The organism is Photobacterium leiognathi (assembly GCF_030685535.1).
Lineage (GTDB): Bacteria > Pseudomonadota > Gammaproteobacteria > Enterobacterales > Vibrionaceae > Photobacterium > Photobacterium leiognathi.
The window spans coordinates 1,211,100-1,326,442 of record NZ_CP131599.1; the positions used below are offsets into that span (position 1 = coordinate 1,211,100).

Annotated in this window: 105 protein-coding genes and 5 pseudogenes (2 of these 110 cut by a window edge); 45 read left to right on the plus strand and 65 right to left on the minus strand. The window is 40.7% G+C overall.

The genetic code is table 11. From position 1 onward, the window contains the following. The 14 genes from hypF to Q7674_RS05665 all read right to left on the minus strand — a co-directional run. Positions 1 to 1,251, minus strand: the 5' portion of a protein-coding gene (gene hypF, locus Q7674_RS05600) for a carbamoyltransferase HypF (RefSeq protein WP_080892245.1). 1,125 nt of this gene lie to the left of the window's left edge; only the first 1,251 of its 2,376 coding nucleotides appear in the window; its start codon is at positions 1,249 to 1,251; the stop codon falls past the left edge of the window. 16 nt (positions 1,252 to 1,267) lie between these two features. Beyond that, positions 1,268 to 1,855, minus strand: a complete 588-nt coding sequence (locus Q7674_RS05605; RefSeq protein WP_045065335.1) for a HupE/UreJ family protein — start codon at positions 1,853 to 1,855, stop codon at positions 1,268 to 1,270. Between the two features lie 94 nt (positions 1,856 to 1,949). Then, entirely contained in the window at positions 1,950 to 2,780 is an 831-nt protein-coding gene (fdhD, locus tag Q7674_RS05610; protein ID WP_045065334.1) for a formate dehydrogenase accessory sulfurtransferase FdhD, read from the minus strand. A 32-nt stretch (positions 2,781 to 2,812) separates the two neighbouring features. After that, positions 2,813 to 5,002 carry a sigma 54-interacting transcriptional regulator gene (locus tag Q7674_RS05615; RefSeq protein WP_052679898.1) on the minus strand — a complete coding sequence of 730 codons (2,190 nt, stop codon included), beginning with the start codon at positions 5,000 to 5,002 and terminating at the stop codon, positions 2,813 to 2,815. 259 nt (positions 5,003 to 5,261) lie between these two features. Then, positions 5,262 to 7,406, minus strand: a complete 2,145-nt coding sequence (fdhF, locus tag Q7674_RS05620) for a formate dehydrogenase subunit alpha (RefSeq protein ID WP_080892244.1) — start codon at positions 7,404 to 7,406, stop codon at positions 5,262 to 5,264. A gap of 54 nt (positions 7,407 to 7,460) precedes the next feature. Further along, the gene (locus Q7674_RS05625) at positions 7,461 to 8,009 is read right to left on the minus strand and encodes a 4Fe-4S binding protein (RefSeq protein WP_008989669.1); all 549 of its coding nucleotides are present in this window, start codon (positions 8,007 to 8,009) and stop codon (positions 7,461 to 7,463) included. A 277-nt stretch (positions 8,010 to 8,286) separates the two neighbouring features. Next, positions 8,287 to 8,781 carry a hydrogenase maturation peptidase HycI gene (gene hycI, locus Q7674_RS05630; protein ID WP_045065354.1) on the minus strand — a complete coding sequence of 165 codons (495 nt, stop codon included), beginning with the start codon at positions 8,779 to 8,781 and terminating at the stop codon, positions 8,287 to 8,289. 32 nt (positions 8,782 to 8,813) lie between these two features. After that, complete coding sequence (locus Q7674_RS05635; RefSeq protein WP_045065328.1) at positions 8,814 to 9,254, minus strand: formate hydrogenlyase maturation HycH family protein; 441 nt, start codon at positions 9,252 to 9,254, stop codon at positions 8,814 to 8,816. Continuing rightward, entirely contained in the window at positions 9,247 to 10,080 is an 834-nt protein-coding gene (locus Q7674_RS05640; protein ID WP_045065327.1) for an NADH-quinone oxidoreductase subunit B family protein, read from the minus strand. The genes Q7674_RS05635 and Q7674_RS05640 overlap by 8 nt, the downstream gene beginning before the upstream one ends. After that, on the minus strand, positions 10,077 to 10,625 hold the full coding sequence (locus Q7674_RS05645; protein WP_305422020.1) for a formate hydrogenlyase complex iron-sulfur subunit: 549 nt from the start codon (positions 10,623 to 10,625) through the stop codon (positions 10,077 to 10,079). The genes Q7674_RS05640 and Q7674_RS05645 overlap by 4 nt, the downstream gene beginning before the upstream one ends. Positions 10,626 to 10,633: 8 nt before the next feature. Then, a complete protein-coding gene (locus Q7674_RS05650; protein WP_305422022.1) occupies positions 10,634 to 12,388 on the minus strand; it encodes a hydrogenase large subunit in 1,755 nt (584 codons plus the stop codon). A 9-nt stretch (positions 12,389 to 12,397) separates the two neighbouring features. Further along, positions 12,398 to 13,351, minus strand: coding sequence for a respiratory chain complex I subunit 1 family protein (locus Q7674_RS05655; RefSeq protein WP_045065321.1), 954 nt, complete (start codon positions 13,349 to 13,351; stop codon positions 12,398 to 12,400). Further along, positions 13,351 to 15,285 carry a proton-conducting transporter transmembrane domain-containing protein gene (locus Q7674_RS05660; RefSeq protein ID WP_045065319.1) on the minus strand — a complete coding sequence of 645 codons (1,935 nt, stop codon included), beginning with the start codon at positions 15,283 to 15,285 and terminating at the stop codon, positions 13,351 to 13,353. Before Q7674_RS05660 ends, Q7674_RS05655 begins: the two co-directional genes overlap by 1 nt. Then, complete coding sequence (locus Q7674_RS05665; protein ID WP_045065317.1) at positions 15,282 to 15,896, minus strand: 4Fe-4S dicluster domain-containing protein; 615 nt, start codon at positions 15,894 to 15,896, stop codon at positions 15,282 to 15,284. Before Q7674_RS05665 ends, Q7674_RS05660 begins: the two co-directional genes overlap by 4 nt. Before the next feature lie 281 nt (positions 15,897 to 16,177). Here Q7674_RS05665 and Q7674_RS05670 point away from each other — a divergent pair, with 281 nt between their 5' ends. Then, positions 16,178 to 16,831 carry a YoaK family protein gene (locus tag Q7674_RS05670; protein WP_045065316.1) on the plus strand — a complete coding sequence of 218 codons (654 nt, stop codon included), beginning with the start codon at positions 16,178 to 16,180 and terminating at the stop codon, positions 16,829 to 16,831. A gap of 51 nt (positions 16,832 to 16,882) precedes the next feature. On the opposite strand, the gene Q7674_RS05675 is transcribed toward Q7674_RS05670, so the two are convergent. Beyond that, on the minus strand, positions 16,883 to 17,452 hold the full coding sequence (locus Q7674_RS05675; RefSeq protein ID WP_045065314.1) for a hypothetical protein: 570 nt from the start codon (positions 17,450 to 17,452) through the stop codon (positions 16,883 to 16,885). 221 nt (positions 17,453 to 17,673) lie between these two features. On the opposite strand from Q7674_RS05675, the gene Q7674_RS05680 reads away from it, so the two are divergent. Continuing rightward, on the plus strand, positions 17,674 to 18,846 hold the full coding sequence (locus Q7674_RS05680; RefSeq protein ID WP_045065312.1) for a MerR family transcriptional regulator: 1,173 nt from the start codon (positions 17,674 to 17,676) through the stop codon (positions 18,844 to 18,846). Positions 18,847 to 18,848: 2 nt separating this feature from the next. After that, the gene (locus tag Q7674_RS05685; RefSeq protein WP_045065311.1) at positions 18,849 to 19,355 is read left to right on the plus strand and encodes a GNAT family N-acetyltransferase; all 507 of its coding nucleotides are present in this window, start codon (positions 18,849 to 18,851) and stop codon (positions 19,353 to 19,355) included. 83 nt (positions 19,356 to 19,438) lie between these two features. On the opposite strand, the gene Q7674_RS05690 is transcribed toward Q7674_RS05685, so the two are convergent. Further along, a complete protein-coding gene (locus Q7674_RS05690; protein ID WP_305422028.1) occupies positions 19,439 to 21,181 on the minus strand; it encodes a leukocidin family pore-forming toxin in 1,743 nt (580 codons plus the stop codon). A gap of 375 nt (positions 21,182 to 21,556) precedes the next feature. Here Q7674_RS05690 and Q7674_RS05695 point away from each other — a divergent pair, with 375 nt between their 5' ends. Further along, positions 21,557 to 21,802, plus strand: coding sequence for a GNAT family N-acetyltransferase (locus Q7674_RS05695; RefSeq protein WP_305422030.1), 246 nt, complete (start codon positions 21,557 to 21,559; stop codon positions 21,800 to 21,802). Positions 21,803 to 21,943: 141 nt separating this feature from the next. Here Q7674_RS05695 and Q7674_RS05700 read toward each other — a convergent pair whose 3' ends face one another. The 4 genes from Q7674_RS05700 to Q7674_RS05715 form a co-directional block, all read right to left on the minus strand. Further along, positions 21,944 to 22,990, minus strand: coding sequence for an oxidoreductase (locus Q7674_RS05700; protein ID WP_045065309.1), 1,047 nt, complete (start codon positions 22,988 to 22,990; stop codon positions 21,944 to 21,946). Positions 22,991 to 23,204: 214 nt separating this feature from the next. Next, the gene (locus Q7674_RS05705) at positions 23,205 to 24,152 is read right to left on the minus strand and encodes an FAD:protein FMN transferase (protein ID WP_045065307.1); all 948 of its coding nucleotides are present in this window, start codon (positions 24,150 to 24,152) and stop codon (positions 23,205 to 23,207) included. Between the two features lie 57 nt (positions 24,153 to 24,209). Beyond that, positions 24,210 to 27,227 (minus strand): flavocytochrome c, encoded by a 3,018-nt coding sequence (locus Q7674_RS05710; protein ID WP_045065306.1) that lies wholly within the window; start codon positions 27,225 to 27,227, stop codon positions 24,210 to 24,212. A gap of 563 nt (positions 27,228 to 27,790) precedes the next feature. Further along, complete coding sequence (locus Q7674_RS05715; RefSeq protein ID WP_052679897.1) at positions 27,791 to 28,693, minus strand: SDR family oxidoreductase; 903 nt, start codon at positions 28,691 to 28,693, stop codon at positions 27,791 to 27,793. A gap of 104 nt (positions 28,694 to 28,797) precedes the next feature. Between Q7674_RS05715 and Q7674_RS05720 the strand changes: the two genes are divergently transcribed. After that, entirely contained in the window at positions 28,798 to 29,676 is an 879-nt protein-coding gene (locus Q7674_RS05720; protein WP_045065302.1) for a LysR family transcriptional regulator, read from the plus strand. A 10-nt stretch (positions 29,677 to 29,686) separates the two neighbouring features. Here the strand turns inward: Q7674_RS05720 and Q7674_RS05725 are convergent, their stop codons facing one another. The 3 genes from Q7674_RS05725 to Q7674_RS05735 all read right to left on the minus strand — a co-directional run bounded on the left by Q7674_RS05725 (position 29,687) and on the right by Q7674_RS05735 (position 31,093). Further along, positions 29,687 to 30,061: an AAA family ATPase gene (locus Q7674_RS05725; protein ID WP_305422036.1), complete on the minus strand. Its 375-nt coding sequence runs from the start codon at positions 30,059 to 30,061 to the stop codon at positions 29,687 to 29,689. Between the two features lie 145 nt (positions 30,062 to 30,206). After that, complete coding sequence (locus Q7674_RS05730) at positions 30,207 to 30,428, minus strand: AAA family ATPase (RefSeq protein WP_305422038.1); 222 nt, start codon at positions 30,426 to 30,428, stop codon at positions 30,207 to 30,209. Between the two features lie 137 nt (positions 30,429 to 30,565). Beyond that, entirely contained in the window at positions 30,566 to 31,093 is a 528-nt protein-coding gene (locus Q7674_RS05735; protein WP_045065299.1) for a hypothetical protein, read from the minus strand. A gap of 271 nt (positions 31,094 to 31,364) precedes the next feature. Between Q7674_RS05735 and Q7674_RS05740 the strand changes: the two genes are divergently transcribed. Then, the gene (locus Q7674_RS05740; RefSeq protein WP_305422566.1) at positions 31,365 to 32,753 is read left to right on the plus strand and encodes an IS4 family transposase; all 1,389 of its coding nucleotides are present in this window, start codon (positions 31,365 to 31,367) and stop codon (positions 32,751 to 32,753) included. Positions 32,754 to 32,812: 59 nt separating this feature from the next. On the opposite strand, the gene msrA is transcribed toward Q7674_RS05740, so the two are convergent. Beyond that, positions 32,813 to 33,310: a peptide-methionine (S)-S-oxide reductase MsrA gene (msrA, locus tag Q7674_RS05745; RefSeq protein ID WP_305422040.1), complete on the minus strand. Its 498-nt coding sequence runs from the start codon at positions 33,308 to 33,310 to the stop codon at positions 32,813 to 32,815. A 190-nt stretch (positions 33,311 to 33,500) separates the two neighbouring features. Between msrA and Q7674_RS05750 the strand changes: the two genes are divergently transcribed. Continuing rightward, on the plus strand, positions 33,501 to 35,174 hold the full coding sequence (locus Q7674_RS05750; RefSeq protein ID WP_045065138.1) for an RluA family pseudouridine synthase: 1,674 nt from the start codon (positions 33,501 to 33,503) through the stop codon (positions 35,172 to 35,174). A 54-nt stretch (positions 35,175 to 35,228) separates the two neighbouring features. Here the strand turns inward: Q7674_RS05750 and Q7674_RS05755 are convergent, their stop codons facing one another. Both Q7674_RS05755 and gcvA read right to left on the minus strand, forming a co-directional pair. Further along, on the minus strand, positions 35,229 to 35,399 hold the full coding sequence (locus tag Q7674_RS05755) for a DUF2256 domain-containing protein (RefSeq protein ID WP_107229696.1): 171 nt from the start codon (positions 35,397 to 35,399) through the stop codon (positions 35,229 to 35,231). Positions 35,400 to 35,467: 68 nt separating this feature from the next. Further along, positions 35,468 to 36,379 carry a transcriptional regulator GcvA gene (gene gcvA / locus Q7674_RS05760; RefSeq protein ID WP_107229697.1) on the minus strand — a complete coding sequence of 304 codons (912 nt, stop codon included), beginning with the start codon at positions 36,377 to 36,379 and terminating at the stop codon, positions 35,468 to 35,470. A gap of 208 nt (positions 36,380 to 36,587) precedes the next feature. Between gcvA and Q7674_RS05765 the strand changes: the two genes are divergently transcribed. From Q7674_RS05765 to Q7674_RS05775, 3 genes are all read left to right on the plus strand, one after another. After that, positions 36,588 to 37,361: an SDR family NAD(P)-dependent oxidoreductase gene (locus Q7674_RS05765; RefSeq protein ID WP_045065137.1), complete on the plus strand. Its 774-nt coding sequence runs from the start codon at positions 36,588 to 36,590 to the stop codon at positions 37,359 to 37,361. Positions 37,362 to 37,442: 81 nt separating this feature from the next. Beyond that, positions 37,443 to 38,117, plus strand: a complete 675-nt coding sequence (locus Q7674_RS05770; protein ID WP_045065135.1) for a cupin domain-containing protein — start codon at positions 37,443 to 37,445, stop codon at positions 38,115 to 38,117. Then, a complete protein-coding gene (locus tag Q7674_RS05775; RefSeq protein ID WP_045065133.1) occupies positions 38,114 to 39,229 on the plus strand; it encodes a flavin monoamine oxidase family protein in 1,116 nt (371 codons plus the stop codon). The genes Q7674_RS05770 and Q7674_RS05775 overlap by 4 nt, the downstream gene beginning before the upstream one ends. Before the next feature lie 83 nt (positions 39,230 to 39,312). Here the strand turns inward: Q7674_RS05775 and Q7674_RS05780 are convergent, their stop codons facing one another. The 4 genes from Q7674_RS05780 to Q7674_RS05795 form a co-directional block, all read right to left on the minus strand. After that, a complete protein-coding gene (locus tag Q7674_RS05780) occupies positions 39,313 to 39,648 on the minus strand; it encodes a zinc ribbon domain-containing protein YjdM (protein ID WP_008989696.1) in 336 nt (111 codons plus the stop codon). Between the two features lie 52 nt (positions 39,649 to 39,700). Next, a complete protein-coding gene (locus tag Q7674_RS05785; protein WP_045065131.1) occupies positions 39,701 to 40,534 on the minus strand; it encodes a leucine-rich repeat domain-containing protein in 834 nt (277 codons plus the stop codon). Positions 40,535 to 40,778: 244 nt separating this feature from the next. Continuing rightward, positions 40,779 to 42,623: a selenocysteine-specific translation elongation factor gene (gene selB, locus Q7674_RS05790; protein WP_045065130.1), complete on the minus strand. Its 1,845-nt coding sequence runs from the start codon at positions 42,621 to 42,623 to the stop codon at positions 40,779 to 40,781. Between the two features lie 797 nt (positions 42,624 to 43,420). Then, the gene (locus Q7674_RS05795; RefSeq protein ID WP_045065128.1) at positions 43,421 to 43,927 is read right to left on the minus strand and encodes a lactoylglutathione lyase family protein; all 507 of its coding nucleotides are present in this window, start codon (positions 43,925 to 43,927) and stop codon (positions 43,421 to 43,423) included. 102 nt (positions 43,928 to 44,029) lie between these two features. Between Q7674_RS05795 and Q7674_RS05800 the strand changes: the two genes are divergently transcribed. Next, on the plus strand, positions 44,030 to 44,908 hold the full coding sequence (locus Q7674_RS05800) for a LysR family transcriptional regulator (RefSeq protein ID WP_045065127.1): 879 nt from the start codon (positions 44,030 to 44,032) through the stop codon (positions 44,906 to 44,908). A gap of 61 nt (positions 44,909 to 44,969) precedes the next feature. Here Q7674_RS05800 and Q7674_RS05805 read toward each other — a convergent pair. Next, positions 44,970 to 46,118: pseudogene (locus tag Q7674_RS05805) on the minus strand (DUF1501 domain-containing protein). Between the two features lie 9 nt (positions 46,119 to 46,127). Beyond that, entirely contained in the window at positions 46,128 to 47,495 is a 1,368-nt protein-coding gene (locus Q7674_RS05810) for a DUF1800 domain-containing protein (protein ID WP_045065124.1), read from the minus strand. A 207-nt stretch (positions 47,496 to 47,702) separates the two neighbouring features. On the opposite strand from Q7674_RS05810, the gene Q7674_RS05815 reads away from it, so the two are divergent. Both Q7674_RS05815 and Q7674_RS05820 read left to right on the plus strand, forming a co-directional pair. Continuing rightward, positions 47,703 to 48,335 (plus strand): HAD-IA family hydrolase, encoded by a 633-nt coding sequence (locus tag Q7674_RS05815; RefSeq protein WP_305422568.1) that lies wholly within the window; start codon positions 47,703 to 47,705, stop codon positions 48,333 to 48,335. 132 nt (positions 48,336 to 48,467) lie between these two features. Beyond that, the gene (locus tag Q7674_RS05820; protein WP_008988919.1) at positions 48,468 to 48,761 is read left to right on the plus strand and encodes a SemiSWEET transporter; all 294 of its coding nucleotides are present in this window, start codon (positions 48,468 to 48,470) and stop codon (positions 48,759 to 48,761) included. Between the two features lie 156 nt (positions 48,762 to 48,917). On the opposite strand, the gene Q7674_RS05825 is transcribed toward Q7674_RS05820, so the two are convergent. Further along, on the minus strand, positions 48,918 to 50,174 hold the full coding sequence (locus Q7674_RS05825; protein ID WP_045065120.1) for an adenylosuccinate synthase: 1,257 nt from the start codon (positions 50,172 to 50,174) through the stop codon (positions 48,918 to 48,920). A gap of 179 nt (positions 50,175 to 50,353) precedes the next feature. On the opposite strand from Q7674_RS05825, the gene Q7674_RS05830 reads away from it, so the two are divergent. Continuing rightward, entirely contained in the window at positions 50,354 to 51,259 is a 906-nt protein-coding gene (locus Q7674_RS05830) for a LysR family transcriptional regulator (protein ID WP_008988917.1), read from the plus strand. 97 nt (positions 51,260 to 51,356) lie between these two features. On the opposite strand, the gene Q7674_RS05835 is transcribed toward Q7674_RS05830, so the two are convergent. The 7 genes from Q7674_RS05835 to Q7674_RS05865 form a co-directional block, all read right to left on the minus strand. Then, entirely contained in the window at positions 51,357 to 51,821 is a 465-nt protein-coding gene (locus Q7674_RS05835) for a copper resistance protein NlpE (RefSeq protein ID WP_045065119.1), read from the minus strand. Positions 51,822 to 51,896: 75 nt separating this feature from the next. Beyond that, positions 51,897 to 52,211: a hypothetical protein gene (locus Q7674_RS05840; RefSeq protein WP_045065117.1), complete on the minus strand. Its 315-nt coding sequence runs from the start codon at positions 52,209 to 52,211 to the stop codon at positions 51,897 to 51,899. 95 nt (positions 52,212 to 52,306) lie between these two features. Continuing rightward, the gene (locus Q7674_RS05845) at positions 52,307 to 53,137 is read right to left on the minus strand and encodes a hypothetical protein (protein ID WP_045065115.1); all 831 of its coding nucleotides are present in this window, start codon (positions 53,135 to 53,137) and stop codon (positions 52,307 to 52,309) included. Positions 53,138 to 53,367: 230 nt separating this feature from the next. Next, a complete protein-coding gene (locus Q7674_RS05850; protein WP_045065113.1) occupies positions 53,368 to 54,027 on the minus strand; it encodes a hypothetical protein in 660 nt (219 codons plus the stop codon). A gap of 175 nt (positions 54,028 to 54,202) precedes the next feature. Next, positions 54,203 to 54,502 (minus strand): hypothetical protein, encoded by a 300-nt coding sequence (locus Q7674_RS05855; RefSeq protein ID WP_045065148.1) that lies wholly within the window; start codon positions 54,500 to 54,502, stop codon positions 54,203 to 54,205. Positions 54,503 to 54,755: 253 nt separating this feature from the next. Next, positions 54,756 to 56,663, minus strand: coding sequence for an alkaline phosphatase D family protein (locus Q7674_RS05860; RefSeq protein ID WP_045065111.1), 1,908 nt, complete (start codon positions 56,661 to 56,663; stop codon positions 54,756 to 54,758). 72 nt (positions 56,664 to 56,735) lie between these two features. After that, on the minus strand, positions 56,736 to 57,614 hold the full coding sequence (locus Q7674_RS05865; protein WP_008988910.1) for a LysR family transcriptional regulator: 879 nt from the start codon (positions 57,612 to 57,614) through the stop codon (positions 56,736 to 56,738). A gap of 121 nt (positions 57,615 to 57,735) precedes the next feature. On the opposite strand from Q7674_RS05865, the gene Q7674_RS05870 reads away from it, so the two are divergent. Further along, positions 57,736 to 59,118 carry an MATE family efflux transporter gene (locus Q7674_RS05870; protein WP_305422051.1) on the plus strand — a complete coding sequence of 461 codons (1,383 nt, stop codon included), beginning with the start codon at positions 57,736 to 57,738 and terminating at the stop codon, positions 59,116 to 59,118. Between the two features lie 77 nt (positions 59,119 to 59,195). On the opposite strand, the gene Q7674_RS05875 is transcribed toward Q7674_RS05870, so the two are convergent. The 7 genes and pseudogenes from Q7674_RS05875 to Q7674_RS05905 form a co-directional block, all read right to left on the minus strand. Beyond that, positions 59,196 to 59,855 carry an alpha/beta hydrolase gene (locus Q7674_RS05875; protein WP_045065107.1) on the minus strand — a complete coding sequence of 220 codons (660 nt, stop codon included), beginning with the start codon at positions 59,853 to 59,855 and terminating at the stop codon, positions 59,196 to 59,198. 50 nt (positions 59,856 to 59,905) lie between these two features. Next, positions 59,906 to 61,177, minus strand: coding sequence for an ABC transporter substrate-binding protein (locus tag Q7674_RS05880; protein WP_305422054.1), 1,272 nt, complete (start codon positions 61,175 to 61,177; stop codon positions 59,906 to 59,908). Positions 61,178 to 61,198: 21 nt separating this feature from the next. Then, the gene (locus tag Q7674_RS05885; protein WP_305422056.1) at positions 61,199 to 62,644 is read right to left on the minus strand and encodes an ATP-binding protein; all 1,446 of its coding nucleotides are present in this window, start codon (positions 62,642 to 62,644) and stop codon (positions 61,199 to 61,201) included. 83 nt (positions 62,645 to 62,727) lie between these two features. Continuing rightward, positions 62,728 to 63,459, minus strand: coding sequence for a response regulator (locus tag Q7674_RS05890; RefSeq protein WP_045065103.1), 732 nt, complete (start codon positions 63,457 to 63,459; stop codon positions 62,728 to 62,730). 632 nt (positions 63,460 to 64,091) lie between these two features. Next, positions 64,092 to 65,351: a quaternary amine ABC transporter ATP-binding protein gene (locus Q7674_RS05895; RefSeq protein ID WP_023935225.1), complete on the minus strand. Its 1,260-nt coding sequence runs from the start codon at positions 65,349 to 65,351 to the stop codon at positions 64,092 to 64,094. After that, positions 65,348 to 66,242: pseudogene (locus Q7674_RS05900) on the minus strand (ABC transporter permease). The gene Q7674_RS05895 and the pseudogene Q7674_RS05900 overlap by 4 nt, the downstream one beginning before the upstream one ends. Before the next feature lie 98 nt (positions 66,243 to 66,340). Further along, complete coding sequence (locus tag Q7674_RS05905) at positions 66,341 to 67,342, minus strand: ABC transporter substrate-binding protein (RefSeq protein ID WP_045065101.1); 1,002 nt, start codon at positions 67,340 to 67,342, stop codon at positions 66,341 to 66,343. A gap of 331 nt (positions 67,343 to 67,673) precedes the next feature. Between Q7674_RS05905 and yidA the strand changes: the two genes are divergently transcribed. Then, positions 67,674 to 68,495, plus strand: a complete 822-nt coding sequence (gene yidA / locus Q7674_RS05910) for a sugar-phosphatase (RefSeq protein ID WP_305422060.1) — start codon at positions 67,674 to 67,676, stop codon at positions 68,493 to 68,495. A 73-nt stretch (positions 68,496 to 68,568) separates the two neighbouring features. Here yidA and Q7674_RS05915 read toward each other — a convergent pair whose 3' ends face one another. Next, positions 68,569 to 68,988, minus strand: coding sequence for a YgiW/YdeI family stress tolerance OB fold protein (locus Q7674_RS05915; protein ID WP_045065098.1), 420 nt, complete (start codon positions 68,986 to 68,988; stop codon positions 68,569 to 68,571). Positions 68,989 to 69,199: 211 nt separating this feature from the next. Further along, positions 69,200 to 69,799: a TetR/AcrR family transcriptional regulator gene (locus Q7674_RS05920; protein WP_305422062.1), complete on the minus strand. Its 600-nt coding sequence runs from the start codon at positions 69,797 to 69,799 to the stop codon at positions 69,200 to 69,202. Positions 69,800 to 69,985: 186 nt separating this feature from the next. On the opposite strand from Q7674_RS05920, the gene Q7674_RS05925 reads away from it, so the two are divergent. The 7 genes and pseudogenes from Q7674_RS05925 to Q7674_RS05955 all read left to right on the plus strand — a co-directional run bounded on the left by Q7674_RS05925 (position 69,986) and on the right by Q7674_RS05955 (position 79,686). Then, positions 69,986 to 71,098: an efflux RND transporter periplasmic adaptor subunit gene (locus Q7674_RS05925; protein WP_107229700.1), complete on the plus strand. Its 1,113-nt coding sequence runs from the start codon at positions 69,986 to 69,988 to the stop codon at positions 71,096 to 71,098. A gap of 4 nt (positions 71,099 to 71,102) precedes the next feature. Then, positions 71,103 to 74,150 (plus strand): annotated as a pseudogene (locus tag Q7674_RS05930) (efflux RND transporter permease subunit). A gap of 184 nt (positions 74,151 to 74,334) precedes the next feature. Next, the gene (locus Q7674_RS05935) at positions 74,335 to 75,198 is read left to right on the plus strand and encodes a phospholipase A (RefSeq protein WP_045065095.1); all 864 of its coding nucleotides are present in this window, start codon (positions 74,335 to 74,337) and stop codon (positions 75,196 to 75,198) included. A gap of 198 nt (positions 75,199 to 75,396) precedes the next feature. Next, entirely contained in the window at positions 75,397 to 76,122 is a 726-nt protein-coding gene (locus Q7674_RS05940; protein ID WP_237156792.1) for a LuxR family transcriptional regulator, read from the plus strand. A 148-nt stretch (positions 76,123 to 76,270) separates the two neighbouring features. Next, positions 76,271 to 76,759 (plus strand): TIGR00645 family protein, encoded by a 489-nt coding sequence (locus Q7674_RS05945; protein ID WP_045065093.1) that lies wholly within the window; start codon positions 76,271 to 76,273, stop codon positions 76,757 to 76,759. A 595-nt stretch (positions 76,760 to 77,354) separates the two neighbouring features. Continuing rightward, entirely contained in the window at positions 77,355 to 79,271 is a 1,917-nt protein-coding gene (locus Q7674_RS05950) for a RecQ family ATP-dependent DNA helicase (RefSeq protein WP_305422068.1), read from the plus strand. Between the two features lie 115 nt (positions 79,272 to 79,386). Then, entirely contained in the window at positions 79,387 to 79,686 is a 300-nt protein-coding gene (locus Q7674_RS05955) for a DUF406 family protein (protein WP_005364200.1), read from the plus strand. A 69-nt stretch (positions 79,687 to 79,755) separates the two neighbouring features. Here the strand turns inward: Q7674_RS05955 and Q7674_RS05960 are convergent, their stop codons facing one another. The 8 genes from Q7674_RS05960 to Q7674_RS05995 all read right to left on the minus strand — a co-directional run bounded on the left by Q7674_RS05960 (position 79,756) and on the right by Q7674_RS05995 (position 87,937). Further along, on the minus strand, positions 79,756 to 80,076 hold the full coding sequence (locus tag Q7674_RS05960; protein ID WP_230625522.1) for a DUF1496 domain-containing protein: 321 nt from the start codon (positions 80,074 to 80,076) through the stop codon (positions 79,756 to 79,758). A 272-nt stretch (positions 80,077 to 80,348) separates the two neighbouring features. Continuing rightward, positions 80,349 to 81,374, minus strand: coding sequence for an IS110 family RNA-guided transposase (locus tag Q7674_RS05965; protein WP_305422071.1), 1,026 nt, complete (start codon positions 81,372 to 81,374; stop codon positions 80,349 to 80,351). A 103-nt stretch (positions 81,375 to 81,477) separates the two neighbouring features. Further along, positions 81,478 to 81,885, minus strand: a complete 408-nt coding sequence (locus Q7674_RS05970; RefSeq protein WP_244149379.1) for a DUF4332 domain-containing protein — start codon at positions 81,883 to 81,885, stop codon at positions 81,478 to 81,480. 107 nt (positions 81,886 to 81,992) lie between these two features. Continuing rightward, the gene (locus Q7674_RS05975) at positions 81,993 to 83,402 is read right to left on the minus strand and encodes an undecaprenyl-phosphate glucose phosphotransferase (protein ID WP_045066291.1); all 1,410 of its coding nucleotides are present in this window, start codon (positions 83,400 to 83,402) and stop codon (positions 81,993 to 81,995) included. Positions 83,403 to 83,624: 222 nt separating this feature from the next. Next, positions 83,625 to 85,400 (minus strand): class I poly(R)-hydroxyalkanoic acid synthase, encoded by a 1,776-nt coding sequence (gene phaC / locus Q7674_RS05980; RefSeq protein ID WP_023935239.1) that lies wholly within the window; start codon positions 85,398 to 85,400, stop codon positions 83,625 to 83,627. A gap of 119 nt (positions 85,401 to 85,519) precedes the next feature. After that, complete coding sequence (locus tag Q7674_RS05985) at positions 85,520 to 85,870, minus strand: phasin family protein (protein ID WP_005364186.1); 351 nt, start codon at positions 85,868 to 85,870, stop codon at positions 85,520 to 85,522. Between the two features lie 66 nt (positions 85,871 to 85,936). Next, the gene (locus Q7674_RS05990) at positions 85,937 to 87,142 is read right to left on the minus strand and encodes an acetyl-CoA C-acetyltransferase (RefSeq protein ID WP_045066290.1); all 1,206 of its coding nucleotides are present in this window, start codon (positions 87,140 to 87,142) and stop codon (positions 85,937 to 85,939) included. A gap of 54 nt (positions 87,143 to 87,196) precedes the next feature. Then, positions 87,197 to 87,937: an SDR family oxidoreductase gene (locus tag Q7674_RS05995; RefSeq protein WP_045066288.1), complete on the minus strand. Its 741-nt coding sequence runs from the start codon at positions 87,935 to 87,937 to the stop codon at positions 87,197 to 87,199. 711 nt (positions 87,938 to 88,648) lie between these two features. Here Q7674_RS05995 and Q7674_RS06000 point away from each other — a divergent pair. The 7 genes from Q7674_RS06000 (at position 88,649) to sstT (ending at position 97,484) form a co-directional block, all read left to right on the plus strand. Further along, complete coding sequence (locus tag Q7674_RS06000; RefSeq protein WP_045066286.1) at positions 88,649 to 89,605, plus strand: AAA family ATPase; 957 nt, start codon at positions 88,649 to 88,651, stop codon at positions 89,603 to 89,605. Beyond that, entirely contained in the window at positions 89,602 to 90,546 is a 945-nt protein-coding gene (locus tag Q7674_RS06005; protein ID WP_045066284.1) for a DUF58 domain-containing protein, read from the plus strand. Before Q7674_RS06000 ends, Q7674_RS06005 begins: the two co-directional genes overlap by 4 nt. Next, positions 90,546 to 91,055 carry a DUF4381 domain-containing protein gene (locus tag Q7674_RS06010; RefSeq protein ID WP_305422076.1) on the plus strand — a complete coding sequence of 170 codons (510 nt, stop codon included), beginning with the start codon at positions 90,546 to 90,548 and terminating at the stop codon, positions 91,053 to 91,055. The genes Q7674_RS06005 and Q7674_RS06010 overlap by 1 nt, the downstream gene beginning before the upstream one ends. After that, positions 91,048 to 92,013 (plus strand): vWA domain-containing protein, encoded by a 966-nt coding sequence (locus Q7674_RS06015; RefSeq protein ID WP_008988882.1) that lies wholly within the window; start codon positions 91,048 to 91,050, stop codon positions 92,011 to 92,013. Before Q7674_RS06010 ends, Q7674_RS06015 begins: the two co-directional genes overlap by 8 nt. Continuing rightward, positions 92,006 to 94,147, plus strand: coding sequence for a VWA domain-containing protein (locus Q7674_RS06020; RefSeq protein WP_305422078.1), 2,142 nt, complete (start codon positions 92,006 to 92,008; stop codon positions 94,145 to 94,147). The genes Q7674_RS06015 and Q7674_RS06020 overlap by 8 nt, the downstream gene beginning before the upstream one ends. A 20-nt stretch (positions 94,148 to 94,167) precedes the next feature. Further along, a complete protein-coding gene (locus Q7674_RS06025; RefSeq protein WP_107229618.1) occupies positions 94,168 to 95,868 on the plus strand; it encodes a BatD family protein in 1,701 nt (566 codons plus the stop codon). A gap of 374 nt (positions 95,869 to 96,242) precedes the next feature. Beyond that, a complete protein-coding gene (sstT, locus tag Q7674_RS06030) occupies positions 96,243 to 97,484 on the plus strand; it encodes a serine/threonine transporter SstT (protein WP_045066474.1) in 1,242 nt (413 codons plus the stop codon). A gap of 144 nt (positions 97,485 to 97,628) precedes the next feature. On the opposite strand, the gene Q7674_RS06035 is transcribed toward sstT, so the two are convergent. Continuing rightward, complete coding sequence (locus Q7674_RS06035; protein ID WP_305422081.1) at positions 97,629 to 97,952, minus strand: hypothetical protein; 324 nt, start codon at positions 97,950 to 97,952, stop codon at positions 97,629 to 97,631. 132 nt (positions 97,953 to 98,084) lie between these two features. On the opposite strand from Q7674_RS06035, the pseudogene Q7674_RS06040 reads away from it, so the two are divergent. From Q7674_RS06040 to Q7674_RS06090, 11 genes and pseudogenes are all read left to right on the plus strand, one after another. Further along, positions 98,085 to 99,032 (plus strand): annotated as a pseudogene (locus Q7674_RS06040) (IS30 family transposase). 398 nt (positions 99,033 to 99,430) lie between these two features. After that, positions 99,431 to 100,300, plus strand: a complete 870-nt coding sequence (lafA, locus tag Q7674_RS06045; protein WP_045065665.1) for a lateral flagellin LafA — start codon at positions 99,431 to 99,433, stop codon at positions 100,298 to 100,300. Between the two features lie 268 nt (positions 100,301 to 100,568). Next, positions 100,569 to 101,904: pseudogene (gene fliD, locus Q7674_RS06050) on the plus strand (flagellar filament capping protein FliD). 13 nt (positions 101,905 to 101,917) lie between these two features. Further along, the gene (gene fliS, locus Q7674_RS06055) at positions 101,918 to 102,313 is read left to right on the plus strand and encodes a flagellar export chaperone FliS (protein ID WP_045065668.1); all 396 of its coding nucleotides are present in this window, start codon (positions 101,918 to 101,920) and stop codon (positions 102,311 to 102,313) included. Then, positions 102,300 to 102,602, plus strand: a complete 303-nt coding sequence (locus Q7674_RS06060) for a hypothetical protein (RefSeq protein ID WP_045065669.1) — start codon at positions 102,300 to 102,302, stop codon at positions 102,600 to 102,602. The genes fliS and Q7674_RS06060 overlap by 14 nt, the downstream gene beginning before the upstream one ends. Positions 102,603 to 102,605: 3 nt before the next feature. Then, positions 102,606 to 103,700: a flagellar hook-length control protein FliK gene (locus Q7674_RS06065; protein WP_045065671.1), complete on the plus strand. Its 1,095-nt coding sequence runs from the start codon at positions 102,606 to 102,608 to the stop codon at positions 103,698 to 103,700. 25 nt (positions 103,701 to 103,725) lie between these two features. Then, on the plus strand, positions 103,726 to 104,211 hold the full coding sequence (locus Q7674_RS06070) for a flagellar basal body-associated FliL family protein (protein WP_045065673.1): 486 nt from the start codon (positions 103,726 to 103,728) through the stop codon (positions 104,209 to 104,211). A gap of 10 nt (positions 104,212 to 104,221) precedes the next feature. Next, entirely contained in the window at positions 104,222 to 104,950 is a 729-nt protein-coding gene (locus Q7674_RS06075) for a FliA/WhiG family RNA polymerase sigma factor (protein ID WP_045065674.1), read from the plus strand. Between the two features lie 9 nt (positions 104,951 to 104,959). Then, complete coding sequence (gene motA, locus Q7674_RS06080; protein WP_045065676.1) at positions 104,960 to 105,817, plus strand: flagellar motor stator protein MotA; 858 nt, start codon at positions 104,960 to 104,962, stop codon at positions 105,815 to 105,817. Further along, positions 105,817 to 106,815 (plus strand): flagellar motor protein MotB, encoded by a 999-nt coding sequence (locus tag Q7674_RS06085; protein WP_045065678.1) that lies wholly within the window; start codon positions 105,817 to 105,819, stop codon positions 106,813 to 106,815. Before motA ends, Q7674_RS06085 begins: the two co-directional genes overlap by 1 nt. A 55-nt stretch (positions 106,816 to 106,870) precedes the next feature. After that, positions 106,871 to 107,164, plus strand: coding sequence for a hypothetical protein (locus Q7674_RS06090; RefSeq protein WP_045065679.1), 294 nt, complete (start codon positions 106,871 to 106,873; stop codon positions 107,162 to 107,164). Here Q7674_RS06090 and Q7674_RS06095 read toward each other — a convergent pair. Beyond that, the gene (locus Q7674_RS06095; RefSeq protein ID WP_305422086.1) at positions 107,161 to 107,427 is read right to left on the minus strand and encodes a hypothetical protein; all 267 of its coding nucleotides are present in this window, start codon (positions 107,425 to 107,427) and stop codon (positions 107,161 to 107,163) included. The genes Q7674_RS06090 and Q7674_RS06095 overlap by 4 nt on opposite strands. 219 nt (positions 107,428 to 107,646) lie before the next feature. Here Q7674_RS06095 and Q7674_RS06100 point away from each other — a divergent pair, with 219 nt between their 5' ends. Continuing rightward, positions 107,647 to 108,195: a hypothetical protein gene (locus Q7674_RS06100; protein WP_045065682.1), complete on the plus strand. Its 549-nt coding sequence runs from the start codon at positions 107,647 to 107,649 to the stop codon at positions 108,193 to 108,195. Positions 108,196 to 108,244: 49 nt separating this feature from the next. Here Q7674_RS06100 and Q7674_RS06105 read toward each other — a convergent pair whose 3' ends face one another. After that, the gene (locus Q7674_RS06105; RefSeq protein WP_201798095.1) at positions 108,245 to 108,940 is read right to left on the minus strand and encodes a class I SAM-dependent DNA methyltransferase; all 696 of its coding nucleotides are present in this window, start codon (positions 108,938 to 108,940) and stop codon (positions 108,245 to 108,247) included. A gap of 453 nt (positions 108,941 to 109,393) precedes the next feature. On the opposite strand from Q7674_RS06105, the gene Q7674_RS06110 reads away from it, so the two are divergent. Together Q7674_RS06110 and Q7674_RS06115 are read left to right on the plus strand one after the other, a co-directional pair. Then, complete coding sequence (locus Q7674_RS06110) at positions 109,394 to 109,675, plus strand: hypothetical protein (RefSeq protein WP_045065686.1); 282 nt, start codon at positions 109,394 to 109,396, stop codon at positions 109,673 to 109,675. Between the two features lie 69 nt (positions 109,676 to 109,744). Next, positions 109,745 to 110,452: an SDR family NAD(P)-dependent oxidoreductase gene (locus Q7674_RS06115; protein ID WP_045065688.1), complete on the plus strand. Its 708-nt coding sequence runs from the start codon at positions 109,745 to 109,747 to the stop codon at positions 110,450 to 110,452. Positions 110,453 to 110,455: 3 nt separating this feature from the next. Here the strand turns inward: Q7674_RS06115 and Q7674_RS06120 are convergent, their stop codons facing one another. After that, a complete protein-coding gene (locus Q7674_RS06120; protein WP_045065689.1) occupies positions 110,456 to 111,352 on the minus strand; it encodes a permease in 897 nt (298 codons plus the stop codon). Positions 111,353 to 111,463: 111 nt separating this feature from the next. Between Q7674_RS06120 and Q7674_RS06125 the strand changes: the two genes are divergently transcribed. Then, positions 111,464 to 111,760, plus strand: a complete 297-nt coding sequence (locus Q7674_RS06125; protein ID WP_008988946.1) for an ArsR/SmtB family transcription factor — start codon at positions 111,464 to 111,466, stop codon at positions 111,758 to 111,760. 12 nt (positions 111,761 to 111,772) lie between these two features. On the opposite strand, the gene Q7674_RS06130 is transcribed toward Q7674_RS06125, so the two are convergent. The 4 genes in view from Q7674_RS06130 to Q7674_RS06145 are tightly spaced (at most 14 nt apart) and all read right to left on the minus strand, a layout consistent with a single transcriptional unit that may run on beyond the window. Beyond that, positions 111,773 to 112,822, minus strand: a complete 1,050-nt coding sequence (locus Q7674_RS06130; protein ID WP_045065690.1) for a flagellin — start codon at positions 112,820 to 112,822, stop codon at positions 111,773 to 111,775. A gap of 14 nt (positions 112,823 to 112,836) precedes the next feature. Then, a complete protein-coding gene (gene flgL / locus Q7674_RS06135) occupies positions 112,837 to 113,736 on the minus strand; it encodes a flagellar hook-associated protein FlgL (protein ID WP_045065692.1) in 900 nt (299 codons plus the stop codon). Positions 113,737 to 113,746: 10 nt separating this feature from the next. Continuing rightward, complete coding sequence (flgK, locus tag Q7674_RS06140; protein ID WP_045065693.1) at positions 113,747 to 115,114, minus strand: flagellar hook-associated protein FlgK; 1,368 nt, start codon at positions 115,112 to 115,114, stop codon at positions 113,747 to 113,749. 5 nt (positions 115,115 to 115,119) lie between these two features. After that, positions 115,120 to 115,343: the 3' end of a rod-binding protein gene (locus Q7674_RS06145; RefSeq protein WP_045065695.1), read on the minus strand. It continues 259 nt past the right edge of the window; the window shows 224 of its 483 coding nt (coding positions 260-483); the start codon falls outside the window, past its right edge — the gene reads right to left on this strand; the stop codon is at positions 115,120 to 115,122.

A 115,343-nucleotide genomic window follows, 5' to 3' on the forward strand; every position in this document is an offset into this window, starting at 1 on the left:
ATGGCTCACTGGCGCATAACCTCTTGCCATGCGCAGCACACGAATTTTTCCGCCAGCATAATGAACAAGGCTATCATCGCACGCACTTACAATCGGGCGATTATGATCCAAAATAGCGCTAATGCAGCCAGAGAACTGAGCACTCACTTGCGCTAATTCTGTCGCAATTGGCATGCCTGATAAGTTAGCACTGGTCATTACCAATGCGCTGGTTGCCCCTAGTTTCTCAAGCTCTGCAAACAACAAATAATGCAATGGCGTATAAGGCAGCATGACGCCTAGATATGGCACGTTAGGAGCAAGATCGTCAGTAAGTTTTACATCTTGACCACATTGGGCATCTCGCTTGCGCATGAGCACAATCGGTCTTGCTTGTAATTCCAATGCTTGCCATTCAACATCACAACCTTCAACCACTTCTTTAGCAATATCAAAGTCAGATACCATGATCGCTAACGGCTTCGATGGGCGATGTTTCAATAAACGTAAATTGGCGACGGCTTGAGGATTCGTCGCATCGCAAGCTAAGTGAAAACCACCGATACCTTTAATTGCAACGATGTCACCGTTTTTAATCTTTTGCGCAAGCTGCTCAATCGCCGTGTGTTTAGTAGCAATAAGTGGTAATTCAGCACAAGATTTCACTCTCAGCTTGGCATCATAAAGCGTGACCCAAGGACCACAGCAATCACAGCTGATCGGCTGGGCATGATAGCGACGATCTAAGGGATTTTTATACGCCTTAGCACAATCAGGACACAGCGCAAAGTCTTGCATACTAGTGGCTGTGCGATCATAAGGCAGCGCTTTAATAATGCTATAACGAGGGCCACAGTGGGTGCAGTTGGTAAAGGGGTACTGGAAATATCGAGAATCTGCATTGGAAATATCCCGCTTACAGGCATCGCAAAGCCCTTGATCCGGTGATATACACACTGTTGTGCTATCACGTAGCTGGCTTTGTTCAATACCAAAACTAATCGGCTTTTCCAATTCAGACCATAATGGTCGTTCGGTGATCGTCACATCATCAATGCGACTTAATGTCGGTGCTTGTTCAACTAATTGAGCAGAGAAAGACGCTAACGTTGAAAGCGAACCTTGAACGTCAATCTTTACCCCTTCCGAATCATTGATCACCGAACCAACTAGCGCATGTTGTATCGCTAGTTGGTAGACAAAGGGGCGGAAACCGACCCCCTGTACAATGCCGGTAATATGAATATATTGTCGTGCAATGTTGTCTGTCACTATCACTGCCCTGCAATTAAGACAGCATTAACATGCCACCAAATGCCGCCATTACGACACCTAGTACGCCTGTTACGCGACGGTTTGCTGCAGAATTTGCAATGAACTTACCTAGTACCACACCACAAGCGTGTAGCGTCGCTGTTGCTAGTACGAAACCAATGAAGTATTCAGCCGTACGAGCGCCAAGTGGCATTTCCATACCGTGAGCCATACCGTGGAATAGTGCGAATGCCATTACAGCACCTGTTGCCACTTTCGCAGAAAGACGACCACCAGCAAGTAACATTGCGCCCATAGCAATAACAGAAACAGCGATACCTAGTTCAACACCTGGGATCACCACACCAGAAACACCCAACGCAGCACCAACAATCATGATAGAGATGAATGCAAGAGGTAGACGAGAAATGGCTTTACCACCCATGATTGCCGCTAATAGACCCACACCTAGCATTACGCTTAAATGATCCATACCTGTGAATGGGTGAACAAAACCACTCATGAAAGCTGATGCGTGAGGACCAATGTGACCAGGGTGTGCTAAAGCAAGAGGAGAAAAAGAGGTAGCTAGCAAACCCACCATTAGATGTTTCATTTTCATATCAGTATCTTCTTAAAAATTAACCAGCATATCCGGTAATGTTGTTAAACACTTCACGCCATGACTCAGCGTTAAGTACGATAAAAGCACGACACTAAATCATGCCAAAAACACGTTCTGGGTGAGCATAAGCATCAGCTCGACCACGACGACAATGCCCAAGCAAGGTGATATTCAAGCGATCCGCAAGATCCACTGCCATCTTGGTTGCTGACGATACGGCTAATAACACTTCAACCCCTGCTGATGCCGCCTTTTGCACCATTTCAAAACTGGCTCGGCTAGTCACTAATACTGCCCCGCCCGATAAGCGTTTTTGGTGGATATAACCAACCAGCTTATCTAACGCAATATGACGACCCACATCTTCAAACACCGCTAATAGTTGCCCATCTTTATCCAGATAAGCCGCAGCATGTGCCGCCCCTGTTAACTGATTAAGTGCTTGATGATCGAGTAACTGACGCAAGGCTTGCTCTAAATGGCTCAAATCAAATTCAGTACTGGTTGGCAGTGGCATTAGCATCCGACACACGGTTTCTAACTTTTCTTCACCACAGATCCCACAGCCTGTTAATCCTGCTAATGAGCGACGTTTTTGCTTAAGCCTTTCAGCACAACGGTTAGCGATCTCAATGTCTAAATTAATCCCGTTATCATGGTGACTAATGGTCATATCGTGAATATCACGGTGATGATCAATGATCCCTTCCGATAGCGAAAAACCAATCGCAAATTGCTCTAAATCATGGGGCGTACACATCATTACGGTGTAAGCCACACCATTAAATGCCAAAGCAACAGGCGTTTCTTCAATAATGAAATCCATCTCGCTAAAATCGCTTTCTCCTTTGCGATAGCGAACAATTGGACGCTGACAAGCATCACTAATGTCATCGGTTGATGTCACATCAAAGGTGGTCAAAATAGTGATCCTATAATCAATAAAATCTGAAATTAAACGCTCGGGCTTTCACGAAAATCTTGGCAATTAATGCCCATTTTCTGCATACGAGATAACAAGGTAGTACGCTTTAAACCCAACTGATTCGCCGCACCATTAGGCCCAGCCACTACACCATGGCAGGCTTTTAATGCCGCGATCACCGCTGCTTTATCTATGATGGGTTTTGCTGGCTTGCTAACCGCTGATTCCGTTTTCTCGTTGCTATCTGATAATGGTGTTGCATCCGCTACTGACGTGGCCTTAGTTAGTGATAAGGTTTCATCGTTAACAACAGTAGGCTCTGAACAAAACGTGTGGCTTGTTTTCAACTCTTGAACAGGCACGTTAAGCACGTTTCCTCGCGTTAAGATCACCGAACGTTCAACAAAATTGCGTAATTCACGGACATTACCCGGCCACGGAAAAGCGCGCATAATATCGAGATCTTCTGCTGCTACCGCAGTGATGGTTTTACCCATTTTTTTAGCGAGTTCACGGGTGAAATGCTTCACTAATAGTGGAATATCTTCCGAACGTTCACGTAATGGCGGGATCTCGATTGGGAATACATTCAAACGGTAGTAAAGATCGTTACGAAACTTCTTTTTCTCTACCATTTCGAGCAAGTTGACGTTAGTAGCCACCACAATGCGTACATCAACGCTGATCAGCTCGTTTTTACCCACACGCTCGATTTCATTTTCTTGCAGTGCACGTAACAATTTAGGTTGTAGCTCTAATGGCATATCGCCAATTTCATCTAAAAACAGTGTGCCTTTATGAGCTTGTTCGAAACGACCAACACGTTGACTTATTGCACCAGTAAATGCGCCACGTTCATGACCGAACAATTCACTTTCAAATAAGCCTGCTGGGATCGCAGCACAGTTCATTTTCACCATGCGGGTTTTACTGCGCATACTTAGCTTATGAATAGCGCGGGCGATAAGCTCTTTACCTGTGCCTGATTCACCTAAGATCAATACCGTACTATCGCAACTTGCCACTAAAGCCACTTGCTCTAACACCTTATTCATCACTTCACTTTGGCTAATGATGTCGTCAAAAATAACGTGATCGCCCATATCATCAGCAATATTGACGAACTTGGTCGTTGGGCGACTAGGAATACTTGCTTGATGGGTTTTAATACTGTGCATTGCCAAGGCAACACGAGCTGCGATCTGTTGAAATAGCTCAACGTCTGCCGCTTGATAGTTCTTTTCAAGCAAGGTCATGAAACTGATATAGCCAACGGTGACACCACGGAAAATAAGTGGCATCACACATGCGCTTTTTACACGTTCAGGGAAGTACGGGCTATTATTGTCCGCTTGCATCTTGGCAATATCATTGGCTGTTAAAAATACATGTTTATTATTTCTAATTGCATTTTTAATCATGCGATCATTGGTAAAGAAATGACACTGATAATGCATTTCACCATCAATAAAGCTGGCAGAGTGTTGGTTATAATGCCCATCACTTAATTGAATTATCGATAAATCGCTCATACCAAAATGTTGATATAAAAATCGTAATAATGAGCCGATGAGTTCTTTCTTGGTACTTTGACTGATCACGGTATTAGTAACATCAACTAACACTTGGAAGTTATTTTTTTCAGTAGTTAGTTTTTCGGTTACCGTTGAAGCAGTTTGATGCTCAATAATATGTTCAATCATCGCTGAAATCATATTATTGAATAATTTGAACTGTTTTTCGCTTTCACTATCACTCGGCATCGATAAATTAATATATTCGATCGCACCTAACGGCTGATTACAAATAGAAAGTGGAATTTTGCAGTAACTAGCAACACCCTCATAGGCGGGATGATTCGCTAATTGGGGAAATGTTTGATAAAGCGTTTCACCATCTAAATGATGGCAGTAATCACACATTGCCGCACCATGTAAGGCAAGGCTTGATTCAGTGTAATCAAATTGCTGACATTGCTTGTCTTGATCTAAATAGTAAAGACTTGGTTGGCTATCCAAATCCTGCTTTAAAATTAGATTCACACGTTCAACATTGATAAATAATAGATCTTCGTTATTAAGAAAATCCATCACGCCTGAAATATCATTGATTGATAGTAAGGCTTTAGAAAAAGTCATCAAATCACTTTCAAAGCGTTCCATGTTGGCATTAACTCTTGCTGATAATGTCGCTCGAATGGAGAGTAATAATTCAAGCATTTGTAATACAATTCTCAACCATTTTAATAACCAAGTATTGATATTAATCAATAAATAATAAATATAAGTGCGAACTAATAATGCAAAAAGCACGAACGCTAATTATTTGAACAATTTAATCAAGTAGCAGCAATATAGTGTTATTTAATAAATAATAAGGTTTCCAGGTTTTAAATATGCAATATTTCATCTTGGAAACCTTATTTTCATTAATGGTTTATTCGCTTATTGAAATAAACAAATAAACCTATTTTTGTCATTAAGCATTAACAACATGGTTCTTCAAGCGTGCTTTTAATTTCGTGTACTCCGTTTGTACATGATTTTCAGCCCATGCCTGATCATCAATATTTTCTACCTTAACGGCACAATATTTAAATTCAGGTGTACTTGAAATTGGATCCACATATTCAATGGTTAATTCATTACATGCACCAATCCACCATTGGTAAGTCATGTACACAACGCCTTTATTTACACGTTCATTGTAGTTCGCACGTGAAATAATTTTACCGCGGCGTGATGACACCCAAACCAACTGTTGATCGTCAATACCTAATTGACGCGCATCGTCAGGGTGTATTTGCACATAACCCGGTTCATCTGCCAGTGTTTGTAATGCAGAGCAGTTACCTGTCATTGAACGACAAGAGTAGTGACCTACTTCACGCACGGTAGATAATACCAATGGGTATTCAGCATCCGGTTGCTCTAATGGCGCACGCCATTCTGCACCGATAAACTGACCTTTGCCTGATGGTGTACTGAATGTATTGCCTTCAAACAAGAACGGTGTACCCGGATGATCTTCTGTTGGGCAAGGCCACTGTACAGATTTCAATCCTTCCATCTTTTCATACGTTACACCTGTATATAGTGGTGCAAGATGACGCATCTCATCCCAAATTTCTTGGGTATTTTGATAAGACATTGGGTAACCCATACGGGTTGCTAACAGGCTGAAGATTTCCCAGTCAGGTTTCACGTCTCCCGGTGGCGTTATCGCCTTGTAGAAACGTTGGAAACCACGGTCGGCACTACTGTACACACCTTCATGCTCGCCCCAGCTTGTTGCAGGGAAGATCACATCAGCAAATTCTGCTGTTTGTGTCATGAAGATATCTTGAACAATCACCAACTCCATCTTGCGCATGGTTTCACGCATTGCAGCAAGATCGGCTTCAGTTTGTGCAGGATCTTCACCGAAAACATAGAATGCTTTACAGATCCCTTCGTCTACTTTGTGACCAATTTCAGTTAAGCGGTAACCCGGTTTATCTGATAATGGAACACCCCAAGCAGCTTCAAATTTAGCACGTACATCAGCATCTTCTACTGACTGATAACCTGGGTATTGGTGTGGCAACATACCCATATCACAGGTACCTTGCACGTTGTTTTGACCACGAACAGGGCCACAACCTACACCTTCACGACCAAAGTTACCGGTTAGCAATGCAAGTGCTGCCAAACCACGTACTACATCTACCGCTTGACCATACTGTGTAACACCCATGCCCCAAAGGATCATTGCTTCTGGTGCTGCGGCGTAGGTACGTGCAGCTAAGCGAATATCTTCTGCTTTTAGGCCTGTGGTTTGTTCAACACTTTCAGGTGTGTAGCGAGAAACAAGCTCGCGGAATGCCTCAAACCCTTCAGTATTGTTGGTTACATAGTCTTTGTCGTATAAGTTTTCTTCAATAATGACATTTGCTAATGCGTTAACAAGCGCCATGTTTGAACCGTTCTTCAACGCTAACCATTGATCAGCGACACGTGCAGATTCGATCTTACGTGGGTCGCAAACAATGATCTTCGCACCATTAGCGCGAGCCTTAAGAATGTGCCTTGCTACAACTGGATGAGAATCCGCTGCGTTGTAACCGAATATGAGTAAACATTTTGTTTTTTGAATTTCGGGAATAGCGTTACTCATTGCGCCATTACCTACTGTTGTCTCCAGACCGGAGACTGATGGAGCGTGTCACACCCTGGCGCAGTGATCGACGTTATTCGTCCCTATCACCGCACGTGCGAGCTTCTGCATCACATAGTTAGCTTCGTTACCTGGACCACGAGCAGAGCCTGTTGTCATGATCGCATCAGGACCATACTTCTGCTTGATAGCCATTAGCTTTTCACTAGCGAAATCTAGCGCTTCATCCCATGACACAGCTTCTAATGCTGCATCACGTGAGCGGCGGATCATCGGCTGCTTCAAGCGTGGTGTTAATAAATTGGTGTCGTTAAGAAAATCCCAGCCATAGTAACCTTTTAAACACAGTTGACCTTCGTTGGTACGGCCATCTGCAGGCTCTGCTGCTATTACCTTGTTATTTTCGACAACCAATTTTAGTTTGCACCCAGTACCACAGTAGGGACAAACAACAATTGATTTCTTCATACTAACCTTGGGTTGTAATAATAAACGTCAATATCGTTGTGATTAAACAATCACCTAGCAACCTGTTGCTACCACAGCGCTCATTGCCGCTGCTTCACGTTTCTGTTGGCTGGTTTCAGTCAACGTCTCAGGCTCAATGATTCGAATCGCACCAGTAGGACAAACTTGAACACAAGAAGGACCAGACTCTTGGTGATGACATAAATCACATTTTAATGCTTGAGTTTGCGGCACTTTACGTGCAAATAACGCAGCGCCTTTTGTCTCTTCAACCATCGTTGTTACTACATTCATTGCACCGTAAGGACATGCAATAACGCAGGTTTTACAACCAATACAACGTGACTGAATCACTTTGACAAAACCATCTTCTAAAACGATGGCATTATTGGGACAAACCTGAGCACACGGCGCATCATCACATTGACGACACATTACAGGCGTAGTTACATGGGCATTTTTCACGACAGTTAAACGTGGTGAAAAATCCGATGGTTCCATTCCAGCAGCCGTATTTTCAGCTTGATGCGATAACGCACAAGCGATTTCACAAGTTCGGCATCCAATACACAAGTTGGGATCTGCAAATACAAATCGGTTCATGGTGTATCCCTTGTTGATGTCGATACATCGCAATACACTTTCGCATTGCGATACTTTATAAGCATTAGCTGTGCCAGTTTTTACACCCAGAACAACAAAAACTCAACTCATTAATATTTAAGACAAAAAAATAAAGCCTGATCGTGATCAGGCTTTATTTACAGGGATGAACATGCTTGATACGTATCGATAACCCTTATCGACACGCTTCGTCACATCTCATCGACACTTTATCGACAGGTAAACGATTGGGCATCGTCATCCATGCCATATAATGCTAACAATGTTCAAAACCGCCAGAGCCTTGCCATGTCGGTAATTGTCGATAAATTTGTTCGACACCTTGTTGCACCATCTCCGTCAGTGGGAATGAAAAAGCAACAATCGCAGGTTGAATACCGATAAAGATCACTTCTGGCACAAACGTCTTGAGCTCGTCGATTAAGAAGTTGAGCGGCAAGCTGTGCGTCGATACCACATACATATCAACGATGGTTTCAGGATCAATGACACGCACTTCTCCTGCTTCTTCACCAATATCAGCCGCATCCACCAAAATCACCCGTTTCGGCATTGCTTTGCGGATCAGATGTAGGCAATCTTCAGGCATTGAGCCGCCTTCCAGCACGCTCCAATCGGCAATAGGATTATCCTTCATCATCTTAGCAAGCAAAGGACCTGCGCCGTCATCTGCCATCATGCTATTGCCAACTGTCAGCACAATATTGCTGACCGACAGATCGACATCGTCATTCGACACACTCTCGCCCATCACAGAAGAAAGGCTAATTTCTTCTATCATGTTTAGCGTCCTCCACGGATCATCATGTACATGGTTGGCTCACGATGAATCGCCCCCAGCGCATCAATAAAACCACTTGTTAGTTGCTGTGACTTTTCGTTTTGAGTACGACTGTCGATACGATCAAACGCCAGTGCCAACATGTTTAAATGCTCTGGGTAAATCGTGATTTCACCAAACACCAGAAAGCCTTTCATTTTACGAAATGCTTCACCGCTTTGGTCTAATCCACTGATCCATTCAAAGTACTCATGGCCTGAGCATTTCAATACTGCATCTAAGCAATCGACTACACCAAGATGGTGACCAATCGCCAAGCTGTAGTACATGATTTGCTTGGCTTCTTCTGGCACATCGTAGCTTTCATCAACAAACTTGCGACCTAAGCTGTAGAAATACACATTCTGCTCAAGGTGACGAGATTGCGTTAATGCTTCAGGCATGATCGCCTCCACGGCAAGGTTTGTTTTCAGAATGACACGCAGCTTGTCCCGTTAATGCAGCCATGGTTTTACTTAGCAGAATGTTGACGATTTCGGTTAAACGAGGATCGTCTTTTTCTGCTAGGTAATCCGCAATTTTGCTATCAACGTTATCGGCACTACAAGTTGCTAGCACATCCATCACTTCATCAGCAATACGTTGACCTTGAACGTAACCTGCTAATAAGCGAGCTTGACGCTCAATCATCACTTTAATGTCTAGTGGAATTTCGGTGTGCTTAAGGCTCGCTTTTTGCTCATCAGGGTTATGCGTTTTCGCTTTAAGTTTCTGATCAAGCAGACCTAATGCGACAGCAAAACCGTAAATTGTTGCCGCTGGGGTTGGTGGACAGCCCGGAATGTAGACATCGACAGGTACAATCTTGTCAGTACCACCCCACACACAATATAAGTCGTGGAAGATACCGCCATCACAACCACAAGCGCCGTATGAAATCACGATCTTTGGATCAGGGGCTGCTTCATAAGCACGAAGTGCAGGAGCACGCATGGCACGGGTCACAGCACCGGTAAATAACAAAATATCAGCATGGCGAGGTGATGCGACGACCTTGATACCAAAACGCTCAGCATCAAAGACAGGTGTTGTTGCTGCAAAAATTTCGATTTCACAGGCGTTACAACCACCACAGTCAACACGGTAAACATAAGCCGAACGACGAATTTGCTTAATCAGCGCATCTTTTAATTTCTGACTATTAGGCGGTAATGGAACAGGAACAGTTTGGGTATGAGCTGTACCATTTAGCTGTTTAATACCTTTCACATTTCCTCCTCAAGGTAACGTAGATGACTGACGTTTTCGCTATCAAGCATGTTGTTACAACGACGACATTCAGGGCAGGTTTCGAGTTGTTGACGACGCAAGTGCAATTGATCTTGTGACACACCGCTTTGCGCTAAGGTATCGAGCACATATTCCAATAGTTTTTTCGCCACAAACGGACGCTCACACTGACGACAATTCGCCAGTTGGAATACCGCATGTTCATATAGATCTTCTTTACGTGTTACCGCTAATTCAAAATTCTGCGACAGCTTAATCGCTTTAGTTGGACACACTTCTTCACAGCGACCACAGTAAATACAACGAGCCATCGACAATTCCCAACGGCGAGTCCCTGCTTTTTCATCGGTTTCCATCACCAAGGCATTGGCAGGACAAGCACGCATACATGCACCACAAGACAGACACTGATCTGCATCTAGCTCAGGCTTACCACGGAAATCTTCACTGACTTCCAATGGTGCGAATGGGTATTTGGTTGTCACTTCACCGGCTTTTAAGACGGTCTTTAATAACTTAAACACAACGCCTCCTACAGTTTGAACGGTGAGTTTTTACGGTCGATGCTGTATTGCTCAATCGCTTTATATGGAATGGTTTTACTGCGTTTCTTCTTGGTATCAACAATGGTGACACGGTCAGTACATGAGTAACATGGATCCAAACTACCGATGATTAGCGGTGCATCTGCCACGGTGTTACCACGTAACATATAACGAAGGGTTGGCCAGTTTGCATAAGTTGCGGCACGACAACGCCAGCGGAAGAGTTTTTGGTTATCTCCTGTCATGCTCCAGTGCACGTTTTCACCACGAGGCGCTTCGGTAAAGCCTAATGCGAACTTGTTCGGTACGTAGTTAAAGCCTTCCGTTAAAATTGCGCCCGGTGGTAGGTGATCAAGACCGTATTCAACAATGTTTAATGAATCAAACACTTCACGGATACGCACCATCACACGAGACTGCACATCACCGTTTTCCATGCTTTGCAGTTCAATCGGCACACTGCCGTAAGATTCTAATGATTGACCATGAACAATACGTACATCACGCTTAAAACCGCTAGCACGAATAAGTGGACCTACTGGGCTGTAATCACGGGCAATGTCTTTTGATAAAATACCGACGCAGGCAATACGGCTTTCGATATTAGGTGTAGCCAGCAACACTTCCACCAGCTCAGAGAAGGTTTTACGTACTTCTTTAACCATCGCAATACCTTTCAGGCGTTGCTCTTTAAGAAAATCACGACGTACACCACCGATCAAGTTCATACCGTAAGTTTTACGCGCACCTGTTAGTAATTCAGCCAATTCCATGGTCTTTTCACGGACACGGAAGAACTGCATGAAACCTGAGTCAAAACCAACAAAGTGGCTTGATAAACCAATGTTTAATAAGTGACTGTGTAGACGTTCAACTTCAAGCAGAACAGTACGGATCATCTTGGCACGGAATGGCACATCAACTGATAATGCATTTTCGATGGTATTGCTGTAACCCACACTATGAGTAAAGCCACAAATACCACACACACGGTCAGTTAACTGCGCTACCTCGTGGTAACCCATACGCGTTTCTGCCAGTTTTTCCATACCACGGTGAACGTAGAACATACGGTAATCCGCATCAACAATGTCTTCACCATCAACAAATAAACGGAAGTGACCCGGCTCATCAGAGGTAATATGCAGTGGACCTACAGGCACGATGCAGTTGCTGTCGTCACCTAATTGGTTATCGAACTGATAGGTTTCAGTTTCTGTGGTTGGCTGTGGACGCTGACGGTAATCCATCGCATCTTTACGCAATGGGTGAAGATCTTCAGGCCAGTCATCTGGTAGTACTAAACGGCGCTCATCAGGTAGACCTACTGGACGTAAGCCGTACATATCACGTACTTCACGCTCGCCCCACACAGCAGCAGGAATGGTTGGGGTAATAGAAATAAACTCTTGGCTATTGGCATCAACTAATACTTTTACCGTTACCCAGCTTTTCACTTCTCCTTCCATAGAAAGGGCGTGATATACCGCAAAGTGACCATTTAAGCTACGCTCATCATTACCGAACGTAACGGTTAACCAGCCGCCTTGATCGTAGTAAAGCCACTTCATCACTTCGACTAATGAGGTCATTTTTACCGTGATCGTCACTTGGTTATCAGTCTGCCACTCTTCATCAATAATGGCTGATGGAAAGAAATGATTCACACCATCGACATACTGTTTGCCAATCCGATTTGACTGCGGCTTAGTGGCATATTGTTCAAATGTATTGTTTGTCATTACTGTTTCTTACCAACCAAAAATTAAAAAGATAAGTGCCAATACGGCAACGAGAAATACCGGGAATAACGCACGGTGAATGCTCATAAAGCGAAAGCGTGCTATGGTGTTTTCCGCAATACCTGCAATGAAGAAAACCACCAATAGCTTGATGAATAGGATAACGGTGGCACCCAATAAGCTACCAAAACCTAATGTTTGGGCTTTACCCCAAGGAATAAAAATCGCAAGGAAGAGCTGAGCGACAACGAGCTGTTTTAGGCCTAAGCCTAATTTCACCATCGCTAAACCTGCACCTGAATATTCAGTAACAGGGCCTTCTTGTAGCTCTTGCTCGGCTTCTGCGCTATCGAACGGTAACTTGCCCATTTCAATAAACAGCGCAAATGCACACACAAGACCTGCCAAGATAATTGCTAACGGTGAATGCCAGCTATCGTTCTCCATTGCGTGACTGATATAACCAAGATCAGTAGTTTTCATCGCAAGTGCTACGACAACAATCGCCAGAATCAACATTGGCTCAACCAAGATACCAAGGGTTAATTCACGGCTACTGCCTAAACCACCAAACATGCTGTTTGAATCAATGCCTGATAACGCAAAGAAGAAACGGAAAATCGCTAATAAGTAAATATCAGTGATGATGTCGCCAGAAATCGGGAACGGTGATACCTGTGTCACCGTTGGCAATGCCATAGCGATCAACAACATGGTGATCACTAATACCCAAGGCGTGATCCAAAAAATGAATCCCGCATTCGATGGCGCTACAGACTGACGTTGCAGCAACTTATAAATATCACGGTAATCTTGGAAAATACCCGGTCCTTGGCGAGAGTGAATTTTCGCACGAATAACACGGGTAAAACCGGTTGCTAAAGGGGCAAGCAATAGCATTAATAAAGCCTGAACAACAGCCAGTGTGATCCAACCAGCTGACGGCATTTCAAGTGGAGACATTAGCAAGCCACTCCTGAAATTAGAGGAAAGAACAACACTACAAACAGCGCAGCCACACAGCACAGAATGCACACTTTACGACCATCAAGCTGGCTACCATCAGCTACCGCAAATAGGTGTGGTAAGACATGACGATCAACCAAAGACTGCTTTGGACGGTTATCGTAAATGAAGCTGAACATATGACGCATCGGGCGAGTAATACCTTCTGCTGACACTGTCATGCGTTGCTCATATTGGTAACCACATGCCCAAGGATCGCCTTGTTGACGACGATCTAAACGACGTTGGCGGAACACATACAGTAATGCCGCTGGAACAAGGGCAAAGATCATCAGCATGATGGCAATCACAGGTGTTGATAGGATCGCTTGATTAGCAACAACAGGATAAATCGCATTGCCTGTTGCCACAGGAGCTGGTGCTAGATGAAGCATGGAAGATGCAATCGCTGAGAAGTAAGGTGCAATCCAAGGTGAGCCCACACCTAATACGATACATAGAATTGCTAGCATGGTGGTTGCTGTCGTCATAGCTGCGCCCACTTCACGAGTATTAGCAGCATGTTCTGTTTTCGGTGCACCAGTAAAACAAATACCGTAAACCTTCACAAAACACATACACGCTAATGCACCTGTTAGTGCCAGCATCACCATTCCAAATGGACCAAACAGCATATTGCTCGCTGTACCTACTTTGCCCATGCTAAATAGTGATTGGTAAATAAACCACTCAGACACAAAACCGTTAAATGGCGGCAATGCACAAATTGCTAAAGTACCAATTAAAAACGCCAGTGCGGTTTTTGGCATGGTTTTACCGAGGCCGCCCATTTTGTCCATGTCTTTGGTATGCATACGATACACAATAGAGCCAGAGCCTAAGCACAATAAGCCTTTGAAAATCGCATGGTTTAATAAGTGGTATAAACCGCCAAGTAAACCCAATAACGCAAGCACTGGATGATGGCTAGCAATACCAATCATGCTCACACCGACACCAATTAAGATGATGCCAATGTTTTCGATGGTGTGGTAAGCCAATAGACGCTTAATATCATGCTCTGCTAATGCGTACATTACACCTAGTACAGACGATACCGCACCGAAGATCAGCACCAAGAAGCCCCACCATAGTTGGGTCGCACCAAGAAATAGAATGCTGAATTTTAGGATGCCATAGATACCAATTTTCACCATCACACAGGAAATAAGCGTCGAGCAGTAAGATGGAGAAATTGGGTAAGCCTTAATTAACCAACCATGTAAACCAATGCCAGCCGCTTTAATACCAAAGCCAACTAATGCCAGTAGGAAAGTAAATGAAGCAAGACCTGCGCTTAATGGCACAGCAGTGAAAGTACTGAAATCATAGCTCTGTGCATTCACAGATAAGATCAAAAATGCCGCCATGATCAACAGGCTCGCAATATGATCAACAATGAAATAATTCAGACCTGCTTTACGGCTATTAAGGCTGCCATCGCTGATCACAATTAACCATGAAGCGATAGATACCACTTCCATGAACACCATAAAAGTAATCACATTGGCTGAAATCACTAATACCGTCATTGCCGCAGCAAAGATGTTAAATAGAATATTGATCTTCCAGCCAGATTTACCTAAATATTCTTTTAAGTAATTAATGGAATAAATAGACGCTGCCATGGTCACTATGGATATTACCACCACCATTAAGGCTGAAAGCATATCCATATTCACCACACAGTTGGCTGCCGCTGCCACATCTGCCGAGTCGTAGTGACCAACAATAGTTGAAACACCAGCAAGTACGCCAAACACCCCACCAAAGGCACTGATCACGCCTGCTAAACGTAAGCTATCACGCTCATCATGACGACCTAGGCCAGAAATTAATGCCGCAACGCCATAGCTGATCACAGCAAACAAAACTAAAACTAACGGATTCATTTGTTCACAGCTCCACATTTCACAGAAACCGCACGGTCAGCAGCGTTTTCACGTTTACTGTGGCGAGCTTTCATCACTTTATTTTCATCGATTAGCACAATGGCTTGTGTCGGACATACCTGCGCACAAGCGGGGCCTTCTTCACGGAAACCACATAAATCACATTTCACAGCGATGCTTTTCACACCCGGTTCCCATGCCAAAATATCTTGACCAAAGGTACTAGAAATGGAAGTAGAAGGATTGCTTGAGCGAGGTGTAGATGGGATATAAGTATCGTAGCTGTTCGCCATCGCGATTGGTCGGCTACCATCAAAGGCAATCGCACCAAACGGACATGCAACTGCGCATAAAGTACAGCCAACACAAAGCGACTCGTTAAGAACGACACGATCTGCTTGTTTAGAAATAGCTTGTACCGGACACACAGCCGCACAAGGCGCATCTTCACAGTGGCGACACATCACAGGTGCCGTAGCATTGTCATGCTTAACCACGGTAAGACGAGGATGACTTTGCAGTCCGACTTTCTTATGTGCCTCTGAACACGCTGCCATGCAGGTGCCACAGCCTATGCACTTGTCGGGATCTGCAACAACAAAGCTTTTCATGATCTTTCCAGTTAATTGCAAAAAGCATCACCAAAAGCAATTATCATACCAATAAGGTATTTATTGATTTTATTTTCTAAAGATCATTTACTTATCTAAGATTTCATTTCCTAGTCTAAGGTTAGTATTACCAAAGAATAAAAATAGGCGTAGGATCTGCGCCCCTCGACACGGGTATCGACACTTTATTTCGACATCAATGTCGACACAAAACGACGAACATAAGGGATTGTTTTACCCAATGGATAACAATAACCACCTACGCTTTAAACAACATACTAATGATTAAAAAAATACGTCTTCATTCAACCATGCCGTTCTACCTGTTATTTATTGCAGGTATCGTTGATGCCATTGGCTTTATCCATTTAAAAAATGGTTTATTTATCTCTTTTATGAGTGGTAACACCACCCACGTAGGTATCTTGTTAACCTCAGGCAATGTGCCGCAAGCATGGCACTACATCGGAGTGATTTTACTGTTTGTATTCGGTGCTGCGGTCGGTGAAGCAATAGCACTCTCTAACAGACCTTTTTATCGCAGTACAATAATGGCATTAGTGTCAGCGGTGCTGATCATTACGCTTTGTGTCGAACCTATTTACTCCCCTATCGTGACTAACTTCCTGCTTAGTTTTGCCATGGGCGTACAAAACATTGCGCTTCGTTTAACCATTGAAAAAGCCACTGCCCTTACTTACGTCACTGGATTTTTAGTTAACACAGGACGCTCCATTGCCATGCTCTTAATGGGCAAAGGAACGAGCAGTACCTTTTTCCGTCATTTCAATTCATGGTTAGCTATCTTTATAGGCGCAATTGTTGGTACACATGTGATGGATTACTCTTTCCGCTATGCCTTAGTTGTTCCTATCGTATTAACTCTTATCGCATCAGGGATCTTATTCTGGACGCATGAAGTCGAAGATGATTAATTAGGGCGAAGAGTAAAACGAAAAAAGCCGACATGATGTCGGCTTTTTAATTTAAATTTTACTTAATGCTGTCATTATCTTATTAAGTGTAAATGATGCATTAGGTGCTGCTGAAAAGCTTAAAGCCTGTTGAGCATGAGTTTCATGAGAATCCTTTAAATCCCGCTCTATTTTTTCTAATTGAGCTATAACTTGTACAGGCGATAACGGATTTTCTTTCGTTGATAACATGTCGATATCTTCAGTTGTTAAACGGAAAGTATTTTCACTGCCAACCCATTTAATACCAGCATTACCTTTAACTATTACACCATCTTTCCAAGTCACCTCTAAAGGTGTTTTTTCAGCTTTCAAACTTTGTCGTATAGATGATACGACACTACCAATCTCGCCAGACCACAAAACAGAATCATTAAACACTATTTCAATATTGGAGAAATATCTTTGTTCGCTGATTACACCAATTTTTTGATAACCACCATCAAAATTAACTGTTGCATAATCATGTATAGGTTTATCGAAACGTCCAACAGCAAATAAAAAAGTGATACAAATAATGCTTGTAATAATAATTGCGGCTACAGGAGTGGTGATCAATCTATTCGTAGTATTTGTACTCATTTTTTCCATCAAAAAAGTATGGGAATTAATTTGAGAGAAGAGTAATTACTTTATAAGACATTGAAAAGAACATATGCAACTACACTAACACATTGTTACAACAAAGATTACCAAGATTTATTTATAAGCAATAACCACTAAACTATATCACTCTCAAAACCCTTGACCTGTCTAAAGCTTCATAGTTTATAGTGCGCTTATCAATCAAAGGGAAAGCTGCCATGTACCGTATTTCTGAATTAGCGCAAAAAGTGGGATTAAGTCGATCCACATTACTCTATTACGAAAAGCTTAAACTGCTCACTGGCACACGCTTAAGCAACGGCTATCGTGGCTATACCGACAAAGATGTACAACGGGTAAAACTGTTACAGCAACTGCAAGCAGGTGGACTTTCTCTAAAAGAGTGCCAAGCCTGTTTAGATGCCCAAATTGACAGAGAATTATTGCTACAAAGGCTGAATATCCTCGATGAAGAGATCGCGAAAAAGCAGAAAGCCCGCAATTTACTTTCTTCGATGCTGGGTATGAATTCGATGAAAGAATGGCACCAATCAATGGAGTCAGCAGCACCTTCTGCTCATTTAGAATGGCTAATGAAGCAGGGTTTCAGTGAAAAACAAGCCTTGCGATTAAAATGGCTGTCGAAAGATATGAACGAACATGAGCAATACATGGCAGATTTTGAAGCGATCTTTGATGATTTAGAGCGACTTGGCCCTAGTTGTGATGATGACTCACTAAAGGCACTTGAAATATTACCCATTACATCCGGTGAAGTGTTAGATATCGGCTGTGGTAAAGGCGTTGTCACTACCCTATTGGCTAAACATGGCGATTTTCATATAACTGCGTTAGATAACGATGAATACAACTTAAGCTGTGTAAACGAAACAGCTATTGAAAACGGGCTTGAACATCGCATCACCACTGTTTCCGCCAGCATGACCGCCATGCCTTTTGAAAAGCAACGTTTTGATGTGCTATGGGCTGAAGGCAGCGCTTACATCATGGGTGTTGAGCAAGCACTTAAAAAATGGAAACCATTAATTCAAGCTAATGGTTATTTGGTGATCAGCGACTTGGTGTGGTTAACCGATAGTCCAAGCCAAGAGGCAGTGGATTTCTGGCAACAAAACTATCCAGATATGACCACCAGCAAGCAACGAATTAAACAAATGCGGCAAGCAGGTTTTGAAGTGATTAACCACTTTACCCAAAGTGATCAATCATGGACAAACTACCTGACACCATTACAAAACAAGATCGCTCAATTGGATGATCAACATTTCACGTCAAATGCTATCGCAGATATTAAGAACGAAATCCATATCCATGAGCGCTATTTAGGCCAATACGGCTATCAATTATTTGTATTAAAGAACAAAGGTTAAACATGATCATTCGAGCTGAGAAAGATTCAGACATTACTGCAATTGAAACGCTAACTTACAGCGCATTTACAGATCACCCTCATCATGAACCGGGCGCAGAGCCAACCGAGCACTTGATCGTCAATCGCCTACGTGACGCTAACGCCTTAACACTATCGTTAGTGGCTGAAGTAAACAATCAAGTTGTTGGTCATATCGCTTTCTCCCCAGTACTGATCAATGGTGACGCTACAAACTGGTACGGTTTAGGTCCTGTATCAGTCTTGCCAGAGCAGCAAGGAAAAGGGATTGGTAAGGCGTTAATTAAAGAAGGATTAGCCCAGTTAAAAGAGCGTGGTGCTGAAGGAGTCGTTCTATTAGGTGAACCTGAATATTATGGTCGATTTGATTTTAAAGCCCAGCCAGAATTAACCCTAACAGGCGTGCCTGCAGAATATTTCTTAGCCCTGCCTATTAAAGATTCAATTCCAGCAGGTGAAGTAAGCTATCACCCAGCGTTTTTTGAATAAACATAAAAAGAAAGCTGACATCATTGTGTCAGCTTTAAACTGTGGCGTCTCAGTCAATAAAGAGAAAGCTATTAATAATACTTCTAGCCCTGAGATACTTTCTCGAAATAGTCTGTATGATCTGTCAATATTCGTAGACTTATTTGTTGAGTCTCTTGAGTATATAAACCTAATTGGACAGTCGACTTATTGTACCCGAGGTAATTACCACTGTAGACATTCATTAATTTGTCACTGCCTTTAACCCATTGCCAACGTTGACTTAATCTCATGTCACATTGTTTAAGTTGATTTAAATAATCACCGTCTAAGCATAAGCTAGTGTCTTTCGCACTTACATAACGCCCATGTTTATCATAGATAAATGATTGCGAAACCCGCTTTTGATTACATGCCCTTGTGAGTATTGTTCCACTCGATGAAGATTCAATACAGCGATCATTAAAGCCCTTCAACTGTAAATAAACTAATCGACCACCAGTAAACACAGGGTGCTTCCAATCAACTGTGAAGCGAACATTTTTGCTAATTCTTCTACGAGGTGATTTTTCAGTACCATAGTATTTCAGGTGCATACCAAATAAATAAAAATATTTATACGTTAAATGATGAATAGGACGTATATTAACTGAAGACCCAACAGAAAAAGTTGTTGTGCCTAAAGCTTCAGGGGCCGCTTTAAATATTACGTCCATTGTAGGAATAAAGCCTTTATAACCAATAGGATTTATTCGATTTAAATCTGCTGGGAAAGTTTTAACCCATACCGCATCTGTAGAGCGATTTAACAATGATTTAGCTGTAGCATAATGATGACGATTCCATTTAAAACTTACGTTTTTATGACCATTAGTGCTTCTTTCAACACGATAATCTTGAGTTTTAAATGTTAACCATCTTGATTGAGTATAACTAGCAGTTACATCTGACTTAACTTTAGGGCCTGTTACGCCCATTTCTGTTCCAACAGTCACGCCTAAAGTAAACCCTGATACCTCTTTTTTTTCATAATCAGCATTAAGATTGTTACGTGGAACCGTTTTTAATACTGCTGCTTTGTTGTTGGATACATTAAACGAAAAAGCATAGTCTTGTGCAATAGCGCTTGAACTCCACTCATGTTGGTATCCTGCCATAAGAAAGTATGGAGCCTGAAAAAATCCGGATCGCAAAGAATCATTAAGATGAATACCCGCACCTGACGCACTATCATCTATAGTAATACGAACTATTTTTGCATCTGGCGTTTCACCAGCCACACTACCAAACGCAAGCGAACGTTGTAGATTAACTCTATAAATCAAAGAAATATGAGCGTTAACGCAATAACGCCTTTTACCGTATTCGTGCCAAAGTGTTGACGCTCTAAAAGTACATTCCCATGGACTTATTCTCCGTTTGACCATTAAGTAAAACGAAAGGTGTGGCAAAGAAGCATGCTCAGACTTACTTGAGTCCTTATTCACATCCCCATTGAAACTATTTTCTTCTTGATCATGAGCGTCTAATAATTCAATAGAAGAATCATCGATCCCCTCAACGGGAGCGAACATTAATTTATTTTTATGTTTCGTGATAACTAAATAGTCTTCAGGAAAAGAAATACCTATTTGACTTCTAAGTAACTGTTTGGCTTTATCCTTTTTCGACTCATCTACGATACTAGAAAAATCGATTAAGGCTCGCTTATTATTTTCCAATATCTTTGTTGTTATCTGTTCTAAATTAAATGAAAGTTCTTCATTATTATAAAGCGTCTCATCTACTAACCAACTCTCGGCATTAATATAATCAACCTGGCTACTATCTTGTAGTTGACTTAACATATTAACAGCTAAACCTTGCGGTTGTTCACTATATGCAAATACCGAACTACAAAAAAAAATATATCAACTTTATAGCAAAGTTAATACTCCTAAATATCTTCATATAAAACCCACCATATTTTAATTTTCTATTTAAACAATTATTCACTCTCTTTAAAATAAATAACATAGACATTAACCACATTTATAGCATGGTTACTTTGTAATACAAATAAATTTTAAAAAGACTATCGCCACAGGTAAAATATTTCATTAAACATAATTAATCTTTTTTAGCGAATAATTAATCAATAAAGTTATTGTTCATATCACTATTCACCCCGTACTGATAAATGGTAAACCACAAACTGGTACGGTTTAGCACCTGTATCAGTATTGCCAGAGCAGCAAGGAAAAGGGATTGGTAAGGCATTAATTAACAAAGGGTTAGCCCAGTTAAAAGAGCGTGGTGCTGAAGGGGTCGTCTTATTAGGTGAACCTGAATATTATGGTCGATTTGGTTTTAAAGCCCAGCCCAGATTGACTCTAACAGGCGTGCCAGCGGAATACTTCTTAGCACTGCCTATTAAAGATTCAATTCCAGCAGGTGAAGTGAGCTATCACCCAGCGTTTTTCGAATAATACATTTAAAAGCCGACGTAATGTCGGCTATTTATACATACTCAAAATATATTTTGTACAAAAGTACTACTGATAACCTTACTTTTCGAGTTTATTAAAGCTCTTTACGATGTTAAATATCTAAAGTCTATTGCGGCTGTATTAGACAGTATCTTTAAGTTGTATTTTCTTACCTAAACGGCTGCTTTCTATCGCCAACTCTATTAATTTAATGTTTAATAATGCGTCTTCTGCTTTAACAGGACATGTCGCACCTTGGCGAATTGCTTTAGCTACTTGGTGATAATATTCCTGATAACACCCTTTCACTGTTGGCACAGGCGTACAACTTTGCTCGTCATAAAAGTTACCATATTGAGAAGGTGATTCTGCTGACCAATCTTCATTTACAGGCATAACACCAGAAACTAAGTATTGCTCTTGCGGATCAATACCCAGCTTTTCATAACTGCCACCAGTACCTTTAATGGTAAAACGCTTATTTTCGCTAGCACTTATCATGTCGCCATGAAGCACAACAAGGTGAGTTGAGTAATGTAAAAGTAAGTGGAAGTAATCAACATTATTAGAGCCTTTACGCGTGACTCTACAATCTGCAGTGATCGCGTCTGGTAATCCAAACAAGGTGATCGATTGATCCAGCAGATGCGATCCTAAATCAAACAATATACCGCCACCATCTGCGGCTTGCTCTTTCCAACGTTCGCGAACCACAGGGCGAAAGCGATCGAAGTGAGATTCAAAATGTTTTAACTCTCCAAAACGTTTTTCATCGATCATTTTTTTCACAGTAAGGAAATCACCATCCCAACGTCGATTGTGGTAAATACTCAGCATTAGCCCCTTTTCTTTTGCTAATGCGATCAGTACTTCCCCATCTTCAACCTTGGTGACAAATGGCTTTTCAATAATGACATGTTTACCATTCTCTAAGGCTACTTTAGCTAACTGAAAGTGGACATCATTTGGCGCGGTAATGATCACTAATTCAGCATTGGAAGAAGTTATCAGCGCTTCTGCACTATCAAAATGTTGAATTAATGGCCAATCTTCTTGAAGTTGTTGTTGCTTAGTTGTGCTTATCGCCGTTAGCTCAAACTCTTTTAGGCTTGTAATAAATGGAATATGAAAGGTTTGAGCAGAAAAGCCATAACCAATAACCGCTGTTTTGATCGCTGAGCACGCCATGTTCATTTCTCCATACCGAATAATTGGCAATTGAATAATATCGTTTCATTTTTACAAACACTGACAAACTCAAATACCAGCCAGTCATCTATGTGAGAAACTTATCATCATGGGGCAATGTAGGAAATGCAACTTACACATTTTTTGTCGTTTTAAATGTTGGATACAGAAAAAAATAAAGCTGTATTTCTCTTTACTAGTCAAATCTTGCTATTTAGCGCAGTTGAACAACTGTACCGTTATCAGTAAGGCCATTAGTGACAAAAATGTCACCTTGATTTGAGATCAATACCGCCTCGATGCCTGCCTGACGATTAAGATAAGAAAGTGATTCATCAATGGATGATAAAAAGCCAGCAGTGCTCCATATTTCACCATCAACAGAGAGCTTTGAAATAATCGTCACACTCGCGATATTGGTTGAAATAGGCTTGCCCGTTTGCCCATCAAGAAGATGATGGTATCGCTGCCCATTGTATTCAAAATAACGTTCATTAATGCCAGACGTTACCATAGAATAATCTCTTAAAGGCACAACTCGACAGATATCGCCACGCGAAGCTGCCAGCGGGTTTTGAATACCGACATTCCATGTTTGTGAAGCATTCTCAGGCGAGTAACCAATGGTCAGTACATTACCACCAAGGTTAATAAAGCCATGCTCGACCCCGTTAGCCGTAAGAAAATCTTTGATCCGATCAGCAAAATATCCCTTGGCGATAGCACCTAAATCTATCTGCATACCCGTTTGAGAAAGGTATACCGACTGATAATCATCATCTAGGATAATATTTGACGGATCGACAAGCTGTAATTTTTCCGCAAGCTCATCATCTGTGGGTAACTTGGCATCTTTAAAACCGATATGCCATGTTTTAACCAGTGGCCCGATCGCCACATTAAACGGATTTTGAGGATCGACACTGATCGCTTTTGATTTCTTAATCAGTGCATAGAGATCTGGCTTTACACGGACAGGTCGAATGCCTGCGTAGTTATTGACGCGCATCAGTTCAGATTGCGCCTGATTTACCGTAAAGCGTTGAGTAAATTCTTGAAGTTGCAGATAACATTCTTTGATCAAGGCTTCACCACGTTCATGATGAACCACAAGATCAATAAAGGTTCCCATCATAGGAAAACGCGTTTTATAACTTGCCATTAACTCTGCTCTCGTAAAATAGTAAAAAGGGAAGCACATGGCTTCCCTTTTGTATCATTAAACGCGGTTAGATACGCTATCACCCGCTATACGGCCATAAGTGAAAATATCAATCAACGCATTACCACCTAAACGGTTACCAGCATGAATGCCACCAGTCACCTCACCTGCTGCATATAGTCCAGAGATTGGTGTCCCCGTTTTATCCAACACACACGCTTGAGTATTGATCTTCAAGCCCCCCATTGTATGGTGAACCGAAGGCTTACGTGGCGTTGCATAGAAAGGTGCTTTTTCCACTTTTAAGCCAAGTGCGCCTTTGTGGAATTCAGGATCACGCCCTTCATCAACGTAGCTGTTATAACGGCGAATCGTTTCTGTTAACGCTTCAGTCGGTACATTGATTTTTTGAGCTAATTCTTCAATTGAATCCGCTTTAATAATAATACCTTCTTCGATCTCACGCTCAATGGTTTCATCTGTGGTGTTCGCTGCTGTTTTACGGATAGCTTCATCAGCAATCATATAAATCACACCACCATTGTCGAAGAACGAGCGAGAAAGCACGTCTCGACTTTCACATTCATCGACAAAACGCTTGCCTTGGTTGTTAACAAAGACAAAGTTTTCAGGTGGAACAATAAGACCCGTTAATAACGCACCAGATTTAGGATCACCAATCGGCATTAACTGCACATATTCCATGCCCACTAAATCAGCACCGACTTTTTCACCGATTTCAATACCATCACCAATAAGTGCAGGTGAGTTGGTTGTTTTAATATCGTCGGCAATCTCCCTCCAGTAGTTGTTGTATTTTTGCAGCATTTTGGTATTTGCACCAAAACCACCAGACGCCAGTACAACACCACAATTAGTGGTTAACACATATTTTGTACCGTCTGAATGCGTTGCTTTAATACCAATAACTTTTCCATCGTCAACAATCAATTCTTCAGCTCGCGCATCCGTAATGATATGTCCACCTTGGGCAATTACTTGCTTTTGTAGTTTTTCGACAAACTCAACACCTTTAGGACGATTAGGTTTGTGCGCTCGACGCCATAACGCACCAACAGCGATATCCACCATACTACGGTTAAAGTCGATGCCTTTTTCAGTTAACCAATCAATCGATTCCATTGCACGACTTGTTAACGTCTGTACCAAATCGTATTGACCGTGAATTGGTTCACCATCAAGATTGGTACGTTTACCACCTAAGTATGTCTGAATAAGGTGCAGTTCAACGGAATCAAACAGGTAATTTTTGCCACTTTCAGTATCAAGGAAATAGTTAGCTAGTTGATCCTTCAGTGTGCGGAAATCTGCAAGATATTCCTCTGCAATGTCTGACTCAGGTGTATTGGCAATCGCTTTAAGGTAATCCACTTCACCAGCAATCGCAGGGAAATCTTTGACCCACTTAGGCTCTGCTGCATTTACCCAACCGCCTGTACGTACAGTGTTACCACCAACAACAGGGAATTTTTCTAGCAAAATAACAGACTTGCCATTATCTAAAGCAGTAAGCGCTGCACTTAAACCTGCACCACCGCCACCGACAACAACAACATCGACAGTTTTTTCGATAACTTCTGTTGACCATTCAACCGCTTCACGTGCTTTACAACGAAGCGCTTCAGAGTTACCACCCGCTAAATCAACCGCATCAGATACACCATCAATAACCGCTTGGCTACTCACTGTCGCACCAGAAATCACATCAATATTTAGCGTTTGTCCTTCCATTATTTGTTGTGGAATACGTTCAAACGCAGGGTTAGCAATACCGTCTGACTCTTTTGATGAATCAACGATAATATCGAGGATCTTGTCTTCAGAGAACGTCACCGTTACAGGTAATTTGCCATTGTGACCATAGCCATAAGCGGTGTATTCACCAGGCTCAAAGGTGATCTCAACGTTTTGTAATTCTTTAATACGCTGGTGCTTTAATGCCTCAGCCTTACTATCAACAATCATGTAGTCCATGATTTCCCAAAGTGGTGTTGGGATCTTCAGTTGATGTTGTTGCTCAATATCAACGAACTCGGCACATTCTTCACCATTGATCGCTTTGGTCGCCCACGTTGGTTCAACAAGGAAACCTTTACCCACACTCACCATGTCATAGCCTTGCGCTAACGCTTGATCAGCATCAGAACGCTGAGCGATGCCACCAACACCGATTACAGGGATCTTGGCAACATTGTCAGACTTAAGCGCATGGTATTTACGAATAAGTAGTTCTTTATCTTCAGGGTTTACAATCGAATTTCGCGTGTAACTCCCCATCGAAAAGTGGAAATAATCAAGACCACTCGCAGCCAACTTATCAAGCAAGTACATGGTATCTTCGAAACGAATACCTGGCTCTTCAATTTCTTCAGGAGAGAAACGGTAACCAATAATGAAATCATCGCGTTGGTGCTCAGCGACAACTCTTTTCGCTTCATTTAAAACAGCAAGAGGAAAGGCAGTACGCTTTTCAATATCACCGCCCCATTTGTCATTTCGGCGGTTCGAGTGTGGAGAGAAGAACTGTTGGATAATGTATGTATTAGCACCATGGATCTCAACACCGTCAAAACCTGCAACAATGGCACGATTAACCGCATTAGCAAAAGCTTCAATCATGAAACCAATTTGCTCTTTCGTCATCTCAAGTGGTGTTTCTGCATTATCACGAAGTGCAGCAACAGGGCTTGCAGAAATAGGTTGATGACCACCATTGTATTCGCCGTTTGCCATACGACCAGCGTGGTAGATCTGAAGAATAGCTTTTGAGCCTTTCTCTTTAATTGCCGAAGCTAATTTCTTAAGCCCTGCAATCTTACTATCGGTATTGATACCTAATGCACCGGGAAATGCTCTGCCGTAATTTTCAACAAATGCACTTTCAACAATGACTGCGCCAGCATCGCCAGAGCGAGCGGCATAATAGTCGATCATTTCTTGCGTAACACCGCCATCAAAAAAAGCAGATTGAATGGTCATAGGTGCCATAACAATGCGGTTTTTAAGTTTTGCTTGTGATAAGCCTAATTGAATTTCATCTGTTAAATTATTCACTGATTCATATTCCAATATAAATTAATACTTATATGAAAAATCACTAAATAGAAATTTGGCTTAAATGATTTTTGAAATAAGAACTTAAATAATTAAGTAACTTTGAATGAAATTACTATAGCGGTTATTTTTAGTAAAATGATACATCTGCATTTAATCTATGCACAAAGCACATAAAGCCATTAACATTTAAACAAATTGGTTTATTGTTAACACTTAGATTAAAACAAGTTAACAAATAAAAAGTAAAATTCACTTAGTGTGAGTAATTATGAAAAAAACAAGTATCATTGAAAATGGATAATATAAATACTATCAAGAGCTTAATTTTCCCGAAAAATACGAATAATAAAGGATTTAAAGCTATCAAACGGAAAGTGGTTAGTATATTCCCTCAGAAAAATTACCGTATAGTAGAAAGTAATTATTCCTATTTTTCTTTAATCTTTATTTGCTAAATTGAATTTCAATATTGACTGGATTTATTGATTTATGAACGTAAATAACATGCATAATAAAAAAAGAAGCTGACATTAAATCAGCTTCTTTTAAAACTTTGTTTACTAATCAATAAACTTATTACTTTTCGCCCAGCGAGTGATCACATCTTTCGCTAATGGTGCGGGGCCAAAGAAACGTTCTTGATCGCTAATGTCAGCAACAAAACGTCCTTTTTTGAAGAACAGAAACATTTCAAACATGTCATAGCCAAGTTCACTAAATAGTTTGATTGGGCGAACCAGTAATTGGAAAACAAACCATGGCACAGTCCATGTCGATAACTTTTTACCTGTCACTTCACTAATTAATTGCACCAATTCCGCTTGGCTTTTAGCACCATCACTCCAACCTACATCAATCGATTTATTGTTAATTTGATCGCCTTCAAATGCAGCAGCTTTAGCAAGATAATCCGCTAAATCATCAGTCAAAATGTACGACCACTTGGTGGTTGTATCGCCAATTGCGTAAAAACGACCAGCTTTAAAGCCATTCGCAATGTAGTCAGACGTTTGATCTAAAAACGCTGGCGCACGGACAAACACATAAGGAATACCCACTTGCTTAATCACATCTTCTGCGACTTTTTTAGCATGAAAATGTGGCACGCTCTGCGCTTCATCGCTATTAACAATACTCAAGAAAACAAAGCGTTCAATGTTTGCTCGTGCTGCCGCTTCTGCGAGATTTTTATTGCCTTGGAAATCGGCATCAAGGCTCTCTTTCATATAACCATTGGCAGAGCTAATCACAACATCCACACCTTGTAATGCAGCATCTAAAGAAGCAGGATCCATCATGTCAGCCTGTACCCACTCTAGCTCTGAAAATTCATCTTTTGGTGCACCACGGCGTGACATCGCTTTAATATCAACGTTTGAATGCTGCATTAAACTGCGTAAAATTTTACGACCTAGGAAACCTGTGGCACCAACAACAAGTACTTTCTTCTTTTGAGTTTGCATAATCATTTTCTCGTTAATCTCTGACCTTGAAGCCATGTTATATAATTCTATATTTGGATTAAATGAGATAAAATGGAAATAATTGATTCATAAATGGGATAATAATGACATCACTTGATGATATGGTGCTATTTGTAGAAGTCGCCAACGTAATGAGCTTTCGCCAAGCCGCTGAGATCACTGGAGTGCCTAATTCCACCCTTTCGAGGCGCATCAGTGCATTAGAAAAAGCCATTGGGCTGCGTTTGCTTCACCGTACAACACGAAAAATTGAACTCACAGAGGCAGGTCAACTGTATTACGAGCGCTGCCGCCGTATTGTTGAAGAAGCCAAACTCGCCCATCAACAATTGAGTGATATAGCAGAAAATCCTAGTGGTAAAGTTCGCGTGTCTGCCCCTATTGATTTTGCAACTCACTTCATTGCGCCATTACTGCCTGAGTTTGCAAAGCAATACCCAGAAATTGAATTGGAGTTTGATTTATCGTCACGGCGTGTAGATATGACATCGGAATATTTCGATGTTGCAATTCGTGCAGGTGAAAGTGAAAGCTCAAACTTAATTGCTCGTAAGCTCGCTAACTTTCATCACTATATTTATGGTTCCCCCGCTTATTTGGCGCAGTATGGCGAACCACAATCACCAGACGAACTTACCCAACATCAGTGTTTTAGTATCGTAAAATCACCCCATTGGGCGTTACATAGCAAAGATAAATCGGCAGATATTAAGGTCAATAGTAAGCTGTTTGTAAATAGTATTGGCATGATCAAGCAATTAACCTTGCTCAATATGGGATTGGGATTACTTCCGCAAGAAATGATCATAGATGAGTTAGCGCAAGGAACATTAAAGCGCATTTTACCAGAGTGGCAAGGTGCACCTGTTCCCATTTATGCCATTACAGAAACCCGCTTATTGCCCGCGAAAACTCGCTGTTTTATTAATTTCATTCAACAACAATTAGAACAGCGTCGATAAGTATCGACGTTTACTCTTCATCCATGAGTATTTTCATCATTTGCTGATGACGATTAAGAAAGTTACGAGTGATTTCATAATGTTCAGTATCTTCATAAGCGGTTTCGTAAATACCACTGTCACTGAACTGATAGATCTTCGCTCTTGGGTAGGCAAGTAGAATCGGTGAGTGAGTAGCAATAATGAACTGTGAACCGTCTTCAACCAAACGGTGAATTTCAGACAGTGCAGCCATTTGTCGTGCTGGTGACAATGCGGCTTCTGGTTCATCCATAATGTATAAGCCATTTCCACGCAATTTATTAGAAATCGTCGCCATAAAAGATTCACCATGAGATTGATGATGTAACGACTGACCACCATAGCCTTGTAGTGGCGGCGGCATTAGCTGATCTAAATAAGTGGCTACATTATAAAAACTCTCTGCCCTTAAAAAGTAATAATCTTTAGGGCGTTTAAAGCTTTTTACTGTTTTGATGTAACGATCTAACTCTGAGTGTGTTTGCTCGGTAGCAAAGCCCGTATTCTTATTACCCCCCTTCTGCGTTTAACCCCATTGCGACCGCAATCGCTTCAATTAACGTTGATTTTCCTGCGCCGTTTTCACCGACAAAAAAGGTGACATCGGGGTGAAACTCAATAAAATCCAACTCTTTAATAGCAGGAATAGAAAAAGGAAATTGATCGTAGTTATCAATTTTCTCTCGCTTTAATTCAATTTCTCGTAAATAGGGCTTTTCTTCAAAATTCATCAGATCTCAAACGCTATTGCTTATCACTTATGTTAGTTAACTGCGTGAAGGTAACATTGATCAGCCATCAATTTGAAATAAAAAGAGCGAGATATTCATACTCGCTCATTAAAACATCATAACGATTCAAGACTGAATTATTCTGGCTGACCTTGCGGTTTTTCAGCAGGTGTTTGAGCAGGCTGCGTTGCACTTTCTTCAGCGACTGACGTTTGAGTTTGTACTGGTACCTCTAGAGCAGATGCAGGCTCAGCGGTTGATACTTCCTTTGGCTGTGACTCAGGTGCTGCTTGAGTTTCAAGCGCAGAGTTTGAATAGGTTTGTGTTTCAACCAAAGGAGCAGCTGTATCTTGCTGTACTTGCGCTGCTGTTGGTTGTTCTGTTGCTGTCGCATCTAAACCTGAACAGGTCATACCGAGTGTTGTTAGCTTCTCTGCAAATGCTTTTGCTTTGGCTTCACAATAGCCTTTTTCATTTTTTGCATCCCATAGCACTTCTGTACCTGTTGATTTAGTGTAATGGACTTCACAAGGAACTTGGCTGCCAGGGTTCGTGTATACCACTTCAACCACGCGCTCAGAATCGCCACGCTTACACACGTATTTATCTTGCGCATGCGCTTGGAAAGCTAAAACAGTTAAAGCAACTAATAGTAATGGTTTCATAACTATGACTCCTAATAGCCATTCTCTTTTTTTAGAAATCCTATCTTATGCGTTACACAGTGACTGGAAACTGAATACACAAACAAAGCAGGAATAAAATCAATTGCCCATTCAGTATAAGATCTTTCTCTATTTTGAGAGGAACAAATAAACAAAAGGCTCAATAGTGCTGTCTCTTATACACAAATCCCTAAGCCAATGCTTGGGGATTTTTTGAACTAATTTTATGTTTCATGATCTGATCATCTAAGCAATGATAAGGATGATTATGATGACCTATATAGAACCAACGCTTTGGGCTCAAAAACAATTCGGTCAAGCCGATCTTAATGACCCAAGACGCACTCAAAGACTCGTTGCTCTAGCTACCTCTCTGGCTGAACAACCTGGTGTCCCTATCTCAAAACTCATCATCTCCCCAGCCGATATGGAAGGGGCTTATCGCTTTATTCGTAATGACCAAATCAAAGCAGAAGATATTGCAGAAGCTGGATTCTATGTCACAGCACAAGAAGCTTTAGAGCAACAAACACTGCTTGCATTGGAAGATACCACTTCTCTAAGTTACTCACATCACAGCATACAAGATACACTCGGGCATTCCAATCAAGGTAATCGACACCGAGCAATGTTCGTTCATTCAACATTGCTTTTTGCTCCCGAAACTCACACTGTGGTTGGTTTAATCGAACAACAACGCTGGACCCGAGATATTGAAAAACGTGGTCAAAGACACCAGCACGCAACTCGACCATACAAAGAAAAAGAAAGTTATAAATGGGAACAAGCATCTCGCCATGTTGCAGAGCGACTAGGCGAGAAAATGTCAGAGGTTATTTCTGTATGTGATAGAGAAGCCGATTTATTCGAGTACCTCACTTACAAGCACGAGCAACAACAACGATTTATCGTTCGCTCAATGCAAAGTCGCTGTATCGAGGAGCATGATAATCGTCTTTATGACTACGCTTCCAAGTTGTTATCAGCAGGAAGCAAAGAGCTAAAAATACCGCAAAAAGGCGGTCGTAAGTCCCGCACGGCTCATCTAGACATCAAATATGCTCCCGTGACACTTAAGTCTCCCGCCAATAAAAAAGAGTTCGATAATATCTCTCTCTACTATGTTGGATGTATAGAGCAAGGTGAGAGTGACGACAAGCTCGCATGGCATTTACTGACATCAGAGCCTGTAACGAACAAAGAGGAAGCACTTAACATCGTCAGTTATTATGAGCGTCGTTGGCTGATAGAAGATTTTCACAAGGTTTGGAAAAGTGAAGGCACGCAAGTTGAACAACTGAGAATGCAAAGTAAAGATAACTTAGAAAGGCTCAGTGTTATTTTGGCATTTATTGCTACTCGTTTACTCCAGTTAAGATTTATGAACGAATCTAAAGAGTTATCTAGTAGCTGTTGTGAACGGGTGTTAAAAGGTAAAGCGTGGAAGCTTATGTGGTTAAAATTAGAGAAGAAAAAAATGCCCAAAGAAGCACCAAATATATCGTGGGCTTACAAAAGTATTGCACGGTTAGGTGGTTGGAAAGATACCAAGCGGACGGGTCGCGCTTCTGTAAAGACATTATGGCAAGGATGGTTTAGGTTACAAACCATCCTTGAAGGATATGAACTAGCTAAGTCTCTTGAACACAATGACTTGTGATCAAGAGACAGCAATAGTGAGCCTTTAATGTAAATCATAGCAGCCTAATACTGGCTAAATTACTCTTCTGGTAGTACCCAGTCAGGACGTGGGAAATGACAGGTATAACCATTAGGTCGATGAAGTAAATAATCTTGGTGTTCTGGCTCTGCTTGCCAAAAATCACTCGCTGGGACGACTTCTGTAACCACTGTTCCAGGCCAAATACCAGATGCATTAATACGCGTAATCATCTTTTCAGCTACATCTTTTTGCTCATCTGAAGTATAAAAAATGGCTGAACGATAAGATGTACCGATATCGTTACCTTGACGATTAGTTGTTGTTGGATCGTGAATTTGAAAAAAGTACGCCAAGATCTTTGCAAAGCTGGTCTGGCTATCATCAAATAAAATTTCAATGGCTTCAGCATGAGTGCCATGATTAGGGTAAGTTGCATTTGCCACATCACCACCGGTATAACCCACTCGCGTTGTGATCACCCCAGTTTGGCGACGAATGAGATCCTGCATGCCCCAAAAACAACCGTAAGCCAGTATCGCTTTTTGTTGTGCCATCGTTGACTCCTTAACTCTTAAATTCCCAATTCGGTATATACCCTATCACTAGTCGTCGCTTTGCTTCATCAATAAATCGTCAGTTAACAATTTTGATTTATGATGAATGAGAACAGGCAAATCCCCTGTCACTCGTACTCTCGCTCATAGAATGGTAGAATCCTCGCCCCATTTTGCGATAGATAACACCATGTACGATTCAATCTTTACTCCATTTCGCTCATCGATTGAGGCTATCGCCTTACCTGAACGTTTTACTTATCCTTTTTGTTATAAACCACACCCACTCAGTGTATTAGCTGCACAAGAGCTGCAACAGCACCTAGAAACGCAAACCGAATGGCAACACGATTTTGGTTTAGATGGTTTAAATAAAGACAGTGATAATCACGCTATTGGCACCATGTTCGGTGTGTTAGTAGTACAAAACGAACATGATGAAATCGGTTATCTATCAGCATTTTCAGGTGCTATTGCTGGGCAAACACAATTACCCCATTTTGTACCACCTGTGTTTGATACGCAGCAAACTGCTCCTGGGATCCATGCACGACAAACTGAGCTTGCAGCAATAGCGTCTGAAATAACTTCTGTAGAATCTTCGCCTCGTTTTGTTGAATTACAGCAACAATATAGCCAAGCCAAAACACAAGCAAAGCTAGAGTCTGAAGCGTTTCGATTACAAATGATTGAACAGCGCAAGCAGCGTAAATTGCAACGTAAAGCGGCAGAGCAAAATGATGATGAAAGCTTTAAAACCGAAGAGTTTCATCGCTTAGCCCGTGAAAGCGCTTACGACAAACATCAGCAAAAAGCATTGCGCCAACAGTGGCAACAAACGCTGCTATCACTGAGTGAACAGCTTGAAACTGATACCACTGTGCTTGCTGAATTAAAAGCCAAACAAGCTAAATTAGCAGCACAGTTAGAACAAAGTATTCATAGCCAATACCGCTTTGTGAACCAGTTTGGGGAATATAAAGATCTCAATCAGTTGTTTGATGAACCATTACAAGGTGCGGGCGATTGCGCTATCATCAAACTGCTTCAGTATGCGTTTACTCATGGCTTAACACCATTAGCCATGGCGCACTTCTGGTGGGGTAAATCTCCTGCGCCACAAATGCTGAAACATAAATACTTTTATGAAGCGTCTAAAAACAAATGTGAGCCTATTTTAACGCACATGTTGGCAGGTATTGAGGTGGACGAAAATCCATTAGAGCAAAACCCAGCTGAAGGAAAAGAACTAACGATTGTCTATCAAGACGATGACATGGTGATCATTAATAAACCAGCAGAGTTCTTATCTGTACCCGGTAAAACCATCACCGATTCGGTATATAGCCGAATGCAAGCCGTGTTTCCTGATAGCGATAGCCCGTTGATTGTCCATCGTTTAGATATGTCAACATCAGGCTTGATCGTGATTGCGTTAACCAAAGATGCCCACAAAGCACTACAAAAACAGTTTATTGAACGTACGGTAGAAAAACGCTACGTAGCCTTATTAGAAGGAATAAGTGAAGCCGATGAAGGTATTATTGATTTCCCAATGCGAGTGGATTTAGACGATCGCCCTCGTCAAATCGTGTGTTACCAATACGGCAAACCAGCACAAACAAAATGGCAAGTGCTTGAGCGTAAAAATGGAAGAACCAAAGTATATTACTACCCGAAAACAGGTCGAACTCATCAACTTCGCGTCCATTCAGCCCATATTAAAGGGATGAATATGCCTATTGTCGGTGATGATTTATATGGACAAAAAGGTGATCGTTTATGCCTACACGCCCAATACCTAGCGTTTAATCACCCAACGACCAACGAACGTGTAGTATTTGAAGTCGCAGAAGATTTTTAAGGCTTAAATAACACCGCAAAAACTACAGTAGCTGACACATTTTTTCATTATGTGTCAGCTTAATTTCTTTCTTGATGAATCCACATACTGGCGTGATCGCCGACAACGCTCAGAGCAATACTTCACGTCATCCCAGCATTGTTGCCATTTCTTACGCCAAGTGAACGGACGTTGGCAAACCACACAGATTTTTGATGGTAGATTGCATTTCTTATGCACGATTATTCTCGTTTAACTTGCCCGTTTATCATTACGTGTTAAACCGAGTTTTCGATTAAAAATCAGTATGCTTATCAACGGATAGCTTCGGTAAATAACCAATCACGAAACATTTGGTTCTTGGCAAACTCTGTTGATTCTGGCTTATACACCACAAAATAAGCCAGTGGAGAATCAAATTGGATCTCTGGAAATAAACGAACTAACCGCCCTGCTGCTAAATCATCTTTCACCATTACACTCCGCGCTAATGCAATACCAGCACCATCAATAGCCGTTTGTAATACCGCTGCCGAGTTATTAATTTGAATATTATGGGCTGATTGATGTTTCTCTACGCCAGCTTTTTCTAACCATGCTGACCATGTTGGAAATCCGGTATGTTCATCCATTGATAAATCATGAATTAAGGTTTCTTGTAACAATTGTTCCGGCAAGCTTAATCTTTCAGGCTGCTCTAATAAACGTGGTGAACAGACAGGAAATACCTCTTCATCCATTAATTTCTCTGCCACCAGACCTTGCCAATTTCCTGTGCCATAACGCACACCAATATCGACACGCTGAATAGCAAAATCTATCGGTTTTAAGTTGGTATCTAATCGCACATCAGTATCAGGACATAAGGTTTGAAACCTATCTAACCGAGGTAACAACCATTTAGCAGCAAACGCAGGACTGACGGTTACCGTTAATATGCCGCACGTTGGGCTTTGCTGAAGCAGCTCTAAACCTTGAGATAATTTATCAAATCCTGCTCGAATATCTGGCAATGCACGCTCTGCTGTTTCAGTTGGCATCAGTCGAATTTTTCCGCTGTTAGTACGGTGAAATAATGGCGTATCAAGCCACTCTTCTAAGGTTCTCACCAATTGCCCTACCGCTGCGGGGGTGACATTTAGCTCTTCAGCCGCAGCAGAAAAACTTTGGTGGCGAGCACTGGCTTCAAAAGCTTTTAACGCATTCAAATATATTGGCAATTTCATATCGATAAAGTTTTTCTTTAGCGGGCTAACAGATTATCTCATTTGTCGATACCAGTAAAAACATCAAAAATACCTATAACGCAAATGAGAAGCGAAGTAGTGCTTCTTATAAATATCAAAATTCACTATCAACCCAAGCCTAGCATGAAAGTTTTTCTTTTGTTGGTAGCGAATCACTAAAACAACGATAAACAGAGAGAGTAAAGCCATGAGTGATCTATTTGCAGGGAAAAAACTATTAGTGATCGGCGGTACAAGTGGCATGGGCTATGAAACTGCTCGTCAGGTGTTAGAGCAAGGCGGCAGCGCTGTGATTGTGGGCCATCGTGCAGATAAAGCCGAAAACGCACAACAAGCATTAGCCACGTTAGGCGCTGTTGAAGCACTGACGGCAGATCTCACCAGTGAAGCTGGAGTTAATGCGCTTATCGACACCATTACTGAAAAGCACCAAGACGTTGATCTGCTAGTAAATGCTGCGGGCGTGTTTTTCCCAAAACCGTTTCTTGAGCATGATGGTAACGACTACGATAAATATATGCAGCTTAACCGTGCATTTTTCTTTATTACTCAAAAAGTGGCTGCCAACATGATCGCCAATGAACGAAAAGGGGCAATTGTGAACATTGGCTCTATGTGGGGCAAACAAGCCATTGCTGCAACACCATCATCAGCTTATTCAATGGCAAAAGCAGGATTACATGCACTCACTCAACATTTAGCGATGGAGTTAGCGGCAAGCAATATTCGTGTAAATGCAGTGTCACCAGCGGTTGTTCAAACCCCTATTTATGAAGGTTTTATTCCTAAAGATGAGGTACACACAGCCCTGCAAGGATTTAACGATTTCCACCCTATCGGTCGCGTAGGTACACCTGATGATATTGCCAATACCATTACTTTCTTACTGTCTGATAAAGCCGATTGGGTAACAGGCGCTATTTGGGATGTCGATGGCGGTGTGATGGCGGGGCGAAATTAATCACATTCTTTGCATATCATTTTCAGGGCGATGCAACTGCGTTATCGCCCTCTATTAATCACCCATATTTAGGAGGCAACCATGCAAATTAATGCGGATTTTACGCGCCCTGTAACCATTAGTGCTGAACGCTATCACTGGGTGCCATCAACACAACCAGGTGTGGAACGCATGATGCTCGATCGTATCGGTGGAGAAAAAGCCCGAGCAACCACAGTGGTACGTTATGCCGCTAACTCATCATTTCCTTGCCATGCGCACCCAGGTGGTGAAGAAATTCTCGTATTATCCGGTACCTTTTCAGATAGTAGCGGTGATTACCCTGAAGGATGGTATTTACGCAATCCACCAGCGTCCTCACACACTCCATTTAGTCATCAAGGAGCAACGATTTTCGTCAAATTATGGCAAATGCGACCTGACGATAGCCAAACACTGCGTGTGAACACCAAAGATCCAAAAAACTGGCAAATACAACACGGTCGAGAGATCTGTTTATTATTTGCTGATCAGTATGAAGCCGTCAGTTTACAGAAAGTCCCGATGTTTAGTGAGGTGTGTGATTTAGCACCTAATGCAACCGAAATTTTTGTTGTTTCAGGCTCGATTAAGTATGACGGAAACGACTATCCACAAGGCAGTTGGCTACGTTTACCAAAAGGAAACACATCAAATGTTCACGCCAATGAGCAAGGTGCAACGGTTTATATCAAGCAAGGTGAATTTGTAAATCTGGCAAGCGAGGTAACATCATGACACATAAAAAAGTAGCCATTATTGGCGGTGGATTAAGTGGTCTTTATGCTGCCTATTTACTGGAACAACAAGGGATCACCGATTACCTATTACTAGAGGCTCGGGAGACGTTTGGCGGTAGAATTCAATCTTTCGCCCCAGAAAACTCTGATGCCAGTTTTGATCTCGGTCCTGCTTGGTTTTGGCCTGATATTCAGCCTCAGTTCGCCCAATTAATCATGGATCTCGAATTAGAATCATTTAATCAATATGATACGGGCAATATGCTCATTGAGCGTTCACGATCTGAACCACCTAATGAAGTTGCAGGCTTTGTGAGTTCGCCCGTATCAATGCGTTTAAAGCAAGGTATGGAGAGCTTAATTAAGGTACTACGTAAAAGGCTGAAAAACCCACATATCTATATATCTAAACAAGTCACTATGCTTGAGCGACAACAAGAGCATGTGGAGATCCACTATCATGATAGCCATGATAAACAGCCGCAATCTGTTACGGTGGATCATGTACTTTTGGCTATTCCACCTCGATTAGTTATTGATTCAATTCGCTTTACCCCTGAACTACCGAGCGAATTAACAAAGCACTGGAAAAATACCGCAACATGGATGGCTCCCCATGCTAAATATATCGCAGTATACGAACATCCATTTTGGCGTGAACAAGGACTATCGGGCAGTGCGAGAAGTTTGGCTGGTCCAATGGTGGAAATACATGATGCATCACAGGGTAGTGAATCTAATTACGCTGCCTTATTTGGTTTTATCGGTATACCTGCGACTCAGCGAAAAGAAATTGGCGAATTACAAATGAAAGCGTATTGCCAACAGCAATTAGTGCGTTTATTTGGTGAACAAGCCAACAATCTTAAAGCTGATGTGATTAAAGATTGGGCACAAGATGGTTATACCGCCACGCAACAAGATGCAAATGATGCCATTCATAGCCTAGCGCCACTATGTTATGTCGAACATGGCCCTTGGCAACATAAACTAACAGGGATTGCCAGCGAATGGGCTGTTGAGTTTCCTGGTTATTTAGCGGGAGCTATTGAAGCTGCGGAATTAGGTGTCAGCCGATATCTGGCATTAAAAGCACTAGCAAGCACCTAATAAAAAATACGCTAAGCTCTTTTTAACTAGAAAGAGGCTAGCGTATTTTTCTTATTTAATTGATAAGCAAAAAAGCGTGGTAATTATGCTTTCTTTACAAACTGCGCTGTGATCATCATGTCACCCGCCCCATCCACTTTGCAATCTAGCTGGTGATCTTTACCTTCAACAATACGTTTGATAACAGCTTTGGTGCCAATTTTTAGCACTAATGAACTGCCTTTTACTTTAAGATCTTTAATAAACGTTACCTTATCGCCTTCTTGCAATAAGGTGCCATTCACATCTTTCATTACAATGGTTTCTTCTGCTGCAACTTCAGCAGGATTCCATTCATGAGCACATTCAGGGCACACAAGGTTCGCTTGATCTTGGTAAACATATTCAGATTGGCAATTTGGGCATGGTGGTAAAGACATAAATACTGCTTCTTTGGTAAATGTAATAATGTTGTGCGCTATGTTAATAGCTCTATTTAATCACTTCAACACCGTCATCTGCTTCATAATCATCAAGATATGGGTTAGCACTAATATCTAATTTTTTTAGTGTATTATCTGTTGCCCACAATGCGCGTAATTTAGGATTTTTACTCACATCAATCGACGTCAGTTTATTATCGGTTAACCTTAATTTTTCTAACGCTACATTATGAGTAACATCTAACTCAACCATTTGGTTATACATCAGTGATAAGCTTTTAAGTTTGCTATTTTTACTCACGTTAACAGTAGCAAGTTGGTTTTCACTTAATCCTACCTGCACTAAGTTAGGGTTCTGACTAAAATCAAGCGTTGTAAATTGGTTACGCTCCGCCAATAGATATTTCAATTGCGGATTTTTTGATAAATCTAAAGTAGTCAGTTTATTTGCTACAACCGCTAAATCTGTCAGCTGGGGATTATGGCTTAAATCAATGTCAGTTAATTGATTAAAACTAACGCCTAATTCTTTTAATTGAGGGTTATGGCTTACATCAATCTTCTCAATCTTCGATTTAGTAATAAATACGCTTTCTAGCTCTGGATTATGGCTTAAATCTACCTGTTTTAGTTCGGGACCAGAGATCTGTAACTCTTTTAACGCAGGGAAGTATTCTAATTCATCAATATTATTAATGGCGAACTGGCTACAAGACAGCTTTGTTATTGCAGCAGGATCTTCGATTTGTTGTGCCAGCACACATTGTTTAAAGTTTTCATCTTTAAAAGGGATCTCACTTACCTTGTTATAATCAGCCGCAGCTACCTGACCTGATACCATTAACGCCAATGCTGTAAGTGTGAATTTCTTTAGTGGATGCATTGCTGAATTTACTCCCTATTTATTGGATACTTGTTCTTGGCACATTATTCCAACAGCGAATGATGCAGAAAAAAGCCTAGTAACAAATTTAAAATGAGAGAAATTTCCATTACAAAAATTTGCGCCGGATCAAATAAATACCGTTAATAGCAGCCGTTTACTTATCTTGAAAAACAAAAAGCCTATTGTTTCGGTTAATTTGAAAACAATAGGCTTATATACGGTTAACATTACAAAGATCGGTTTATGCTGACCATGCTTTTAAAATAATACGCTCATCACCATCACGACGCACCCAGCCGTCCTTCTCCATCCTGTTCGCCAATGGAATTGAGTATTTACGGCTTAGCTCGGTGCGATCTTTAATGTCACCCATTGAGATTCGATCATGTGGTTGATGATCGGCTATCACTGCTTTTACTAAATCAAGATACAATCCCATATCAAAGTAAATCGTATCATCTAGAGCAGTAATATATTTTTGATGGCTTAACTGGCGTAACCACTTCTTACCACCAGCTACCGTGACTTTATTCAGCTCAAGCCCTGCTTTACCGAAACTGCGGATCTGCTTCAAAATTTCTTGTGCTACTGTCGGTAGATCGTCTTCATTATCTCCCTGACCTAAACACCATTTACCATAGCTAATATGCACCTTTTCTTGCTGTTTAAGCTGCTGCATTAGTGTGTCGATAACCGCTTCATTAACACGTAAACGGGTGGCAATCTCAGCTGATGCCATGGAAATACCAGCAGCTAACAACGCATCAATTTGCTGATAAGTTTCAACTAACCATTGGTTATCAAAACAATAAGGTGCGATATAGGTTTGCTCTACCGCAGGTGTGAAATCTGCTTCTGTCGTTTCAAAATAGCCTTGTAACGCCAGTAACATTTCACGCTGTGATTCTGGTTTTAAATATTCAGGCAGGTTATCTAGCGCTTGGTACAAACGACGCTTTTGATAGCCCATCACAGGCTCAAACCAGACGATCTCAGCGCCATGTTGCAGGCCGCAACCTCCTTTTTGGATCATCGCCAAACGTTGACCAAAAATCAGCGGTAATGGTTTATCAAACACTAGTCGGGCTAATTTTGTATTTGGAATGTAGTTCAAGCGTGCTGTACCATGCCAAGTCCCCATTGCGACTTCCACATGACGTTGTTTACGCTGTTTTAAGTTATCAGCGGTTTTATTTAAGCGAACAATACACATATCTCGCATCGACGCTGTCATGTGTGTAGAAGTTAGAACATGCCCACGACCCACATCTTTACGGCTGATCCCTTTTACATTCACTGCCACACGACATGTTGCAGAAACACTTTGATGCTGTTGGTGATAAGCTTGAAGTGAACGAACGGTACCTAAAATATTAGCAGGATAACAACGAACCTTATCACCTATGCTTAATGCGCCTTGCGCTAGAGTGCCTGTTAATACCGTACCAATACCATTAACTACAAATGCACGATCGATATACATTAATGGCTCAGCAGGTTTTACTTCAGTGTTACCCTGATTGTTCACTAATGCTTGTTTACGGCAAATATTGGTTTTCACGGTTTCAATAAGCAGTGAACGTAACGCTTGGATATTATCGTTCTTAAGTGCTGACACACTGACGATTTCAGGTAATAGCCCTGTCATTTCCAACACGTTATCTAACGCTTGTTCTTCAATCTCAGCTAACTGCTCTGGCGTGGCTTTATCCCGTTTATTAATACACACTACTATGTCTTCAATGCCCATCGCATGAGCAACATGCAAGTGGGAAGTCGTCATCGGCATCCAACCTTCATCAGCAGCAATAACCAGCAACAACACATTAAGATGCCATACCCCAGCGACCATGTTTCTTAGATAACGTTCATGGCCCGGCACATCAACCACGCCTATAGTATTACCGTCATCATCTTTAAAATGGGCAAAACCAAGATCTTGCGTCATGCCTAGCGCTTGTTCATGAGGACGAGCCGTGACTATGCCCGTTAATGCTTCAATCAATGCAGTTTTTCCGTGATCAACATGTCCTGCTAAACCAATAACTGCTTGATATTTTTCTAAATGTTGAGGCTGCAACGCCATTGAACTGCCTTTATTGAAGTAAATAATCACTTTTAATAGCAATGATATATCTAAGTGAATAAGCACTTAATATTTAAACTTTTAGCTGAATACGTTTAAATATTAAACACTGAAGGTACATTAATATCATTACGAATATTTCCCGACATAGTAATAGACTTATTATGATTAATAATTGATTCTTATCAATTTGTATTATAAATAAAGATGATAAGTGGCATGTTTATTTTATTATTACTAAATTATGGTTCTTGAAAAATTTTTTATTTCAGAAAATAAATAAGATAATTTTAGAAATTTCGAATGCATCAAACATAATTTTTTTATGTGATGAAAGTAATTTTTAACTAAATAAATACAAAATCTTTAATTTTAAGTTGGCATAGATGAACACACGACAATATCTGTAATAATGCGCCCTGACTAGCACCTGCAATGTGTGCTGTATTCTTAACAGCACTAAGTTCAGCGAGAATACCTTGTTTTGTAAACGAGAAGACGATTTAAAAATCTAGTATTTATAAATCACAAATTGACGATAACATATACAAGTAAGTAAACCCGCCCTTTGGGAAATGAAGTCGCTTAGATATAATTCTACTAATCGAAGAAATACTGTTTGCTGCGGCTTGGATTCAGGCTGTGATGAATGGTTTATTAACTACTCGCAAGGTGTTTATGCCATTCTATTGATTACTTTTTCTGAAAGAAAAAATGGCCCTAATTTTTAGCTATAATCAATGCAAAAAGCACTGATGAACAGTGCTTTTATATTTCACATATTCTGCTTACTAATTTTATTTATAAGCACCAGCGCTGTAGTGAAGCTCATAACTGTGAGAGTAAATTTCTAAAATATTACCGAATGGGTCTTCCATGTAGATCATGCGGTAAGGCTTTTCACCAGGGTAGTAAAAACGTGGCGCTTTCATGCGTTTCTTACCACCAGCAGCTACAATCTTTTCTACCAATTCTTCTACATTTGGATCCTGAATACAGAAGTGGAAAATGCCTGTTTTCCAGTACTCAAAATTATCTTCAGGGTTAGTTTGATTTTTAAATTCAAACAACTCAACGCCAATACGATCACCCGTTGATAGGTGAGCAATACGAAAACGCTCCCAACCACTTCCGAACACATCAGTACACATTTCGCCAATCGCTGAATCATCCTCCACGATCTCAGTAGGCTCCATGATCAAATACCAACCTAATACTTCAGTATAAAATTTTACTGCCGCTTCTAAATCTGGCACTGAAATACCAATATGAGAAAAGCTGCGTGGGTAAGTTTGTGTCGTCATCGTTGATCTCTTCTTATTGCTCGTTGTTGATGATGACTAGGTTACAAACTGAACGTTATTATGTAAAATTATCATATATCATGATTATGAGTACGTTTTGTAATGATAAATCCTGTTTGGTTACGTAGCTTTTGCACTTTGGTTGAAACTGGGCATTTCACCCATACCGCAGAGAAACTCTTTATGACTCAGTCTGGTGTCAGCCAGCATATTCGTAAATTAGAGCAGTATTTAGATCAGCCTCTTATTACGCGTCACGGTAAAAAATTCACCCTCACGAATGCAGGTGAACGCTTATACAGTGAAGCAAATACTATTGTGCAATCTCTGGCGGATTTAGATAAACGGATTAGTGAAGATCCTAGCTATGAAGGTGTGGTGAGATTAGCCTCGCCGGGTAGCGTGGGATTAAAGCTTTACCCTCAATTACTGGCTTTTCAGCAACAACATCCTGATCTCATCATTGATTATCGCTTTGCTCCTAACCATGAAATAGAAAAAATGATCGCCGAACAACAAATTGATGTTGGTCTAATGACAAGCCTTGCTGGCAAAGGGGAAGTAAAGCTCAATCACATTGGTAGTGAAGATTTATTGCTGGTGACACCAGCCCATATCACGACTGCTAGTTGGGAAAACTTACTCAAACTTGGGTTTATTAATCACCCTGATGGGATCTATCATGCCAGCCAACTACTCAGCGTAAATTTTCCTGAGTTTCAACACATTGAACAATTCAAACAATCAGGTTTTTCCAACCAAATCAGTCTTATTGTCGAGCCAGTAAAGCTAGGATTAGGGTTTACTGTATTACCTCGTTATGCTGTCGAAGCTTTTCACCAACAAGAGGAAATCAAGACATTTTCACTAACCCATCAAGTCAGTGAGAAAATTTACCTTGGTACTCACGCCAACAAATTTGTGCCTAACCGTGTAAATACAGTTATTGAACAGATAAAGGCTTATTTAGCTACTCACTAACAGAGTACGCTGTTTCACGAGAAAGATTGATCTGCGTACTCTGCTTATGATTTGGAATATTTTAACTGGTTCGCACCAAATTATTGATTGGTGATAAGTCGCTGGAATGTGGGAAAACAACGTCAAGCTGAGTTTTATTTATCCCTAAATGAGATTGCAAAACGGTTTTACACACCGCACGAATATCCGTAGTTGGTGCGAGATCTCGCCCTTTATATTGTTGTGATATGGCTAATCCTGACCATTTAGCGATCACTTGTTTCCCTTTAATTGCCCCACCCGCAAGCAACATCGCATTGGCTGTGCCGTGATCAGTGCCTTTAGTGCCATTTTCCGCAACAGTCCGACCAAATTCACTCGCGGCAATAACAACAGTACGTGACCATGCACTTCCTAATTGTTGTTTTAATGCCGCAAGCCCGTCATCAAGCTTTTTAAGCTGTGTTGCCAAACGTCCTTTTACTGCACCTTCACAAGCATGAGTATCCCAGCCACCTAACTCTAACACTGCAATATTAGGCCCATCCGATGATGTTAAAAATTTCCCCGCTTGCTTTGCTAATACATCAAATTGCTGACCACCTTTTACATGTCCTGCCATTTTTTCCACTTCCATTGCGTTAGCGAAATTTTCAGCCAAGGTTTGATCACTTTGATACATTTCTTGCAACAAATCGGCTTGTTGTTGCTTGATCTTTAACTTGTGCGGATACCAACTATTAGCCTGAGCAGTTCCTTGTAAAATCAAAGGTAAACCAGAGTCGATCGCAATTGAGTGTTGCTTATTATCCACCTCAAGCAAGCGATTTAACCAACCATCACGGTGTAAGGGAGCATTAGTGCCATTCTCTAAGATTTTCTGTGCATCAAAGTGAGAACGCTGACGATATGGCGTTGCACAAGCATGGATAAATGCCATCTCCCCTTGTTGATACCATTGGTAACTATTTTTAAGTGCAGGGTGTAAACCGAAGAAATTATCCAAAATATGTAATTGTTCTTGTTGCAGACCAATCGTTGGTCACTGTGGTAAATAGTCTTTGTCGCCATAAGGCACTACCACATTTAAACCATCCATTGCACCACGCAAAGTGATCCATACCAGAATGTTATTTGACTGCGTTTTTGCAAACGCCATTGATGGCAATGCACTACACACGCTGACAGCAGCTAATGACTTTAAAAAGTTACGACGATCCAATGTATTCATCATCATCTCCTATCGATACATAAACTGCGGACTGAGCCACAACATCACTAATTTAGAAATCGCACCGTCTGCTTTATTCATTGCAAGCTCGGTATGTTGATCAAGTGCAGAGCCATAAAGATTAGCAGCTACCGTTCTAACGAAATGATTAGGTTTTATCTTTTGCTTTCTCGCGTGTTTTACGGCTTGTGCCGCATACATATTGGCGATTTGCCAGCGCTGCATCAACGCTGATGCACTGTTGTAATCACTGTCTTGATCTGACCAACCAGCTGGTGATCCCGCCATAAACGGTTGCTGTCCAAGTAAACGTAATTGCGAAGTGATCTTATTTGCTGGCGGCGTAATATCTGCACTGCGCAATAGCGCAAACAACCACTCTTGCGGAGTACGAAAACGTACTGGTTGCGATACGTTCACCTCAGGCTCTTGCAACAACCTTTGATAAACGGGCAGTAAGTTGCCGTTATTTTTCAAGTAAACCGCAGCAAGATCGTTAATCACACTGGTTTTCGTTGTACCTATAAAGTGTTGAGCCAGTTTGGTCGCTAGATGTTTCGCTGTCTGTGGGTGTAGTGCTAACATCTTTAAACATGCTCGTCCTTGTTCAATGCCTGTTTGGGAAAAACGCTGGTCTAATAAGGTCACTGTACCCGGCTGATGCGCCCATGAGGCAAATTTAAAGCCGGGATTTTTATCATCAAAACTTACCTGCCACCCTGTTATTGCATGAGCAAGTTGAATCACATCTTGCTGATCATAGCCACCATTAACACCTAACGTGTGCAGCTCCATGATCTCACGAGCGAGGTTTTCATTTAATCCTTTCTGACGCTTTTTCCCTAGCTTTGAATCTGGGCCAATAGACAAGTTGTTATCAAGAAACATCAACATGGTTGGGTGCTTAATGGTTGCTTGCAACATGGCGTTAAAATTGCCATTCCAGTGACGACGAATCACTTCGTTTTCAATCCCTGCAATGATCGGTTTAACCTTACGAGTATCAGCAGATACCGCAAAATGGTTACTCCAAAACTGAATTAACTGTTCTTGAAAACCATAGGGAGAATGCAAGGTTTGTAAGTTACGCGCAGAGACTTGTTGCTGGTAACTTTGCTGGAAAAATTGGTTAACTTGCTTTTGTACAGCACGCTTTTGCTCTGGAGATTTCTTTAATTTTTTACGCTGCTGATTGTATTGACCTATTTGAGCCAACACTTGATCGGTAGATGGCAGAGCCTGAATGGTAGGATCTAAATATGGCTTGGCGTGGAGTTGCTCAGCAAGCGACAACACAGCCACTTTGTGTGTATTCAACCTTGGTCCAAAGCCAAATCGTTGCTCTGTAATGATGGATGGTGTTGGATAATAGCTCACGTTTGATTCCTTATCATTAACCCAAGGGTAAGATAACGGCTGTAACGTAAACCAACTTCATCTATTGTAAATTGTTGTAAAGTTTTCGATAAGGTTTTGCCGCATTGACCATTACAGCTAAATATATCACTCGTTGTATGATGAGCTTTGAAACAATAATAAATAGAAGATCGCAATGCGAACACGAACGATAACAAGAAAATCATCATAGATTTTGATGGAACATTAGCTGCCAGTTTTGATCTTTTTATCGAAGCCATGCGTGCTGCTCACATCAAATATAGTTTTCGTAACGTTGAAGATGATGAAATTGAAACCTTTCGCCACTATAGCGTATGGCAAATTCTCAAGTTTCTTGGCTTACCGATGTATCAAGTGCCTACGGTAACTCGGTATATTCGTCGCTATATGGCAGCAAAGGTCAAAGCCTTACCATTAGCGTCTAACTGGCAAGAGACACTCCAAACACTTGCACTTGACTACGAACTGGTTATTTTGAGCTCTAATTCAAACCAGAATATCCAAACGTTTTTAGACCAGCATGAGCTAATGTGCTTTAGCAAAATCGTCTCGGATGTTGGTCTATTTGGCAAAGTTAAAGCCATTCGCAAACTCATCAAAGACAACTGTTGGCTAAACAAAGACGTGTTCTATATTGGTGATGAAATCCGAGATATCAAAGCAGCGAAAAAAGCGAAGATCAGCAGTATTGCAGTAACTTGGGGGTATAACGCAGAACAAGCATTAATACCCCACCAACCCGATCACGTTATCTCAAACAGCAATACGCTGATTGAAATACTTCAATGCGCCGAACTCAAAAACGAAAAACAAGAATGAAAATCGCGAAGTTTCTATTGCTCAAACCTAGTCTCTAGACATTTTTTAGCATTTCATCAGCAACCGAACTAAGCTTGAAATACATTAACCATCAATGCCTTAGCGTAATATTTGTTGAAGAGGTAAAGTAATATGTCGTTGTTGGAAAGTTTAGGGAAAAAACTAGAGCCTATCATGCTGTTTATGGGGTTAGTTAGCCCAATAGCTACTATGCCTCAATTGTATAAACTTTTTATCTCCCATCCCAATCATGCTCATGGTTTATCGTTAACCACTTGGTCTATGTATGCACTGATTTCACTATTGTGGTTTATTTATGGGCTCTATCATAAAAACCCAACAATTTGGGTAGGTAACTTTTTAGGCTTCTTAGCCTATTTTGCCATGATGGTAGGAATTGTGATTAAGGCGGGTATTACGTTTTAATTAAAGTAAAATAAATAGCTTATATCTACATTATATTTACTAAAGCTACTCTTCTCTCTTGTTTAAGTCCTTTGAATTTTTATGAAAAAACGGGCGTGTTAATCAACACGCCCGTTTCATTATTTATCGCTTTTGATACTAATTATACTTTCGCAATTAGCGTAAGATCATTTGATCACGTTCTGGACCTACAGAGACCATTTTCACAGGCACGCCCATCAACTCTTCAATGCGAAGAATATATTCTTGTGCACCTGCTGGTAACTCTTCAAATTGACGGCAGCCAGTAATATCTTCTTCCCAACCTTTCATTTGCTCATAAACAGGTGCTAATGATGCAGTCTGAGGCCAGATTGGATTTTCAGTGTGCTCACCATTGTAAGCAACACAGATCTTAAGATCTTTCATCCCTGTTAGGCAGTCAATTTTAGTTAGGGCAATTTCAGTTGCCGCTTGTAGTTCAACACCGTTACGTGTTGCTACTGCATCAAAGTAGCCCATATCACGTGGACGACCTGTTGTTGCACCGAACTCTTTAGCATCTTCACGGAATTGGTCTTGATCTTCCATTGCTGTGATCAATGTACCTGTACCTACAGATGAGCTGAAAGATTTAGCAACAGCAATAACACGCTCAGGGTGAAGTGCTGGTAAACCACTACCAATACCTGCGTAAGCTGCTGTTACGTTTGAAGACGTTGTCCAAGGGTATTCGCCGTATACTAAATCACGACCAGCACCAAGCTGTGCTTCAAACAATAATGTTTTGTCTTCTTTTTGTAGCGCTTTTAGTGGTTCAGTGACGTTAGTAATGCTGTCACGCCAAGGTGCAGATACTTCTAGTAGCCACTCAGTCATTTCTTCTGCTGTTTGAGTGAACTCAAATGATGGATATAACGCTTTCATTTGAGGCAGTTTCCAATCCATCATGAATTGGATACGCTCACGTAACACTTCAGGTTGCTTTAACCAACCAACAAGAATGCCTTTCTTCATTACACGATCGCCGTATGCAGGGGCAATACCTTGGCGAGTTGAACCGTATGCACCGTCACCTAGACGTTGCTCTTCTAACGTGTCTTCAAGTGCGTGAAGTGGTAGACATAATGTTGCGCGATCTGAGATACAAAGTTTTACTTCAACGCCAGATGTTGCTACTTCTTCGATTTCTAACGACAGTTTTTCAGGGCTGATCACCATGCCAGGGCCTAACACTGCGATACAATCTGGGTTGAATACGCCGCTTGGTAATTGGTGAAGTTTGAATGTACCAAACTCGTTTACTACGGTGTGACCCGCATTGTTACCACCTTGGAAACGAATGCTTGCTGAAGCTTGACCTGCTAAATAATCAACAATACGGCCTTTACCTTCATCACCCCAGTTAGCACCAACAACAACAATAGACGACATAATTTAGATCTCCTCAAAAGCAATGCGATCTATCCTATGCCCATCAATGCAATAAGAATAATTAATAATCGTTATTAACTTGATAAGAATATCATATCTAGAGTATGGTTAATCTTCCCAACTCAATATGCTATGTATGATGATTAATCTCATCAACAACTAAGGTAATCACGGTTGCTATGATTGATATCCACTGGCTCAATACGTTTGTCGCCTTGGCTAAATACCAACACTTTGGCAAAACGGCTGCTGCACTGCATATGACTCAGCCTAATGTGAGTCTTCACCTTAAACAGTTAGAACAAACAACGCGAGTAAAATTAATTGAGCGTAACCCTTTTCGCTTAACCCAAGCTGGCGAGCGTTTATTGCAAAGTGCCGAAAATACCTTGATGGAGCTCCAGATCTGCCAAGCAGATCTCAATGCCATCAATGAACTCAACCGTGGCACATTAACCATTGCAGCCAGTGATATTATTTCGCGTTTGTTACTAATCAGCCCTTTTCAATCGTTTAAGAAAGAATATCCGGGCATTGATTTGTCACTGTTTAATACCACCTCATCACAAGCAACAGAGTTAGTAAAAAGTGCCAAAGCAGATTTAGGTTTTGTGATCGCGCAGAAAGAAAGCCAGCCATTGCACTTTACGGAGTTACGCCAAGTAAAGTGGTGTGCGCTAGGTAATGGGCTTTCTCGTTGGCAGTCACTGTCAGCAGATCCTTCACAAAAATTACCCACAGAGCCATTAGCCGCTGAAGAGCCTACCCTGATTTTATTAGGTCACGATACCCGTACACGTGAGCTTATTGATATGGCGTTACCGCTACTGAAATTAAAGAAATATCATGTGATGGAAGTAGGCAGTGTGGATGCACAAATTGATTGGGCAGAAGCTGGATTTGGTGTTGCGATTGTACCGAGCTTTTCTTTACATTCTAAACCACATTTGAAAACACAAATCACTCCTCTACCTGATTTTCCGACCACCAGTTTGGGTTACATTGTGCGGCAAAACCAAGTGCTATCACGAGCAATTAAACAGCTATTACGTTGGGTAGATGAAGAGATCCAGCGATCGCAATAAATTGTGGTTAACAAATGTAATCGATCATTCAAATGATAAAAAGCCCTGAATTAACAGGGCTTTTCGCATAAAACTGATTGTCATCAATAACAAAATGTTATTTATGCTCTTGCTTCTTCAGGGTGTAAGCATCTGCTAAATCACCTTGAATTCGTTGTCCATCTTTATCTAGATGGAAGACGCGTTGTTCGCCTACAAAATACTGTGCTGTTTGACCACCACCAAGATTAAGCGTGATCGTATCGCCTTGGTCATTCCAATTAAACTTACCTTCTGTTGTTAACGGCTTAGTTTCTTTACCTTGGTAAGTTTGATCCAAAATGAAAGTTCCGTCGTCTTTTAGCGTTAAGCTTGTTTCAATACCAGAACAATCAGCACACGGTTCAATACCTGTGTACTCACCCATCCAATCTAGCGAGTTTTTCGCATTATCATGAACTTGAGCTATCTCGGTTGGCTGTCCATCCGCAGCAGTTGTTGTCGTCGACGTTTTATCAGCAGTTTGATCACAACCGACAAGTACTAAACCAAGAAGAGCTGTAACTAAAAGCGTTTTTTTCATTTGTAACTCCTTGCATAACACAGGAAAACACGGGCTTTTATATACTCTCAGCCCTATTTAGCTGCATTACTTATTTTATTCTGCTGTTGCATCCTTGACTGCGTCTTTTACATCATCCGCAGCTTTATTTGCATCATCTGCCATATCTTTGGTTGTTTCAACCGTTTTATCTGCAACATCATTCGCCACTTTTGCTGCATCATCAGCAACTTGTTTAGTCGCATCAGCAGCCGCTTGTGTCGCATCACTTGTTACTTTAGATGCATCAACAACAACGACAGTTGCAGGTGCATCTGCTTTTGGTGCATCAGTCGCTGCTTTGTCAGCACCTTGATCACAACCTACAAGAACCAATCCTAGTACTGCTGTTGCCAATAGTGTTTTTTTCATCTTATATCTCTTTTAGCGAAAACAAGATACCATGAAACTTAACAATGGAAGTTTCGGGGTATCTTGCTTATGAAAATCGTAAATTTGCAGGATGCTTAATTAAGTAAATCCGACGCTTTTTTCTCTAAGTCATCCGCCGCATCCTTGGTTTTATCCATTGCAGAATCTGTCATATTCGCGGCTTTGTCTGCTGCTGCATTCGCTGAATCATCAACTGATTTTGCAACATCTTCAGCAGTGCTCTTCATACTATCTTCAGCAGACGCTGCTTTATTATCTACAGACTCAACAACATTTGATGTTTTTTCTGCAGCGGTATCTTTCATTTCTGTTGCTGAGTGCTTCATTTCATCCATCGAATCATTCATCGACTTTTCTGCACTATTTGCAGCATCGCTAACAGCATCAGAAGCTTCTGCTGCTTTCTCTTTTGCTGAATCCATCACAGCTTGTGATTCATCAGCTGCAGCATCTTTCATATCTGATGCTGACTTTTCCATATTATCAACAGCAGCTGACGTTTTATCTGAAGCAGATGATTCTGTTAACGATGTTTTTAGCTCATTAGCTTTATCTTTCACCGCATCCACAGAATCAATCACAGCTTGTTTAGATGCATCGACAGCATCAGCTGCTTTTGTCTTCATTGTATCTGTCATATCAGAGGCTTTTTGCACGGCTGAATTACTCATATCAGCAGCCTTATCAACCATTTTATCGGTTTGCTCTTTGACAACATCCGCTGCGTTAGCCACCGTGTCTTTTGTTGCATCAACCGCTGTATTTGTTTGGTCAGCAACTTGCTCTTTCATTTCAGTAGTTGAGTGCTGCGTAACCGATGCTGGATCTGTTGTATCTTGTTTTGCTTGATCACAACCAACAAGGAATAAACCTGCGATAGTCATAGCGATAATTGTTTTTTTCATACCCACCTCTGTAATGAATATTGTTTCAATACACTTTCAGAATTTTATCTAACCAGCGCATTAACTTTGTCTTATTTAGGTCATATACAAGTCAATAATAGGTCAAATTATTGCTCTTAAGTATTTAATATTTTTAGTTTGAAGAATGAAACAAAAAAAATGGAAAATAACATCGCGTTATTTTCCATTTTTTATTAAAAATTAGATAAGCTTTACTTTTGAATAATATTTCAGCTTTTAATAATTATATTATTCCTATAACAGCTTTGCTTATTGTTCAAGATGTTAAGATATAAAAACAGATAGTTTACTGAAGCATAAAAGATAATGGTATAACCAAGAAGTTCTATACTTTCCTCTGCAATATTTTTAACAACTCGCATAAAAGCATCACCCATTATTTGATGCCAAAAACTTCCCATTCCTAATAAGCGAGAGAAGACAAATAAAATAGCGAGTCCTAAAGCAAGAACAGGAAAATGTTTATTTTCCATAAATTGCTTGAGATTAATTACGGTGTTTTTTCGATCACCTAATGCGTAACTTATTGCAGAGAAGGCAACAACAAGGGCAGGTATCACCCAAAAACCATGATGAACCATTTGATCAAAAAATGAGTCTAATTCACGTATCAACATACATGTAAAAAAGGCAGCGATAAGATAAAAAGTTTTACGGTATTGCTTACTTTGGTAACCGATGTAGCCGTAACATAGCATCGTCGCGAAAAGTAAACACTGCTCCATATATTCAGTAGCAGATTGCTCGGGGATATTATTTTTTAGCACTAATACATCATATCGAATAACCCAAATAGGCAATGATATTAATACCATTAAAGCTACGACATGTGTTAATTTTTGACCTATGTATTTAAGATCTGAAGACATTCTACACCACATATAACTATAATTTATTTATGTCTTCCGTGATTATTTTTCTCTATCCATTTAATAGAGAGGGATAATACGGAAAGATAAATATGGGTGCAATTTTATTCACGAATTGAATAAGTAAAAGACTTTTACCTGTTTGAGATAAATCGTATAGATTGAATTGATGAGGTTAACAACCGCACGAAATAAATTCGTATTCTGTTGGGCCAAACAACTTACATTCTTTCTTAAAAATCAAAATATCAGAGCCAATCGGGCAAAACATACTTGGCTCTACCGAAAGATTGATCTCTGAATCATCATCCTCAGACACAACTTTTAGAAACAGCTTGCGCTCGCCTGTTTCATATTTCGATGTTGTTTCCGTTACTTTGCCAACGATTGAATCAATGTCATAGGTATCTTCACCAACAAAAACAAGCGCACTCGCCAATCCAATAAAAGATAGGCAGAGAAACAATGTAAACATTTTTACTTTACATAATTTGTGGACAATTCGTTTTAGCAAAATACCTGATCCTATGTAGTGCTAGAGCTAGCGATACGCTTACTCTAGCACTACCATGCTGCCAATTTAAACAGTTTTGTGAATAGGATCTTATAAATTATGAAATATCATGATATTTTTTATTAATCGTATTACGTAGAAAACAAAGCAACTAATTGATTTTAAATGTGAAATAAATCAACTCACACCATGCTGACATACTTTTACTTTATTCTCACTTTCGTGGTGGAAAATTAATCAACTCACCATCAGCAGTTAAAATATCTATCTTTTTAGGTGCGCCATCGTCCGTTAAATACAGCTCTCCAATAGCGCTACGGTTAACCAAACGGTGACTACCAGCAACATTTGGATCGCGCTTTTCGATAAGTAACTTTTTACGCTTAGTGAACCAGTTCAACGGGGAATGTGGACTGTATAACGCTCTATCCATCGCATCACAAAAACGCAGTAAGCGATTCGGAAATTCATTCTTAAAGCCACTACAAGTGATCTGGTAAATATGGAACTTACCTTTGTGATTACGCAAAGTAATGTCGTACGCAAACGAGTAATGCACATCACCCGATAAAATAATAAAGTTCGTCGGTGTTTTGGTATGGGTAAAAATGCTGAGCAAAGTATTAGCAGAGCCCGGATGTGCCATCCAGTTTTCAGCATCAACCAATAAAGGTTGTCCTATCCATGTCATCATGCGTTGCAAGGTTTCAATGAACTTGACACCGAACATAGGCGCAGCAGAGACAATGATCACCGCAGGTTCATTTAATAGCTCTTGCTGGAACTCTGTCATGGCTTCCCAATCCATTAAACCTGATGGACGGTTATCATTCGATTCAGAACGCCAACGACGTGTACGGGTATCTAATACCACCATTTTAGGTGTTGTCGGAATAGTATAATGCCACTGTTCAAACTGATTAAGACGAGCAATAAAGCTGTCTTGGGTTTCATTGCACGGCATAGCAAAATACCGTCTCGCATCATCTATGAAAGTTGGTTCAAACTTTTCAGGAGCATTTCCCCACGCCTGACATAACCAATAACTCATTAAAGCGTTACCGATAATACGGCGAGAGAACAAGTTATCAAATGCGGCCTTCTCCCAACGTCGGTTTAATTGATAATCATCCGTAATATCGTGATCATCAAAAATCATATAAGTAGGAATATGAGCAAATAAGCGTTGAACTTGTGGCAAACCTTGGATGAAATCATCCATGATCATGCTTTCTTTTTCCCACTGTTGACGCCATTTCAAGGCTACTTGTTCACCACCACAGATAAAATGCTGTTTAGCAAAACGTTCACGATCAACGTATTGCCATAGTGTTGGCGACCACACCAATAAGTACATAGCAAAATATTCGCTAAAACTGATCAGGTGATTTTCACACTCTCGTGAACTAAATATAGGCACAACACGATTGGGTATTAATTTACCTAACCATGTTTGATCAATATAAGTCGGTAGTATTTTCTCTCGACCATAAAAATGATGAGGATGGCTATAAAGCGCATCAGTATCAGCAATACAAGCTTGCTCAAATGTCTCTTTAGGCAATCCTAGTAACTGAACAACTTGCTCAATAGCATCCAGTGTTGGCCCTGCCACATGATCAGCATAGATTTGATCGCCACTCATCATTAATAAGCTCGGACGATCTAAAATCTCAAGCCCTTCAACCTTGCTATCAGCAGTAACAAGGCTGTCTTTACTCGGGTAATGCGGATTTCGACATGAGCCATGTAACACATAATCCGCTTTAGTATTAATAACAAAACTAATAGCAGATTCATTTTGATAAGTTAATGATGGGATCAGTTTTGTCAGCGAGCCATGCTGTGTCACCAACTGATAAGACAAAGGCGTATTAACAGGAAATTGTCCTACAAACTGCGCCAATACCACCCATGCTTTCTCACCAATTTGAATTTGATGCTCATCTGCAATCACGGCTTGATAGCAAGGTTCACTCTCATCTTGTTGATATAAATAAAACGTTGCATCTAAACGCTCGGTGGTAACAAACCACAATACCAACTGTGAGGCAGTTGCTTTACGCAAAATTGGCCCTGCAATAATTAGCGGCAAGGCGGATGCTGACGTTTCTTTCATCATTTCACTTCTCAACTACATAGCGATGTGTTCACCACATCAACATAAAAACTCAATCAATAAGAAACAATAGGGCTACTGAGCAAACATGGATTTCAGTTCATTTTGGATCCATTGTAAAACAGGGCCTGTGCCGCGATCACGACGCTTCACAACCCCCATTTCAATCCATTGTGAAGCCGGGATATTCTCCATTGACAGCTTTACCACATCTTCTGAAAAGAATTCATTAGTAAATACATGATCGGGAACAAATGCCCACCCCATATTGCGCATCACAAAGGAGGTAATGGAATAGTAACTGTCAATATGCCAATAATTCGCTGATAACGCTTCACTGTGATGATGACCGCTACGATCACAGATCAAAAATTGTCGATGTTGACTTAATTGCTGCACAGTAGGTGCTGCTGTTTGCGCCAAAGGATGGTTTTTTCCCACAATTAACGATGAGTTAAATTCACAAATAGGCGTAAATTCTAAACTGCTAGGTAACATTTTACTGAAAAACAAAATACCAATATCAGCCAACTGTTCATCTACACGAGTTGCAATATCATCTTTCGAGCCATTAATAATGGTTAACTTTAATAGGGGAAATGTCTCGGATACATGCTGAAAGAACTCTTCAAATGCTGTGAGCGGTGACGCTTCATCCATCGCTATTGTCAGGGTCACTTCTTCACCTTTGGTTAAGGTTAATGCGCGTGATTGCAAGCGATCGCATTGGGCTAATACGACTTTTGCCTCTTCATACATTTGCTGACCTTCAGGAGTCAGAACCGGTAATCTTGCACTACGATCGAATAATTCAAACCCTAAATCTGCCTCTAGGTTACTAATTGCAGTGCTGATCCGTGACTGTGCTTTACCTAACCGACGAGCTGCCGCCGAAAAAGACCCTTGTTGTACTGAAATAACAAAGGCATTGAGTTGATCTAATGTCCAATCCATAAAATCAATCCATCCGATAATCAGATATTTAATATCTTTGAGCAATCTAATATTCGGGGATAATACATCTATTCCCAGCAACTGAATAGTATGTGGGTAGACCATTTTCACGAGAATATTTATGCAAAGCTCCTCGTTTATTCTTTCATCGAATAATATTTCGAAAAATTTTTGGCGTTACACCATCCCTTCCGTGGCCGCAATGTTGGTAAACGGGCTATATCAGATAGTAGATGGGATCTTTGTTGGTCACTATGTAGGCTATCAAGGACTGGCTGCCATCAATATGGCATGGCCTATCACATTTGTACTATCAGGATTAGGCTTGATGATCGGTATAGGCAGTGGCACGTTAATTTCCATTGCTCGTGGTGAGCAAAGCATGACTAACGCCCAACGTGCCTTTAATACGGGTTTGATCTTAACTTTTATTATTAGTTGCCTCTCATTCGCCGCATTTGCGTTTTTCGGCGGCTACTTTTTACAACTGCAAGGCGCGCAGCAAGACATTAAACACCTTGCTTTAGACTATGTATCAACCTTTGGTAATGCCGCATTTATTACAGTATTAGCTAGTGCGATGCCAATGTTGATCCGCAATGACGATAGCCCGAAAATTGCTACCGCTTTGTTGGTGATCGGTGCGCTCACTAACATTGTGCTAGATTACGTATTTCTAGGCCTTATGGATTGGGAGTTAAAAGGCGCTGCGATTGCGACCTTAATTGCCCAAGGAATAACTTGTGTAGGCGGTTTAATTTACTTCTGCTCTCAATATTCAACATTGAAGCTTAAGATCTCATTGCCTCAATTTTCATGGTCTGAAAGTCAGAAGATCATGTCATTAGGCTCATCAGCATTGATCATGTACCTCTATGGTAGCTTTGTAGTGGCACTGCATAACTACCAATTCATGGTTTATGGTACAGAGTTAACTGTCGGTGCTTTTGCCATTGTTGGTTATATGATGACAATGTACTACTTGGTTGCAGAAGGGATTGGTGAAGGCTTACAACCACCAGTGAGTTATTACTATGGCGCTAAAAAGCCCCAATATATTCGCCAAACCTTAATTTTAGCAATGAAAACCACTGTAATTGCAGGTATTGCATGGTTCTTGTTATTAACAAGTTTCCCATCAACACTGATTAGTTTGTTCAATAACAGCAATAGCTCACTGACACTTGAAGCCACTCAAGGTATTCGTTTACACCTGTTTGCTATGTTCTTAGATGGTTTTATTGTATTAGCGACCATGTATTTTATGTCGGTGAATCAAGCATCAAAAGCCTTGGTTATTTCAATCAGCAACATGCTTATCCAGTTACCGTTCTTGTATTTCCTACCAAAATTTCTTGGTGTTGCTGGGGTCTGGTTAACAATGCCAATCTCCACCATGGTATTAAGTGTGGTGGTAGGAGCGATAGTATGGAAAGACATTAATCAACGCTGTAGCAATCATGATGATTCAGACTTAGTACCAGCACAGTTAATCGAAGAGTAAACGCTAGATACAACAACGCATCAGCACCTTCTTTATATAAAGTAAGACGGTACTGATGCGTTTCTTTTATTTCACTGTTAAGCCAATATTTGCTTTAACCAAACCGCAATATCATTAATTTGAGGCATGCATACTTGGTGCTCCATAGGATAAACACGCCAGTTAGGTTGGTAACCTGCTTTAATTAAATCATCTCTCGCCATTTCACCTAATAGCGGCAGGACAACAGGATCATAACTACCATGCATGATCTCAATCGGGATCTGACGATTGGCTTCACTGTACTGAATAATATGCGCTGTTGGGAAATACGTTGATAATGCCAATAAGCCTGCTAATGGTTTAGAAAAACATAACGCTGCATGGTAAACCACAGCGCCACCTTGAGAAAAACCAGCCAGCACAATGCGTTCCGATGGAATACCTCGGCTAATTTCACGCTCAACTAAATCAATCACACGCTGTGCTGATTGCATTAATTGTTCATCATTTAGCTTACGAGAAACATCCAAAGAGATAATGTCGTACCATGCTGGCATCTCCATACCACCATTAATAGTGACGGGTATTGATGGTGAATGTGGAAAGATAAATCGGATCGGAGAATCTTGTGCTAATTTTAATTCTGGTAAAATCGCTTCAAAATCATGCCCATTAGAACCTAACCCATGCAGCCAAATAACAGTGGCTGTCGCTGTTACATTTGGCTCGACTTCAACACAAGATAAATATTCCACTTTGGTCTCCTTTCTCTCTTTTCTATACACTAAGTGCTCACATATCACATTCACATTGCTGATTTAACCGCACGAGATAAACGCATTGCTGCGGCTTTCGGATCGGCAGTAGGATCATCAAAGAAGTGGCTGACTACATCAATAATGGCACTTTGTACGTCACTAGATGTCGCTAAATTATGAGAAAAGCTAGGGACAAGCGCACTATTTTTTGCTGCAATCTTAAATGCTTGCATTGATGCTAACGAACAAGCATCGTAATCGGTTAACGGCACATCCTGCCGTACCGGGATAGAACCTTTGTATAAACTAAAATCACGTTGGAACGACGGTGTTAGTAAGGTTCTTGCTAAATCTTGCTGGGCGATTTTATCTTGCTCATTTCCTTTTAGTTTAAAGAAAGTGATAGTGTCGAGATTATAAGAAAACATACCCTGCGTTCCCGGCACAGGAACACATAAATAGTCTTTCCCAGCGACTTTATTCTCGCTAGCAAATTCGCCTTTTGCCCAATCTCCCATGATTTGCATCGCCGCTTGATCGTGGATCAACATTTCTGTTGCTTGGTTCCAGCGACGCCCCGTTGAATCAGGATCAACGTATTGTTTCATGCGTTTGAATTGGCGAAAAACCTCTACCATTTTAGCATCACTAAGTGCTGTTAAATCCAATTCGACAAAGGCTTTCATGTAACCTTGCGCACCCAATACACTTAACGCTACCGCTTCAAATAAGGTTGCGTCTTGCCATGCTTCACCACCATGAGCTAATGGTACAAACCCTGCTGCTTTTATTTTATCCGCAGCAACGAAAAATTCCGCGAGCGTGGTTGGCACTTTGGCACTAGCTAATTTAAAGATATGTGGATTGATCCAAAGCCAGTTTACACGGTGCAACGTCACTGGCGCTGCAACATAGTGACCGTCATATTTCACCAGTTGTAAATCATTCACGATCGCTTCAACTTCAGGTAACAACACACTATCCCATTGTTCTTGCTCTGCAATCGCATCTAATGAGGTAAGAAAGCCTAATCGTCCCCACTCTTGAATGTCTTGCCCTTTTAACTGCGCCGCCGTCGGTGGATTACCTGAAATAGCACGCATTTTTAATACCGTCATGGCACTTTGACCACCACCACCAGCAATCGCAAAGTTTTTCCAATAATGTCCATTGGTTTCCATGCGTTTTTTAAGCACGCCGACTGCATTGGATTCACCTTTAGATGTCCACCAATGCAGTACCTCAATCGTACCTTCAGCCATACTCTGCTGACTTAACAACAGTAAGAATAAACTTGCGCCCCAGTGTTTAATCTTCATTTTCATCCTCACCCGATAAGATCAGGCATTTTTTAATAAGCGAGGCAGTACCACGGTTACCAACAAGCCACCTTTAATGGAGTTTTTAATGGTTAATTTACCGCCATGAGCACGGATAATATTGCGTGAAATCCCCATTCCTAAACCATGCCCATTACTGTCTGTCGCTAAACGGACATAAGGTTCAAACACCGCTTTGAGTTTATCTTCAGAAATACCATTACCTTGATCGTGAATGGTGATAATTAACTGCTCACTACTATCGATAGTAGCGACCACCACGCTTTCGCCGTATTTCACACCATTATCAATTAAATTACTTAAACAGCGTTTTAATGCCAATGGCTTCGCTGTGATAGGTAAAATCGGATCTGTAGGCAAAGTCACTTTAATACCATGATGATTGTGCGATTCAGCAATACTTGTGAGTAAGTGTTCAATATCTACATCTGTCAGGTTTTCATGCAAATCGGTCTCTTTCACACATTGCAGTGCCCCTTTTACCATCATCTCTAACTCATCAAGATCATGATTAAACTTATCGATTTTCTCATCATCATCAATCAGTTCAGCGCGCAAACGTAAGCGGGTGATCGGGGTTTTCAAATCATGGGAAATGGAGGAAAACAACTGTTCTCTGTCTTCAATATATTTCCTCAAACGCAGCTGCATGCGGTTAAACGCTTGTGTTGCTGTGACTAACTCGCTCGCCCCTTGCTCTTTCAGTGGCGGCTGATAAATATCAAGACTTAATGAATTTGCGGCATCAGCTAACTGCTTTAATGGTCGAGTTTGTTTACGCACCATAATGTAGGTAAACAACAGCAGCAATAAGGTACTAAAGGTTAAAAAGATAAATTGCTGACGAGTAACGATCTCATCTTTCAACATCATGTATGGCGCAGGTAGTAAGGCTGCAATATATAGCCACTGATTTTTATCTAGCTCAATTTGCACTACTAAGATCGGAGGATTTAACGGCTCTAAACTTAAGGTGTTATGCACCCAAGAACGTGGTAAATCTGACAGTAACACATCATTTTTTAAAACGTGTAAGGTTTCTGGGCGTGAGAACTCCACCTGAATATTAGGAAGTTTAGGCAGCTTATCATGTAGCACGGTTTTAAATACCGAAACCGCCGTTTCCTTTTGCTCGGTATTTTTTATTGGCGCAATATTAATTTCTTCTTCGTTAAACGAGACGAAAAAACGCGTTCCGCCCATATTACGTAACTGTTCAAGAACAATATGACGATACTCTAACGGTAACGATTGGAAGAAATTCACCGTCGAGGCAAACATGGTTGCCATACTGGCAGAAGTGGATCGTAACCCCTCTAGATCACGTTTTTTAGATTGGGTATACCAAATGCTCGTCGCAATGATTTGAGCAAGAAAAACAGCCAATAAGGTTAACCACAAGGTGCGAGATACCAAGGATTTTGACCACAATGACTTCCAATTCATAATTTGCTATTTACCTAACGCTAGATAAAAAAAGTGTGGCGCTATACACCACACTTTCTTAAATATTCATTTGCCACAGTAGATCATATTTGATCTTCATAACGCACTTCTGCAGTAAAAATATAACCGTTACCACGACTGGTTTTAATTAAACGCTGTGTACGTCCTTTATCACCCAAACGCTGACGTAATCGACTTAACGCAACATCAATGCCTCGCTCTGAAGGCTGAGCATCTCGCCCTCTTGTCGCGCACGAGATCGTATCACGATCAAGGATCTCATTAGGTCTTGTTACAAACAACATTAGTAGAGAATAATCACCGCTTGTTAGCTCAAATTCTTCGTTTGTTTGCACATCAAGTAAACGGTGTGCAGTGGTGTCTAAACGCCAGTTCGCAAAATAAATAAACTTAGCAACTGAAGGTGATAACTGCACATCAGACGGTTTTATACGACGCAGCAGTGCTTTAATTCGCGCCAGCAATTGTCGAGGACTAAACGGCTTAGCAATATAGTCATCGGCACCAATTTCAAGACCAATGATCTGATCCATTTCATCAGACACTGCGGTTAGCATAATGATTGGCACATCCGAACTTTTACGAATATGCTGACATAACGTAAAGCCGTCATCCCCAGGCATCATAATATCCAGTAAGATCAAATCTGGATAACCCGCAGTAAGGCAACGTTTCATTTCCTCACCTTCCGCCGCAGTTTGTACCTCAAAACCATTTTTGGTTAGGTACTCCTCCAGTAGTTCACGGATTTCTTTGTCATCATCCACGACAAGAACTTGTTTAGAAATGCTCATTTATTTGACCACCACACAACAATAGGCACATTGATCACGGCTCATAAAAAAGCAGTGAAATACCACAGTTGACTTTATTATTAGAGATATTTTCTCTTTATTTGACCACTTATTTGTAAAAAAGTCAGCAACTTGCTCTAGAAGCGAGATCCAGTCGATGCTTTATTGGCAACAAAAAATCCATAACTAAATATTGCAAGGTGGAACATATTAATAATCACTATTAATTTGTATCGAAACCTTTCAGTATAGTATCGATTGTATCTGTATACACATATACCCAAGTGACTTCAAGATGCCTGATTCAGAGCGAAGTCACTGAGTTGAATTCAAGGAAGACAACGAAGCGGAATAGCGAGCTCTTTCCAAGTTGTCTGACGCAAGAAGTCGGCTCAGTGATACGCTCCCAAAGGGCGAGCGCCCTTAGCTCTCAGACTTTGTTAACGATTCTCAATGTAGAACCACTATATCTTCGAATCGTTGCCGCACCTGAAAACTAAGGTCGTCTCGCTGAACACTGCATCTTGACGTTATTTGGCTATATGTAAAAAAGCCCGTACATCAACAGCACATGGCGTGACATACGGGCAATGATCATTTTGACCTCTTTAATTAGGCAGCAACAAAGTTACCTAAGTAACTTTTGAAGGTGCTTTTTTAATAACTTCAACACCATTTTCTGACGCTTCATTATTGCTGTGTTCACTTAATACTTCAGCCAATGTTGAACGTGATAAACGCCCGGTTACTTGTCCATCAGCATCAACAACAGGTAATGGGTGATCGCTGTCTAAGGTTTCTGGGATCACCGTTTCAAGTAGTGCGTCAGTTGACACCGCAGGCACATCTTCCAGCATCGATGCATCAATCGCATTGTCGTACTCAGACTCTTTCACACCATCCAATGTTTCTTGGGTGATCACGCCTTGGTAACCTTGCTGATCAATGTAATAAGCAAAATCATCTTTTGCTTTTCGCATTTGAGTAACAGCTTCACCGATCGTTTCTGCTGAAATACGCACCACTTGTGGCTTCATCACCGTTTCAACTGTTAACGCACGAGCGCGATTAACGTCTTTAACGAATGCTTCCACATAATCATCTGCCGGATTAAGCAAGATATCGACAGGTTTACCCTGTTGCACCAATACTCCATCACGCAGAATGGCGATACGATCACCTAATCGAAGTGCTTCATCTAAATCGTGGGTAATAAAGACAATGGTTTTGTGGAGCTTTTCTTGTAGCTCTATTAACTGATCTTGCATCTCACTACGGATCAGTGGATCAAGCGCAGAGAAGGCTTCATCCATTAACAAGATTTCTGCATCAGTACATAAAGCACGTGCTAAACCAACACGCTGCTGCTGACCACCAGAAAGATTGGCAGGGTAACTGCTTTCGTAACCGCTTAGCCCCACCGTTTCTAGCCACTCTTTAGCTTTATTTTGCCACTCTGATTTACTAACACCTTGCACTTGTAAACCATAACCAACATTTTGCAGCACCGTTCGGTGTGGCATTAAGCCAAAACGTTGGAATACCATCGACATTTTATGACGGCGGAAGTCTTGAAGCTCTTTTTCATTGAGGGACATAACATCAGTTCCCTCAATTTCAATAACACCTTCAGTCGGATCAATTAAGCGATTAAAGTGTCGGATCAAGGTAGATTTACCTGAACCTGATAAGCCCATAATCACAAAAATTTCACCGGGAAAAATATCTAAATTGATATCACTTAAGCCAACTGTGTGACCTGTTTTTGCTAAGATTTCGTCTTTTGATGCACCATCTTTAACCTGTTGAACCACTTTCTTATCGTTTGGCCCAAACACTTTATAAAGGTTTTTAACTCGGATAAGAGGCGACTGCTTTGATGCTGAAATCATGAACGACCTCCTAGATGTTGTTGACTACGCTTGGCATAACTTTGAGAAATACGATCGAAAATAATTGCAAGCGCAACAATAGCTAAACCATTTAATAAACCTAAGGTGAAGTACTGATTGGTAATGGATTTCAATACCGGTTGTCCTAACCCTTTCACCCCGATCATCGATGCAATCACCACCATGGCTAATGCCATCATGATCGTTTGGTTAATACCCGCCATAATATTTGGCATCGCCAGCGGCATTTGTACCCCAAACAAGCGTTGCATTGGGCTAGCACCATAAGCGGTTGCTGCCTCCAACACTTCTTCATCAACCAAGCGGATACCAAGGTTGGTTAAGCGGATCACTGGCGGTACCGCATAAATCACCACTGCAATTAAACCTGGGATTTTACCAATTCCTAATAACATAACGACGGGGATCAAATAAACGAATGCAGGCATGGTCTGCATTACATCCAATAGTGGCGTAACAATTCGCTGAACTCTGTCAGAACGTGCCATTGCAATACCTATTGGTATACCAATACCGATTGCCACCAGCGTGGAAACTAAAATTATACTCATCGTCCGCATGGTGTTATCCCACATGCCAAAAAAGCCGATGAATAAGAAAGAAAGCACAACCCCTAATGATAACTTCCATGATCGACTTGCAACGTAAGCAATAGCTGCAAGGATGGCGATCACTAACCACCAAGGTGTTGCAAGTAATAATTTTTCAAACCAGATGAGAAAAGAAAGAAGAGGATCGAAAAAAGATTCGATTGTATCGCCATATTCTCGAGAAAATGAACGGTAAGCACCATCCAATGTTTTACGAATTTCAACTAACTGAGCACGCTCAAGTTGCGGAAAGCTCGGTTAACCATGATTTATCTGACATAAATGTTATCCATACATACTACAGCTATTTACCACTTGTGCTATATCCTTAGCAAAGTGACTACAGTGGCAGTTTTGCCGCCACTGTAGACGTATTAATTACAGATCTGCTAAAGCGCCACGCACTCTATCTGCAACTTCAGGAGAGACCCATTTAACCCAAATATCTTCGTGATTTGTTAATACTTCTTCCATTACCGCTTCACCATCAGCTTGGTTATCTTCCATCCATGCTAATAGGCTATTCATTTGCGTGTTTGTGAAAGAACGCTTACCTAAGTATTCCACCGCTGCTGGCGAACGTTTAGCAAACGACGTTGTGATCACAGTGTCGACATTTGATGGCGGATACATAGAGACTTTTGGATCAACACACTCGGTATTGGTCAAACACTCTTTAAAGTACTTAGCATCAATGCCTGAGCCAAAATCTACTTTCACCATTTTGTACTTGCCCAGTACTGCTGTTGGTGCCCAGTAATAACCAAACCATGCTTCACCACGCTCATACGCTTTTGCAATAGAGCCCGATAAACCAGCACCTGAACCTGGATCAATCAGTTCAAATCCAGCGTCTTCTAGTTTTAACGCTTCAAACAAGTTACCTGCTGATATCTGGCAGTTCCAGCCTGCTGGACAGTTATAAAATGCCGATTTATCATCATCTTCTGGATGTTTGAAAAGCTTGGCATTTTTCTTGATGCCTTCAATGGTTGCCAAGCTTGGATCTTTTTTCACCATGTACTCTGGAACCCAAAAACCTTCTTCACCGCCATCAGAGAAACTTTTACCAGCGTATAAAATGCGCCCTTCTTCCACACCACGATCCAGTGCAGCCTTCATCGAGTTACTCCAAAATTCAGGAGCAATATCCGGTTCACCTTTTTCAACCATGGATGTACCCGTTGGCATCGTATCACCTGGTACTAAATCAGTTTCACAACCGTAACCATGTTGCAAAATAAATCTATCGACATTGGCAAGAAGTGTTGCTGAGTTCCAATTCATATCAGCGATCGTGACTTTCCCACATTCACTTGCATATGCTTTAGTCGCTGAAATCGCTGTTAACAATACTGTTGCAGCTAGGAGCTTTCGCATAAATATTATCCTTATCATTTATATCGAATCGACAAGCGCACAATATCAAAATCTTCATGAATTCAATCTGCGCTTAAAATCACCTAAAGAAGCAATTTATTATGCTAATTTCTTTAGTAGTCTAAACAATATAAACCATAAAGAGCAAATTTATTAACAATAAACAAGCAAACTGACAAACTTATAAACATAAGACATTTTCTTGTTACATTTATAATCACTGTAACGATGCCCTGCTGTTCCTCATGCTTAATAAAGATAATTCTTTATCGTTTTCATCGCCCAATTTACTTATGATGGGATCAGTTTTAAATCTGTAATGGAAATGATGATGTACAAATTAGTTGCACTTGATATGGATGGCACTTTGCTTAATTCTGACGGTACTATTTCTGCAGAAAATAAAGCCGCGATTAGCGCAGCTCGTGAGCAAGGTGTCTCAATTGTTTTAGCTTCTGGTCGCCCATTAGAAGGGATGACATGGGCACTCAATGAGCTGAATATGACTAGCGCTAATGATTATGTGCTCAGCTACAATGCCTCTCTCATTCAACGTGTTGAAAATAAAGAAATCATTCGCAGTGAAACTCTAACTGGTGCTGATGCAAAACATATCGCCTCTCTTGCTCATGACTTAGATATTCACATACATGCCTTTACTCGTCGCCAAGGCTTAATCACGCCTGAAAATAATTACTACACAGATCACGAAGCAAAAATTAACGGCCTTGAAATTACAGTTGAAGATTTTGCAACACTAGATAACGATGAAGAAGTCATGAAAGTGATGATGATTGAAGAGCCAGAACGTCTTTCAGCAGCCATTGCACAATTACCTGCAGAATTATATGAACGCTATACCATTGTACAAAGTGCCCCTTTCTTCTTGGAATTCATGAACCCGAAAAGCAATAAAGGTACTGGCGTTGAAGCGCTTGCAAAATACTTAGACATCAAACAAAGCGAAGTAATTTGTATGGGCGATGCAGGTAATGATCACCATATGATTGAGTATGCGGGTTTAGGTGTGGCAATGGGTAATGCTACTGACGCTACCAAAGCGCTTGCTAATTACATTACCGATACCAACAACAATGCAGGTGTGCTCAAGGTAATCCAAAAATTCATCTTAGATGAAAAGAACGCTCACTAATCACAGCTAAAATTAGATATAAAAAAACGCTATTTCTAGTGATAGAAATAGCGTTTTTCTTTAAAAGAAATAATTAGCCAGCTAACGCAACTTTATTTACGTCAATCGTACGCTCTGACCAATCTTTATCAACTTCACCGCTGATCACTAGTTTAGTTGTTGGTGTTGCATTCACACCATTCCAATCTTTGTGATCAATTTCTACCTTGATCTCACCAGTGCTGTCTTTGAACATGTAGTCTTCATCACCTAGTGATGTTGTGATGTAACCAGTTAGCTCAACAACCGCATCATCGTTTGCTTCTTTCGCTTGGTTTACTGTTGTAATTGCAGGAACTGCTGAAGGCCCAGTAAAACCACCTTGAACAGGCTGAACTGTTGTCGCTGGCCCAGTAAAGCCGCCTTGTGCTGGTTGAGCAGGCGCAGCGGTTGTAGCAGCCATAGCTGACGTTGAAGCAAGAACAAAAGCAGAAACAACTAAGAATTTTTTCATCATCTTTTACCGATTTATGGGTATCTAACCGTGGTATCGACACAATTGAGTTCAGCTACCATGCTTAAAATACGCAGATTATCTACTACTTACTAATTAGATATAATCTACACCTAATTATCATTTATAGGAATAATATCATGTGAGATCTCAATTAAATGTGAAATCACATTCTAAAATCGTGACAATATATTTCGTTGCAGGATTAGATTTACTTCTTCAATGCAAATGAGGTTAAAAATACATCAACGACGGTATTAATGTTCTCTTCTACTTTTTCACCTTCACATAATGGTGCTAATTCCATCATTTGTGTACTAAAAAACAAACCTTGGAATAAACTCGTATAAATATTAGTAAGCAAACTAACATCTTTATCAACAATCGCTTTTGCTTCTATCGCTAACTTAAACCACTCTGCAATTGCATTAGTACTGTACAGATCTTTCACCAAATTCTTTGCGAGTTCTGGCTGGCGAATAAACTCCATCACGATGATACGAGATAATGACATGCCATAGGTGTTATAAAGTACATCCACTTCATGGCGTGTAATTTCAACTAATTGTGCCTTTAATGGTTTTTCTTGATCAAACTGATATTGCACATTCTCATTCACCGATTCTTGAATAATTCTAAGCACCGAGATAAACAGCGTTTCTTTACTGTCAAAGTGACGATATAGCGTACGTTTAGATACTTCTGCAACCAGTGAAATTCTATCCATATTGGCAGCAACAAAGCCGTGTTCAATAAATTCAGCTTTCGCTGCTTCAATAATCGCTAAATGTTTACGTTCTGTTTGCTTCATTACCTTACAACCCATTTTCACCTCTTGTGATCCCAATCTAACATTTTGTCACAAAAAAGTATACTTAGCAGTTTACAAATAGTATCCCAAACATAAAATACACCCCAAAGTTTACTTGTTTAATCCCAAACAACTAGATGTGATATCAAATATCAATACCGTCCAATAATGGCAGTGGAGAATCCGGTGAAAACTCAATCAGCAATGTCCAAAGTGGCATCATTCTCATTAACTAAACTCGCAGTGAGTTTATCTGTCGCGCTTGTCGTACTGTCAGGTTGCGGCAATAAAGAAGCAGAAGAGCAAGTTAAAAAAACGATTGTTAGCCCAGCTCTTACTGAAATTGTAAAACAGCAAGCGAATACCGACTTAAGCTTTAACGGTGTTGTTCGCTCAGCACAACGAGCCGATCTGTCTTTCCAGGTCTCTGGTCGTGTCGATCACATCTTCGTGAATGAAGGTGATCGCGTCACCAAAGGTCAACTACTCGCTAAACTCGAGCCGAAAGATGCCCAAACCGTTTTTGCTGCAGCGCAACTTGAATTAAGTGATGCAAGTAAAGCTTACCAACGTGGTAAAGCAATCTATGAAAGCAGCCAAGCTATCTCTAAAAGTGATTTAGATAAGCTAATTGTCCGCTTTGACCTTGCACGCAACCGCGTAAATGAAGCGAAGAATAAATTAGCTTATACCCAATTAGTCGCACCTTTTGACGGCATCATTGGCCGTAAATTAATTGATAACCACGTTCAAGTTCAAGCGAATAATCCAGTATTAACACTGCACAATATCGATAACTTAGAAGTGGTAATTAACATCACTGATAGCGTAATGATGTCAGGCATGACATGTAATAAAGGTGTCGCGGAAATCAACAATAACCCTGATTTACTGCTACCACTCAGCTTACGTACGTTCTCAACCCAAGCCGATCCTATTACGCAAACTTACTCTGTTGTATTAGGTATTACAGATACTAGAGGTATCAATATCTTACCGGGCATGGCAGTGAAAGTATCGCCAGATCTTAAAGCGTGTCCTCAAGAGAATCGTAATCCGATCATCGTACCGTTAACTGCGGTTGTGCCTGATAACAAGAGCAAGCAGTTTGTTTGGGTAGTTAACAAAGACAACACGGTTGCTAAACGCTACATCAACGTCGGTAAAGTGAATAAAAACTGTATTACTGTAGTTAACGGACTGAGCGTTGGCGAGCGCATTGTGATCGCTGGCGTCTCTAAATTAAAGCCGGGTATGGAAGTGCGTCCATACACTGATAACACCCAAAATGGAGCGTAAGTAAATGGATATCGCTCGCTATACCATAGCCAAGCGCACCAGTGTTTGGGTGATCATTGCGCTGATATTGCTTGGCGGCTATATCAGCTATTTAAAACTCGGTCGCTTTGAAGATCCTGAATTCGTTATCCGTCAGGCTGTTATTGTGACGCCTTATTCAGGTGCGACTTCACAAGAAGTCTCAGATGAAGTTACAGATATCATTGAAGGGGCTGTTCAGTCACTGCAAGAGCTGAAAGAAGTTAAGTCAGTCTCTAAACAAGGGATGTCTGAAGTTACTGTTGAGATCAAACTTGAGTTCTCTAAATCTCAAGATGAACTACAACAGGTATGGGACAAACTGCGTCGTAAAGTGACCGATGTTCAGCGTATGTTACCACCGGGAGCTGATCCATCGATTGTTAATGATGACTTCTCGGATGTTTACGCCCTATTCTTTGCGGTAACAGGTGAAGGCTTTACCGATAAACAACTTCAAGATTACGTTGACTCACTGCGTCGTGAATTGGTGCTTGTACCGGGCGTGGCGAAAACGGCAACCTTGGCAGAACAACAAGAAGCGATTTTTGTTGAGATCACCAGTGAACGTTTAGCTAACTACGGCCTGTCACTTGATAACGTATTGTCAGTATTACAAAAGCAAAACATCGTAAACGTTGCTGGTAGTGTAACGGCAAACGGTATGCGCTTACCTGTGATCCCGACACCGAATGTTGATTCATTTGAAGATCTCCGTAACCTGCAAATAGGTATTGGTGATAACCACACCGTACTGCGTTTAAGAGACATTGCAGATGTTAAGCGTGGCTACCAAGAGCCAACTAGCATGCTAATGCGTTACAACGGTGAACGTGCAATCGGTTTTGGTATCTCTAACGTGACTGGCGGTAACGTGGTTGATATGGGTGATGCGGTTAAAGCACGTATTGCTGAGCTAGAAAGCCAACGTCCACTGGGTATGGAACTGCACGTTATCTCAATGCAGTCAGACTCTGTTCGTGATTCGGTAGCAAACTTCATTGATAACCTGATCGCAGCTGTTGTGATCGTATTTATCGTGCTGCTGCTATTCATGGGCATTCGCTCTGGTGTGATCATCGGCTTCGTACTGCTACTGACTGTGGCAGGTACCCTATGCATCATGTTAATTGACGATATTGCCATGCAGCGTATCTCATTAGGTGCACTGATCATTGCACTAGGTATGCTAGTTGATAACGCCATTGTAGTGACCGACGGTATTCTTGTTCGTCTACAGAACAATGAAGATCGCAACATCGTGATCCCTGAAGTGGTTAATGCAACCAAATGACCATTACTTGGCGGTACGGTTGTAGGTATCTGTGCATTTAGTGCTATCGGCCTATCACCATCCGATATGGGTGAATATGCAGGCTCACTGTTTTGGGTAATTCTTTACTCCATGCTATTAAGCTGGGTATTTGCAGTAACGGTAACACCGCTGCTGTGCCACCAGTTCTTAAAAGTAAAAGTGAAGCAACAAGATAGCCAACCAAGCAAGTTAGTGACTGGTTACAAAGGCTTACTCACTTGGGTATTAAGCCATCGTAAAACGACTGGCTTGCTACTACTGGCAACCCTTGCGGGCGCAATTTGGGGTGTGAGATTTGTACCACCAGGCTTTATGCCTGAATCACAACGCGCACAGTTTGTTGTTGATGTCTACTTACCGCAAGGTACAGATATCATGACAACAGAAAAAACAGTGGCGAAAATTGAAGGTGATATTAAGCAAAAAGAAGGGATCAGCAATATCTCAAGCTTCATTGGCGGTGGTGGTTTACGTTTCATGTTGACCTATGCACCTGAAGCGCGTAATCCAAGCTACGGTCAGTTACTGATTGATATTGATGATTACCGAAACATTGCGCCACTGCTTGTTGAGCTACAAACAGAGCTGGATCAAAAGTACCCTGAAGCGTCAATCAAAGTATGGAAATTCATGCTAGGTCGTGGGGGCGGTAAGAAAATAGAAGCTGGCTTCCAAGGTCCTGACAGTAAAGTATTACGTGAACTTGCGGAGCAAGCGAAAGCGATCATGTTGTCTGATCCTAACTTAATTGCAGTACAAGACGATTGGCGTCAACAAGTACCTGTTATTAAGCCAGTTTACTCAACAGAAAAAGCACAGCGCTTTGGTTTAACAAACCAAGAGATAAGCCAAGCTATCGCACAAACGTTATCTGGCCGTAATGTCGGTGTTTACCGTGAAGGTAATGATTTGATCCCTATCGTGGTACGTGCACCAAAAGATGAGCGTACGCATGAACGTGCGATTGAAAACACCGAAGTACATAGCCGCATGGTTAATGGACCAATTCCAGTTAATCAACTTGTTGAGTCTGTGAATGTGGTTTGGGAAGATGCGATCCTACGTCGTATTGATCGTATTCCAACCATTTTGGTTCAAGCCGATCCTGCTCCAGGTGTACTAACTGCTGATGCGTTTAATGAGCTACGAAGCAAAATTGAGGCTATCGAACTACCACCAGGTTACGAGCTAACATGGTACGGTGAATATAAAGCGTCTAAAGATGCTAACGAAGGTCTAGCTATTTCAGCACCATACGGGTTTGCAGCAATGATTTTGTCGGTGATCTTTATGTTCAACGCCATAAAGCAACCACTGATCATTTGGCTAACAGCCCCACTGGCAATTATTGGTGTCACTATTGGCTTGGTAATTTTCCAAACTCCATTTGAGTTTATGGCAATCCTCGGTTTCCTAAGCTTGATTGGTATGATGGTGAAAAACGCGATTGTATTGGTGGATCAAACTGACGTGGAGATCAAAGAAGGTAAGACGCCTTACCAAGCCATCATCGATTCAGCATTAAGCCGTGCACGCCCAGTGTTACTTGGTGCGTTCACCACCATTCTTGGTGTTGCTCCGCTGTTGGTCGATCCATTCTTCAAGAGTATGGCAGTAACCATCATGTTTGGTTTGTTGTTTGCAACAATTTTAACGCTAGTGATCATCCCATTACTTTATGCAGTTCTGTTTAAAGTAAACGTTGAGCCACAAAAGTAATAAGCGACAACTCATTGAAACACAAAGAGCGTATAGCAATATACGCTCTTTTTTTATGCTTATTAGAAACCATTCATTCTTGCAATCAAACATTGTTTTCATTTGTATTGGTAGACAGAATAGAAAAATCTTGTCTATGATCATAATAAATAATTCTTATCTCTTCTGTTGATGACAAATACCTATGACGCAATGCAAATGGCGACCAATTAGACATCCTTTATTTCTTTCTTCTTTACTAATTGGCTTTAACTTCATACCTGCGACAGCAACTGCAGACGAAATAGTAAATAACCCTCTCGATTACTCCAGTTCCAACACGTTACTACTACAGCAATACAAAGATAATTACGTTCTACCTTTCTACTACACTCATAAACCAAACTATGCTGAATACCAGTCCGTGATCCCTGAAGACGGAAAGCTCAGCAAATATAACGTTAATTTCCAAATCAGTTTGAAATACCGTTTGGCTTCTGGCGTGTTTAATCACAAAGATAAAGTGTATGTTGCTTATACTCAGCGTTCTAACTGGCAAGCTTATACGTCATCAGCTTTCTTCCGTGATACAGAATACGAACCATCCATCTTCTGGACATTAGCAGAAGATGCAAACACAAATGCGTGGGGCTATGCTGGCACAACATTAGGTTTAGTCCACGAGTCTAATGGTCGAGGTGGCGAACAAGAAAGAAGCTGGAACCGCGCCTTTGCCGATTTTACCTTCCAACATGACAACTACACCCTAAGTATTAAACCTTGGGTACGCTTAGATTTTGGTGCGAAGGATTACAATAAAGATATTACGAACTACATGGGCTATGGTCGCATCAGTATGAACTGGGCCGTTAATGATAAAAACCTAGTGTCATTTACTGCTCGTAATGTAGTCGAAAGTGGTTTCTCACGTGGTTATGAACGTATTACATGGAGCTTCCCAATATACAAACGCCTACGTGGTTACATGATGTTAGAAAGTGGCTATGGCATTTCGATTTCTGATTACAATCATTATGACAATGCTGGCGGTATTGGTTTCTCTTTCTAAATTATTAATAATTACAAAGTGCTACTCATAATATTTTTATAGTAGCACTTATTTTTATTTATTAGCCTACATTCCATTAACACATAATTCCCAAAAGAAATACCTTAGACCCTATTTTATAAAATTAATACCAATAAATAGAATTAAGGAATACAACATCTTATAATATAAAATCCGATTTTTTATTGAACCTTTAATATGAATGAAGATACATACTTGTCAGTATTAGCTCATATGTTGGATTCCTCTCCTTACCCTTCAGGACTTAAATCTAAAGAAGGCGTGTTTCTTTATGCTAATGAAGCGTATTGCAAATTAGTCAATGTACCGAATAATATTGCTGGATTAACAGATAGAGAGATACCGTGTGATACCGCTGCATTTAGTGATGTTTTCTTACAACAAGATCAGTATGCCCTCTCACATAATAAAACTGTCGTCACTTTTGATGTCCATAATTATGCCCATGGTATTGATGCATATAGTTTTGTGAAACAACCTATCATCATTAATGATCAGCCTTGGGGTATTCAATTTACAGCAAGTAAAATCAAAGACTGGCTTAGCATGTCTTCGCTTACAGAAGTACTTGCCGTGGATAAAAGTAAACTGTATTTCTCAACAGCCATACCTACTTCACCACAATTAACACCTTCACAAGAAGTTGTGTTGTTTTGGTTACTACGAGGCCGCCAAGTAAAGCAGATTGCCGAATTAATTTACCGCACACCGAAAGCGGTAGAAAAGCAAGTCTCTAATTTAATAGGTAAATTTTCTATCCATGGTGTGACTAACCGGGCAAGTTTAATTGAATATGCACGTTGTAATGGCTGGTTATCATTGATGCCGGAACAAGTGCTTCGAGCACCAGTATCGATGATGATAAATAATGATGAGGACATACTGCCTCCATCTATCTACTAATAACAAAAAAGAGTAAGCCTTGAGCAACCAACAGACAAACTTACAATTATCTAAACAATAACTAACAAGCCATCTATTCAGCATTGTTATTTCGTTCTAAAATCCGGCCTTTCGAATAACTACCTTTATATAAGAGATCCCTTTTCTAATGGAAAGACTATTTGAGCGAATGATGTACGCTTCGCGCTGGTTGATGGCCCCTATTTACTTTGGCTTAAGCTTTGTTCTTCTTGCCCTTTCAATTAAATTTTTTCAAGAAATTTTTGATCTAATTCCCGTCATTATCACGATGAAAAGCATGGATTTAGTGCTTATTATCCTATCACTGGTAGATATTGCACTGGTTGGTGGATTAGTCGTGATGGTGATGTTTTCGGGCTATGAAAACTTTGTCTCTCGCCTCGACCTCGATGATCATGACGATAAACTTGGCTGGCTAGGTAAGTTAGATGCAGGTTCATTAAAGAATAAAGTAGCGGCATCAATTGTCGCAATTTCTTCTATTCATCTATTGAAAATCTTCATGAACATCGAACATATCGATAATGGTAAGTTGCTTTGGTATTTACTGGTGCATATCACTTTTGTTCTTTCTGCTTTTGCGATGGGCTACCTAGACAAAATTACGAAACATTAATTTCATGAGAATACGCATGGACGCGTTATTCTTTTCTTGCATTGCAAAATGAGTATTTTTGTTCGTAAATAAATCAAACCACAAGCTATTATCATCACCTAAAACATTCACAAACTGGTTCAATATTTGCTTTTTCTTATTTATTTAGCATAAATGAGAAATTGTCATGAAAATAATTCTATACCTTTTACTAACGTTATTCTCTTGCTCTAATCATGCTATTGATCTCATCAATAATAATGCAGTCATGAATAAAGACATTACTATTTATCGAACATTAAGCTGTTATACACTCTTAAACCTTAATAACATCTACGCGGGCATATGTGACAATGAAAAGGCTTATTCAAATATAATATCTCCTGAAAAATATATTAATAAATTTGATAACAACCAAGATCAACATTCAAATATCAAAATTCAATTTACTGAAGGTAAACATTTTTATGTTAAGCCTTATATAAACCAAAAGACTTATGGCATCCAACTTTCTGTTCCACTGAAGTCTTTAAGCTATTAAACACAGCGACTCTCTTACCTTTAAACTTCGATATACGGTATGATACTCACAATTCCAATAAGTGAGTATTTCAGCATGTATCATCAAACACTTAAAAAATATTTTGGCTTTGATTCACTCCGAACAGGCCAAGAAGAAGTGATCACTCGTGTTCTTGATGGACATTCAGCAGCTGCAATTTTTCCAACAGGTTCGGGAAAATCACTCTGCTATCAATTACATACCATTGAGCTGCCTCACTTAACACTGGTTATTTCTCCACTACTTGCACTAATGAAAGATCAGCTCGACTTTCTGGCATCCAAAGGTATTCCAGCGGCTTCCATTGACTCAAGCCAAACATGGCAACAGACTCAGCAAGTGATGCAACAGGTAAGAAGTGGTGAAATCAAAGTTTTGATGATCTCTGTTGAGCGTTTAAAAAACGAGCGTTTTAGACAATTTATTAGTCAAGTACCGATCTCACTACTTGTTGTCGATGAGGCACACTGTATCTCTGAATGGGGTCATAATTTTCGACCAGATTACCTTAAGCTGCCCCATTACCAACAGTCTTTGAATATCCCGCAGGTATTGCTATTAACCGCGACAGCAACGCCTGCGGTTATCAATGATATGCAAGAAAAATTCAATATTTCGAAAGACGATATTATTGTGACAGGTTTTTATCGCCATAATTTGGATCTAACGATTTTAGCTGCCCAAGATGACGAAAAACTCGATGTATTACAACATCAGCTAACAGCGCAACCTAATGTTCCTTCAATCGTTTATGTCACTTTGCAACATACTGCAGAAGAGATCGCTGACACCCTCACTCGCAATCATATTCCTGCTCAAGCTTACCACGCAGGAATGGACGCAGAGCGTCGACAAAATATCCAGCAGCAATTTATGGCAGGTAGCATCAACTGCATCGTTGCTACGATTGCTTTTGGTATGGGGATCGACAAATCTGATATTCGCCAAGTAATTCACTTTGATCTGCCTAAATCTATCGAAAATTACAGTCAAGAGATTGGTCGAGCTGGACGTGATGGTAAAGAGTCCACCTGTACAGTGATAGCAAACAAATCAGGGTTGAATGTTTTACAAAACTTTATTTATGGTGATACCCCAGATCGAAGCGCGATTGCTGCTGTTTTATCCGAAATCAAAGCACAATCGCAACAATGGGAAGTGATGAACAACCGCTTATCGAAAGATGCGAATATCCGTTTATTGCCATTAAAAACACTATTAGTGTATTTAGAAATTCGCCATATTATCGAACCGTTATACACCTATTTCGCCGATTATCGATTCAAGTTAAATGTTAATCAACAGGAAATAATCAATCGATTTAATGGTGAACGCCGTCACTTTGTTGAAGCGATTTTTGCTTGTTCATCAAAAGCTAAGATCTGGCACACTTTAGATATGGATGCTTTATGGCAAGGTTATCAAGCTGATCGCAAGCGTGTTGTTGCTGCAATTGATTACTTTAACGAACAAGGTTGGATAACGTTAGAAAGTAAACAAATGACAGATGTTTATAAAATAACCAACCATCAGTTTGATATTGAACTGGAAAGCGAAGCGTTATATCAACTGTTCCAACAAAAAGAAAACAGTGAAATAAAACGTATTGAAAGCATGGTTGATTTCTTTGAAAGTAAAACCTGTTTAAGTCATCAATTAGCGTATTACTTTGCCGATCATCATGCACCTGAGCAATGTGGTCATTGCTCTGTTTGTCGAGGAAAAAGCATCACATTGCCACCATTACCGACACTACCGGACGTTTCCGATCAGGTTTTAACCCAATGGTGCGATCAATTCATTAATGCTTGTGATATTGCCCCTTCCGTTGCTGCTATTACGCGCTTTTTAAATGGTATGACAACACCATTAACCACAAAGATAAAAGCCAAGCAATTTGATGGATTTGGTCAACTTGAAGCATACCCATTTGAACAAACCTATGCACATATTCAACGTCTATATGGTTAAGTTTTGTAAATTTTCTGTTTATTAAGCAATATGAAACTCACTTTTCATTATTAATGAATAGCGATCTAAATCACAACGATTTAAAATAGACCCTTAACCTATGGGGATTAAAGTTATGACTATTGAAAAAGAAGAATACCAAGTTTGTGAAGCATGTGGTGTATCAGGTGAACTAGGTTTTATCATCAAGGAAAACGATGATACTGCAGACGTTCAGATCTTTGCTCAAGGTAAAGATGCACTAGAAGTAGAATTAGCAAACTACCTTGCACTAGCAAAAGAAGTAAATGCTAACTACAAAGTTGAAACAACCCCAGTAGATGAAAATAGCACTGAATTAACAGCGCGTATTCAATTCGAATGCAGTGCTGAAAAGCTAATTTTCGAACTTCGTAGCCGCTCTCTAGCAAAATAATTCATCGCAATTAGCTACGACTTAAGCCAGTGTAAGATACTCAAATAGAGGAGCGATGCTGGCTTTCTTTTATCCTTTTTTTGACATCGAAGAAGCTAATTTTTTCCACATCAATCGCCCATTTGTTTCAATACTATTCTCGACCACACATTCTAATTTAACCCCATCAATGGCAATGATTGCACCAAGCGAATAAGCTTTATCTTCATAAAAACACAAACGCTGATTGGTTGCTTGCCCATCAAGATTAAACTCAATGCTTGGCTCTATTTCTGGTGTATTTGCAATGCTGTAAGTTTTCGCCTGTGTCGGTAGGCTTATGAACATCATCACTAAGCCACTTATTACGAAACTCTTAATAGAACGCCCGCTCATCATCCCAAACTCCATTTAAATCCTTTATTTCTATAGGCGACTATATATTGCAAATAATATGTATGGTCCGCCCCGTTATTGCAACTACAATATTAGTAATAACGGAGTTGTTGCGCTAATGTATTCGGAGTCAAAATTAGGCATATTAATGTCCTAGCTCCACGATGATATCCGCGCCAGATTATCCTTAAAAAGCGAAAAGCATTTATTGCTGTTTTTATTATCAGGTTATTAATCTGGCCGATTTACCGTTAATGTCATCACTTGCATTGTCGTTGCAAACTCGGTTATGACTGCGATGCAGTCTTAAACGCTTGGCGGTGGTATAACACCGCCCAAGCTATTCTTGCTAATTTGTTAGCCAATGCGACAACAACCACATTGAATGGCTTACTGGCTCTTAAATCTACCAGCCATTGTCCGAAGACTTTACCCGTTGTCTCTAACCTTGATAATACAGCTCTTGCGCCATGAATGAATAATGTCCGGAGATGTTTATTTCCTCGTTTACTCACCCCAAGTAACTTTGTTTTACCTCCCGTAGAGTATTGTCGAGGCACTAACCCTAACCAAGCAGCCATATTCCTTCCATTTGAAAAGTTACTGGCGGCACTAACATCTGCCACACACAGGGTTGCTGTTAAATCACCGATGCCAGGCACAGTTTTTAATAACTTAGCCAATTCATGTTGCTCAGCTAGCTGTTTCAACTTCGTATCTTGTATTTTTATCTGCTCATTAAGATACAAATAATGTGCGTGAATTAAGCTTAATTCGTACATAAGACTTTGTGGAAGAGTTTGATATTTTTGGTCTGCTATCCACTGAAAAAGCATCTTCATTTTCGCATGTCCTGTAGGCAAGCTCAGTCCAAACTCTAACAATATCGCTCCGATACGAGACATACAGGCTGTTCGCTCCTTAATAAAACCATCACGGATACGATGAATGACAGCAATGACTTGTGCTTCTTCTGATTTAACAGCAACAAAGCGCATGGAAGGTCGACTTGCTGCTTCAGCGATAGCTGCAGCATCAATGAAGTCATTTTTATTGCCTTTCACATAAGGTTTTACATACTGAGGAGGAATGAGTTGAACTTGATGCCCAAAATCAGCACATTTACGGGCTAACCAATGTGCACCACCACATGCTTCAAATGCGATAGTGGTGGTTTCTAAATTTGAGAGAAACTTTAGAAGTTGGCTTCGATTATATTTCTTACGTAGCACCTCTTTACCTGCGTAATTGTGTGCGACAGCATGAAAGCAGTGTTTACCTAAATCGATACCTAAGATGTGGATAGTAGACATATGGTTCACCTCTTTGAAAGCCTACCCTAAGCCTAACGGCTTAGGATGAGGCGGACCATATAATTAAGCAACCAAAGTGGCTGCTTTCTCATTAGATCAAATATTAGTATTCAATCGCACGTGGAAGTTCTTTCGCTTGTGCAATCCAATCCTCAACACTTTTCAGCACAGGTAATTGGCGTACTAATGATTTTTCTTCGTTCACCTCAGCCATTTTAGCGTGCAGGTTTTCTGCATTACGCTGTGCAAGCTCAGGAACAGTATCAACGCCAGAGAATTCAAGTAAGTCAGCGTATTGAGTGCTAATGCCTTTAACACGCGATAAATCTGCACGGTTAATCCACTTTAATACTAACTTACCGCTGATACCTGTCGTTTCAGCAATTGCCTTACGACCAGCAGGTTTCTGACCTTTTTCTAATAATTGCTCCATAGTGTGCACGTCAGCGGCTTCTAATTTTTCTGCGTATACTTCACCAATACCTTCAATGGTCGCTAATTTAGTCATCATCTGCTCCTAATATTCGATAATTTCTGTTCTACACGATAATAGACAACAAAAAATTTAAAAACGCGAAAAAATGGAAAAAATAATTTCACTCTCACTGAACAATAATATTAATATGCGGTTTCGCTCACAAAGCCTTTGAAGATCGTTAAGAAAATGATCTTAAGATCTAAAAATAAACTCCAGTTCTGCATGTATCGAATATCGTATTGAATACGTTTTTCCATTTTATCAAGCGTATCTGTTTCACCACGATAACCACTTATCTGAGCTAAACCCGTAATGCCAGGTTTAATTTTGTTTCGAATCATATAGTTATCAACAAGAATTCGATACTCTTCATTATGGGCAACCGCGTGTGGACGAGGACCCACAATCGACATGGCTCCCTGAAGCACATTAATGAACTGTGGCAATTCATCTAAAGACGTACGGCGAATAAAAGCACCAAACTTTGTCACGCGAGGATCATTTTTTGTCGCTTGTTTCACAACATCACTATTTTCCATCACCTTCATCGAGCGGAACTTCCATACTTTGATCTTTCTTCCACCAAGACCATAACGATCTTGCTTGAACAAGATAGGACCTGGAGAGCTCATCTTCACACCAATAGCGACTGCAATCAGCACAGGAGATATCAGTAATGTGATAATACTACCAATAACTACATCTTCTACTCGCTTAATAAAATCACCAATACCTTCAAACGGGCTCGCAAATACACTAAAGGTATCCACATTACCGACACGGTAGATCTGAGAAACATTGAGGTTATAAGTGTACAGATCTGGAACAATATAGGTATCAACGGTTGTATCTGATAATTGATGAAGAAATAGGCGAATACGCTCTTTAGCAACCATTGGTAGTGCTACATACACGTCATCTACTTCACCTTGTTTAGCGACGTCGATTAAATCGCTAACTTTGCCACTAAATTTTGACTTCGTTAAATAGCTAAAACGCTCTTCTCCGCGATCATCGTAGTAATTAATCTCAAAGTTCGTATTTTTATATTGTTCCAATAAGGCTTTTTCAATCGCTAAACCAGCTGTAGTCATACCGAGAATAGCAATCTTGCGTATTTTTCTACGACGACCTATATATTTCGTCATATAGAAAACAATAATACGAGAGACCCAAATAATTAAGAATGACAGAACAAACCAAGATAGGCCGAAGCTATTCGTAAAACCATGCAGTTGAACATGATCGATAAAAGCAAAGAATGTACTAATACTTAGCACTGCTATTTCAACTAACAAATAGTTTGCTAACAAACGTAATGACATACGCTTGAAATTTGCCCGGTTAACCTTATCGTAAAAGCCAACATAGTGCCCACATGCAATAAAGGTAACGCTTACAAAAATACCGTAAAGTAAATCAAATGGTGAAGGTTCAAGCTCAAACAAGGCAAACACTAGAGTAAGTGAGAAATTTATAACTAAAAAGTCAAAAAATTTAATTATAAATGAATAGCCATCATCAGCTATTTCAAGAGCTTTTCTTTTCATTAATACGCCTGCAAATAATTCCCATAAAGCATACACATAATATTGAAATTATGTGTAAACAAATATCATAATTAACAATGTGTCAATAATTTTAATGCTTATATGACGAAGATAATTATCACTAGTATATACATTATATTTCAAATAGCTGAATTCTATGTTCAATTTCATGTCAAAAAAAAAGCCCAGCATAGAATGCTGAGCTTTTTCGATAAGTATTACTTATTTTAACGGCAATGTATCTTTTACATATTCACCTGGCGCAAGACATAATGGTTTGTAGTTATCACTTCCCACTTCCCTTGCTGGTACTTTTTCTTTCTTATTAAAATCACCTAACCAAGTATCCCAATGTGTCCACCAAGAACCGTCCTGACGTTGAGCATTATCTAGCCAAACCTCAGGGTTTTCATCTTGTTTATCACTTAGCCAGAAGCCATATTTATTTTTCTTAGGATGGTTAACAATCCCAGCAATATGACCAGACTCACCCAACACAAAGGTCGATTTACCGCCTAATTGCTTAGCGCCACGGTATGTGCCTTGCCATAAAGCAATATGATCTTCTTGAGTAGATATAAAATATGTTGGCACCTTGATCTTAGATAGATCAATATAAACACCACCAATCTTAATACCTTTATTATCGATCAACTTATTATTTAAATAGAACTCTCGCAAAATAGTACTATGACATGCCGCTGCCACATTTGTACTATCGCCATTCCAATAAAGTAAATCGAAGTCAATTGGGCTATTACCTTTCAAGTAATTATTTACATAATAATTCCAGTAAAGGCTGTTTTCACGCAATAAACTAAAGGTCACACTTAACGAACGTCCGTCCATATAACCATTAACGTCATTTTGCGCTTCAATTGCAGATACTAGCGGATCATTAATATAAGCACCAATCTCACCTGGCTGTGAGAAATCTAACAACGTTGTAAAGAACGTCGCTGATTTAATACGGTTACGCATTCGCTTGGCTGCATAGTAAGCAAGCGTTGTTGCTAACAACGTACCACCAATACAATAGCCTGCAGCATTGATTTGTTTTTCACCTGTGATGTCTTCAATAACATCCACAGCTGGAATAACGCCATCAAGTACGTAATTTGCAAAATCAACATCACGCTGCGCTGCACCTGGATTACGCCAAGACATCATAAATACAGTGTGACCTTGTTCTACAAGCCAACGCACCATTGAATTATTTTCACGTAAATCAAGGATGTAATATTTATTGATGAAAGGCGGAACAATAAGCAATGGGGTGCTGTTTACAGTTTCAGTTAATGGCTTATATTGAATAAGTTCAAACAGCTCATTTTTAAAAACTACTTCACCATCTGTATTTGCAATGTTGACACCCAGTTGGAATGCGTCACTATTGGTCATGCGGATCTTAAGTACGTCCGCACTGCTCTGCATGTCTTCTTGCAATAACTCCATGCCCTTTACTAAGTTTTCACCGTTTGTTTCAACGGTTAGTTTAGCAAGTTCAGGGTTAGTGGTGACAAAATTCGTTGGTGACAATGCGTTAATGGCTTGACGAGAAAAGAAGCTTAGACGCTCTTTTGCTTTTTCATCAACACCTTCAATCGAATCAATAGCATCACGCATTGTGTCGCTGAAGAGCAAATATGATTGCTTAATATAATTGTAAAACGCTTCATTTTCCCATGCAGGATCGCTAAAACGCTTATCATCTTTCGCTGGCTTGATTAGTGATTGCCCACCATCTGCTGACGGCATTGCAATGTTTTGCCAGATTTTTACTTGTTTTTCCCACCAATCCATTTGGACTTTCGCTAATGCTGCTGGCTGTGCTGATGCTTTTTCAAAAAATTCAGCAGTATCTTCCAGATTGATCTCATTAAGCGCTTTGTTCAATGGGGTGTTCATGGCTGCCTTGCCGGAGTCTAACTCCTTCCACCATAGCTGGTTCATATCTTGGAGCTTGGCAAAGTAGTCCGAAAAGAAGTGATTGTTCATAACAAAAACCCTGTACTTGGACTAATTCAATCACACTTAGCGACCATTTGGCCCTGCATAATTGAGATAAGCTATAACAAAGATAGTCGTCCCCTAATGAGGACGACTAAATATAAACCTTAAGCTACTGGTGTTGCTTTTTTTACGTTGTCAGCAACAAGCTCTTCTACTTCAGTTTTGAAAGATTGAGCAACAGCGTTGAATTTGTTGCTATCATCAATAAGTTGCTTAGAAAGCTTTGTTAGCGTTTCAAGCTGCTGGCTGTTAAATGCAGTCAAAGATTGAATATCTTTAACTTCACTAACTGCTTTAAGTTGAGATAGGCCTAAATCGCTGTATGCACGAACTGCAGCAAGTTGAAGCTCAGTTAGCTCTTCAACGTTTTTAGTGAATAGCTTGTTGAATTTAACGTATGGTGCTAGTGATTTCTCAGTTTGCTCAGAGAACGACTTAAACATTTCCGTATACATAGATCTTTCCTCATTGATAGTAATAAAGCGCCACACCTTCATATGTAGCGCCGATTTTTTAGTAAATTAAACGCGCTTTAGAATGACAGCAGTACCCATGCCGCCACCTACACATAATGTTGCAATACCATACTGGTCTTCACGACGACGCATTTCATGCAACAGGCTCACTAAGATACGGTTACCAGAGGCACCTAATGGGTGACCTAATGCAATCGCACCACCGTTGACGTTTGCACGTTCAACTAAATCTTCTACTTTCGCATTTGTTTCTTTCGCTACTTCATAAAGCACACCAAGCGCTTGACCAGCGAAGGCTTCGTTGAACTCAAGACGCTCAACTTTATCAATTGATAATTGTGCTTTGTCCAGTGCTTTTAGTACTGCAGGAACAGGTCCTAGACCCATAATTTCAGGAGCAATACCAGCCTGTGCGTAGCTTTCAATTTCAGCAAGTGGTGTTAAGTTGTACTTATTAACAGCAGCTTCAGAAACAACAATGATTGCACTACCACCATCGTTAATACCTGATGCATTACCTGCTGTTACCGAACCATCACGCTTAAATGCTGGACGTAGTTTCGCTAAACCTTCGATTGACGCGTTTTGTTTCGGATACTCATCCGTATCAACAACTACAGTCTCACGACGACCAACGACTTCTACTGGTGTAATTTCATCAACAAATTTACCTTGCTCGATAGCAGCCACGGCCTTTTGCTGACTTGCTAAGGCAAAGTTATCTTGTTGTTCACGAGTAAGACCAACCTTCTCAACAACGTTTTCAGCGGTCACACCCATGTGATAATTATTGAAGGCATCTGTTAAGCCATCAGTAATCAACAGATCGCTTAACTCTAGATTACCCATTTTTTGTCCATCACGAATTTTTGATGATGCACAAAAAGGAATTTGAGACATGTTTTCTGCACCAGCAGCAACAACAATATCCGCATCGCCAGCTTTAATGTGCGCAGCTGCATCCATCACAGCTTTCATACCACTACCACACACCATGTTTAGCGTGTATGCAGGTACTTCATTAGGAATACCTGCTTTTAGTGCCGCTTGACGGCCAGGACCCATACCTTGACCTGCGCCAACAACGTTACCAAAAATGACTTCATCAATTGCTTCTACAGGAATTGATGTTTCTGCCAATGCACCTTTAATTGCAGCAGCACCAAGCTCTGCAGCAGTTACTGATTTTAAGGCACCACCAAAACTACCGATTGGTGTGCGTTTTGCAGCAACGATAAATACCCTAGCCATGTTATTTCGCGTCCTTACTTTATGAGTTCAATATAAATAATCATTCAATCTTGATTAGTGCATGTACAAGCCGCCATTAACTGACAATGTCTCGCCAGTAATGTATGCCGCTGCATCACTTGCTAAAAATGTCACCGCTGCAGCTACTTCTTGTGGTAGCGCTAGACGACGCATTGGGATTTCAGCTTTGATTGAATCTAGAACTTCTGGTTTGATCGCTTCAACCATAGGTGTACCTGTGTAACCAGGAGCAACTGCGTTCACAGTCACGCCAGAACGTGCACCTTCAGCAGCAAGTGCCTTAGTGAAGCCAATCATCCCTGCTTTCGCTGCAGAGTAATTTGCTTGACCAAATTGACCTTTCAGACCATTCACTGACGTAATGTTGATAATGCGCGCATTACCTTTTTTACACATTGAGTCAAATAGTGGCTGAGTTACGTTAAACAGACTGTTTAAGTTAGTGTTAATTACTGCATTCCATTGCTCAGCAGTCATACGCTTGAACGTTGTATCTTTCGTGATACCTGCGTTGTTCACTAACACATCAATGTGACCTTCTTCTTGAAGCAATGTCGCAAGCGCTTCTTGACAGTAGTTTGTATCAGTTACGTCTAGTGGAAACAGGCGAACAGACTCAGATGAATAATTATTTGCAGCAAACCACTCCTGCGCTGCTTTTTCACCTGTTGGGTAGTACGTTGCCACCACACGAAAACCAGCATCAACTAATGCTTGAGTGATCGATGAACCAATACCACCTTTAGCACCTGTAACTAATGCGACTTTACTCATTTAAGGCTCCTTCCTTACTCTTATTTCATTCAGTAATACGTTTGATTTACTCAAAGCTTGTATCTTTTAATTAACAACCCAGTTTTATGAGCCATCAGTATTGTTCAATTCAAATTGGTATACATACTGAACTCGATACAATACAGATGTATTACAAACCCGTTGCATATTTAATATAACAACACAGATGCATATTGATAGCAAGAAAGGAATTAACAAAAAAGGCGATATTTCATATCGGCATTAACAATACAATCAATATGATCTATTGAATTAGGATAATTTTAACAATAGGAAACGTTACACATAGAATTGCGTCTACTCAGTTATTTTTTATATACATAAAAAACAGATATTTACCCAATTATATTTCAAGCCCTCCAACACCAAATGTTAACAAATGGTAATAACTACGTTTCATATCAATAGCTATTCATAGGAATAATATTTTTTATGCAACCAATCTTCGTTTGTTTGTTTTTTGAGCTTTATTCGGACAAACTATGTTTTCGTGACTTTGTAAGACAAAACTGAGGGTCTCGCTTGAAACTCTTTTTTGCGCCCTGATATATAAAAGGTAGGTTTGCACCAGTTTCAGTTAGTACTGCATCTTGGTGTTCCTAAGTAGACAAACGTGAACTTACGTGACTTTTGATAGTCTCAGCTTATTTGTTCCACGTATCTAGGCGAGCATTTAGAGGAAAGAAATTTATGTTAGCGAGTACTTTTCAACGATTAAATCACTACTTGCAAAGCCAAGTTGTAGGCCAACCAGATTTAGTAAAACAGTTACTTATCGCTTTACTAGCCGATGGACATATCTTAGTCGAAGGTCCTCCAGGATTGGCAAAAACACGTGCAGTTAAAGTACTTTCAGACTGTATTGAAGGTGATTTCCACCGTATTCAATTTACACCCGATCTTTTACCTGCTGATCTAACAGGTACTGATATTTTTCGCCCAGAAACGGCTGAGTTTACCTTCCAACCGGGTCCTATTTTTAACTCATTGATCCTTGCCGATGAGATCAACCGTGCACCTGCAAAAGTGCAAGCAGCAATGCTAGAAGCGATGGCAGAAAAGCAGATCACTGCGGGTCGTAAAACTTACCCATTACCAGAATTATTCCTTGTAATGGCGACACAAAACCCAATTGAGCAAGAAGGTACTTATCCACTGCCTGAAGCGCAGTTAGACCGTTTCTTACTACAACTAAATGTTGATTACCCGAGTGCAGAAAGTGAGCTAGAGATTTTACGCCTTAACCGTGGCGAAGCACTGGGTATTGAGAAAACAGAACCTGTTCATATCAGCCAAAGTGATATTTTTGCAGCACGTAAAGAGATCCTCAATATTCATATGGCTGAAGATGTCGAGCACTACATCATTCGCCTTGTTATGGCAACACGTCAGCCTGAAAAATTTGGCTCACAATTAGCAAACTGGCTACAAATGGGCGTAAGTCCTCGTGCAACTCTAGCACTTGATCGCTGTGCTCGTGCTCATGCTTGGCTAAATGGTCGTGACTTTGTTACACCAGAAGATGTTCAAACCATGGCTTATCCTGTACTACGTCATCGCCTATTACTGAGTTACGAAGCACAAGCGGAAGGCATTGCTGCGGATCGCGTTGTGGCTGAACTCATTTCACAGGTTGCTAGCGTATGAGCAAATCACACATGACCGTAGCGCTGCCACCCCATAGCGATGGGGTTAATGTGTGCTTGGCAGAGCTACTGCAATACAAAAATCAAGCAGTGCGTTGGCTTCCACCAGCGCACAGTATTTGGTCGCAGTTAAACGGTCTACACCAAAGTCGTCATAAAGGGCGTGGGATGAACTTTTCGGAAGTTCGCCCCTACCAAGCTGGTGATGATATTCGTGCTATTGATTGGCGTGTAACCGCACGTACCGGTAAAACACATACCAAATTGTTTACTGAAGAGCGCGAACAACCTGTGATGTTACTGATTGATATCAGTGGCAGTATGCAGTTTGGTTCGCAGCTCATGCTTAAGTCAGTACAGGCGGCACACTTCGCTAGTTTATTAAGCTGGCTTGCGGTGAGTGAGCAAGATCGCATTGGTGCGGTGATTTATAACGGCATTAGCGTGACCGAATGTAAACCAACTGCGCGTCAGCAAGGGCCGTTACATATCATCAATAAACTGATTGAAGCACAGAATAATGCGTTATCGCATTTAGGTGAGCCACAGCCAGTAAACTTTGCTGATGCTCTAAAACGTCTGCACTACTTATGTTCAAAAGGCAGCGAGATCGTGATTATTAGCGACTTTAACCAACTTTCACTGAATGATAAGCGACGTTTGACGCAGTTACGCCAACATAACCGTATCCAGTTTGTTCAAGTTCACGATCCATTAGAGCAAGGACAAACGCAATTTCGTGGTTACGAGCACGTGGCAGATAAAGAACAATCGGCATGGCTTAACTTTTCATCAAAAAAGACTCGAGATTCATTAAGCCAGCAATATCAACAACACCAAAGCTTTGTGGCTGAAATTGCAAAATCATTGGCGATCCCTTTGCATTATTTGTCTGCCGCAGAGCCCTTATTACAACAATTAAGAGCAAGAGGAATAAAGTAATGACCACACCAAGCCCTCAACAATTACCTCTTGCAGATATACATCTACCAGCAGCACCCAGTTATTGGCCGCTAGCGTGGGGATGGTGGTTAGCGTTAGTCATTGTGATCATCGTAATAATCGCGTTAGTCGTTATGTTCAAACGTAAAAAGCAATCCAATGCAGCACAAAAAGAGGCGTTAAACCAACTGGCATTGATCACACCAGAGCAAGGGCTTTCTGCTTTAAATACGCTTTTAAAACAAGCAGCATTGAGTTACTACTCACGTTCAGTGGTTGCACCATTAACAGGAGAAGCATGGCTAACGTTTTTAGATCGACAACTTCCCGTGAAACATAGCGGATTTGTAGAGCTAAAAACACAATGGTTAAGCGGTACATTTTCAAATACACCTTTAACAGATGAGGAATTTGAACAATGTAAGCAAATGACAAGAAAATGGCTTAAACACGCATTACCACCGAAACATGCGACAACAATGGCTCAAAAGGAGTCTTTAAATGTTTGAATTTGTATGGCTATGGGCTTGGGCATTACTGCCTTTAGCATGGCTGGTTTACCGCTTTAGTAAACCCGTTGTGCAGCCTGCAGCAATTCAATTACCTAAATTACCTAGCGGTGTTGGACAAAAGCAGCCTCGCTCGATTGTACGTAAAGTGTTAATGGCACTGGTATGGATCTGTTTAGTATGTGCTGCTGCAAGACCGGTTTGGTACGGTAATCCGATTGAGATCAAACCAGAACACCGCGATATGTTATTGGCGGTAGACTTATCTGGCTCAATGTCGATCCCTGATATGGTGACAAAAAATGGCCAAAGCATTGATCGTCTAACGGCAGTAAAGCATGTGCTATCAGACTTCATTGAAAAACGTAAAGGCGACCGTTTAGGTTTAGTGCTATTTGCCGATCATGCTTACTTACAAACGCCATTAACGTTCGACCGTAACACGGTTGAGCAACAGCTTGATCGCACCGTACTGGGCTTAATTGGTCAAAGCACTGCGATTGGTGAAGGCTTAGGCATTGCGACTAAAACCTTCATTAATAGTAAAGCACCACAGCGTGTGATCATTTTACTCAGTGATGGTGCTAATACCTCTGGGGTTATCGATCCATTAGAAGCAGCAAAACTTGCTAAAGAAAGCGGTGTAAAAATCTATACCGTGGGTGTTGGTGCTGATCAAATGGTACAAAAAGGCTTCTTTGGTGATCGTCTAGTCAATCCATCACAAGATCTGGATGAAAAAACACTCACTGAGATTGCCAAAATGACTGGCGGTGAATACTTCCGTGCGCGTAACCCGCAGCAACTAGAGAAGATCTACGACATCATTAATAAACTACAACCTATCAATAACGCTCAACAAACATGGCGTCCACGTGATGAGTTGTTCCGATATCCTTTAGCCATCGCATTGCTACTATCTGTCGTCATTGCTGTTATGAGGAGACGTCATGGCTAACTTTACTTTTATGCACCCAATGTGGTTTCTTGCGCTTGTGCCATTGCTGCTCATCTTGCCGTGGTTAAAAAGTAAAAAGCAAACCACTGGCTTAATTGCTTCTCACCTTGCGCAAAAGCTAGGTATTGCTCAGCCAAAATCAGCATCATGGACAATCGCTATTCTTGCTATAGGTTGGCTCATTGCCATTGTTGCCATGGCAGGTCCTAGTTGGCAGAAAGTGAAGTTGCCAGCTTATAACTTAAGTGGCGCACGAGTTCTGGTGATGGATATGTCCCGCTCAATGTATGCGACTGACATTAAACCAAACCGCTTAACCCAAGCACGCTTTAAAGCGCTTGATATGCTACCGGGCTGGAAAGAAGGCACTACAGGCTTAGTTACCTATGCAGGTGACGGTTATGAAGTAAGCCCATTAACAGAAGATAGCCATACCTTAGCTAACTTGATCCCTAGCCTATCGCCGAAAATCATGCCGATCCCGGGTAGTAATGCTGCCGCTGGTATTGCTGAGGCGATCAAGCTATTAAAGCAAGCAGGCAACAGCACAGGTGATATCATTTTGATCACCGATGGTATGACGAAACAGGAATCAGCCCAAAGCTTAGCTGAGCTGAAAGCCACACAGTACCGTGTGTCCATTTTAGCAATGGGTACAGTCGATGGCGCCCCTATTCCACTGCCAGATGGTCGATTATTAATGGATAACGGCTCGCCTGTTATTTCAAAAATAAACCTTAGCACCCTTGAGCCAATCGTAAAACAAACTGGCGGTATCTTGCAGATGGCACAGCCAACGGATCAAGATGTCAATGCGATTGTTCACTTTACAGCAAAGCCACTTGATAACGGTAAGAAAGATCAACAAAAAGAGCTGCAAGAACGCCTAAATGGTGGTTTCTGGCTAGTACTACCACTGCTATTACTGGCGTTATTAGGTTTTCGTCGCGGTGTGGTTATTGCCACTATGTTCTTCTTTTTACCTATCGATCATGCACAAGCAAGCCCTTGGGTGAATACAGAGCAACAAGCTTATCAAACTTATCAAGACGGTAAATTCAAACAAGCAGCGCAAGATTTTGAATCGCCACAATGGAAAGGTATTGCGCAATACAAGGCGAAAAACTACGCTCAAGCGATTAATACATTAAAGCCGTTAACGGATCCAATGTCTCAATACAACTTGGGTAATGCTTATGCGCAAAGCGGTCAGTTAAAGCAAGCAGTAGAGACCTATGAAAAACTACTAAAAGCAGATCCTAACTACCCCGATGCGAAGAAAAACCTCGATATTGTGAAAAAAGCGCTAGAGCAGCAAGAGAAACAACAGAATCAGCAGAATCAGCAGAATCAGCAGAATCAGCAGAATCAGCAGAATCAGCAGAATCAGCAGAATCAGCAGAATCAGCAGAATCAGCAGAATCAGCAGAATCAGCAGAATCAGCAGAATCAGCAGAATCAGCAGAATCAGCAGAATCAGCAGAATCAGCAGAATCAGCAGAATCAGCAGAATCAGCAGAAGAGTGACAAGCAACAGCAGCAATCACAAGGCTCTAACGATAAAAAACAGAACCAAGATAAACAGCAATCATCAGAGAACAAACAATCTGACGATAAGCAGCCTTCACAATCGAAGCAAAATAGCCAACAGCAGGATCAGAAGAACGAAAATCAACAGCAGCAATCCCAAAGTCAGCAACAACAAAACCAGTCTGATAAACAACAAGGGAAAGAACAGCAGCAATCTCAACAATCAAACAGTGACAAATCACAGCAAGATAAAGAGAAAACTGCCGAACAAAAAGCCGCTGAACAACAACGTGCTGATGAAAATGCTAAACAAGCTGCAAAGCAACAGCAACAGCAACAGCAACAGCAACAGCAACAGCAACAGCAAGCAGAGGAAAAATCAGCCGCTAAGTCTGAACAAGATAAAAATAAGGAAACCAATAATATTAGTCAGGTACAAATGAGTGACCAACCAGCAAAGGACGGTGATGTGCTATCAGCCAGTAACCCTATTTTGAAGAAATTGGAACAAGTACCAGATGACACCAGTGGTTTGATCCGTGCTCAGTTGATTTTGCAGGCGCAACAAAAAGAAGCGCAGCAAAAAACCGAAAATTCATGGTAATAAAGACAATGAAAAGGTTTATGAATAGATTATCTTTCGGCAAGAGAATTGCCTCTTCATGGCTCTATATCGCCCTTATCTTAAGTGCATTAGTGTCAACACAAGCCATGGCGGCACAAGCAGAAGCGACGGTTTCTAAAAATGTAGTTGGAGTAAACGAAGTATTCCAATTAACAGTATCGGTTGATGACAGCGTAAATACTAACTCGCTAGATTTAACACCATTAAGCCCTGATTTTACTTATGGTCGTCCAAGCATTAGCAGTGGTACATCAATGATCAATGGTGTTATTTCACGTAACACTAGCTGGACTGTTGCGCTGGCTGCAACCAAAGTTGGAACATTTACGATCCCAGCTTTCCAAATTGGTAGCTCAAAAACAGATCCTATTACGATCACTGTGTTGAAAAGTGCAAAACAGTCACAATCAGCACAAGCGAACCAATCCTCGATTTCGATTGAGGGGATCAACGATAAATCGACCATTTATGTTGGTGAATCGATTAATTACCGTGTGCGCATTTTAATTGGTGAGCAAATGGATCAAGCAAGTCTTGCTCCTCCCTATGGTGATGGCTTAACTGCAACACAAGTGGGTCAAGATGCGCAAAATGAGGTAGTACAAAATGGTCGTCGCTACATAGTGATCACCCGTAACTACCAAATCACCGCAGATAAACCAGGAAGCATCACCTTACATGGTGCGAAATTCAGCGGTAGCGTGATCAAAGGTAGTCGTGGTTTTGGTTCAACATTAACTATGCCTGTGGACAAAACAGCGAAAAACATTGAGCTAACGGTTAAAGCTAAACCTGCTAATTACCAAGGCTTATGGCTACCAACGCCAGATTTGCAGTTACAGCAAACTTGGCAGCCAACATTTAATGATAATACTGAAGTGAATGCGAAAGTCGGTGAGCCAATCACACGTACCTTAACATTACGCATTAAGAATATTGCTCAAAGCAGCATGCCAAACATTAGCTTAACTTACCCGAATACAGTACGTAGCTATAATGAAAAGCCTGAATACTCAGAAAGTAATGGCTACACGATTATGACGCTTAAGCAGGTCATTATTCCTCGTGAAACAGGTAAGGTAGTGCTACCAGAGATAGCTATTAATTGGTGGAATACCCAGACAGAGAAAGAGCAAGTCACCAAAGTCACTGGACTGACTCTTGATGTCACCGCAGATCCAAACGCTAGTGCGACTATTGTGCCGCCAGCACTAACGACACCAGAGGCTGCGCAAACATCACCAAAGGCAGATAGTCATCTTCCTGCCATTCAAAACGGTGTGATGCATAGTGGTTACTGGCCTTGGGCTACAGCTGTTTTCGCATTACTTTGGTTAATTACTCTTACACTGTTAATCAAAGCTCGAAAAGCACAATCCAATACCAACACAAAGAGTATTCAAACAACGGTAAACACTGATATTGATAAGGCATTACAACAAGCATTAGCTGAGCGTGATGCGATTAAAGTTCAGACTTATTTCAAACAGTGGAAACAGCAGCAACAAGCCAAACTAGCAACGAACCCAGAACTTGCTAGTGAGCTAGATAATGCAGTAGCTGAAATCATGGCTTCAACCTATAGCCAAGATCGCCAACAATGGGATGACAAACGTTTTCAGCAATTACTTAAACAAGTAGCGCAATTGAAAATGACATCATCACAGCATTCAGCCCTATCAGGATTAGATCCGAAATAATCCAATACGGGTTATCTAACTAGTCCTAACTTACACCTCTGTGGCTATTCATTTAGTGGCAGAGGTGTTTTTATTTTCTTACATTTTATTCTGTATTTCCTGTGCAACATCTACACACCACCTTCCCTTATATTGATTAATTTATAAATTGTATTAACAGTGAATATACAATTTTTATCATTCGTTATTATCTAATAGACGGTTTGTATGCTGCTTAACCATAACATGATAATAAAATGTTAAATATAACGTTAAAAAGTTGTAGCATAAAAGCTTGTAAAAAGATCACTGGCTATTTCAAACAGATCCTGTTAAAAAATGTTTCAGACGCAAAATAAAAAGCTATTCACATAATATAAAATGCAGGGTTTCATATGAGTCAATCACAACCTTTTTTAGCCAGAGTGGCAAATGGTAGTTTAGTAATACAGATCATGGTGGGTATCGTCGCAGGTATTGTCCTAGCAACCTTATCGCCATCATCAGCAGAAAGTGTCGGCTTTCTTGGTGGATTATTCGTTGCAGCGTTAAAAGCAGTTGCGCCTATTCTTGTGTTTATCTTGGTAGCATCATCGATTGCGAACCAGAAGAAAGGCACTCACACCAACATGAAGCCAATCATTGTGTTGTACCTATTTGGTACCTTAATGGCAGCTTTCACCGCAGTAGTAATGAGTTTCCTTTTCCCTACCACTTTGACACTCGTTGCTAGCACAAACTCCATTGCACCACCTGAAGGTATTTCAGAGGTGATCAGTTCTCTATTATTTAAGATCGTAGATAACCCTGTGCACGCATTAATGAATGGTAACTTTATCGGTATTCTAGCGTGGGCTGTTGCACTTGGTTTTGCCCTTCACCAAGCCAGTGATGCAACCAAGCAGGTGTTCCATGATATGTCTAACGGTGTAACACTTATTGTGCGTTTTATCATTCGTTTAGCACCTATTGGTATTTTCGGTCTAGTGGCAAATACCTTTGCTAAAACAGGTTTTGCTGCACTGGCTGGTTACGCTCATTTATTAGCAGTTCTACTAGGTTCAATGGCAATTCTTGCGTTTGTGATTAACCCAATCATCGTGTACGTCAAAACAGCTGAAAACCCATACCCATTAGTACTACGTTGTGTTCGTGAAAGTGGTATCACCGCTTTCTTCACTCGAAGCTCTGCTGCAAATATCCCTGTGAACATGAAGCTATGTAAAGATCTGAACCTGCATGAAGATACTTACTCTGTTTCTATTCCACTGGGTGCGACAATTAACATGGGTGGTGCAGCGATCACCATTACCGTACTAACACTAGCAGCAGTGCATACATTAGGTATTGAAGTAGACTTAGCTACTGCGGTACTACTGAGTATTGTGGCAGCAGTATCTGCCTGTGGTGCATCAGGTGTAGCAGGTGGTTCATTACTGTTGATCCCACTAGCTTCAAGCCTATTTGGTATTCCAAGTGAAGTCGCAATGCAAGTTGTCGCGGTTGGTTTCATCATCGGTGTTATTCAAGACTCAGCAGAAACAGCGCTAAACAGCTCAACTGACGTCGTATTTACAGCGGCAGCATGTAAAGCAGCAGAAAGAAAACAAGCGAGAGCGAAGCTACAAAACTCGTAATAGCTTAAGGCAAAATCTCGCAACTATTGCAGTAATTTTAAAACAATAAAAAGCGGCGATATCCCTCTTAGTTAGAGCTGATATCGCCGCTTTTTTATGCCTTCTTGTTAATATTTTCGTCTTAAGACAATTTAAACATCGGGCTTAGTAAGTATTAGTCACCTTACGGATCGCATTAGATGACTTATTAATTAGGCCATTCACTGCACGACGCTTCTGCTGAAGAACCTTATTTTCCACACGCTTTTCTACATAAGTACCATCTTGAATTTCACCAATCGCACGCTGGGTATTATCAATTTTATTCTGACCATCACGGATGGTGTTTTGTGTACTGTGAATCGTGTTTTGCACTTTGTTTAATGAATTATCAACACGGTTTAAACTTTGGATAAGCGAATCGGCATGAGCGCTAGAGATAGCCAATAATGCGGCAACGGGGATAAGAGTCATGATACGCTTACTCATTCATCTATTCCTTTTAACTTATTGAATCCCGATTTCAGATAATAAGTGCGACACTTATGGAAAGGCGTAGAAGAGGAAGCCAACTGCTGAAAGTGGTGCGCTCTTCTCGCCAAAGAAACAAGCAGTACTACCATGAGTTATCAGCAGTTGACCGAGGGGAAAAGGTACCAGATTTCTACCCTTTTGGAACTGGGAATTTCAATCTCTGAAATTGCCCAAAAAGTGAAGTGCCATCGTGCAACGGTTTATCGTGAGTTAAAAAGAAACCGAATACATAACCAATATTGCCCCAAGCACGCTCACGCGTCTTCTGTTAGCAGGCGTAAGACTGCTCATAAGTACCGGATACCCGTTGAGCGTATTGAATTTGTCCGTCTATTAATCAGCATAGATTGGAGTCCTGAGCAGATTTCGAGTGTTCTAGCTAAGGCAGGAGCATCAATCAGCCATGAATGGATTTATCGCTATATTGCTCAAGACAAACGTCAAGGTGGCAAGCTCTATCACCACTTGAGGCAAGGACATAAACGATACCGTAAAGGGCTGAAAGAGAAGGCTCCAACGATTAAAAATGCAGTATCGATTGATGAGCGGCCATCGATTGTCGATAACCGAGAACGGTTTGGAGACTGGTAAATTGACACAGTATTAGGCAAACACGGCAACAGCGCAATCGTCACCATCTTAGAGCGAAAGAATCGATTCTATTTAGCTAAGAAGGTAGCGTCCAAATCGGCCGCCGAGGTAACGAAAGCGACGATAGACATGCTCATGCCATACAAGGGTTGCGTACATACGATTACTGCCGACAATGGCAGAAAATTCGCAGGCCATCAGGAGATCGCAGAGGCACTGGATGCAGATTTGTATTTTGCTCACCCGTATAGCTCGTGGGAGCGAGAAGCGAATGCAAACGCTAATGGTCTACTAAGGCAATATGTGAAGAAAGGGACGGACTTGAGAACGGTGACAGATGACGATATTCAGTTTGTTCAATCAAGGATTAACAATCGCCCTAAAAAGTGTTTAGGATTCAAGCAACCAGCCGTTATTTTCAAAGAAATGGCAATGGCCGCTTGATATTAGAGAGTGTCGCACTTCGAAGTTGAATTCGGGGCTATCTACACGATTTTATAACTTTATATTAAAGACTTCTGCTATCTCATAAAGGTATTAATAGGCGTAAACTTATTCTCTGAAACGGATTATTGTCCAACTCGAGCTAGTTTTCATGACTAGCTAGCATATCCACATATGCATAATGCATTCAAAAACATTAAAGATTTAATAAGGTTTTCCTACCTAATAGCTTATTAAGTAAGAAAACCTCGTTAAATTTGGCTCAATATCAAATTTCATCCCAATTCTTTCCTTATTTTAAAAATATTAAAAATAATAATTAATGATCTTTTCTAACTGTCCGCATAGATACAGTGAGCAGGAAATACCTCGATAGATTGATTACAAGGAGAACTATCATGGCTCTATCTATGCACACTAATTACGCATCACTGGTTACACAGAACACACTGAACAATACTAGCAATTTGTTAAATACGGCAATGGAGCGTTTAAGTACTGGTTTCCGTGTAAATTCAGCCGCAGATGATGCTGCAGGTCTTCAAATCGCAACTCGTCTTGATGCGCAAACTCGTGGCATGTCAGTAGCTATGCGTAACTCACAAGACGGTATTTCAATGATGCAAACTGCTGAAGGTGCGATGGATGAAATGACTAACATCGTTTACCGCATGAATGACCTTGCGACACAGGCATCGAATGGCACTGTGTCAGCAAACGACCGTGTGGCTTTGGATGCAGAATTCCAACAGCTTGGTGAAGAGCTTGCCAACGTAATGGCATCAACCAGCTTTGGTGGACAAGACATTTTGACCGATGCAGGCTCATTTGGTGCAGGTGCAGTTAATTTCCAAATTGGTACTCAAGCAAGTGATCAACTTGCAGTTGATGTATCAGCTGAAGTACAAGCAGTGAATGCAACAATCGGCTTAACTGGTGCATTAAAGCTGGGGGATTTAACTTCTGCTGGTAACGCACAAACAGCGCTAACTACCCTAACAGGTGCTAACGGTGAAGCGGGTTTACTGAAAGAAATTGGTGATGCACGATCAGCCCTTGGTGCCAACATTAACCGACTTGACCACACCATCACTAACCTAGGCAACATGGTTGAGAATGTATCTGCAGCCAAAGGTCGTATTGTTGATGCTGACTTTGCAGTGGAATCTTCAAGCATGACCAAAAACCAAATGCTAATGCAAGCGGGTACAACGGTACTTTCCCAAACTAACCAATTACCTGGCATGGCAATGTCACTCTTGCGTTAACGAAAAACATACTCCCTTTTATTTACGCAGCCTCCTTCGTGGAGGCTTTTTTATAACTGGCATATTGAGCGAAAGAGCATTTAACAAACGCAGTAATCACGAAAAAAGTAAGTAAACGGAACATGGGAATCAGAGCAGGAAAACGCAAACGGAAGTCCCCTTTCCGCCATTGCCGATAATACCTGTAACCAATTGTTTTTATTTGATTTTAATTAACCTCATTCTGGCATAGCTCTTGCCAATATAAATAGTCACTTAAGGAGCAATCATGAATTCATTAGATCCCATTCAAATGGCAACCCAACTCGCCACTTTTGATGTACAGCCATTTCAGCAGCGCTATCAATTACAAGCTGATAAATACCAAAGCCAATTAACAGCGCTTGGTAAGATGGAATCTGCCCTACGTGATTTTCGCTCAACCATTCAAGAGATTAACAGTTCAACCACCAGCATTATTCAGAATAAAGCAACATTAAGTAACGATAGCCACTTTAGTGTTAATGCCAATGCTCAGGCGTTAAATGGCAGCTATCAAATCTTTGTTGAACAAGTAGCCAGTGCGCATCAAGTTAAAACCGATATGCCAGCGAATTTAGATTCAACAACGTCAGTTCCTAACACCAAGCACACTTTCACTCACTGTTGATGGTCAAACCCTTGATCTCGATCTTTCAGCAATTGATAGCGATGGTGACGGGCAATCCACCATGGCAGAGCTCGCCACGGCGATTAATAACCATCCCGATAATCCCGGTGTGAATGCCACGCTAGTGCGTACCAGTGGGCAAACTCACTTTATGCTATCAAGTACTGAAACAGGTGTTGCGAATACTTTAAGTGTTAATGCAAGCACAGGCACAACATGGTTTGATGATGCTTTTACTAATTTAACCGAAATCAGTGCACCACAAGATGCAGTGATTTGGCTTGGTGCTGAAACCACAGGCTTACAACTCACCAATAGCAGTAACACCTTTTCTAATGTGATTGACGGTATTGATATTACAGCAACCAAAGCACAAACCTCTGGTGATCCTGCCATTTCAATGGCTATCGATGCAGATAAAGATGCCACGTTAGAGCAAGTGAACGCTTTCATTGATAGCTATAACAAGGTTATGAGCACGCTTGATAGCTATACCCAAACAGGCTCAGCAGACAGTAAACGTGGTGCCCTTGCCAATGATCCTACCCTTCGTTCAATAGAGTCGCAGTTAAACAACCTATTACGGGATCAATTTGACGGCAAAAGACTGTCTGAAATCGGGATCAGTATTAACCGTGACGGCAAATTAGAAGTCGATTCAGATACCTTTAAAAACGCTCAACAAACCATGGGGTCAACCATTGAATCCATGTTTAACGGTGATGGTAACTTACTTGATTCATTAGAAGACTCATTAAAACCTTTTCTGCAATTTTCTTCTGGCATGTTCTCTTCTCGAAAAGATGCCCTACGTATCAACATCGATCGCATCGATGACAAGCAAGCCAATCTCGAGCGTAAGTACGACATGGCTTACACCCGTTATCTCAAACAATTCACCCAAATGAATCAAATCATGACCCAAATGCAGCAAACCCAAGGTTTATTTGGTTAAAAGGAGCACCACTATGTTAATGCAAGATGCAGGTTTCAATTCATACCAACAAGTTGACTTAGATGCACAGGCTGCCTCGGCCTCTCCGCATCAATTAGTTTTGATGCTCATTGATGGCTTTCAAGATGAACTGATCCGCGCCCAAGGACATATCGAAGCCAAACGACTCGATGCCAAAGGGATCAGCATTAATAAATGTATGAATATCTTAATGGGGTTAGACAGTGCGTTAGATTTAGAACTTGGCGGTGAAGTTGCCGCTAATTTGCATGATCTTTATGAATTTTGTCAGCTAGAGCTTTATCAAGGCAGTGTTAAAAACGATATCGCACACCTTAATAATGTTGCTTTAGTCATGAATAACATTCGTGAAGGCTGGCAAGGATTCGGACAACATGCAGCCAAATAAGCCAGTGTCGTTCAATCAGCTCACCATACAAATTCAACAAGCTGCTGAGGATCAAAATTGGTCCCGCTTGCAGCAGCTTGATGATGCACTACGTCACCTGTTATTAGCTGTTAAATCAAAACCAATAACACCACCACAACAAGCACAGATAAATGCGTTAAAAGCAGTGCATCACCAAGCCTATCTCGCATTGCAGCAAGCACAACAACTACTGCAACAAAAAATAGCGACTGCTGATAAGGAAAAAGAACGCCTTGAAGCTTACCAGTCAGCCAACAGTATGGAGTGATCGATGTTAATTAATAATGCGCTAAGCAAAGTCGATAATATGCCTTCATCATCTGATATCAAGCAAGCTGGGATGCCAGTTAAAAGCTCTGATAAAACAGAAGCACAAGGGAATTTCTCGCATACTTTACAAACGCTCCCTACAACTCAACAACAAGAGAATGTATCGCCTGATCTACCCTTTGGCTCAATGAACAATGCCGTTCTCGATCAAGGCAATCACCAAACAGATGAACAGTTCACTACGATCATTGATGGAGAAGAAACACAAAGTCAATGGCAAAACCAAACTGATACAAGCTTATACATAGCTCCCCTAGCAGCTTTGCCGCTAAATCAAGAAGCTCTGCAATATCCCAAAGCACAGCAATCAAATCTCACTAATACAGCAGAAGTATTAGTGAACAATCAGCGAATCGTTGATGGGGTATATAACTCGCCTATCACAAATTCAAACACAATAAAAAGCTCAGTAGCACCACTGACTACAACTGCGCTATCAAATGATCCTTTAGCACAAATATCGTCACTAACTGTGGCAAAAACGCCTGCAGCTAATCGTGAACTCACTGTTTCGCAAGTAGTACAAAACCTCACAACAATAGAGCAAACATTACCTGCAAATACCCAATCCCAAGTGAACATAATCGCCAATCGTGCAAATTGGGCACCTATCAGTATCGATCCTCAATCACCTCAATGGGGGGAAAAGATGATCAATATTCTTCAAGATCGGGTATCGCTTCAAGCAACGCAAAATATGCAAGAGGCCCGTATTCGCTTAGATCCGCCAGATCTTGGCAAGCTTGATCTGATCGTCAAAATGGAAGGCGATAAATTAAGCGTCCAGATCAGTGCCAATAACAGTGTTGTACGTGATGCTCTTAGCCAAGTCGCTGAGCGTTTACGTCATGATCTCCAACAACAGTTTATGAGCGTCAACGTCAATATCAGCCATGGCGAACAGCAATCTCATCGCCAACAAACCACAGAGCACACACTTCAAGATGACAATGATCATCTGGTGATGGCAGCGTCATCAGCTCCCCCCATAGACACATCAACAGCCAATGAACATTGGCTATCTACACTCGCATAATATTTTTCTATTTAGGATCAGGATGATGGCTAATAAAAAAACATTTTCTAATCTCTTAATCATATTGCTGATCAGCATTATTGTTGCTGTCGTCACTTTTAGCGCCACCTTATGGTATAGCCAACAAAATACCTCCACTCCAAACATAGGTACATGGTTCACAAAAGTCTTTCAATCAGAACCAGAAGCCACTGCACAACCTGTGTTTCATCCTCTCGATAAGGTCGTTGTCAGTGTCAAAGGTGAACGCCAAACTCATTTCGTGATGCTAGAGCTTGCCGTACAGACCCACTATCCCGAGCGTATTAAACAGATCGACAACTATATGCCTTTAGTGCGTAACGCATTACTTAAGATGTTCAGTAAAAAGAGATACGAAGAATTACAAAACCAGCAAACCATCGAACAATTACAGCAAGAAGTGAAACAAACCCTCACTGATGCCTTTGCTAATACCACCATTGCACGTGATATCGATGATGTGCTGTTTACTAAATATGTCATTCAATAATGAGGTGAGTATGTTAGATAACACCCAAAACACTCACTATGACACCAGTACAATACCAGCGTCGCAGCAACATGATGTTGATGAGAACGTACTGATCAAAAGGCACCTTAACTTAGTTAAGCGAGTCGTCAATCAACTGCGTCATCACACCAGCTCTCATTGTAGTTATGAAGACATGCAACAAATTGGCTTGATTGGTTTATTAGAAGCTGCTCGTCGTTATGGTGATGTTGATGATCCCCAATTTCCTGCCTTTGCTGTTTGCCGTATTCGAGGTGCGATTTTAGATGAGCTTCGTCGCCTTGATTGGCGTTCCCGTCAAACACGTCAGCAAGCGCATGAATTAAATGACGCTACCCGTGATCTCATGAAACAACTGGGACGTCAGCCTACTGAAGCGGAAATCACTCACGCATTAGGCATTGATAACAGTGATTACCATCAGCGATTACAAGCCAGTATGGCGAGCGAAATGCAAAGCCTTGATCAACTACTTGAAGCAGGCAAAGAACTAGAGACACCCTTTACTGACACCTGTATTGAACATGAGCATTTACGTCGTTCACTTACCTATGCCCTCACCCAATTAACCAAACGTGAACAGTTGTTGCTCACTCTATTTTATCAACATGAGCTCAACCTTCATGAGATAGCTCTAGTGCTTAATCTCACCCCACCTCGAATTTGTCAGCTGCATAAACAGGCACTGAAATCCCTCAATCATTATTTATCGACTTAGGAGCTTGATATGCAGAAGTTTATCGGTGCCATTATCATTATCATTTGTGTTTTCGGTGGCTATATTTGGGCTGGCGGTAATTTACGCGCTATTTGGCAACCAGCTGAATTACTGATTATTGCAGGGGCAACCATTGGCTCGCTGATCATAGGTAATCCCCCTCATGTATTAAAAGAAATGCGCTTACAGTTTCGTGAAATATTGTCTCCCAATCATCATGAAGAGCAATACTACATGGAGTTAATGGCACTACTACAAGCCTTGCTCGACACGGTACGAAACAACGGATTTAAAGCATTAGACAGTCACATTGAATCGCCACAAAGCAGCGCTATTTTTAATCGTTATCCACTGATCAGCCACGATCATCATGTTATTTCTTTTATTACCGACAATTTACGTTTAATGGCAATGGGACAAATGTCGCCTTATGAACTTGAAGGGTTACTCGAACAAGAAATCAGTGCCATCGAAGAAGATTTATTGTTGCCATCACGTTCAATGCAGCGCACCGCAGAAGCCTTACCCGGTTTTGGGATTTTAGCGGCAGTAATGGGGATAATTATCACCATGCAAGCCATTGATGGTTCGATAGCCATGATTGGTTATCACGTTGCAGCTGCTTTAGTTGGGACTTTTCTAGGAATTTTTGGCTGTTATTGCATTCTCGATCCAGCCAGTAATGCCATGGCACAACGTGTTAAACGTAACATGTCAGCATTTGAGTGTATCCGCGCAACCTTAGTCGCCTATGTCGCTAAAAAACCAACACTATTAGCCATTGATGCAGGAAGAAAACATATTCAGCTAGACATTAAACCAACGTTTAACGAAATGGAGAAGTGGCTAACTGAACAGGAGGGATAATGCAAAAAACAGAGCACATCGTCTTTAAACGTGCAGCAAAACGACATTCAAACGAGCACCATGGTGGTGCGTGGAAAGTCGCCTTTGCTGATTTTATGATTGCTCTTATGGCACTATTTCTGGTGCTCTGGTTGATGCAGGTTGTTGATCAACAAGAGCGCAAAGCCATTGTCGCTTATGTAAATAGTGCCAGTGTTTTTGACGAAGGCGCTGGCAATCCTTTTGATACCGCCAACAGCTTATCCCCTATTGATTTCGGTGGCGAAGCTGCCGATCTAAGCTCTCACAATGCAGCTATGACTATAAAATCGTTTTTTGATGGTAATGGCGATGGACCAGAAAGAGACGCATTAATTCCAGGTAGTTTTGAAACTCAAGCGCAACTTGCGGTTCTCGCTTCTGTCGTAGAAGAGACAGCTAAGCAAGTATCAGCGCAAGGCAACATCTCGGTCGATGTTACTCCTCAAGGGCTGAGAATTATTTTACAAGATGATTTTAAACAGAATATGTTTCATCGAGGCAGTGCCAATTTAACGCCTTTTTTTGAAGACGTATTACTCAATATCGCCCCTATTTTTAAGCAAATTAGCAATTCACTGATCATTAGCGGTCATACTGATGCCACACAATTTAAAAGTAAATTTAGCCGTAGTACCAATTGGGAACTGTCCTCTTCCCGCGCAAATGTAGCAAGAAAAACGCTTATTGCAGGAGGGATGCCAAGTAACCGCGTATTACAAGTGGCTGGTATGGCAGAGCGTGCACTTCTCAATAAACAATCACCTGACGCCAGTGAAAACCGACGTATTGAATTATTTATCTTAACAACACCCGCTGCCAACATTGTTGATGCCCTGTTTGGTACAGGTAATCCTGACAATATTCTCGATAAAGCCCGTAGCAAGGCACAGTTTAATCAGCCAGTTATACGCAGTGACTTTATTAACCACGCTCAACCAACACCAAGCAATAGCCCACAGCCTCTTTCTCATTTATAAGTGATTCCAGCATAAATAGTATTAGGCAATAGACAAATTTGTTGATGGGTAACGAATGTCATATTCAGAATTGAAACAGAGAAAAGCCGATAATCTGCAGAAAACCTTTTTATGGTTGATTATTATCGACTATCTTTTGCTGTCATTTTTCCTATACCAACTCTCATCGCTGGATTTAAAAACAGGGACTATGATCAGTTTACTGTTGATTTTATATAATGGTCTACTGGCTGGATTTTGTTTTCATCGTGCGAATAGAACAGATGATGGCTATATTATTTACCCTATCATCTCAGCTATATTGCTCGCTTTCGTCTGCTTTTTATATTTCTTCTTTTTAGTGGCTTAACGTCGACGACAAAAAAATCTTACCACTATTTCCCCCAGCCAAAAGCTAACCGCAAACAATGAGATAAAAAAGGCACTACTACATGCGTACGCCCACATAGCAGATAAACGAAAGAAATAACTAAAACTAAATGCAATACCATTGAATGCTTCAAACGGCATCTCTAACCACGGCGTATTAGTTGAATTTCCTATTGTTGCAACCACACAAACTAAAACAATGCAGGCAATACATAAGCCCAGTTTATTTTCACTAGAAATCATATAACGAACTACTTTATCACACTAAAAAAGTTAGTTTTACACCACATTTTAAAAATAACAATATAAGGTATTAAAAAAACAAAAAAATAAACTATTTTATATCATTCAAGAATAAATTGGAAACATATCTAACATATGTTTTTTTTCGAAAAAATTTAAATGACTATTTTACTCACACACATATAGTTCATTTTTTTACATATATTGTTGGCTATAAATATGAACTATAAGAAAATTATTTTATTAATATTACCACTAAGTTTATACGGTTGTGGTGGCGGTGGGGATGATAGTGACCAAACCATTTTAGATGTTATTGAAGATGCTATTACAGAAAGTGAACAAGATAATAATCAGACAGATGTTATCACAGAAGATAAGCAAGATAATGTATTAGTATCGGATGTCGCTGTTATTGATGAAGATTGGTATTATGGTACAAAATTTGTGCTTTATCGGGATGCGCAAGTTAAAACTAAAGTATCAATTATTAATGGTGTTGCGATTGAAGCCTTTTTAATTACAGAAAAAGAATATAATACTTGGGTCACTATTACACAAAACAAACAATTTACAGATGCTAATATTCAATATATTGAAAATTTGAGTATATCTCCAATTGCTACTACTCATGAATCTGACTGGGTCACATTAAGTGCTGGAAATTATTACTATCTTCTTGAGAATACAAATTTCGGAACAACATCTCCTCCCTTTAATATTAAGAACGATCAAGTAACTGTTGAGTTTAGTATTTCTGCTAAATAGCACATTTAAAGAAGTTCACCTTAATTGACATTATAGTGAACTTCTATAGTTACTTCTTCACACACACGACGATTGCATTACCTGATTCCCCATTCCAAGGAATAAGTTTCTCATAGTCATGCTCGAACATATGCACTTCAAAGTAAGGCTCAAGTAGCGCTTGAAGTTCAATAAAGCTCACCGCAACCATTGGATGTTCATCATGCCAAATTTCAGTATTGAGTGTATCCGCTTTTTCAATACTCAATTTCAGCGCTTGTTTTTCACCTTCACCTTGGTAGAACCAACCTGAACTAAAGGTAAAGCGGCTGTTATCGTGATCAACGCTATGGCGAACAAAAGAATCATTGTTGATTAAATTCTTTTCCACCGCATTAAAACAAAAGATACCGTCATCTTTTAGTGCTGCATGAGCGCTTTCAATACAGCGTGTTAAGTTTGCAAAGCCATCGCTATAGTGAATGGAATACAAGAAGCAAGTGATCAAGTCTAACGGCTGATCGACTTTAAATTCACACATGTTCTGCAATACAAACTCTGCTTCTGGACAGCGAAGTTTGGCAAGATCTAGCATTGGCTGATTAATGTCTAAACCAGAACTTTGAAAGCCTTTATCGATAAAATGACGAACATGAGGCCCTGTACCACAGGCTAAATCTAAATGGCGTGTACCTTTATTACCAAAAAGCTGGTGAAGTCGACGAATACACTCGGCTTGAGCTTGATAATTAATATCAGCACACATTAAATCGTAGTAAGAAGATAGATCTGTATACAGCGCTGTAGAAGTGGTTGTTGCCAATATCTTATACCGTGTAGGGTTATTAACTGGCGCGGATAGTATAGTAATTGACGCTCATTCAAAAACACGGATTTTTATTATTACGATAAATTTTATTTATCAGATAACACGTAAAAAATAATATTAATTGAGCGCATCCCTTTAATCACAGTTCTAACAACACGCGATATAAATGATCACCACTAAGACATTTACATCCTCTTACAAATAAAACTGAGAGGCTTTCCCTTGTTTGTTTAGTTATTGATCACATAGGATGAAGCATACTTTTACAACCAAATATAATCACAACGCAATAAGTTAAATATTATTTCCATGTATTAGCGGCACCAAAGACGTATTACTCAAACTTTCGTTTCAATTTTTATACGCTTGGTGAAATATAGAGGAATAATGATGACGATTAAATTTCAGTTCTTTACGCTTAACAACAATAGAAAACAATTCACTTTTCTTGATATGTCATCATCGACATTTCTTAAAGAAAAAGAAACCTTACTCTCTCAAGGCTTTGAAGTCCTAGATGATGTAATTTATGCAGAAACAAGTGAAGAAGCAGTAGAGCATTATAAGTCAAACTATATTTACGTATTAGAAGAATATAACAGAACGTCAAACCCATTCTATATTGTTTTAAGCATCATCGAATCTATTCGAGATCGCTTCAAACGCAAGTAACTAAACAAAACTATTTAGCTAAACTCATCGTATTAATACTTATTATTTCAATACGATGAGTTTCACTTTATGCAAATATTGATCTTAGGTGGTACAGGTGGCATTGGTTCAGCTTTAATAAACGCATATCTAAGCCAAGGCACGGTTAATCGTATCCATGCGACATACCACAGCAGCCAACCAACTATTGAACACCCTCAGCTCACTTGGCATCGTACTGATGTCAGCAAAGATTCTGATGTGGCTAAGTTATCAGAAACATTTGACCAGCTTGATATCGTTATCAATACGGTTGGCATGTTACACAGTGGAGATAAGATGCCAGAAAAAACCATTACTCAATTTGATAGTGATTTTTTCAATCAAAATATCGCAACGAACGTATTACCAACTCTGCTCCTCGCTAAGTACTTATCTCCTAAATTAAAATCAAAAACATTGAATTACTTTGTGACTGTTTCGGCAAAAATTGGCAGTATTGAAGACAATCATTTAGGTGGATGGATAAGTTACCGAAGTTCAAAAGCGGCATTAAATATGGCTTTGAAAACCATTAGCATTGAATGGAAAAATAAAGCCTTTAATACCTGTGTTATTGCGTTTCATCCCGGAACAACTGATACCCACTTATCAAAGCCTTTTCAGCAAAATGTACCTGAAGGTAATTTACAACAGCCAGAACAAGTCGCTGCAGCATTAATTCACTTACTACAGCGACTGAGCTTAAAAGATAATGGTAAGTTCTTTAGCTACGATGGTACTGAAATTCCATGGTGAACATTAAAATATCCAACCATATATATAACCTGCACTCATCGCCATGGTTAAAATCACAGTGACAAAAGCAATGATCATTGGCGTTTTAAATATTGATTTCAGCAAGATAACTTCCGTTAAACTCGCGCCAGCACTACCAATAATTAATGCCATTACCGCACCTAGTCCCATTCCTTTTGCAGCTAATGCCGCACTTAATGGGATCACCGCTTCAGCACGAATGTATAGCGGGATACCAATAATAGCCGCTACCGGAATCGCAAATGGGTTATTTTCATTGGCTACTTTGGCAACAAATTCCGTTGGCATAAAACCATAAATCACAGAGCCAATAGCAATACCACCAATTAAATACGGCAGTACTTTTTTAAAGTCTTTCCAAGTGGTATCCCAGATTTTTTTCCATTTATTGGTTTCAACCTTAGTACCGCTACAACTCTTCGCACAACACGATGGCTCAGGCTCAATATAGGCTTCTGGCTTTACAAAACGCTCAAAATTGAGTTTTTCTAACACCACACCTGCAATGACAGAAACACCCATCGCCATTACAAAGTAAAACACCGCAACTTTAATGCCAAAAGTAGCAATGAATAAACCGATAATGATTGGATTAAGTAACGGACTTGCAAACAAAAACACCATCATGGTACCAAAACCTGCTTTTGCTCTGAGCAATCCTTTTAAAAACGGAATCGTAGAGCAAGAACAAAAAGGCGTAATCGCACCTAACAGGCCAGCCACGATATAGCCACTCCCTTGTTTACCACTCAGGATCTGCTGGATCTTTTTCGGTGGAATATAGCTTTGCAACACTCCCACTAAAAAGCTAATCAATAAAAACAATAGCGTTAGCTCAATAGCTAAAAAGAGAAACATCTCTAACGTATCTTTTAACATCACAAAACCTTTAATCTATATTTCTAGAATAATCGAAATATAGATTAACCGATTGGAACGATCAAGATATTTCTAGTATTATCGAAATATAAATTCAGTACGAGACGTAAGATGAATACAGAAATTATCGCTAAAGCATTGAAAGAATTAGGTCATCCGACACGATTAATGATTTACAAATCGGTGATAAGAGCAGGTCATCAAGGTATTGCTGTGGGTGGTTTACAAGAAAAACTGGCGATTCCCGGCTCTACTCTCTCTCACCATATTTCAGGACTAGCATCAGCTGGGTTGATTTCACAGCGTAGAGAAGGACGAACCTTGTTTTGCGTGGCGGAATACCAGAAATTAGATTCAGTGATCGCATATTTACAAGATGAATGCTGTGCCGATGAAAATCAGCAATAGGAAAAGCGACCGTTATTTTAGTAAAGCAACAACAGTATGACGGTGAACGTTCGCTTGTGCCGCTAAGGTTCGATAAGTTGCGCTAAACTGTTGATTACCCGTACCTGACAACTGGCTAAGCTTATCTTCCACTTGCTTGATATCACTCACAGCAGTGTTAGCTTTTGCTGCTGCCATTTGTTTAGCCAATGCCGTTTGGTAAGCTTTTATATCATCGAGACTTTGTTGCACTTGCCGTAAATGCTGATTCACTTTTACTAATGTATCGCGGATTTGCTCGCGGTTATTTAAGCTAAGTTGTCCATCTTCAATCCCTTCCGGTTCAGGCTTAATCGTTAACGTATTTGCCTGTCCCGCTGGGTATCTATGCCCCTGACCAACAACCAGTACTTTACCTTCAAGACTTTGGTAATCATGTTCATTGGCACGAAATGTAATATCACCATTATCTTGCACTGATGCGCGAAGACCAAAAGGGATCACATGACGATCTATCTGCGACACTAACGCTTTATCACTTAGTTTCGCATCCATATTAACAACAACCGTTCCTAACTGTTGAAAGCTTAATTTAATCAGCTCACTGTGCTCTCGCTGACGCTGAACATTCAAACCAGGTACTGAAAATGTCCGTGTTATTGGCCTATCAATATTCACCTTTAGCTCGGCATCAATGACACGTAGACCATCACTTTTGGCTTGATTAAGTATGTTTTTAATCGAATCCAAATGGCGATTAGCATTGGTTTGAGAAGATGGGTCAATAGCACGATGGGCAATAAGCTCTGCACTTAATACCTTCTTTATGGCTTGTAATTCTCGCCCTACCGCACCTAACGCCTGTTGTGCAATTTGTACTGATGTTGCTTGCTGCTGCCCTTTCGCAAGTAGTGTTTTAGAAACTGCATATCCATCAGGTTGATAACTCAATTGCTTTAACGGCGAAGTCGAGGCATTTTTAGCATCAACCTTACCTGCCACAGCAGGCGTTACCACCGACTGCTTGTTGGCATTGGTAAAGTGAATATTCTGGGTTCTAACTTCCGCTGTACTGGTCACCATAATACTGCACTACCTTACAAACGATTAAACAATGATAAATCGTTAATTTTCATGTAGCTCGCCTGTGTTGCTTGTAATGCCGCCATATAATTATTTAAACGTACCGACGCTTCACCATAATCCAACGCTTCTAGATCATTGGTTACCGCTTCAACAAATAACTTATTATCGCCATGGCTGGTTTCCATTAAATCTAAATTATTATGACGCCCACCAATATCGGTTACTGCAGCTAAAACGTTATCATGTGTTATATCTAAAGTGTTTAACGTTGCTTGTAAGGTGTTATTGAGATTTGCTGTTGGGGCTTGTAACTCGGTTATCGCTGCGTCAATCTGATTTAAGATATTATTACCGCCAAGATCGAGCATTTCTTGTGAAGCAAAATTGGCTTCCATCGTCACGCCCTTTGCTACCGTCACCACACGTTTATCACTATTGCCTTCAAAAATATAACCACCAGCAGGCTGCGGTGTGATCGCTGGAACATCACTTTGAGTACCGGAAAAAAGGTAATTACCTTCTTCATCTTGAACGTTAAAAGAAGATATCAATGCATCACGTAAACTAACTAATTTATTGGCATAACTTTCTCTATCGGCATCTGATATCGCGCCATTTGACGCTAATAGCAAAGTATCTCGCATGTCCTTTAACGTATCACTTGCAGCCATTAAATGAACTTCTTGCGACGATAGCGCTGTTTTCACATTGTTGATATTGTCTTGATACTGATTTATTGCGCTATTTTCACGTTCGAGATTCAATAAGTTGATGGAATCAATCGGATTGTCAGACAATTTTAGTAATCGCTGACCTGTCGACATCTGCGCTAACACTTCACCTAAGCCTTGGTTATTTTTTGATAGGCTTGTTAACATTAGCTGGCTAAATTGCGTATCACTGACTCTCATCATTCATCCCTTACAATAATCGTAATACTGAATCGAACAGTTCATTGGCTGTGCTGATCACTTTCATGTTTGCTTGATAAGCATTGGTAAATGTCATTAGGTTTGCCGCTTCTTCATCACTGTTAACCGCACTTAAATTATCTCGTGCTGCGTTGGCTTGACTGAATAAGGTTTCTGCTGCTTTTTGATCAACGGCGGCTTGTCGTGTTTCAATAGCTGTTTTACCCACCATAGAGGCAAATGCATCATTCAAGGTCACACTACCTAACCCAGTGATCGCCATTGGTTTTGTCGACAAATCGATCAAGGCTTGTAACGTATCACTGTTACCCGGTGTCCCATCTGAAGATAATGCCAGCTCAGCTGGTGTGATCGCGGTAATATCAAGGCTGGCTGCTGGTGAATTAGGATCAAATGAAAACAATGCTTGCCCTGCATTACCATTTAAATCAAAACCCGTCGCTAGTACCTGATTAAATTCGGTTGCTAGGTTTTGTGCCATCTCATTAAGCGCTTGTTGGGTAAGTTTTAAGGTGTCTTTAAGATAGTTATCAAATGCTCCTAACTGCCCTCCTAACTCACCTGTAACTGCAAAGGTTTGCCCAGAAAAATCAATTTCAATGTTCTTAATAAACGGCTCATTAACTATCGGAGTAGATTTTAATTGTGCAGCATCACTGCCTAATATCAATGGTTGCCCTGATGCTAACGTGACTTGCAAACTACCATTAGGTTGTTGCGTTGAACTGATCTCTACCACTTCAGAAAGCTGTTTGATTAATACGTCTCGCTCATCAATAAGCTGAGAAGGATTACCACCTGTCGCTTGTGTCTCAACAACGCGATGGTTTATATCAGCAATATTGCTCATTAAGCTGTTAGTATGCTCAATAGATGCCGTCGCCTTATCGCTGATACGGTTACCTTGACCATGTAAAGATTCAGACAAGGTATTAAAACGACGAGATAACGCTTTAGCTTCATTAATAATTTGCTGGCGATTAGGGGTAGATTCAGGTTTTAACGTCGCGTCATTTAATGCTGAAAATAACGAGTCCAAGCCAGCACTAATATTAAAGCCCTCGCCACCTAATAGGCTTTCTAGCATCGTCATATTAGCTAAATTCGCATTGCTTGCTGCTTGTTGACTGGTTGCCGCCCACATTTGTTTTACAATGAATTGATCCGATACACGGCGAATGCTATCAACTTCAACCCCACTGCCAGCGCTGAAAAGTTCACGTCCCGCTAACGCACTCATCATCGCTTGTTGTCGGCTATAACCGACAGTGTTGACATTAGCGACATTATGAGCAGTAACATCAAGCGCCGTTTTATTGGCATTTAAACCACTTAAACCAATATTGATCATATTCATAGCCGTTAACGCTCCTTGTAATATTGCAGTGATTGTTGAAAGGCAGCGCTATTACTCATAGCAATAGAATGAGCCGTGTCTTGCTTGATCACTGGCTGTTTTTCCTGTGATGGTCGCGCTTGATGAGTTAAGGCGACAGGATTATCAGCATTATTAAATTGGCGTTCAGAGCTTAACTGCTTCACTAGCATTTCACTGATCCCCGTTTGTTGCTGTTTTGCCATTTCAA

Coding starts and splice junctions, on each gene's coding strand:
- Q7674_RS05605 (WP_045065335.1), bottom strand. CDS start 1,855: ATGAAAATGAAACATCTAATGGTGGGTTTGCTAGCTACCTCTTTTTCT.
- Q7674_RS05615 (WP_052679898.1), bottom strand. CDS start 5,002: ATGCTTGAATTATTACTCTCCATTCGAGCGACATTATCAGCAAGAGTT.
- Q7674_RS05625 (WP_008989669.1), bottom strand. CDS start 8,009: ATGAACCGATTTGTATTTGCAGATCCCAACTTGTGTATTGGATGCCGA.
- hycI (WP_045065354.1), bottom strand. CDS start 8,781: ATGGGCGAGAGTGTGTCGAATGACGATGTCGATCTGTCGGTCAGCAAT.
- Q7674_RS05635 (WP_045065328.1), bottom strand. CDS start 9,254: ATGCCTGAAGCATTAACGCAATCTCGTCACCTTGAGCAGAATGTGTAT.
- Q7674_RS05650 (WP_305422022.1), bottom strand. CDS start 12,388: ATGACAAACAATACATTTGAACAATATGCCACTAAGCCGCAGTCAAAT.
- Q7674_RS05655 (WP_045065321.1), bottom strand. CDS start 13,351: ATGTCTCCACTTGAAATGCCGTCAGCTGGTTGGATCACACTGGCTGTT.
- Q7674_RS05660 (WP_045065319.1), bottom strand. CDS start 15,285: ATGAATCCGTTAGTTTTAGTTTTGTTTGCTGTGATCAGCTATGGCGTT.
- Q7674_RS05665 (WP_045065317.1), bottom strand. CDS start 15,896: ATGAAAAGCTTTGTTGTTGCAGATCCCGACAAGTGCATAGGCTGTGGC.
- Q7674_RS05670 (WP_045065316.1), top strand. CDS start 16,178: ATGATTAAAAAAATACGTCTTCATTCAACCATGCCGTTCTACCTGTTA.
- Q7674_RS05675 (WP_045065314.1), bottom strand. CDS start 17,452: ATGAGTACAAATACTACGAATAGATTGATCACCACTCCTGTAGCCGCA.
- Q7674_RS05680 (WP_045065312.1), top strand. CDS start 17,674: ATGTACCGTATTTCTGAATTAGCGCAAAAAGTGGGATTAAGTCGATCC.
- Q7674_RS05685 (WP_045065311.1), top strand. CDS start 18,849: ATGATCATTCGAGCTGAGAAAGATTCAGACATTACTGCAATTGAAACG.
- Q7674_RS05690 (WP_305422028.1), bottom strand. CDS start 21,181: ATGTTAAGTCAACTACAAGATAGTAGCCAGGTTGATTATATTAATGCC.
- Q7674_RS05700 (WP_045065309.1), bottom strand. CDS start 22,990: ATGGCGTGCTCAGCGATCAAAACAGCGGTTATTGGTTATGGCTTTTCT.
- Q7674_RS05705 (WP_045065307.1), bottom strand. CDS start 24,152: ATGGCAAGTTATAAAACGCGTTTTCCTATGATGGGAACCTTTATTGAT.
- Q7674_RS05715 (WP_052679897.1), bottom strand. CDS start 28,693: ATGCAAACTCAAAAGAAGAAAGTACTTGTTGTTGGTGCCACAGGTTTC.
- Q7674_RS05720 (WP_045065302.1), top strand. CDS start 28,798: ATGACATCACTTGATGATATGGTGCTATTTGTAGAAGTCGCCAACGTA.
- Q7674_RS05725 (WP_305422036.1), bottom strand. CDS start 30,061: ATGCCGCCGCCACTACAAGGCTATGGTGGTCAGTCGTTACATCATCAA.
- Q7674_RS05730 (WP_305422038.1), bottom strand. CDS start 30,428: ATGAATTTTGAAGAAAAGCCCTATTTACGAGAAATTGAATTAAAGCGA.
- Q7674_RS05735 (WP_045065299.1), bottom strand. CDS start 31,093: ATGAAACCATTACTATTAGTTGCTTTAACTGTTTTAGCTTTCCAAGCG.
- Q7674_RS05740 (WP_305422566.1), top strand. CDS start 31,365: ATGACCTATATAGAACCAACGCTTTGGGCTCAAAAACAATTCGGTCAA.
- msrA (WP_305422040.1), bottom strand. CDS start 33,310: ATGGCACAACAAAAAGCGATACTGGCTTACGGTTGTTTTTGGGGCATG.
- Q7674_RS05750 (WP_045065138.1), top strand. CDS start 33,501: ATGTACGATTCAATCTTTACTCCATTTCGCTCATCGATTGAGGCTATC.
- gcvA (WP_107229697.1), bottom strand. CDS start 36,379: ATGAAATTGCCAATATATTTGAATGCGTTAAAAGCTTTTGAAGCCAGT.
- Q7674_RS05765 (WP_045065137.1), top strand. CDS start 36,588: ATGAGTGATCTATTTGCAGGGAAAAAACTATTAGTGATCGGCGGTACA.
- Q7674_RS05770 (WP_045065135.1), top strand. CDS start 37,443: ATGCAAATTAATGCGGATTTTACGCGCCCTGTAACCATTAGTGCTGAA.
- Q7674_RS05775 (WP_045065133.1), top strand. CDS start 38,114: ATGACACATAAAAAAGTAGCCATTATTGGCGGTGGATTAAGTGGTCTT.
- Q7674_RS05780 (WP_008989696.1), bottom strand. CDS start 39,648: ATGTCTTTACCACCATGCCCAAATTGCCAATCTGAATATGTTTACCAA.
- Q7674_RS05785 (WP_045065131.1), bottom strand. CDS start 40,534: ATGCATCCACTAAAGAAATTCACACTTACAGCATTGGCGTTAATGGTA.
- selB (WP_045065130.1), bottom strand. CDS start 42,623: ATGGCGTTGCAGCCTCAACATTTAGAAAAATATCAAGCAGTTATTGGT.
- Q7674_RS05795 (WP_045065128.1), bottom strand. CDS start 43,927: ATGACGACACAAACTTACCCACGCAGCTTTTCTCATATTGGTATTTCA.
- Q7674_RS05800 (WP_045065127.1), top strand. CDS start 44,030: ATGATAAATCCTGTTTGGTTACGTAGCTTTTGCACTTTGGTTGAAACT.
- Q7674_RS05820 (WP_008988919.1), top strand. CDS start 48,468: ATGTCGTTGTTGGAAAGTTTAGGGAAAAAACTAGAGCCTATCATGCTG.
- Q7674_RS05825 (WP_045065120.1), bottom strand. CDS start 50,174: ATGTCGTCTATTGTTGTTGTTGGTGCTAACTGGGGTGATGAAGGTAAA.
- Q7674_RS05830 (WP_008988917.1), top strand. CDS start 50,354: ATGATTGATATCCACTGGCTCAATACGTTTGTCGCCTTGGCTAAATAC.
- Q7674_RS05835 (WP_045065119.1), bottom strand. CDS start 51,821: ATGAAAAAAACGCTTTTAGTTACAGCTCTTCTTGGTTTAGTACTTGTC.
- Q7674_RS05840 (WP_045065117.1), bottom strand. CDS start 52,211: ATGAAAAAAACACTATTGGCAACAGCAGTACTAGGATTGGTTCTTGTA.
- Q7674_RS05845 (WP_045065115.1), bottom strand. CDS start 53,137: ATGAAAAAAACAATTATCGCTATGACTATCGCAGGTTTATTCCTTGTT.
- Q7674_RS05850 (WP_045065113.1), bottom strand. CDS start 54,027: ATGTCTTCAGATCTTAAATACATAGGTCAAAAATTAACACATGTCGTA.
- Q7674_RS05855 (WP_045065148.1), bottom strand. CDS start 54,502: ATGTTTACATTGTTTCTCTGCCTATCTTTTATTGGATTGGCGAGTGCG.
- Q7674_RS05860 (WP_045065111.1), bottom strand. CDS start 56,663: ATGATGAAAGAAACGTCAGCATCCGCCTTGCCGCTAATTATTGCAGGG.
- Q7674_RS05865 (WP_008988910.1), bottom strand. CDS start 57,614: ATGGATTGGACATTAGATCAACTCAATGCCTTTGTTATTTCAGTACAA.
- Q7674_RS05870 (WP_305422051.1), top strand. CDS start 57,736: ATGCAAAGCTCCTCGTTTATTCTTTCATCGAATAATATTTCGAAAAAT.
- Q7674_RS05880 (WP_305422054.1), bottom strand. CDS start 61,177: ATGAAGATTAAACACTGGGGCGCAAGTTTATTCTTACTGTTGTTAAGT.
- Q7674_RS05885 (WP_305422056.1), bottom strand. CDS start 62,644: ATGAATTGGAAGTCATTGTGGTCAAAATCCTTGGTATCTCGCACCTTG.
- Q7674_RS05890 (WP_045065103.1), bottom strand. CDS start 63,459: ATGAGCATTTCTAAACAAGTTCTTGTCGTGGATGATGACAAAGAAATC.
- Q7674_RS05895 (WP_023935225.1), bottom strand. CDS start 65,351: ATGATTTCAGCATCAAAGCAGTCGCCTCTTATCCGAGTTAAAAACCTT.
- Q7674_RS05905 (WP_045065101.1), bottom strand. CDS start 67,342: ATGCGAAAGCTCCTAGCTGCAACAGTATTGTTAACAGCGATTTCAGCG.
- yidA (WP_305422060.1), top strand. CDS start 67,674: ATGTACAAATTAGTTGCACTTGATATGGATGGCACTTTGCTTAATTCT.
- Q7674_RS05915 (WP_045065098.1), bottom strand. CDS start 68,988: ATGAAAAAATTCTTAGTTGTTTCTGCTTTTGTTCTTGCTTCAACGTCA.
- Q7674_RS05920 (WP_305422062.1), bottom strand. CDS start 69,799: ATGAAGCAAACAGAACGTAAACATTTAGCGATTATTGAAGCAGCGAAA.
- Q7674_RS05935 (WP_045065095.1), top strand. CDS start 74,335: ATGACGCAATGCAAATGGCGACCAATTAGACATCCTTTATTTCTTTCT.
- Q7674_RS05940 (WP_237156792.1), top strand. CDS start 75,397: ATGAATGAAGATACATACTTGTCAGTATTAGCTCATATGTTGGATTCC.
- Q7674_RS05945 (WP_045065093.1), top strand. CDS start 76,271: ATGGAAAGACTATTTGAGCGAATGATGTACGCTTCGCGCTGGTTGATG.
- Q7674_RS05950 (WP_305422068.1), top strand. CDS start 77,355: ATGTATCATCAAACACTTAAAAAATATTTTGGCTTTGATTCACTCCGA.
- Q7674_RS05955 (WP_005364200.1), top strand. CDS start 79,387: ATGACTATTGAAAAAGAAGAATACCAAGTTTGTGAAGCATGTGGTGTA.
- Q7674_RS05960 (WP_230625522.1), bottom strand. CDS start 80,076: ATGGAGTTTGGGATGATGAGCGGGCGTTCTATTAAGAGTTTCGTAATA.
- Q7674_RS05965 (WP_305422071.1), bottom strand. CDS start 81,374: ATGTCTACTATCCACATCTTAGGTATCGATTTAGGTAAACACTGCTTT.
- Q7674_RS05970 (WP_244149379.1), bottom strand. CDS start 81,885: ATGATGACTAAATTAGCGACCATTGAAGGTATTGGTGAAGTATACGCA.
- Q7674_RS05975 (WP_045066291.1), bottom strand. CDS start 83,402: ATGAAAAGAAAAGCTCTTGAAATAGCTGATGATGGCTATTCATTTATA.
- phaC (WP_023935239.1), bottom strand. CDS start 85,400: ATGAACAATCACTTCTTTTCGGACTACTTTGCCAAGCTCCAAGATATG.
- Q7674_RS05985 (WP_005364186.1), bottom strand. CDS start 85,870: ATGTATACGGAAATGTTTAAGTCGTTCTCTGAGCAAACTGAGAAATCA.
- Q7674_RS05990 (WP_045066290.1), bottom strand. CDS start 87,142: ATGGCTAGGGTATTTATCGTTGCTGCAAAACGCACACCAATCGGTAGT.
- Q7674_RS05995 (WP_045066288.1), bottom strand. CDS start 87,937: ATGAGTAAAGTCGCATTAGTTACAGGTGCTAAAGGTGGTATTGGTTCA.
- Q7674_RS06000 (WP_045066286.1), top strand. CDS start 88,649: ATGTTAGCGAGTACTTTTCAACGATTAAATCACTACTTGCAAAGCCAA.
- Q7674_RS06005 (WP_045066284.1), top strand. CDS start 89,602: ATGAGCAAATCACACATGACCGTAGCGCTGCCACCCCATAGCGATGGG.
- Q7674_RS06010 (WP_305422076.1), top strand. CDS start 90,546: ATGACCACACCAAGCCCTCAACAATTACCTCTTGCAGATATACATCTA.
- Q7674_RS06015 (WP_008988882.1), top strand. CDS start 91,048: ATGTTTGAATTTGTATGGCTATGGGCTTGGGCATTACTGCCTTTAGCA.
- Q7674_RS06020 (WP_305422078.1), top strand. CDS start 92,006: ATGGCTAACTTTACTTTTATGCACCCAATGTGGTTTCTTGCGCTTGTG.
- Q7674_RS06025 (WP_107229618.1), top strand. CDS start 94,168: ATGAATAGATTATCTTTCGGCAAGAGAATTGCCTCTTCATGGCTCTAT.
- sstT (WP_045066474.1), top strand. CDS start 96,243: ATGAGTCAATCACAACCTTTTTTAGCCAGAGTGGCAAATGGTAGTTTA.
- Q7674_RS06035 (WP_305422081.1), bottom strand. CDS start 97,952: ATGAGTAAGCGTATCATGACTCTTATCCCCGTTGCCGCATTATTGGCT.
- lafA (WP_045065665.1), top strand. CDS start 99,431: ATGGCTCTATCTATGCACACTAATTACGCATCACTGGTTACACAGAAC.
- fliS (WP_045065668.1), top strand. CDS start 101,918: ATGTTAATGCAAGATGCAGGTTTCAATTCATACCAACAAGTTGACTTA.
- Q7674_RS06060 (WP_045065669.1), top strand. CDS start 102,300: ATGCAGCCAAATAAGCCAGTGTCGTTCAATCAGCTCACCATACAAATT.
- Q7674_RS06065 (WP_045065671.1), top strand. CDS start 102,606: ATGTTAATTAATAATGCGCTAAGCAAAGTCGATAATATGCCTTCATCA.
- Q7674_RS06070 (WP_045065673.1), top strand. CDS start 103,726: ATGGCTAATAAAAAAACATTTTCTAATCTCTTAATCATATTGCTGATC.
- Q7674_RS06075 (WP_045065674.1), top strand. CDS start 104,222: ATGTTAGATAACACCCAAAACACTCACTATGACACCAGTACAATACCA.
- motA (WP_045065676.1), top strand. CDS start 104,960: ATGCAGAAGTTTATCGGTGCCATTATCATTATCATTTGTGTTTTCGGT.
- Q7674_RS06085 (WP_045065678.1), top strand. CDS start 105,817: ATGCAAAAAACAGAGCACATCGTCTTTAAACGTGCAGCAAAACGACAT.
- Q7674_RS06090 (WP_045065679.1), top strand. CDS start 106,871: ATGTCATATTCAGAATTGAAACAGAGAAAAGCCGATAATCTGCAGAAA.
- Q7674_RS06095 (WP_305422086.1), bottom strand. CDS start 107,427: ATGATTTCTAGTGAAAATAAACTGGGCTTATGTATTGCCTGCATTGTT.
- Q7674_RS06100 (WP_045065682.1), top strand. CDS start 107,647: ATGAACTATAAGAAAATTATTTTATTAATATTACCACTAAGTTTATAC.
- Q7674_RS06105 (WP_201798095.1), bottom strand. CDS start 108,940: ATGTGTGCTGATATTAATTATCAAGCTCAAGCCGAGTGTATTCGTCGA.
- Q7674_RS06110 (WP_045065686.1), top strand. CDS start 109,394: ATGACGATTAAATTTCAGTTCTTTACGCTTAACAACAATAGAAAACAA.
- Q7674_RS06115 (WP_045065688.1), top strand. CDS start 109,745: ATGCAAATATTGATCTTAGGTGGTACAGGTGGCATTGGTTCAGCTTTA.
- Q7674_RS06120 (WP_045065689.1), bottom strand. CDS start 111,352: ATGTTAAAAGATACGTTAGAGATGTTTCTCTTTTTAGCTATTGAGCTA.
- Q7674_RS06125 (WP_008988946.1), top strand. CDS start 111,464: ATGAATACAGAAATTATCGCTAAAGCATTGAAAGAATTAGGTCATCCG.
- Q7674_RS06130 (WP_045065690.1), bottom strand. CDS start 112,822: ATGGTGACCAGTACAGCGGAAGTTAGAACCCAGAATATTCACTTTACC.
- flgL (WP_045065692.1), bottom strand. CDS start 113,736: ATGAGAGTCAGTGATACGCAATTTAGCCAGCTAATGTTAACAAGCCTA.
- flgK (WP_045065693.1), bottom strand. CDS start 115,114: ATGAATATGATCAATATTGGTTTAAGTGGTTTAAATGCCAATAAAACG.